We start from the raw sequence: 115,343 nt of genomic DNA, 5'->3' as shown, positions 1-115,343 counted from the left end.
CGCAGGGGCACGGTCCGCGCGTACACCGCCTCGCACACGTCGAGGGAGGCGCCGGGGTCGGCGTACCGCAGCCGTACGTCATCGGTGCCGGCCGGGACGGACAGCCGTACCCGGCTGGTGTCGATCTCCGCGTGCAGTCCGAAGGTCGCCGCGGCGTACCCGAACCGCCCGTAGATGGCGGGCTCGGAGGCGGTGAGGACGGCCAGCGGCTCGCCCCACGCGCGTACGTCGTCCAACTGCCGCCGCATCATCGAGGTCAGCACCCCGCGCCGGCGGTGCGTCGCTGCCACACCGACCATCGTCACCCCGGCCGTCGGCACCGAGGCCCCGCCGGGTACCGTCAGCCGGAAGTCGAACGCCCCGGCCGTGCCCACGAGTTCGTCGCCGTCCCAGGCGCCGATCGACCGTTCGCACGGCGTGAGGTCGCGCCACAGGGCGCGCTCCTCGGCCGATTCGTCGACCCCGCCGAAGGCACGTATCAGGGTGTCGAACCAGTCGTCCCAGTCGTCCCGCCGCAGGGGCCGCAGTTCGGTCGCCGCACGGCCCGTCGCCTCAGTCGTCATGGAGCCATGCCTACCAGCGCGATGCCGGACGAGCCAGGGAATTTCTCCCTCCTGGCGGCGCGGGCGCCGTTCGTGGCGTTCACTGTGAAGGCGAGCCTCGGACGGGGGACAAGTGGGACCTCCCGTGCCAAGCGGTGGGTTGGATGGATAGGGTCCCGAACTAATGGCAGCAGGACGACAGCGGCGCGCGGAAGCCGAGACGTTGACGGCCCGGTTGAAGCACCTGGTGCACCGGGTCCGCACCGGCCTGCGCAGAAGCGCCGTGGACTACTTCCGCGGCGACGGCTCGGACTGGATCGCGCTGGCCGGTCTGCTGCTCACCGTCCCGGTGATCGCGGCCACCACGCTCGCCAATCCGGTGTGGTGCTCCCCGGCCGCCCTGGTGCTGCCGATCGTCGCCGGCGGCCTCGTGCTGCGCCCGGCGAGTCTGCTCGGTCTGTACGCGGCGGCGGCCACGGCGCTGATCGTGGAGTCGGTGCGACTCGGCCCGTACACGGAGGGCCCCTCCCGGGTCACGCCCGGCGTGGTGCTGGTCGTCGCCGCCTGCGGTTTCGTCGGCCTGCTCATCGCCCAGTTCCGCAGCAGGGTCGGCGTGCCCTGGCGGCGCGGCGGCACCATGCTCTTCGACCTGCGCGAACGCATCCGGGTCCAGAGCAAGCTGCCGACCCTGCCGCGGGGCTGGCACCGGGAGATGGCGCTGCGGCCGGCGGGCGGCCAGTCGTTCTCCGGTGACTTCGTCGTCGCGGCCCGCACCAACGGCGGCCGCACCATGGAGGTCGTCCTCACGGACGTCTCCGGCAAGGGCATGGACGCGGGGTCGCGGGCCCTGCTGCTGTCCGGCGCCTTCGGCGGTCTGCTCGGCTCCCTGCCCCCGCACGCCTTCCTCCCAGCCGCCAACGGTTACCTCCTCCGCCAGGACTGGGACGAGGGCTTCGCCACCTCCATCCACCTCGTCCTCGACCTGGACTCCGGCGACTACGAGCTGTACTCCGCGGGCCACCCGCCGGGTCTCCAGCTCAGCGCGGGCAGCGGCCGCTGGGAGGAAAAGGCCGCGGAGGGCCCGCTGCTCGGCGTGTACGAGGGCGCCCAGTTCGACCCGGTGAAGGGTTCGCTGCGCCCCGGCGACGTACTGATGCTGTTCACCGACGGCCTGGTGGAGACCTCCGACCGCGACATCGTGGAGGGCATCGACCGCCTCACCGGCGAGGCCGACCGCTATGTGGCGGGCGGCTTCCAGGGCGCGGCCTGGCACCTGATCGAGGCGGTGGCCAAGGACGTCAACGACGACCGCGCCCTGCTCCTGATCTGCCGCGAGGGCCCGACGGCCCAGGCCGCCTCGCTGCTGTAGCACCGCCGCGGAAGGACACCATGCTCACACTCACCGAGGTCGAGACCCTCGCCCGCGCCGCCCACGAGGGCCGGACCGACAAGGCGGGCCGCCCCTACGCCGAGCACCTCCAGGCGGTGGCGGAAGGCGTACGGTCCCGGGGCGGCGACCCCGACCAGATCGCGGCGGCCTGGCTGCACGACGCCGTCGAGGACGACGCGCTCTCCGAGACCTGGCTGCGCGAGGCGGCCCTGAGCGGCCGTACGAAGGACATCGTGCGGGCGCTCACCAAGCGCTCGGGTGAACCGCCCGAGGAATACGCGGGGCGCGTGCTCGCCACCCCGGGCGCGCTGCTGGTGAAGGAGTCCGACCTGGCGCACAACGCCGACCCGGCCCGGCTGGCCGTCCTGGACGAGCCGACCCGCGCACGCCTGACCGAGAAGTACGCCCGCATGCGCGCGCTCCTCGGCCTCACAGGGCGACACAGCTAGGCGTCGACCTTCTCGCGCCCCCCGCGTTCCCGTGCCGGCTCCCGCGTTTGTGCGCGGGCCGGCTCGGGAGCGGCGGCGTCCCGCTTCCTGAACGCCCAGTCCATCTTCGGCTCCATCACGCCCCGGAACACCCACCGGACGGGCTTGGTGCACAGCAGGGTGACGGCGGCGGCGACGGCCAGGGTGACGGTGATCTCACCGAGCGGGCGGTGCAGCCAGTCGTGCTCGAACAGACCGCGGTAGTCGGCGCCCTTGATCAGGAAGCCGTGCAGCAGATAGCCGCAGAGCGTGCCCGCGCCGAGCGTCGTGAACCACATCGAGCGGCCCGGCACCCAGGACAGGAAGCAGGCGGTCAGCAGCAGCGAGCAGCCGAACAGCGCCACCTGCATCACCGGCCCGACCCACCACGGCACCCCCAGCTCCTGCGCGGAGGCACGGTGGTAGAGCCACTCGGTGTCCATGCGCGGCACCGCCCACCAGGAGAACATCAGCGCGAGGACGAAAACCGGCACGGCGGCGATGCGCACCGGCCAGTTGCGCACCATCCGGAAGTGCTCGGGCCGCAGGCACAGGCCCAGCACGAAGTACGGCAGGAACTGAAGGACCCGCGGAAGGTCCAGGTCACCGGTGATGCCCGGCGCGGCGGACGCCAGCATGGCGATGCCCAGCGCGACCGGCAGCGGATGGCGGACGATCTTCCAGATCGGGGTGGTGAGCCGCCAGATGAACAACGCGCAGAGGAACCAGGTCAGGTAGTACGGGTCGAGGAGTGTGACGGAGGTCCGGTGATCGTGGTCGACGACCTGCTTGAACAGCGGATAGGCGGTCTCGAAGACGACGTACGGCACGACGACGCCGGTCACGAGCCGCTTCAGCCGTTCCGGGCTGCCGTCGAAACTCCGCGAGAAGTAGCCGGAGATGAGGATGAACGCCGGCATGTGGAACGCGTAAACGAACTGGTACGCGGCCTGAAGCACCCGGCTGCCGCCCTTCAGCGGCTCCCAGGAGTGACCGACGGCGACCAGCACGATCGCCAGGTACTTCGCGTTGTCGAAGAACGCGTCACGCTGCTTCGCCCGTCTGTCCGGGGACGGCCGCTGCTGATCCTTCTCGTTCGGGGATGAGCTGGGACTCGGCGCGAGCGAAGAGGCGGCGTGGAACATCTGAGGCACCCTAGCGTTGTCTGTGGCGGTCCGTAAAACCTTCCTCGTCCTCGCGTTCTCATTCCTTGACATTCCCAAGTACCCCCTCCCCCCGGCGCCTTGTATGTCACGTTTCATCCCGACTAAAAGGTGCATACCGTCGGTTGTGCTGCTCTCGGCGCAGACCCTGCGACCACAATTCGAATTACCTGCGCGGCAGTTGTGAAATTCCGTGGGGGATACGCCGTGAATTGCCGTGCGGCGGGCATTCGCGGGCGGTACGGCCCGGTCGGGCACGGACGGTCGCCGCCGAGGATGTGTCAGCGGCCGCATAGGGGGGCCGCGTTGGTGGCACGATGGTCTCTGGCGGGGTGCGCGGGGTCGCGTCCCGGGCCGGGAGAGCGGACCGACCGAGGGTGTGTGATCAGTTGTGGCCATTTCACTGTCAGTGGTGCTGCTGTTGGCGATCGTCCTGGTCGTGCTCATCAGAGGTGGGTCGATCAAGGCGGGCCCCGCCATCGTCGCGATCCTCTTCGGCTTCTTCCTCGCCTCGACGGGCATGGCCCCGTCGATCAACCGCTTCCTCAACTCCCTCGCCGAAACGATCAACTCGATCAGCTTCTAGACGGGATCAGCGGCTTCGGGGCGGGTGCCGGCGCCCTGGGCGGCGGTGATCGGTCCGGTCCGGGAAACACCAGGGGCCGGACGGAAGAGTCACTTCCATCCGGCCCCCGGCCGTAAGAGCGGGCGACGGGAATCGAACCCGCGTAGCTAGTTTGGAAGACTAGGGCTCTACCATTGAGCTACGCCCGCACACGCGCACCGCAGGTCGGCCGACCGCGGCGCTTCAGGCATCGTAGCGGGTCGGCACCCCTCGTCGCACACCCTGTTCCGCGCCGCGCCCGGAGCCCCGGCGCACCCGCGTGAATGCGGCGGCCCGGCGGCCTGCGGGCATGTACCCTACGTGTCGCACCGAACGGGGTGTGGCGCAGCTTGGTAGCGCGTCCGCTTTGGGAGCGGAAGGCCGTGGGTTCAAATCCCGCCACCCCGACCATCTGCGTCATCCGCGCGCCATCCGCGCGATCACGCCGGGCGCCGCACCGGGGATCGTCTTTTGGGCGGTTCAGCTGCTGCGGCTACTATGCAGACTGCGCGCCCGTGTGTCCCGGCCCACCGGCCTCGAACTCTCCCGGGCGCCGAGTCGCCGGACCTGTCAGGTTCCGGCGAAACCCAAGAAGTCAGCCACAAGGAGACCGAACCGTGAAGAGCGCCGTGGAGACCCTGAACCCGACTCGGGTTCGGCTCACTGTCGAGGTGCCCTTCGAGGAGCTCAAGGACAGCCTCGACGCGGCGTACAAGAAGATCAACCAGCAGGTCACGGTGAAGGGCTTCCGTAAGGGCAAGATCCCGGCCCGGATCATCGACCAGCGGTTCGGCCGCGGAGCCGTGCTGGAGGAGGCCGTCAACGACGCGCTTCCGAAGTTCTACACGGAGGCGGTCAACGGGGCCGAGCTGGACGTCCTCGGCCAGCCGGAGGTCGACATCACGGAGCTGAAGGACGGCGAGACGCTGAACTTCACCGCCGAGGTCGACATCCGTCCCGTCCTGGACCTCCCGGAGGACTTCTCCTCCATCGAGGTCGAGGTCGACGCCGTCGAGGTCAGCGACGAGGACGTCGAGAAGTCCGTCGAGCAGCTCCGTGAGCGCTTCGCCTCGACCTCCCCGGTCGAGCGTGCCGCCGAGGAGGGCGACGTCGTCACGGTCGACCTGGAGGCCAAGGTCGACGGCGAGGTCCTGGAGGACGGCGTCGCCGACGGCGTCTCCTACACGATCGGCTCCGGCGAGCTGCTCGAGGGCATCGACGACGCCGTGAAGGGCCTGGAGGCCGGTGGCGAGACCACCTTCACCTCCGAGCTGAAGGGCGGCTCGGCCGCCGGGCAGCAGGCCGAGGTCACCGTCAAGGTCACCCAGGTCGCCGCCCGCGAACTGCCCGAGCTGGACGACGAGTTCGCGCAGCTCGCCTCCGAGTTCGACACCCTCGAGGAGCTGAAGGCGGACAGCCGTAAGCGTCTCGCCAACATGAAGCAGTACGACCAGGCCACCCAGGCCCAGGAGCGCGTCCTGGAGAAGCTCCTGGAGCTGGTCGAGGTGCCCGTCCCCGAGAAGCTGCTCGAGGACGAGATCAACACCCGCAAGCACAACCTGGAGCACCACCAGCTCGGCCAGATGGGTCTGGACCTCGAGAAGTACCTGGAACTCCAGGGCAAGACCGTCGAGGAGTTTGAGACCGAGACCCGCGAGGCCGCGGTCAAGGGCATCAAGACCCAGTTCGTCCTCGACGAGCTGGTCAAGCGCGAGAAGCTGAACGTGAACCAGGAGGAGCTGACCGAGCACCTCATGCGCCGCGCCGCCTCCTCGGGCATGTCTCCCGACCAGTTCGCGCAGGCGGTCGTCGAGGGCGGTCAGGTTCCGCTCCTCGTCGGCGAGGTCGCCCGCGGCAAGGCCCTGGCCGTGGTCGTCGAGTCCGCCACGGTCAAGGACACCAACGGCGAGATCATCGACCTGGACGACGAGGAGGACACCGAGGAGGCCGCCGAGGCCACCACGGAGGACGCCGCCGAGTCCGTCGAGTCCACGGAGGACAAGCCCGAGGCCTGAGCCTCGCGCCACTCCTGAAGCGATCGAGAGGGCCCCGGAGCACCACGCTCCGGGGCCCTCTCGGCATACGACAGGCAGCCCCGGGCGGGGGCCCCGGTCCCAGGCAGCCCCGGCCCCAGGGGGCCCCGGCTCTAGGGGGTGGTGCCCCGGTCCCAGGCAGGTGCCGTGCGGCCTTCCCCTGGGCACTGCCAGTCCGGGCAGGGGCACCAGGGGGGCGGGAGGGTGCCTCGCGGGCCTCGCCAGTCCTGGCAGGGGCACGGGAAGGTCCGCAGGACCGTGCCGACGCGCGGCCGCGCTCCGTGAGCATGACCAGCCGCAGGTGGCCGCACGCGTACGTGGCCGCACCGGCAAGGTGGCCGCACCGGCGCGTGGCCGCACGCGCACGTGGCCGCACCCCGCACCGGCGCCTGGCCCGCATCCGGACCCGACCGCGATCCGTGTCCGGATCCGCTCCCACCGCGGTGGCCCCGGCTACGCCCCCGGCGAACACTCACCTCTCCGGGATTCTCCGAAGGGACCCGCGCGTTAGGGTCCATGAATACGAGGGCAGGGGAGTCCCCGTTGCCCCCGGCAGTACACGTGAGACGGCCCGGACGCCGTCGATAAGACGAGCAGGTGGATACGTGACGAATCTGATGCCCTCCGCCGCCGGCGACCCTTCCATCGGTGGTGGCCTCGGCGACCAGGTCTACAACCGGCTGCTCGGCGAGCGGATCATCTTCCTCGGCCAGGCGGTCGACGACGACATCGCCAACAAGATCACCGCGCAGTTGCTGCTCCTTGCCGCCGACCCGGACAAGGACATCTTCCTCTACATCAACAGCCCCGGCGGCTCGATCACGGCCGGCATGGCGATCTACGACACCATGCAGTTCATCAAGAACGACGTGGTGACCATCGCGATGGGTCTCGCGGCCTCGATGGGCCAGTTCCTGCTCAGCGCCGGCACGCCCGGCAAGCGCTTCGCGCTGCCGAACGCCGAGATCCTGATCCACCAGCCGTCCGCCGGCCTGGCGGGCTCGGCCTCGGACATCAAGATCCACGCCGAGCGCCTGCTGCACACCAAGAAGCGCATGGCCGAACTGACGGCCCAGCACACGGGCCAGAGCATCGAGCAGATCACCCGGGACTCGGACCGCGACCGCTGGTTCGACGCCTTCGAGGCCAAGGAGTACGGCCTCATCGACGACGTCATCCCCACGGCCGCCGGCATGCCGGGCGGCGGCGGTACCGGGGCGGCCTAGTACGGGCTCGGCACGGCCCAGGGGGCACCGCCGGACACCCGGCGCCCCCGAGGCCGTCAGCGCCCCTCTCAGCGCCCTTCACCCACCGCCCCAGCCTTCTCTCCAGGAGACACCGTGAACGACTTCCCCGGCAGCGGCATCTACGCCCGCACCGAGGCCGAATACACCGGCCCCCGAGCCGAGTCCCGCTATGTGATCCCGCGCTTCGTCGAGCGCACCTCCCAGGGTGTTCGCGAGTACGACCCGTACGCGAAGCTCTTCGAGGAGCGCGTGATCTTCCTCGGCGTCCAGATCGACGACGCCTCCGCCAACGACGTCATGGCGCAGCTGCTGTGCCTGGAGTCGATGGACCCCGACCGGGACATCTCGGTCTACATCAACAGCCCCGGCGGCTCCTTCACGGCGCTGACCGCGATCTACGACACGATGCAGTTCGTGAAGCCCGACGTCCAGACGGTCTGCATGGGCCAGGCGGCCTCCGCCGCCGCGATCCTGCTGGCCGCCGGCACGCCCGGCAAGCGCATGGCGCTGCCGAACGCCCGTGTGCTGATCCACCAGCCGTACAGCGAGACCGGCCGTGGTCAGGTCTCCGACCTGGAGATCGCCGCCAACGAGATCCTCCGGATGCGCGCCCAGCTGGAGGACATGCTGGCCAAGCACTCCACCACGCCGATCGAGAAGATCCGCGAGGACATCGAGCGCGACAAGATCCTGACGGCCGAGGACGCGCTGGCGTACGGCCTGATCGACCAGATCATCTCGACCCGCAAGATGAACAACGCCGACCTGCGCTGACGCGGGTGGGGGAGTATCGTCTGCCGCCCCTTGGCATGGTGTGACACGGTCCACGTGGAAGTGAACCGTGCCAAGGGGGGCCCGAACGAGGGGCCCGGCAAGGTACCGTCGACATAAGGCAGCACCAGGAGTCGCTGGACTCGAAAGACGTCCAGTCGGCTCCCAGGCGAAGGGGAAGCACACCGTGGCACGCATCGGTGACGGCGGCGATCTGCTCAAGTGCTCGTTCTGCGGCAAGAGCCAGAAGCAGGTCAAGAAGCTCATCGCAGGGCCCGGTGTGTACATCTGCGACGAGTGCATCGACCTCTGCAACGAGATCATCGAGGAAGAACTCGCGGAGACGAGCGAGGTCCGCTGGGAGGAACTCCCGAAGCCGCGCGAGATCTACGAGTTCCTCGAGGGCTATGTGGTGGGCCAGGAGCCGGCCAAGAAGGCACTGTCGGTCGCGGTGTACAACCACTACAAGCGCGTCCAGGCCGGTGAGCACGGCGGCGGTCAGAGCCGCGAGGACGCCATCGAGTTGGCGAAGTCCAACATCCTGCTGCTGGGCCCCACGGGCTCCGGCAAGACCCTCCTCGCGCAGACCCTGGCGCGCATGCTGAACGTCCCGTTCGCGATCGCCGACGCCACCGCGCTGACCGAGGCGGGGTATGTGGGCGAGGACGTCGAGAACATCCTCCTGAAGCTGATCCAGGCCGCGGACTACGACGTCAAGAAGGCCGAGACCGGGATCATCTACATCGATGAGATCGACAAGGTCGCGAGGAAGAGCGAGAACCCCTCGATCACCCGCGACGTCTCGGGCGAGGGCGTCCAGCAGGCCCTGCTGAAGATCCTCGAGGGCACCACGGCCTCGGTTCCGCCGCAGGGCGGCCGCAAGCACCCGCACCAGGAGTTCATCCAGATCGACACGACGAACGTCCTGTTCATCGTGGGCGGTGCCTTCTCCGGCCTGGAGAAGCTCATCGAGTCCCGGGCCGGCGCCAAGGGCATCGGCTTCGGCGCGACGATCCGCTCGAAGCGGGAGCTGGAGGCCAAGGACCAGTTCGAGGACGTCATGCCCGAGGACCTGGTCAAGTTCGGCATGATCCCCGAGTTCATCGGCCGCCTCCCCGTGATCACCTCGGTCCACAACCTGGACCGCGAGGCCCTGCTCCAGATCCTCGTCGAGCCGCGCAACGCGCTGGTGAAGCAGTACCAGCGCCTCTTCGAACTCGACGGCGTGGAACTGGACTTCGAGCGGGAGGCGCTGGAGGCCATCGCCGACCAGGCCATCCTCCGCCAGACCGGCGCGCGCGGCCTGCGCGCCATCATGGAGGAGGTCCTCCAGGCGGTCATGTACGAGGTCCCGTCCCGCAAGGACGTGGCGCGCGTCGTCATCACGGCGGACGTCGTCCTCTCCAACGTCAACCCCACCCTGATCCCCCGCGACGCCCGCAACGGCCGGGGACCGGGGGAGCAGAAGACGGCGTAGCGACGGACACACGAAGGGCCCCGGTCGAGCGACCGGGGCCCTTCGTCGTGTGCGGCGGGCGCGTCAGGCCTTGACGCGGACCTGCTCCCGCAGCTTCGTGGTGAGGTCGACCGCGGCGTCCTTGCCGACACCCGTGCCGGTGTTGTCACCCGGCGAGACCATGGCGACCGTGCTGTAGTCGGCCCAGGCGCAGAACCAGTCGGTCGACTCCTTCTTGGTGAGCGCGTTGGTGCTCTTGGTCGACTGGCACTTGGCCACCGCGCCGTCGATCTCGACCTCCTCCGGCTCACCGACCAGCTCCGCGTTCTGCATGCCGCCGGTGTTACTGGTCGAGCTGTCCTCGACCTGCTTCTGGATGGAGGCGAAGAACTTGTCCAGGGTCACCTGCGGGTCGGCGATCTTCCCGTAACCGCCCACCATCGTCATGCCCTTGGCGGTCAGCAGCTCGGACCGGTCGGGCACGGTGGAGGGGTCCTCGGGGTCGTAGCCGCTGAAGTCGGCGGTGGACCACTGCCCGAGGACACCCGTGCCGCTCTTGACGCCGCTCTTCTCCATGTCCTTGGCGGTGTCGGAGCTGCTGACCTGGTTGCCCTCGCCGACCCGCTTGTACTCACCGACGACCGTCTCCGGCGTCGTCAGCTTGTGCGCCCCGTCGTCCTCCAGGCCGCCCGCGCCCCCGCTCCCGCCGAGCACGAAGTACGCGCCCACACCGATCGCCGCGACCACGGCGACCGCGCCGATGACGAGGCCCGCCTTCTTCTTGCCGCCGCCCGGGGCCGGGGGGTGGGGGACGCCGTAGGCGGGCTGGCCGTACGGGGGCTGCTGGCCGTAGGGCGGGGTGGGCGGCTGCTGGCCGTACGGGGGCTGGGCGCCGTACGGCGGGGTCTGGGGCGGGACGGACTGCGGCGGCTGCTGGGGGTAGCCGTAGCCGGGCTGGGGGGCCTGCGGCGGCTGGCCGTACGGGCCCTGCTGGCCGTACGGTCCGGGCTGCTGCGGCTGCTGCCCGCCGTACGGGCCCGGCTGGTTGTAGCTCATGACGGGTTCCCCTCCAGATGCTTATGCGATTTTCACATCCTGGCTCAATCCCCCTGCGGGAACGGCGGCGGGTCCCCCACCGTTACAGAACAAACGCGTTTCGGGACGGCGTGGTGACACCCCTAAACTGGCCCCGTGACCGAGAACGCTCAGCCCCCAGCGCCCACGACCGAACTGCCGACCCAGTACGCGCCGGCCGACGTAGAGGCGCCGCTGTACGAGCGCTGGGTCGAGCGGGGTTACTTCGAGGCCGACGCCAAGAGCGACAAGCCCCCGTACACCGTCGTCATCCCGCCGCCGAACGTCACGGGCAGCCTGCACCTCGGCCATGCCTTCGAGCACACCCTCATCGACGCCCTCACCCGCCGCAAGCGCATGCAGGGCTTCGAGACGCTCTGGCAGCCCGGCATGGACCACGCCGGCATCGCCACCCAGAACGTCGTCGAGCGCGAGCTGGGCAAGGAGGGCAAGTCGCGGCACGACCTCGGCCGCGAGGCCTTCGTCGAGCGCGTCTGGCAGTGGAAGGGCGAGTCCGGCGGCCAGATCAGCGGCCAGATGCGGCGCCTGGGTGACGGCGTCGCGTGGTCGCGCGAGCGGTTCACCATGGACGAGGGCCTCTCCCAGGCCGTCCAGACCATCTTCAAGCGTCTCTACGACGACGAACTGATCTACCGGGCCGAGCGCATCATCAACTGGTGCCCCCGCTGCCTCACCGCCATCTCGGACATTGAGGTCGAGTACCAGGACGACGACGGCGAACTCGTCTCCATGAAGTACGGCGAGGGGGACGACACCATCGTCGTCGCCACCACCCGCGCCGAGACGATGCTCGGTGACACGGCCGTCGCCGTCCACCCCGACGACGAGCGCTACCGGCACCTGGTCGGCAAGGAGATCCGCCTCCCGCTGACGGACCGCTCCATCCCGGTCGTCGCCGACACGCACGTCGACCCCGAGTTCGGCACCGGCGCGGTCAAGGTGACCCCGGCGCACGACCCGAACGACTTCGAGATCGGCCAGCGCCACAACCTGCCGTCCCTCACCGTCATGGACGAGCACGCCGTCATCACCGCCCACGGCCCCTTCCAGGGCCTGGACCGCCTGGAGGCCCGCTCCGCCATCGTCGCCGCGCTGCGCGCCGAGGGCCGGATCGTCGCCGAGAAGCGGCCGTACGTCCACAGCGTCGGCCACTGCTCGCGCTGCAAGACGACCATCGAGCCCCGCCTGTCCATGCAGTGGTGGGTCAAGGTCGGCCCGCTGGCGAAGGCCGCCGGCGACGCCGTCCGCGACGGCCGCGTCAAGATCCACCCGCAGGAGATGGAGAAGCGGTACTTCGACTGGGTCGACAACCTCCACGACTGGTGCATCTCGCGGCAGTTGTGGTGGGGTCACCGCATCCCGGTCTGGTACGGGCCGAACGGCGAGGTCGTCTGCGTCGGCCCCGACGACGAGGCCCCGACCGGCGAGGGCTGGCACCAGGACACCGACGTCCTGGACACCTGGTTCTCCTCCGGCCTGTGGCCGTTCTCCACGCTCGGCTGGCCCGAGCAGACCGAGTCGCTCGCGAAGTTCTACCCGAACTCCGTCCTGGTCACCGGCTACGACATCCTCTTCTTCTGGGTCGCCCGGATGATGATGTTCGGCCTGTACGCGATGGACGGCACCCCGCCGTTCCACACCATCGCCCTGCACGGCATGGTCCGCGACCAGTTCGGCAAGAAGATGTCGAAGTCCTTCGGCAACGCGGTCAACCCGCTGGACTGGATGGACAAGTACGGCTCCGACGCCCTCCGCTTCACCCTCGCCCGTGGCGCCAACCCGGGCGTCGACGTGCCGATCGGCGAGGACTGGGTCCAGGGCTCCCGCAACTTCGCCAACAAGATCTGGAACGCCACCCGCTTCGCGCTGATGAACGGCGCCACGGTCGACGGCCCGCTGCCGGACGCCTCGAAGCTGTCGGCGACCGACCGCTGGATCCTGTCCCGCCTCAACTCGGTGGTCGCCGAAGTCGACGGGTTCTACGACGACTTCCAGTTCGCCAAGCTCTCCGACGCCCTCTTCCACTTCGCGTGGGACGAGGTCTTCGACTGGTACGTCGAGCTGTCCAAGACGACGTTCCTGGCGGGCGGCGAACCGGCCGAGGTCAGCAAGCGCGTCCTCGGCGAGGTCCTCGACGTCACGCTCAAGCTGCTGCACCCGGTCGTCCCGTTCGTCACCGAGACCCTCTGGACGACGCTGACCGGCGGCGAGTCGCTCGTCGTCGCCGCGTGGCCGTCCGCCGTCTCCGTCCCCGGCGCCGACGCACCGGGCGGCTTCCGGGACGCCGACGCCGAGCGCGAGATCGATACGCTCCGGTCCGTCATCACCGAGGTCCGCCGCTTCCGCGCCGACCAGGGCCTCCAGCCCGGCCAGCGGGTCCCGGCCCGTCTGGAGCTGGGCGGCACCGCGCTCGCCCCGCACGAGGCGGCCATCCGCCAGCTGCTGCGGCTCCAGCCGGAGGGCGACGACTTCTCGGCGACGGCGACCCTGCCGGTCTCCGGCGCCACGGTCGCCCTCGACCTGTCCGGCACGATCGACGTGGCCGCGGAGCGCAAGCGGCTGGCGAAGGACCTGGCCGCCGCCGAGAAGGAGAAGGCCCAGGCCCAGGGCAAGCTCGGCAACGAGGCCTTCCTGGCCAAGGCGCCGGACAAGGTGGTCGACGGGATCCGCGCCCGGCTGGCGAAGGCGGACGAGGACATCGCCCGCATCAAGACGCAGCTGGACCGGCTGCCGGAGGCCTAGGCGCCTGCCGTGTCAGCATGCCGTAGGGCAGCGAAGGCCCCCGGAACGTACAGCTCCGGGGGCCTTCGCCCACGTCTGCCGGCGGCCCTCCGTAGACTGGCCCCGTGAGCGACCTCCCCCACGGCAACGACGACGACCAGCCCGATGCCCTCGACTCGTTCGAGGAGATCATCGCGGCCGAGACCGACCGCGACCCGGACCTCGCGGTGATCGAGGCCGGCAGCCGCACCCTGCGCACCCTGGGCGGTCCGCCGGAGCCCGACGTGCCCACCCGGCCCGCGGACCCCGAGGTCGACAAGGCCCTGCGCGAGGTCGAGACGGAGCTGGCCACCCGCTGGGGCGAGACCAAGCTGGAGCCGTCCGTCAGCAGGATCGCCGCGCTGATGGACCTCCTGGGCGAGCCGCAGCGGGCGTACCCCTCCATCCACATCACGGGGACGAACGGCAAGACGTCCACGGCCCGCATGATCGAGGCCCTCCTCGGCGCCTTCGACCTGCGCACCGGCCGGTACACCTCGCCGCACGTGCAGTCGATCACCGAGCGCGTCAGCCTCGACGGCGCACCCGTCTCCGCCGAGCGCTTCATCGAGACGTACCACGACATCAAGCCGTACGTGGAGATGGTCGACGCGGCCCAGGAGTACCGGCTGTCCTTCTTCGAGGTGCTCACCGGCATGGCGTACGCCGCCTTCGCCGACGCACCCGTGGACGTGGCCGTCGTGGAGGTCGGCATGGGCGGCTCCTGGGACGCCACCAACGTGATCGACGGGGACGTGGCCGTCGTCACCCCCATCGACCTCGACCACACCGACCGGCTCGGCGAGACGCCCGCCGCGATCGCCGTGGAGAAGGGCGGCATCATCAAGCGGGGCGCGACCGTGATCCTCGCCCAGCAGCCCGTCGACGCCGCTCAGGTCCTGCTGAAGAAGGCCGTCGAGGTGGACGCCACGGTGGCGCGCGAGGGCCTGGAGTTCGGCGTCGTGGCCCGTCAGGTCGCCGTCGGCGGACAACTGCTCACCCTGCGCGGCGTCGGCGGCGAGTACCCCGAGGTGTACCTGCCGCTGCACGGCCCCTACCAGGCGCACAACGCGGCCGTCGCCCTCGCCGCCGTCGAGGCGTTCTTCGGCGTGGGCGCCCAGCGGCCCGAGCCGCTGGACATCGACACCGTGCGCAAGGCCTTCGCGGCCGTGTCGGCGCCGGGCCGCCTGGAGGTCGTCCGGCGCTCCCCGACCGTCGTGCTCGACGCCGCCCACAACCCGGCCGGCGCCCGCGCCACCGCCGAGGCGGTCGGCGAGGCCTTCGACTTCAGCCGGCTGATCGGCGTGGTCGGGGCCAGCGGCGACAAGAACGTACGCGGACTGCTCGAGGCCTTCGAGCCGATGTTCGCCGAGGTCGTCGTCACCCAGAACACCAGCCACCGCGCCATGGACGCGGACGAGCTGGCCGCGATCGCCGTCGAGGTGTTCGGCGAGGACCGCGTCCAGGTCGAGCCACGGCTGCCCGACGCCCTGGAGGCGGCGATCACGCTCGCCGAGGAGGAGGGCGAGTTCGCCGGCGGCGGCGTCCTGGTCACCGGTTCCGTCATCACCGTCGGGGAAGCCCGGCTGCTCCTGGGGAAGGGCTGAGTCCTCACACCATGCGTACGCTCTGCTCCTCCACCCTGATCGGCGAGTTCTTCATCATCGGCTTCGCCGGCCTGGTCGCCATGAAGGACGCCGACCTCTCCACCTCCACGGTGTGGACGGTCTGCGGCGTCGCCATGTTCCTGTGCCTGCTGCTGTGCGGCCTGATCACCCGGCCCGGGGGAGTCGCCCTCGGCTGGGCGCTCCAGATCGCGCTCGTCCTCAGCGGCTTCGTCGTGCCGATGATGTTCATCCTCGGGGTGCTGTTCGGGGCCCTGTGGTGGGCGTCCGTGCACTACGGCCGGAAGATCGACGAGGCCAAGGCGCGCTTCGCCGCGCAGGCCGCCGCCTCCCCCTCGGATGCCGCTGACGCTGTGTGACAGGGGCTCGGACACGCCCTGTAATCTCGTCCCACCGCACACCGGCCGTAGAAGGAGTCCCCCCGTGAGCCAGCGCACCCTCGTCCTGCTCAAGCCCGACGCCGTCCGTCGTGGCCTGACCGGCGAGATCATCAGCCGTATCGAGCGCAAGGCCGGCTGGCAGATCACCGCGCTGGAGCTGCGCACGCTCGACCAGGACACCCTGGAGCAGCACTACGGCGAGCACAAGGGCAAGCCCTTCTACGAGCCGCTGGTGGAGTTCATGGCCTCCGGCCCGGTCGTCGCCCTGATCGTCGAGGGGGAGCGGGTCATCGAGGGCGTGCGCGCCCTCGCCGGTCCCACCGACCCGATCGCCGCCGCCCCCGGCTCCATCCGCGGCGACTTCGGCGTGATCGTCCGCGAGAACCTGATCCACGCGTCCGACTCCGAGGAGTCCGCCGACCGCGAGGTGAAAATCTTCTTCCCCGGGCGCGCCTGAGCCAGGAGATAATTTTTCTGAGGGGCCGTCACCTCGCTTCCTCGCCCGACCACGGACGGCCGTACGATTTCGGCCGTCCTTCGGCATATGCGCGCCGATCGGGGGAACGCATGCCCCCGATGGACCGTCTCCACAAGCGAGGCACCACGGCATCTGCTGACAATGGCGAAGACCCTCGCGCAGTGTTCGTGCAGGCGCGTTTACGATGTAGGCCTTCACGTCACAGCACCCACCTCGCCGACCTGAAAAGCCCTCACAAGCTCACGGGAAGGCCAGTCGAATCCTGATGGGGAACTCAATGTCGTTCATCGGCCGTGACATGGCTGTCGACCTCGGGACCGCCAACACGCTGGTGTACGTCAGGGGTCGCGGGATCGTACTCAACGAGCCGTCCGTCGTCGCGATCAACACCAACACCGGTGGCATCCTCGCGGTCGGCTCCGAAGCGAAGAAGATGATCGGGCGGACGCCCGGCAACATCGTCGCCGTGCGTCCGTTGAAGGACGGCGTCATCGCCGACTTCGAGATCACCGAGCGGATGCTCCGCTACTTCATCCTGAAGATCCACAAGCGGCGGTATCTGGCCCGGCCGCGGGTCGTCGTCTGCGTGCCCTCGGGCATCACGGGCGTCGAGCGCCGCGCCGTCATCGAGGCGTCGACCCAGGCCGGCGCCCGACAGGTGCACATCATCGAGGAGCCCATGGCCGCGGCCATCGGCTCCGGCCTGCCGGTCCACGAGGCCACGGGCAACATGGTGGTGGACATCGGCGGCGGCACCACGGAGGTCGCGGTCATCTCGCTCGGCGGCATCGTCACCGCCCAGTCCATCCGCGTCGCGGGCGACGAGCTGGACAACGCGATCATCCAGCACATCAAGAAGGAGTACAGCCTCCTTCTCGGTGAGCGGACGGCGGAGCAGATCAAGATCACGATCGGCTCGGCGTACGACCTCGACTCCGACGAGCACACCGAAATCCGTGGCCGGGACCTCGTCTCCGGGCTGCCCAAGACCGTGGTCATCTCGGCCGCCGAAGTCCGCAAGGCGATCGAGGAACCCGTCAACGCGATCGTCGACGCCGTGAAGACCACCCTCGACAAGTGTCCGCCGGAGCTGTCGGGCGACATCATGGACCGCGGAATCGTTCTCACCGGCGGCGGAGCCCTGCTGCGCGGTCTGGACGAGCGGCTGCGCCGGGAGACCGGCATGCCCATCCACATCGCCGAGGACCCGCTGGACAGCGTGGCGCTCGGATCCGGCAAGTGCGTCGAGGAGTTCGAGGCGCTCCAGCAGGTCCTGGACGCCGCGCCGCGCAGATGACGTAACGCTTCGATTCCGCCGTACGAGATGATCGCCTCTCGTGCGGCGGATCGTTGATACCGAGGCATAAGATCCTCAAGAGCCCCCCAAGCACCCCATACCGCGCCCTCGGACCTACCCGGGGGCCATCCGAATTCCGCATTGCTATGAGGAAGGGCACGGCCGCCGCACGTGAGGGACACACGAGAGAGCCGGCTGCTCCTGGTGCTGCTGACCGCCGTCGCGTTCGCGCTGATCACGGTGGACATCCGCGGCGGAGAGGACTCCCCGGTCGACGGTGCCCGACAGGCCGCCGCCGCGGCCTTCGGTCCGATCGAGAACGGGGTGGCGTCGGCGGTGGACCCCGTCGGCGACGCCGTCTCCGCCGTACGCGACTCGGGTGAGCGCCACGACCGGCTCGCCGCGCTCGAGAAGGAGAACGCGGCCCTCGAGGCGAAACTCGGCAGCGACGACCGCAACCGCAGCCGGCTGGCCCAGCTCGACAAGATGCTGAAGACCGCCGGCGCCGGCCAGTACGGCATCAAGGGCGCCGAGGTCATCGCGATCGGAGCGGCCCAGGGCTTCTCCTGGACCGTCACCATCGACGTCGGCGCCCACGACGGCATCACCCGCGACATGACCGTCCTGAACGGCGACGGCCTGGTCGGGCGCGTCACGACCGTCGGGCCCGACACCGCCACCGTCCTGCTCGCCAGCGACCCCGACTTCACGGTCGGCACCCGCATGGAGGCCTCCGACGAACTGGGCTTCGCCTCCGGGCAGGGCGACCGCCCGCTGCGCGTCGAACTCCTCAACGGCAAGGCCGAAGTCAAGAAGGGCGACCGGCTGGTCACCTTCGGCTCCCAGGCCGACAAGCCCTTCGTACCCGGCGTGCCGGTCGGCGTGGTCTCCCGCGTCGACCCGTCCGGCGGCGACCTCACCCGCACCCTCTACGTCACGCCGTACGTCAGCTTCACCAAGCTCGACATCGTCGGCGTCGTCGTCGAGGCCCCGAAGAAGGACCCGCGCGACACCGTGCTGCCCACAAAGCCCAAGCCGGTCCCCACGCCGACGGTGACCGTCACGGTCACCCCGAACGCGAACGCACCCGTCGAAGGCCAGGAAGAGCAGTAGGAGCTGACTACCCCATGCGCGTCAACCGGATCCTGCTCTCCGTCCCGCTGATCGTGGTCGCCCTGGTGATCCAGGTGAGCGTCCTCGCCCGCCTGCACCTGCCCGGCGCCGTCCCCGACCTGCTCCTCCTCACCGTCCTCGGCCTCGCCCTGATCTACGGCCACGTCGGCGGCGCCCTCATCGGCTTCGGCGCCGGACTCCTCGCCGACCTGGCCCCGCCCGCCGACCACGCCGCCGGTCGCTACGCCCTCGTGCTGTGCGTCGTCGGCTACCTCGCCGGGCTCGTCAAGCCGGAGACCGGCCGCATCAAGTCGGCCACCGGCCCGATGGTCGTGGTGGTCGCCGCCGCGATCGGCTCCACCCTGCTGTACGCCGGTGTCGGCGCCCTCGTCGGCGACACCGCCGCCCGCCACGTCGGGCTCCCCGGCCTGCTGTTCTCGGCGGCCCTGTACGACCTGCTGCTCGCCCCCTTCGTCGTGCCGGGCGTGATGTTCCTGGCCCGGCGCGCGGACAACGACCCGCTCGCCGAGACCAACTCCGCAGGCAAGGGGGCCGACATCTCCTCCGGTTGGCTCTCCTCGGGTACCGGCCTGCGGATCGGCGGTCAGCGCGGCGGCCTGAAGATGAAGGCGGCCCGCTCCCGGATGGCCCGCGCCGGACGCATCAAGGGGGTCAAGCGGCTGTGATCGCCGGGGAGTTGACGCCGGGTGTCGCCGGAGGCGGCGCCGGGCGCGGGTCGGGTCGCGGCGGAGACGGCGCCGGTCGCGCGGGGGACGGCACCGGAGACGGTGCCGGCCGTACCCGGGGCGGGGGCGGCGTTCGAGGATTCACTCGAACGGGGCCGCCGCGGCGGAACGGGGTCTCACAGGCCGATCGTTCATCATTCGTACGCACGGGATTCGTCCGCACGGACACGAGCACGGGGACGGGGACGGGCACAGGGACGGGCACAGCCGAAGCCAGGGCCACGGCCATATCCGCGGGGACGGACATCACCACGGGCGCAGGCACGGCCCGGGGCAGGGACACGGCCCGGGGCGCGGACACGGCCCCAGGCACCAGCAGCACAGCCACACCCGCAGTCACACGCATCCGGGCACACACGTCCGCACACTGAGAGGGGGAGACAGCCGCAGTGACCAACATTCCCGAGACCGGGCGGACCCCACGGGTCCAGATCCGGCTCGTCGTGATCCAGATCCTCGTCCTCTCCCTCCTCGGCACCCTCGGCGGCCGACTGTGGTATCTGCAGATCCGGGAGGGCGCGGAGTACGCCAAGGAGGCATCCGGCAACCACGTCCAGCAGGTCGTCGAGCCCGCCGTCCGCGGCTCCATCCTGGACGCGCGGGGGGTTCCCCTCGCGGACAACGAGACACGGCTCGTCGTCTCCGCCTCCCGCACCGACCTGCTGAAGCAGAAGGACGACGGCAAGGCCGTCCTGGCCAAGCTCGCCGCCGTCCTCGGCATGACCGCCGAGGAGGTCGCGCAGAAGGTCCGGCTGTGCGACGCGAAGACCCCCCAGCCCTGCTGGAACGGCTCGCCCTACCAGCCCATCCCGATCACCGACGAGGCCACGCCCAGGCAGGCCCTCCAGATCCGCGAGCGCGCCGAGGACTTCCCCGGCATCACCGCCGAACCCGAGGCCGTGCGCCGCTACCCGAGCCCCGGCGCCGCCAACACCGCCCAGGTCCTCGGCTACCTCTCCCCGGTCACCGACGAGGAGATCACCAAGGCCCAGGACACCGACTCGCCCTTCCTGCGCTCCGACCAGGTCGGCCGGTCCGGCCTGGAGCGTGAGTACGACAAGGAGCTGCGCGGCAAGGCCGGCGTCACGCGCTACGAGGTCGACAACCTCGGCCGGGTCATCGGCGAGGCCGAGGCCGACCCGGCACAGCCCGGCTCCAACCTCGTCACCAGCATCGACGCCCGCGTCCAGCGAGTCGCCGAGTACGAGCTGAACGAGGCCATGAAGGAGGCCCGCAGGCAGTTCGACAAGAACACCGGGGAGAACTACAAGGCCGACGCCGGCGCGGTCGTCGTGATGGAGGCCAGGACCGGTCGCGTGGTCGCCATGGCGTCCAACCCCAACTACGACCCCAACGCCTGGGTCGGCGGGATCTCCGCCAAGGACTACAGGAAGCTCACCGGGAAGTCGTCCAACTACCCGCTGCTCAACAGGGCCATACAGGGTCAGGCGGCGCCCGGCTCGATCTTCAAGGTGGTCTCCACGGCCGCCGCGGTCCAGGCGGGCTACGACTTCGACGGGCGCTACAACTGCTCCAGCTCGTACTCGGTCGGCGGCCAGGTCTTCAAGAACTTCGAGTCCCAGAACCACGGCCCGATCAGCCTCGGCCGCGCCCTGGAGGTCTCCTGCGACACCGTCTTCTACTCCCTCGCCCACCGCGAGTGGCAGAAGGACGGCGGCATCAACCCCAAGGGCAAGCCGAAGGACTTCTTCTACAAGACCGCCCACCAGTTCGGCCTCGGCAAGGAGACCGGCGTCGACCTGCCCAACGAGGTCAGCGGCCGCGTCCCCGACCGTGAGTGGAAGCAGTCCTACTGGGACGCCAACAAGGCGGGCTGGTGCAAGACCGGCAAGAAGGACGGCAGTTACGTCGAGAAGATCTCGTACGAGAACTGCCTCGAGGGCAACAAGATGCGCGCCGGTGACGAGATCAACTACTCCATCGGCCAGGGCGACACCCTCGTGACGCCCATCCAGATGGCCACGATCTACGCGGCCATCGCCAACGGCGGCACGCTGTACGACCCGACGGTCGGCAAGGCCGTCGTCAGCCCCGACGGCAGGACGGTCGAGCAGATCGCGCCCAAGGCACACGGCAAGCTGCCCGTCACCAAGCAGACCCTGGCCCAGATGGACGAGGCCCTCGCCGGTGTGGCCACCCGCGGCACGGCGGCCTGGCGCTTCGGCGGCTGGCCGCAGGACAAGATCGAGATGCACGCCAAGACCGGTACCGCCGAGGTCTACGGCAAGCAGACGACGTCCTGGTTCGCCACGTACACCAAGGACTACTCGATCGTGATGACGATCTCCCAGGGTGGTACGGGTTCCGGCGCCTCCGGACCGGCCGTGCGGAACATATACGACGCTCTCTACGGCGTCTCCGACGCCGGCGTGATCGACAAGAAGAACGCGCTGCTGCCCACCCCGCAGAAGACCCTGCCGAAGATCAAGACGGACGGCACCATCGCGTCCCCGAAGATCTCCAAGGACCCGGCGAAGGAGCAGCAGACCTACCAGAAGGCCACCGAGACCGGCCCCCCGGTCCCCGACGGGACACAGCAGGGGGCGACCACCGCCTCCCCCGAGGCCACCAACCGTGACACGCGGCGGCGAGGGCGCCGGCGCGGAAGCCGGAGGAAGTGCACATGACCGGCGCGAACGGCTTCTCCGTCTCCGGGTACGGGCCCGAGCGGGCCGGCTGGACGCGGATCTTCGCCCGCGACTCCCTGGCCCGACGCCTGGACTGGCCGATACTGCTGGCGGCGATCGCGCTGTCGCTGATCGGCTCCCTGCTGGTGTACTCGGCGACCCGCAACCGCACGGAGATCAACCAGGGAGACCCGTACTTCTTCCTGCTGCGACACCTCTTGAACACCGGCATCGGGCTCGCCCTGATGGTCGGCACGGTCTGGCTCGGCCACCGCACCCTGCGCAACGCCGTCCCGATCCTCTACGGCCTGTCGGTGCTGCTGATCCTGCTGGTGCTCACCCCGCTGGGCTCCACCGTCAACGGCGCCCACTCCTGGATCCAGCTCGCCGGCGGATTCTCGCTCCAGCCCTCGGAGTTCGTGAAGATCACGATCATCCTGGGCATGGCGATGCTGCTGGCGGCCCGGGTCGACGCGGGCGACAAGCTCTACCCCGACCAGCGCACGGTGCTCCAGGCACTCGGCCTGGCCGCCGTACCCATGCTGATCGTCATGCTGATGCCCGACCTCGGGTCGGTCATGGTCATGGTCATCATCGTGCTGGGGGTGCTGCTGGCCTCCGGCGCCTCCAACCGGTGGGTCTTCGGGCTGCTCGGCGCGGGCGCGGCAGGCGCGCTCGCCGTCTGGCAGCTGCACATCCTGGACGACTACCAGATCGCCCGCTTCGCCGCCTTCGCCAACCCCAGCCTCGACCCGGCCGGCGTCGGCTACAACACCAACCAGGCGCGCATCGCGATCGGTTCGGGCGGGCTGACCGGGTCCGGCCTCTTCGAGGGGTCGCAGACGACCGGCCAGTTCGTCCCCGAGCAGCAGACGGACTTCGTGTTCACGGTGGCCGGCGAGGAACTGGGCTTCGTCGGCGGCGGCCTCATCATCGTGCTGCTCGGCGTCGTCCTGTGGCGGGCCTGCCGCATCGCCCGCGAGACGACCGAGCTGTACGGCACGATCGTCGCCGCCGGCATCGTGGCCTGGTTCGCCTTCCAGTCCTTCGAGAACATCGGCATGACCCTCGGCATCATGCCGGTCACCGGCCTCCCCCTGCCGTTCGTGTCCTACGGCGGCACGTCGATGTTCGCCGTGTGGGTGGCCGTCGGGCTGTTGCAGTCGATCCAGGTGCAGCGCCCCATGTCGGCCTGACCGGCCGCCCCCGCCTCACTCGGTGTTCTGCGGGTGCGGCGGCCGGTCGAGCCCGGAGGACCCTGCCGTCCGGGCTCGGCCGCTGGTCCCTTTCGTCGTTCGGGGACGCCCCATGAGCGGGTTAGGCTAGATGGTCACCCTCCCCCAGCCCCCGGCCGGGGGTGCCCCCCGCCAGCTCACGAAGGTAACCCCGCGATGTCTGTCGAGTCGGTCTTCCCGCAGCTCGAAGCTCTGCTCCCGCACGTGCAGAAGCCGATCCAGTACGTCGGTGGCGAGCTAAACTCCACGGTCAAGCCCTGGGAGTCCTGCGACGTCCGTTGGGCGCTGATGTACCCGGACGCGTACGAGGTCGGGCTGCCCAACCAGGGCGTCATGATCCTCTACGAGGTCCTCAACGAGCAGGAGGGCGTCCTCGCCGAGCGCACGTACAGCGTGTGGCCGGACCTGGAGGCCCTGATGCGGGAGCACCGCGTCCCGCAGTTCACGGTGGACAGCCACCGCCCGGTGAAGGCCTTCGACGTGTTCGGCCTGTCCTTCTCCACCGAGCTGGGTTACACGAACATGCTGACCGCGCTCGACCTGGCGGGCATCCCGCTGGAGTCGAAGGACCGCGGGCTGGACGACCCGATCGTGCTGGCGGGCGGTCACGCCGCGTTCAACCCCGAGCCGATCGCCGACTTCATCGACGCGGCGGTCATCGGGGACGGCGAGCAGGCCGTGCTCGACATGACGAAGATCATCCGGGAGTGGAAGGCCGAGGGCCGGCCGGGTGGCCGCGAGGAGGTCCTGTTCCGCCTGGCGAAGACCGGCGGCGTGTACATCCCGCGCTTCTACGACGTCGAGTACCTGCCGGACGGCCGGATCGCCCGAGTCGTGCCGAACAGGTCGGGCGTGCCGTGGCGGGTGTCGAAGCACACGGTCATGGACCTCGACGAGTGGCCCTACCCCAAGCAGCCGCTGGTCCCGCTCGCCGAGACGGTCCATGAGCGCATGTCGGTGGAGATCTTCCGCGGCTGCACCCGCGGCTGCCGCTTCTGCCAGGCCGGCATGATCACCCGCCCGGTGCGCGAGCGCTCGATCACCGGCATCGGCGAGATGGTGGAGAAGGGCCTGAAGGCGACCGGCTTCGAGGAGGTCGGCCTGCTGTCGCTGTCCTCCGCGGACCACAGCGAGATCGGCGAGGTCGCCAAGGGCCTCGCGGACCGCTACGAGGAAGACAAGATCGGCCTCTCCCTGCCCTCGACCCGCGTCGACGCCTTCAACGTCGACCTGGCCAACGAGCTGACGCGCAACGGCCGCCGGTCCGGCCTCACCTTCGCCCCCGAGGGCGGCTCCGAGCGCTTGCGCAAGGTCATCAACAAGATGGTCTCGGAAGAGGACCTGATCAGGACCGTCGCCACCGCGTACGGCAACGGCTGGCGCCAGGTGAAGCTGTACTTCATGTGCGGTCTGCCGACGGAGACCGACGAGGACGTCCTCCAGATCGCCGACATGGCGACCCGCGTGATCCAGAAGGGCCGCGAGGTCTCCGGCGCCAACGACATCCGCTGCACGGTCTCCATCGGCGGCTTCGTGCCCAAGCCCCACACCCCGTTCCAGTGGGCGCCGCAGCTCTCCGCCGAGGAGACGGACGCCCGTCTGGGCAAGCTGCGCGACAAGATCCGCGGCGACAAGAAGTACGGCCGCTCGATCGGCTTCCGCTACCACGACGGCAAGCCCGGCATCGTCGAAGGCCTGCTGTCCAGGGGCGACCGCCGCATCGGTGCCGTCATCCGAGCGGTCTACGAGGACGGCGGCCGCTTCGACGGCTGGCGCGAACACTTCTCCTACGACCGCTGGATGAGCTGCGCCGACAAGGCGCTGGCCCCCTTCGGCGTGGACGTCGACTGGTACACCACCCGTGAGCGCGGCTACGAGGAGGTCCTGCCCTGGGACCACCTGGACTCCGGCCTCGACAAGGACTGGCTCTGGGAGGACTGGCAGGACGCCCTCGACGAGACGGAGGTCGACGACTGCCGCTGGACCCCGTGCTTCGACTGCGGGGTGTGCCCGGCCATGGACACCAGCATCCAGATCGGCCCCACGGGCAAGAAGCTGCTGCCGTTGACCGTCGTGAAGTAGGTCGTGGAGTAGTCGCGGAGCTGCGCGGCTCGCGGGGGGAGGGCCCGGTCGCACCGGACGGTGCGGCCGGGCCCTCGCGCGTTGCACGCGTCGTCCCGGACCCCCCGGGGGACCCTCGGTTGCCCACCGTCCGGTCCCGGCCGGCACCAGGCCGGCGCAAGGCCGGGGCGGTGGATGCGAGAACCGTGGGTGCGGCGGGATCCAGGCGGGCCGCTGCGGCGTCCTCGCAGGTATGGACCTCGACAAGCCGCCCGTCCGGCACCCACCGCGGCAGCGGCCCGAAGGATGTCTCGTCGTGGCGATCCGGCTGCCCGTGCGGATCGTCGCGCTGGTGCTGGTCGTCCCGGTGCGGATGGCGTGGGACGCCCTCGTGGTCGCCTGCCGCTTTCTGAACGACGCGCTGCTGCGCCCGCTCGGCCGCGCCCTGCTGTGGCTGGGCAGGGTCCTCGTCGTCCTGCCCCTGGTGGGCCTGTGGCGGTACGTCGTCGTCCCCGTGGGGAACGCTCTGGTGCGGCTCTGGACACTGGTCCTCGTCGCCCCGCTGCTCTGGTGTCACCGCTGCCTCCTGACCCCCGTCGGTCACGCCCTGGTCCGGCTGTACGTGCGCGTGCTGACGCCCGCCGTCCTGGGCCTGGGCGCCGCCCTCGCCCGGCTGGCGCGGTACCTGGTCGTCGTACCCGCCCGTTGGCTGTACGACTGGTTCCTGGCCCCCGTCGGACGGGCCGTCGCCTGGGGCGTGCGGGGCGTGGGGCGGCTGCTCGCCCTGCTCCTGGCCGGGATCGGCCGAATCCTGTACTGGGTCACCCGCGTCCTCGTCGTGCTGCCCGCCCAGGCGCTGTGGCGCCGGGTCCTCACGCCGGCCGGCCGGGTGCTCGCCGTCGTCGGGCGGGAGGTGGGGGACGCCCTCCGGCACGCCTGGCGGATCGCCGGACACGTCTCGCTCGCCGTCGGACGGTTCCTCGGCACCCTCTTGCGGTGGATCTTCGTGGAGCCGGTGCGCCGGGTGTACCGCAGTGTGCTGACACCGGTCGGGCACCTCGTCCGGGACCTCGTGCTGCGGCCCGCCGTCGAGGCCGCGCGCGCCGCGGGCCGCACCGGCCGGGAGGCGCTGGCGGCCGCCCGGACCTCCGTGCGGCAGGCGCGTGCCGACGTGCGGCGTTTGCTGTTCGGCGAGTCCGGGCAGTCGGACCCCGTGGCCCGGAGGGAACCTTCCGGGCGCGGGACACGTACTCTTGATAGCCGTACGACCGCTCTCACGAAGGACTGAACGACACTGGGCAAGCGACAGCCCGAAGGCCCGCCGCCCGCACCCGCGGTGCAGCGCATCCGACTGCGCTACACCAAGCGCGGCCGCCTCCGGTTCACCAGCCACCGTGACTTCCAGCGTGCCTTCGAGCGCGCGTTGCGCCGTGCCGAGGTGCCGATGGCGTACTCGGCGGGGTTCACGCCGCACCCGAAGGTGTCGTACGCCAATGCCGCACCCACCGGCACGGGCAGCGAGGCGGAGTACCTGGAGATCGCGCTCACCCAGGCGCGGGACCCGCAGAAACTGCGTGAGCTGCTCGACGAGTCGCTGCCCACCGGGCTCGACATCGTCGACGCGGTCGAGGCCCGGACCTCCGGGCTCGCCGACCGGCTCACGGCCTCCGTGTGGGAGATGCGCCTGACCGGCGTGGACCCCGAGGAAGCCGACCGCGCGGTGGCCGCCTTCAACGCGGCCGACACCGTCGAGGTGCAGCGACTGATGAAGAACGGCGTCCGCACCTTCGACGCCCGCTCCGCCGTCGTCCATCTTGAATCACTGAGTCCACAGGCTGATAGGCCGACGGACCAGCCCTGTGCGATACTGCGGCTGGTTGTTCGGCACGTGACGCCTGCCGTTCGACCCGACGACGTCCTGTCCGGTCTTCGCGCCGTGGCCGACCTGGCGCCGCCGGTCCCCGCAGGGGTGACCAGGCTGGCGCAGGGGCTGTTCGATGAAGAGACCGGCGCGGTGACCGACCCGCTCGCGCCCGACCGCGAGGCAGCCGAGGCCATGACAACGGCCGATGTGACTGCCACCGCGAAGGCGTCGGCGTAAGGAAGGTTCCGCACAGGGACGCACGTCGTAGCGCAGCCCTCGCACTCGGGAGCCACCTGGGTCGGGCAGCGCACCGACCACAAGACTTTCGCCAGGCCGTGCACATTCGGTGTACGGAACCGGCGAGACAGGACACTAGAGAGCTCCCGTGCGGCGCCCGCGCCCCGGACGGCGGCACCGCGCACAGCGCGAGCCGCGGACGTCAACGGCGACCGATCCACCGTGATCGGCGCCGGACCAGCGCGGAGCCCGGGAGCCTGACGGGAGATACGCCCGCATGCTCGAACCGACCGAATCCAACGAGTCCGTACCGGACTCCACAGAGAACACCCCGAGCGACACGTTGCCGCCGCGCCGTCGACGCCGTGCCGCCTCCCGACCGGCGGGTCCGCCGGTCGGCGCCGCCGAGACCTCGGCCGAGACCGTCGCGCCGGCCGTACCGGTCGCCGAGTCCGTCGCCGATCCGGCCGCGGAGGACATCGAGGAAGAGACGGCGGAGGACACCGCCGTGGAGCCCGCCGAGGCTCCCGCGGTGACCGAGGAGGCCGCACCCGCCGCGCGTCCGCGTCGCCGTGCCACCCGTCGGGCGTCCGCGCCCGCCGGTGCCCCGGCCGGTGGGACCGCGGCGGCCGAGGCCGCCGAGACCGTGCTGCCCGCGACCGCCCCCGAGGCGGTCGAGTCCGTCGCGGCCGTCGCCGCCGAGGAGCAGGCCCCCGTCGAGGAACCCGCACCGCGCCGTACCCGCCGCCGGGCCACCCGCACCGTGACGGCCCCCGCCGCACCGGAGCAGGCCGAGACCACGGAGACCGCCGAGAGCGTGGCCCCCGCCGGAGACGATGACGCCGTGACGGCCGAGCCCGCCGAGACGGCTCCCGCCGGGCGCAGCCGCCGTAGGGCCACCCGCCGCGCGACCGCCCCCACCGGTGCCCCGCAGGCCGCCGAAGCCGCCGAGACCGTCACCGCGGTCGCCGCGCCCGCCGAGTCGGCCGTCGCCGAGGGCGCCTCCGACGAGACCGCTCCCGCCGAGGCCGCTCCCGCCGGGCGCAGCCGTCGCAGGGCCACCCGCCGCGCGACCGCCCCCACCGGTGCCCCGCAGGCCGCCGAGACCGCCGCCGAGACCGTCACCGCGGTCGCCGCGCCCGCCGAGACCGTCACCACGGCCACCGAGCCCGCCGAGTCGGCCTCCACCGAGACCGCTCCTGCCGAGACCGCTCCCGCCGGGCGCAGCCGTCGCAGGGCCACCCGCCGCGCGACCGCCCCCACCGGTGCCCCGCAGGCCGCCGAGACCTCCGTCGAGGCCACGGAGGCGCCCGTCGCCGTCGCCCAGCAGGCCGAGCCCACCGAGGCGCCCGCCGACGAGGAGGCGGCGCCCAAGGGCCGTACGCGCCGTCGGGCCGCCCGTGCCGCCACCGCGCCCGCCGTGGCGGCGGAGCAGGCAGAGACTCCCGCCGAGCCCGCCGTGGCGGAGGAGGAGGCCCCCGAGGCCGCGCCGACGCCTGAGGCCGACGAGGAGGCCGGCCCCCGCCGTGGGCGTCGCCGCGTCACCCGCAAGGCCGCCGTCGGATTCTCCGCGCCCGCGCGTCCGGCCGGGGAGGAGGACGCCCCGCGTCGTCCGGCCCGTCCCGCCGTCGCCGTGTTCCAGGCGCCCGTGTTCACCGAGCCGCGCTTCCAGACGCCGGAGCGTGCCGCCGCCGAGGCCGCCGCCGCCGAGGTCGAGGTGGAGGAGCCGGTGGCGGAGCCCGTGGCCGCCCCGGTCGAGGTGGCCGAGGAGCTTCCGGAGGAGCAGACCGGTTCGCGTCGCCGTCGCCGGCGCCGGGGGGCCGGCCAGGCCGAGGAGCCGGCCGAGCCGACGAGGACCGTCGAGCAGCCGGCCGCCGAGGACGAGACGGAACCGGAGGAGGCCGACGAGGCCGCCGACGACACCGCCGAGGGCGACGACGACACCGACGAGGGCGCGTCCCGCCGCCGTCGCCGCCGGGGTGGCCGTCGCCGCCGCCGCGGTGACAGCGCCGACGGGGACGTCGACGCCGAGGACCTGGCCGTGGAGCAGGCCGCACAGGACGCCGAGGACACCGCCGAGCAGGAGGACGAGGACGCCGAGGAGGGCCACGCCGACGACGAGGCGGGCTCCACCGCCGGCAGTCGTCGCCGTCGTCGCCGTCGCCGTCGCGCCGGGGACGCCTCGACCGACGTCGAGCCGGGCGACAGCGACCCGGAGCGCACCGTCGTCAAGGTCCGCGAGCCGCGCAAGGCGAGCGAGCCGTCGGACGAGGTCACGTCCATCAAGGGCTCGACCCGTCTGGAGGCGAAGAAGCAGCGCCGCCGCGAGGGCCGCGAGCAGGGCCGCCGCCGCGTGCCGATCATCACCGAGGCCGAGTTCCTGGCCCGCCGTGAGGCCGTCGAGCGCGTGATGGTGGTCCGCCAGTACGGCGACCGTACGCAGATCGGCGTCCTGGAGGACGGCGTGCTCGTCGAGCACTACGTCAACAAGGAGGAGTCGACCTCCTACGTCGGCAACGTCTACCTGGGCAAGGTCCAGAACGTGCTGCCGTCGATGGAGGCCGCCTTCATCGACATCGGCAAGGGCCGCAACGCCGTCCTGTACGCCGGTGAGGTCAACTTCGAGGCGCTCGGCATGGCCAACGGGCCGCGCCGCATCGAGTCCGCCCTCAAGTCCGGCCAGCCGGTCCTCGCGCAGGTCACCAAGGACCCGATCGGGCACAAGGGCGCCCGCCTGACCAGCCAGGTCTCGCTGCCGGGCCGCTACCTCGTGTATGTGCCCGAGGGCTCGATGACCGGCATCAGCCGCAAGCTGCCCGACACCGAGCGGGCCCGGCTGAAGAGCATCCTCAAGAAGATCGTTCCCGAGGACGCGGGCGTCATCGTGCGCACCGCTGCCGAGGGCGCGAGCGAGGAGGAGCTGCGCCACGACGTCGAGCGGCTCCAGGGGCAGTGGGAGGAGATCCAGAAGAAGGCCAAGAGCGGCAACGCGCCGACGCTGCTCTACGGCGAGCCGGACATGACCGTCCGGGTCGTGCGCGACATCTTCAACGAGGACTTCACCAAGGTCGTCGTCAGCGGCGACGAGGCCTGGTCGACCATCCACGGCTACGTCTCGCACGTCGCCCCGGACCTGGTCGACCGGCTGTCCAGGTGGACCTCCGAGGTCGACGTCTTCGCCACCTACCGGATCGACGAGCAGCTCGCCAAGGCGCTGGACCGCAAGGTCTGGCTGCCCAGCGGCGGTTCGCTGGTGATCGACCGGACCGAGGCGATGGTCGTCGTCGACGTCAACACCGGCAAGTTCACCGGTCAGGGCGGCAACCTCGAGGAGACGGTCACCAGGAACAACCTGGAGGCGGCCGAGGAGATCGTGCGTCAGCTGCGGCTGCGCGACCTCGGCGGCATCATCGTGATCGACTTCATCGACATGGTGCTGGAGCAGAACCGGGACCTGGTGCTGCGGCGCCTGCTGGAGTGCCTGGGCCGGGACCGGACGAAGCACCAGGTGGCCGAGGTGACCTCGCTGGGTCTCGTGCAGATGACCCGCAAGCGGGTCGGACAGGGTCTGCTGGAGTCGTTCTCCGAGACCTGCGTCCACTGCAACGGCCGTGGGGTCATCGTCCACCTCGACCAGCCGGCCGCCGTCGGTGGCGGCGGCAAGCGCAAGAAGCGCGGTCGGGGCGGCGACGTCCACGAGCACGAGCACGAGCACGAGACCGTGGTGGGCGCCGACGAGGAGACCGAGAGCGAGGCCGAGGTCGCCGCCGAGGTGGCCGAGCCGGTCGCCCTGGAGATGCCCGAGTTCGAGCCCGACGAGGAGCTGTACAGCAGCGTCGCCGAGGCGGAGGCCGCAGCGGGCCGTGGTCGTGGCCGACGCCGGTCGAGCCGTCGGGCCTCATCCCCCGCGGGTGCGCCGAGGAGCGGCGCGCCCAGGCGGGAGGCCGTGGCCGAGCCGGCCGCGGAGGTTCCCACGGCGCAGGACGTGTCCGCCGAGGTGGAGGCCGAGCGCGCGGTGCAGCCGGCCGAGGCCGCTGTCGCGCACGCCGAGCCGGTCGCGGTCGAGGACCCGGTCGTCGAGGCCCCCGCTGCCGGGGACCCCGTCGCCGAGGAGGCCGCGCCCAAGGGCCGTACGCGCCGTCGGGCCACGCGCAAGGTGTCCGCGCCGGCCGGTTCGCCCGCCGGGGCGGAGGCCGCCGTCGTGACGGTCACCGAGTCCGCGCCCGCGCAGGCTCCGGTGGAGTCCCCGGCGGAGCAGGCCGGGACGCGGCCGGAGCCGGTCGCCGAGCCGACCGCCGAGCCCGTGTCCGAGCCGGTCGCCGAGAGCGCGGCTCCGGCCCGTCCGAGGCGCCGTGCCGTGCGCAAGGCCACCGCGCCCACTGCGTCCGAGGAGACGGCCGTCGTGGTCGTGCCGTCGGCCGCGGCGGAGGCCCCGGTGGAGGCCCTGGCCGAAGCCGCGGCGCAGGCCCCGGCCCCCGTCGAGGCGGAGTCGGTCGAGGCGGAGTCCGCCGAGGAGCCGGAGGAGGGCGCCCCGGTCAAGAAGACGGCCGCCCGCAAGACGGCGAAGAAGGCCACGGCGAAGAAGGCCACCACCAAGAAGACCGTGGCGAAGAAGACGGCCGCGAAGAAGACGGTGGCCAAGAAGACCGTGGCCAAGAAGGCGGCGAAGTCGGCGTCGAAGACGACGGCGGCGGCGCAGCAGGGCGTTTCGTCCGTCTCGGCCAACACGGAGGACTGACCGTTCCGTCGGCCCCATGGCCGGCCGGACAGCGGCGGCGTCATGACGCCCGGTGGCGACCGGGTGCCGTGCGCCGCCGCTCGTGTCGTGCCGCGTCGTGCGGCGTTCGTGCGAGAGTTAGTCTGTGTCTCGCTTGTGAGGGAGCGCACCTCGAGGACTGGTTTCTGTGTGGTAACCCTGGGGAAAATTGCCGTCCCCGTGCTGGTAACGTGAACCGTGGTCTCGGTGGCGACAGCCATGCCCGCCGGGACCGCAGCCGACCAGCACATCCGGCCCTCCGGCTCGGATACGGCTGTATTCCCGCAAGGAACCCTCGGGGGGCGGGTCCTGTGTACAAGCCGTTCGCCCGCCCGAAGGCAGCGGTGAACACCCAGGGATGCGGCCGTGCTGATCTCGACGCGGCCCCTTCCCGACGAAGCACGACGCGCCTTTGAGGTCGCCGTAGAGGAGGGGATGTCGATGACCGACGCCCATGAGTTCATACCGGCCGCCAAGCCTGTGATCGGCGAGGACGAGATCGAGGCCGCGGTCCGCGTGCTGCGCAGCGGCCGTGTCGTCCAGGGGCCCGAGGTGGCCGCCTTCGAGGAGGAGTTCTCGGAGCTGGTCGACGGGCGCCACTGTGTCGCGGTCAACTCCGGCACCTCGGCGCTGCACCTGACGCTGCTGGCCCTGGGGATCGGTCCGGGTGACGAGGTCGTCGTCCCCTCGTTCTCGTTCGCCGCCTCCGCCAACGCGGTGCGCCTGGTGGGCGCGGACGTGGTCTTCGCCGACATCGAAGCCGACAGCTTCTGTCTGGACCCGGCCGCCTTCGAGGCCGCGATCACCCCGCGCACCGCCGCCGTCATGCCCGTCCACCTCTACGGCCACCCGGCCGCGATGGACCGGATCATGGCGATCGCGCAGCAGCACGGCGTCGCCGTCGTCGAGGACGCCTGCCAGGCCCACTCGGCCGCGCTGCACGGCACGCCGGTCGGCGCGTTCGGCGCCGCCGGCACTTTCAGCTTCTACCCGACGAAGAACATGCACAGCCTCGAGGGCGGCATGATCTCCACGGGTGACGCGGAGGTCGCCCGGACCCTGCGCCTGCTGCGCAACCAGGGCATGGAGCAGCGGTACGCCAACGAGATCGTCGGCGCGAACGTGCGGATGACGGACGTGTCCGCCGCGATCGGCCGCGTGCAGCGCGCCAAGCTCGGCGGCTGGACCGAGCAGCGCATCGCCAACGCCACCTACCTCACCGAGCACATCACCGCCCCGAACGTGGTGACGCCCACGGTTCCCGAGGGCGCTCGCCACGTGTACCACCAGTACACCGTGCGGATCCGGGGCGACCGCGACGCGGCCATGGCCAAGCTGACCGAGGCCGGCATCGGCAACGCGGTGTACTACCCCACCCCGATCCACCGGCTCAAGCCGTACTGGGAGCCGGACCAGAAGGCGGGCCGCTCCTGGGACCTGCCGGAGACGGAGCGGGCGGCCGCGGAGGTCGTGTCGCTGCCGGTGCACCCCGCGCTGTCGGCGCAGGACCTGGAGCGCATCGTGACCGCCGTGAACGCGCTGGGAGAGCAGCTGTGACCAAGCCTCTGCGGGCCGGACTCGTCGGCCTCGGCTCGATGGGACGTCACCACGCCCGTGTCCTGGCGGGTCTGGACGGCGTCGACTTCGTCGGCGTCGTGGACCCGATGGGCGACAAGTTCGGTGCCGCGCAGGGCGTACCGGTCCTGAACACGGTCGAGGAACTGATCGCGCTCGGTGTGGACTACACGGTCGTGGCCTGCCCCACCCATCTGCACGAGGAAGTCGGTCTGGCGCTCGCCGCGGCCGGCGTCTGCGCGCTGATCGAGAAGCCGGTCGCCGACACCGTCGAGGGCGCCCGCCGCCTCGTGGAGGCCTTCGAGTCGCGCGGCCTGGTGGCCGGCGTGGGTCACATCGAGCGGTGCAACCCGGCACTGCGCTCGCTGCGCGCCCGTCTGGAGGCCGGCGAGCTGGGTGACGTCTACCAGGTCGTCACCCGCCGCCAGGGGCCGTTCCCGCACCGCATCGCCGACGTCGGCGTGGTCAAGGACCTGGCCACGCACGACATCGACCTCACCGGCTGGGTGACGGGCAGTCAGTACGTGTCCATCGCCGCGCACACCGTCTCCAAGAGCGGCCGTGAGCACGAGGACATGGTCTCCGCGGTCGGCCGCCTGGCCGACGGCACCATGGTCAACCACCTGGTCAACTGGCTGAGCCCGCTCAAGGAGCGGTTCACCTCGGTCACCGGTGAGCGCGGCTGCTTCATCGCCGACACCCTCACCGCCGACCTGACCTTCCACTCCAACGCGGCGGTCACCACCGAGTGGGAGGCCCTCCAGGCCTTCCGCGGCGTCTCCGAGGGCGACATGATCCGCTACGCCATCCCGAAGCGCGAGCCGCTCCAGGTGGAGCACGAGCTGTTCCGGGACGCGGTCCTCGGCGAGCCCGCCGACATCTGCACCCTGCGGCAGGGCATGCGCACGGTGGAGGTCGCGGCCGCGGTTCTCGCTTCGGCGACCAACGGCGGTACCGTCAATATCGAACCGGTTGAGCACGTGGCTGCCCGATAGCTTCCGGTGCGCGCCACTGCCACCCGCCGGCCCCCCCTGCAACAGGGGGGGCCGCGCTCCTGTACCCCCGGAGGAAGTACGTAATGGAATCCCCTGCCCGCAGGCCGAGGATCGCAGTGATCGTCGCCAACGGCATCACGGGCGACTCCCGTGTCCAGAAGACAGCCGTCGCCGCGGCCCGAGACGGCTGGGACGTGACGCTGATCGGCCGGAGCGACACCAAGCGCGTCCAGCGGTCGAAGATGGGGCCGATCGACGTCATCCGGGTGCCGGTGAGCGCGGACTACCTGCGTGGTGTGAAGGTGCGCCGGGAGCGGTCCCTGCGGGCCGCGGCCACCCAGTTCCACCTGCCGGACCAGGCGGCTCTGAACCGTTACACGGCGGAGTACCGCGCCTGGGTCCGGCAGAAGTCGGCCGAGAGCAACTGGGCCAGCGCGCCGCGCCGTACGTCGATCAAGGCGGTGCTGCGGGCGCGCCGCTCGGTCCACCGGCTGCGGGTCCAGGCGTACAAGTGGGAGCAGCGGCGCAAGTCCAAGGACGACCTGGCCGGGGACTGGCGCGTCGACTGGCCGCAGGTGGTCGATCTGGACCTCGCCTTCGGCCCGGTGATCGAGGAACTCGAACCGGACGTCATCCACGCCAACGACGTGACGATGATCGCGACGGCCGCGCTCAGCGCCGCCCGGCTGCGCGCCCGGGGCCTTAAGTGCGCCTGGCTGTACGACGCGCACGAGTACATCAAGGGCGTGGAGTGGCCACACCCCCGCCAGGCCTACGCGCTGCCCGCGGTGGAGGCCGAGTTCATCGGCCGCGCCGACGCCGTCGTCACCGTCTCCAGCCAGATGGCGGAGCTGCTGAAGCAGGACCACGGGCTGCCGAAGGCGCCGCTGGTGGTGGGCAACGCGCCGGTGCGCGAGGTGATCGGCGGCGGCACGTCCGCCTCGTCGGTGCGCGCGGCCTGCGGTCTGGGCCCCGAGGTGCCGCTGATGGTCTACTCGGGCTGGATCGGCCCGGAGCGTGGCGTGGACGCCGTCATCGACGGCCTGCCGCAGCTGCCCGATTTCCATCTCGCCCTGGTGCACGGCCGGATGACACCCCTGCTGGAGCAACTCCTCGCACGGTCCGAGGCCTTGGGCGTCCGTGACCGGATCCACCTGGTGCCGTACGTGCCGCAGCACGAGGTGGCCGACTACCTCTCCTCCGCCGACCTCGGCCTCACCCCCTTCCGGCGCGTCCCCAACTGCGAGGTGTCGCTGCCGACGAAGGTCTCCGAGTACCTCCAGGCCGGGCTGCCGCTGGTCACCAGCGACGTCAAGGTCATCAAGGCGTACGTGGAGGAGCGCGGCCTGGGCGAGGTGTGGACCTGGGACGACCCCAAGACCTTCGCCGAGGCGGCCGCTCGCGCCATGGAGAACCGCGGCAAGCTGGCCGCCGCGATCACCGAGGACGTCCTCACCGACCTGTCCTGGGAGGCGCAGAGCGCCAAGCTGTTGCAGCTGTACCGGGACCTGTCGAAGAAGACCCCGCCGGGCCCCCGGCCCGAGGTGTCCTGGACGGTGCAGGAGACCCCCGAGGCGGTGCGCAAGGCCGACAACACCGGTGCCGACGGACGGCCGCTGTGGCGCAAGCTCGGCGACACCCGGGTCCGGCTCGGCCTGGGCCCCGCCAACTACGCGGGCCAGGGTGCCGCGTTCGCGCAGGCCGTCACGCGCCTCAACCCGGACGTGTCCGCCGAGGTCGTGATGAACAAGCGGCCGGAGTCCTTCGACTACCCGGCCGACGTGTACGTGGACGCGGACCGGCTGCGCGACCTCGACGTGCAGGTGCAGCAGATGGAGCGGGTCATCGGCCGCTTCACCCACCTGCTGGTCGACGCCTTCATGCCGGTGTTCGGGCACCTCAACGGCACCAACATCGCCGGTGACCTCGACGCCCTGAAGCAGGCCCGGATCAAGGTGGCACTGCTCGCCCACGGCAGCGAGATCCGGCACCCCGCCGACCACATGGCGCGCCATCCGTTCTCCCTGTTCCACGACGCCCCCGACGGCATCGCCAAGCGGCTCCAGGCCAAGGTCGAGGTGAACAAGCGGATAGCGGCCGAGGCCGGACTGCCGCTCTACGTCACCACGCCCGACCTCCTGGAGGACCTGCCGACGGCCAAGTGGCTGCCGCTGGTCGTGGACGTCGACAAGTGGGCCACCGACCGCCCGGTCATGGAGCGCGAGCGGCCGCTGGTGCTGCACGCCCCGTCGAAGCGGTGGACCAAGGGCACCGACCGGATCATGCCGGTGCTCACCGAGCTGCACGACAGGGGCGTCATCGAGTTCCGGCTCGCCGAGGGCATCCCCTGGGCCGAGATGCGCGAACTGGTGCAGAGCTGCGACCTGGTCCTCGACCAGTTCACCACCGGCAGCTACGGCACCTTCGCCGTGGAGGCGATGGCGGCCGGCAAGCCCGTCGTGGCGTACATCAGCGACAGCGTGAAGCGCGCCACCGACGGTGCCCTGCCCATCGTCAACGCCACCCCGGAGACTCTCCGCGAGGTCCTGGAGGGGCTCGTCGGTGACCCCGAGGGCACGGCCCGGATCGGCGCGAGGTCCCTGGAGTTCGCCCGCACCTACCACGACGGCACATGGACCGCCCAGGTCCTGAGCGATTTCCTGAAGTGACCGGTTCAGAAAGGCTGTTCATGGAAGCGCAGCGCACCGACGCGCCCCGCCCGACCAAGGGCCGGGTCGTCATGCTGGTCGACAACAAGGTCGACGGCGACTCGCGCGTGCAGAAGGCCGCGGAGTCGGCGGCGGCCGCGGGCTGGGACGTGGTGCTCCTCGGCCTCGTCCGTTCCGGCAACGGGCGTACCTGGAAGCTCGGTGACGCCGAGGTCCGGCTGCTGCCGCTGAAGACCCCGCTGGCCAAGCGGCATGCCGAGCGGCACCGCTCGCCGCTGCGCCGTCCGCTCGCCTACCCGCCGGGGCCGCTGGCGGCCTACCGGCGGCAGTGGGCCAAGGCGTGGCGCGCGGACCTCGCCGCCCGCCGGGCCGCCCTGAAGGTGGCACCGCAGGCCGTGGGCAGTCCGCTGTTCCGACGGGTCGAGAAACTGCGCCTCGTGGTGGCCGGACCCGTCTCCAGGTTCATGCAGAAGTGGATCGAGTTCCGGGCCCGCCAGAGCAGCCAGGCGCAGAAGGCGGGCCGTGCTCTGCGCGGGCCCGTGGACCGCGCCTTCACGGCCCTGTGGAGGGCGGCCAAGGGCAGGCGTGCCTGGCGTCGCCTGGAGCCCGTGCTGTGGGACTACGAGCTGACCTACGGCAAGGAGATCGACGCCCTCAAGCCCGATCTCATCCACGCCAACGACTTCCGGATGCTGGGGGTCGGCGCCCGTGCCGCGGTGCGGGCCCGTGCCGCCGGCCGGTCGGTCAAGCTGGTGTGGGACGCCCACGAGTTCCTGCCCGGGGTGCGTCCCTGGGAGGACAACGCCCACTGGATTCCCGGCAACACCGCGCACGAGAGCGAGTACGCCCCGTTCGCCGACGCCGTGGTCACCGTCTCCGACGGGCTGGCCGACCTGCTGGTGGAACGCCACGGGCTGAAGGAACAGCCGACCGTGGTCCTCAACGCCCCCGATCGTCCCGTCGAGCGGGACCCGGTGCTCGAGGACAGCGAGCCGGAGCCGGACCTGCGCGCCCTGTGCGGCATCGGACCGGACGTCCCGCTGGTCGTCTACAGCGGCTCGCCCGGCCCGCAGCGCGGCCTCGGTGACATGGTGGAGGCCCTGCCGAAGCTGGACGGCGTCCACATGGCGTTCGTCGTGCCGGCGCCGGCCGCCGGCTACATACAGGGGCTGCTGCGCCGTGCGCAGGAGCTGGGGGTGGGCGACCGGCTGCACGCGGTGCCGTACGTCAAGCACTGGCAGGTGGTCCGCTTCCTGGCCGCCGCGAACGTGGGCTGCATCCCGATCCACCACTGGCCGAACCACGAGATCGCCCTGATCACGAAGTTCTTCGAGTACTCCCACGCGCGGCTGCCGCTGGTGGTCAGCGATGTGAAGACCATGTCCGAGGTCACCCGGTCCACGGGACAGGGCGAGGTCTGCCGGGCCGAGGACGTCGACGATCTGGCCCGCGCCATCAAGGCCGTACTGGCCGAGCCGGAGAAGTACACGGCCGCCTACGACAAGCCCGGCCTGCTCGACGCCTGGACGTGGGAGGCGCAGGCCGAGGTGCTGGACGGGCTGTACAGCCGGTTGGTGTCGAGATCCTCGAAGGCGGGTTCATGAACGGGGCCGTTCCCGACGTCACTGTCGTCGTCGCCGTCTACAACACGATGCCGTACCTGACGGAGTGCCTGAACTCGCTCGTCGGGCAGAGCATCGGGCGTGACCGGCTGGAGATCGTCGCCGTCGACGACGGCTCCACCGACGACAGCGGCCGCGAACTCGACCGGTTCGCGGCGCAGTACCCGGACACCGTCAAGGTGCTCCACCAGGCGAACTCCGGTGGTCCGGCCGCGCCCAGCAACAGGGCGCTGGAGGTGGCCACCGGCCGGTACGTGTACTTCATAGGCTCCGACGACTACCTCGGCGAGGAGGCCCTGGAGCGCATGGTGACGTGCGCCGACCGGAACGACTCGGACGTCGTGGTCGGCAAGATGGTCGGCACCAACGGCCGGTACGTCCATCAGGCGCTGTACAAGGAGAACAACCCGGACGTCAGCCTGTACGACTCGGCGCTGCCGTTCACCCTGGCCAACACCAAGCTGTTCCGCCGGGAGCTCGTCGAGAAGCACAAGCTGCGCTTCCCGGAGCACCTTCCGGTGGGCAGTGACCAGCCGTTCACCATAGAGGCGTGCGTGCGCGCCCGGAAGATCTCGGTGGTGGCCGACTACATCTGCTACTTCGCGGTCAAGCGGGGCGACGCCAGCAACATCACCTACCGCGCCGACCATCTGGCACGGCTGCGGGCCGCGGCGGAGATCATGGACTTCACCGCCGGGCTCATTCCGGCGGGTCCGGAGCGGGACGCGGTTCTGCGCCGGCACTTCACGTGGGAGCTGGCCAAGCTCGTCCAGGACGACTTCCCGGCCCTCGACCGTGAGTTGCAGCGGCAGCTCTGCGCGGGCATCGCGCGGCTCGCCGACACCTACTTCACCGACGGCATCCGCGACGCCATGGACGTCACGCGCCGGGTGCGCATCGCGCTGGCCCGCGCGGGGGCGATCGACGCGCTGTCCGAGGCGATCAGCGCCGAGCGGGAACACGGGGCGCCGCCGTTCGTCGTCGAGGGCGGGCGCGCCTACGCCCGCTACCCCGGCTTCCGTGACCCGGCCGTCGGGCTCGCCGACCGCGTCTACGAGCTGATCGAGGAGTCCGTCCCGGGCCGCCTGGCCCAGGGCACCGAGTTGCTCGCCTCCGACTGGGAGCAGCAGGGCGAAGGGCTCGTCTACACGGCGTCCGTGCGGGTGCCCGTGGTCGGGCAGGTCGACGGGGCCGGTGCGGTGCTGCGGCTGGCCAGGGGCGCCATGCCCAAGTCGGCGGACAAGCCGGGCGCCCGCCGTCTCAAGGTGGATCACGCGCTGCCGGCCCCGGCCGGTGAGATGCGGGTGGAGCCGGCCCAGGACGGCGCGGCCAGTGTGCTGCACGCCCGGGTGCCGCTGGAGTACGTCACCGCCAAGCGGGGCGTCCGGGTCTATCTGGACCTCGCCGGCCGGACGTACGAGATCCCGGTGCGCGGTGCGGGGCTGCCCATGCCGCTGGCCCGGCGATGGGGCCGGGACGACGATCCGTACCGGGCGTCTGCCATCGTGAACGACAAGGGGCGTGTGGTGATCGACACGGCCCAGCTGTATCCCCCGAAGAGGACTTTGGTGCGGCAGGCGCTCGGGCGTCTGGCGCGGAAGGTGAAGTCCCGCTCCGTCGGCTCGAAGTCGAACGGTTCCAAGAAGTCGAAGTCGAACGGTTCCTGAAGCCGAACGGTTCCAGAAGGAAGTAGCCACCGTCCATGAACATCTGTGTAGTAGCGCTCGGCAAGATCGGCCTTCCGCTGGCCGTGCAGTTCGCGTCCAAGGGCCACCGGGTCATCGGCGCGGACGTCAACGAGAAGGTCGTCGAGCTGGTCAACGCCGGTGTCGAGCCCTTCCCGGGTGAGCACGACCTCGATGTCAAGCTCAAGCAGGCGGTCGACGCCGGGCTGCTGAGCGCGACGACGGACACCGCGTCCGCGGTCGCCGAGTCGGAGGCCGTCGTCGTGGTCGTGCCGCTGTTCGTCGACGCCGAGGGCGTGCCGGACTTCGGCTGGATGGACGCCGCGACGAAGGCGATCGCCCAGGGTCTGAAGCCGGGCACGCTCGTCTCGTACGAGACGACGCTGCCGGTCGGCACCACGCGCACCCGCTGGGCGCCGATGCTGGCCGAGGGTTCGGGCCTGACCGCCGGTGAGGACTTCCACCTGGTGTTCTCCCCGGAGCGCGTCCTGACCGGGCGGGTCTTCGCCGACCTGCGCCGCTACCCGAAGCTGGTCGGCGGCATCGACGAGGCGTCGAGCGCCCGCGGTGTGGAGTTCTACGAGCAGGTCCTCGACTTCGACGAGCGGGCCGACCTGCCGCGCGCCAACGGTGTGTGGGACCTGGGCACCGCCGAGGCCTCCGAGCTGGCCAAGCTCGCCGAGACCACCTACCGGGACGTCAACATCGGTCTGGCGAACCAGTTCGCCCGCTTCGCCGACAGCAACGGCATCGACGTCAAGAAGGTCATCGAGGCCTGCAACTCGCAGCCGTACAGCCACATCCACCAGCCCGGCATCGCCGTCGGCGGGCACTGCATCCCGATCTACCCGCGGATGTACCTGTGGAACGACCCGGCCGCGACCGTCGTGCGTTCCGCGCGTGAGGCGAACGCCGCGATGCCGGAGTACGCCGTCGACCTGCTGGCCGCCGCCTACGGCGACCTGACGGGGGTCAACGTGCTGGTGCTGGGCGCCGCCTACCGCGGTGGCGTCAAGGAGACCGCGTTCTCGGGCGTGTTCCCGACCGTCGAGGCGCTCAGGGCGCGCGGCGCGGTCCCGTTCGTCTCGGACCCGATGTACACGGCCGAGGAGCTGGCGGCGCACGGTCTCACCCCGCACGTGGGCGAGAAGGTCACGGCCGCGATCCTCCAGGCCGACCACGCCGAGTACCGTTCCCTGACCCCGGCCGACCTGCCGGACGTCACGGTCCTGGTCGACGGTCGCCGTACGACCGACGCGGAGGCCTGGAAGGGCGTCCGGCGGGTCGTCATCGGCGGCTGACACACTCGGCCGGACTCACCGAACGGGGGAAGGGCCCGGCACCACCGACCGGTGGTGCCGGGCCCTTCCCCCGTTCTCTCGTGCGGCGTTTCGCGGAGCGGATCAGCCGCGGGCCGGCGGGGTGTGCCTGCCGGACTCCTTGGCCAGGCGGTTGCGCAGCCACCGCTGGGACGGCTTCTCCACGAACCGGTGGACGAGCCACGCCAGGACGACCAGCACGGCGGTGGTGGCGGCCAGGGTGGCCCACCCGCCCAGGTGACCGCCGCCGTAGAGCTTGCGGATCATGGCCCAGCCCAGTTCCTCGTGGATCAGGTAGAGCGGGTACACCAGAGCGCCGGCCGTGGTCAGCCACTTCCACTCGAGCCGGTCGAACTTGTGCAGGGCGACGGCGAGGACCACCACGTAGAAGACGGTGACCAGGGCGAGGGCGACGTAGGGCTCACGGTCCATGCCCTGGGCGTCGCGCACGTGGTCCGCGTGCTGGATGAGGTCGCTCTGCATCACCAGCCAGCCCGCGGCGAGCAGGCCCCACAGCTTGAGGTCGGGCCCGAACCGGTACATCAGGTACATCGCGATGCCGGAGACGAACAGCGCGGTGTTCAGGGGCTGGGCGAAGATGCCGACCAGCGGGATCTCGTCCTTCTGCACCAGGACGCTCGCGAGCAGCCACAGCCAGCAGAAGACGGAGACCCGGACGTAGTCCAGCCCTTTCCAGATCACCACCAGGAAGATCAGGTAGAAGGTGAGTTCCACCCACAGCGTCCAGTAGGCGCCGACCAGGTGCCGGGCCGAGAGCGGCGCCTGGACCATGGTGAGGTTCGTCAGCGACTCGCTGAAGCTGGGCGCCTTGCGCTCGCCGTCGGGCAGTCCGCGCCAGACGAGGACGGCGACGACGACCGAGAACCAGTAGGCGGGGAAGAGGCGGAGGAAGCGGGCCTGGACGAACTGGCCGGGGGTGCGGCCCCAGGCGGACAGGCAGATGACGAAGCCGCTGATGATGAAGAACAGCTGGACGCCGTAGGAGCCGTACGAGGTGTACGGGAAGATCGACGGGAACAACGCCTTCGGGTTGATGCCCCAGTTGGCCTTGGTCGCCGCGTCCACTCCGGTGAAGTGGAAGAGCATCACGGAGAGCGCCGCCACGACACGCAGCGCGTCCAGCGCGTAGAGCCGCGGGGCCCGTGCGGGCGCGGGCTCGGGGGCGTCGTCGGAGCCGGCCGCGTCCTGGGGGGCCGGGACCTTGACGTCGGTCTGAGACATGGTGTCGTCCTCGTTGGGTGTCCTGGGCGTCCCGCCGCGTGGTCCGGGCGCCGTCACGGGCTGGAGGACCGAGGGGCCCGGGGTGTCCCGGGCCGGTTCCCACCCTCCTGGTGCTGCTGGGCTCACTCCGAGTCGGTGAGCGTTCCCTCGGCCGTCTCGCGGTAGAGGCGGCCGGACTTCGGGCACTCCCACACCCCGGCCCGGTCCTCGCGCGGGACCAGCCGGACGCCCTCGTGGCCGACCCAGCCGATCTGCCGGGCGGGGACGCCGACGACCAGGGCGAAGTCGGGGACGTCCTTGGTGACGACGGCGCCGGCCGCCACCATGGCCCACCGGCCGATCTGGATCGGGGCGACGCACACCGAACGCGCGCCGATGGAGGCGCCGTCGGCGATCCTCACGCCGACGGCCTCCCAGTCGCCGCCCCGCTTCTGCTTGCCCTCGGGGTCCACGGAACGGGGGTTGTGGTCGTTCGTCAGAACCACTGCGGGGCCGATGAAGACACCGTCGCCCAGCTCGGCCGGCTCGTACACCAGCGCGTAGTTCTGGAGCTTGCAGTTGTCGCCCATGCGCACGCCGGTGCCGACGTAGGCGCCACGGCCGATCACGCAGCCCTCGCCGAGACGGGCGCCCTCGCGGACCTGTGCGAGGTCCCAGACGCTGCTGCCGGCGCCGATCTCGGCGGTGTCGTCGACCTGAGCGCTGGGCTGGACCCTGTAGTTCACTTCGATGCCTTCCGGTGTCTGACGTCCGGGCGAGCATACGGGGATCGGTCCGTGGCCCGCAGACGCGGTGCACGACAGCTCTGGCATATGCCACGGAGCGTGAAGCCGGTGTGCGATTCCTGTGATTCTTGTCATGTTCTGGTGGTCCAGTCACCTATTGCATGGCCACGTCACGCACAGCGATGATCCATGGGTCTTTCTTTAGATCTTCTTTAGCTGCGGGGGCAGGACTGTGTTGACCGTGAGGAGAACGTGGCGGCACAGCGCTGCCGCGCTGGTGACCGGGACGCTGCTGGTCTGGGGGCTCGGAGCGGGCGGCACACCGGCCGCCGCCGCGGTCGCCTGTCCGTCCGGGATCGACTCGGACTTCAACGGGGACGGCGTCCGGGACACGGCGATCGCCGACCCGGAGGCGACCGTCGACGGCGTGCCGAAGGCCGGCGCGGTGCACATCGTCTACGGCGGCGGCAAAGGCACCCTGACGGTCTCCCAGGCACCCGCCGAGGTGCCGGGCGCGCCCGAGGCGGGTGACCGGTACGGCACCTCGCTGGCCGTCTACGACGCCGACCTCGACGGCTGCAGCGACCTGGCGGTCGGCATTCCGTACGAGGACCTCGACACCGTGCCCGACGCCGGACTGGTGCAGGTGCTCTACGGCTCCACGAGCGGACTGAACGGCGGCGGCAAGGCCGTCAAGGAGTGGCTCCAGGGCGCCGAGAAGACGCTGGGCGGCGGCGCGGAGGCCGAGGACTGGGTCGGTTACGCGCTCGCGGCCGGCAAGACCTCGGCCGGCACGCCGTACCTGCTGATCGGTGACCCCGGCGAGTCGATCGGCACCCTCGAGGACGCGGGCGGCTTCTACTACATCAGCGGCACCGCGCAGACGGCCACCCTGACCCACCAGGACACCGAGACCGCCGGTGCCGTGGCCGGCGCCGCGGAACAGGACGACCGCTTCGGCTCCACCCTCGCCGCGACCCCGACCCACTTCGCCGTCGGCACGCCCGGCGAGGCGGTCGGCACCACGACCTACGCCGGCGGGGTGGCCTACTTCAGCCACACCCTCACCTCCGGCTACCCCAAGCCGCTCGGCGGACTCGCCCAGGACCAGGACGAGATCAGCGGCGCCGAGGAGGTCGGCGACCAGTTCGGCGACGCGCTCGCCATGGTCCCCTACCGGGCCTCCGGCGCCACCTCCACCACCGAGTCGCTGCTCGTGGTCGGCGTTCCCGGCGAGGACCTGTCGACGACCGTCGACGCGGGCGCCGTCCAGGTGTTCAAGCTCGCCGCCAACGGCACGTTCACCCAGCTTGCCTGGATCGACCAGAACACCGCCGACGTGGAGCAGGAGTCCGAGGCCGGCGACTTCTTCGGCAAGCGGGTCGCCGCCGTCAACACCTCCCCGAACGCCACCTCCACGGCCACCACCACCCGCCTCGCCATCGGCGTGCCGGGCGAGGAGTCGTCCGAGGAGCACGCGGAGAAGGGCGGCGTCCACATCGTCCCGCTGGTCGGCGCGCCCGGCGCCTCCGACCAGTGGATCGACCCCGGCTACGGCCTGCCGGGCACTCCCGCCCCGCGCCAGCTCGCCGGCCTCTCCCTGGCCGCCACCCCCTCGCTCCTCTACGTCGGCATGCCCTACGGCCCCGCCGAGGCCCGCGGAGTCCACGGCTTCCCGTGGAACGTGACCTCCGGCGGCGCACCGACGGTGACGATCAAGCCCGGTGAGGGCGGAGTCCCGGCCGACGGCGTGGCCTTCGGCGCGACCGTCCGCTGACGGCACCCACGCGGTGGCCGGCCCGGAAACGTCCGGCCGCCGCGCCCTCACCCCACCCTGACGAGCCGCGCACGGCTTCCCGTGTGAACGGGCCGGCGCGCAGACCCCGGGCACGGCGAGGGCGGCACCCCCTTCATGGCGGCGCTCCGCTGCCGGCCCGCCGACCGCGGGCCCGGCGCGCCGAACCGGTGCCGGTGATCCCTCGACTTCCCAGACAGACACGAACCGACGGGAGAGTGGACGCGTGTCCGCAGACAGACCCAGACCGATACGGCGCGGCCTCGCGCTGCGCGCCGCCGTCGCGGCAGCCGTCACCGGCGCCGTGGTGGCCGGCGCCGCCGCGCTCCCCAACGGCGGCGGACCCGACCAGGGCCCCGCCCCCGTCTCGGCCGACCAGCCGCTGGTCACCGAGCAGCAGGCCATGGCCTCCGCGAAGGACAGCGGCAAGCGGGCCGAGGTCGTCGGGCTGCGCACCGAGCGCAGGGAGATCTTCGCCGAGCCCGACGGCACCTTCACGGCCCGCGAGTACACCGAGCCCGTCCGCACCGTCCAGGGCGGCAAGTGGGTCTCCGTCGACCCGACGCTCGTCAGGCACGCCGACGGCACCTGGGGGCCGAAGGCCGCCACCGTCGACCTGGCCTTCTCCGCCGGACAGGCGGGCAAGCCCTTCGTCACGATGCGCCGCGCCGGCCGTGAGTTCGCCCTGACCTGGCCGTACGGCAAGCTGCCGGCGCCCGCCGTCGACGGCGACACGGCCACCTACGCCGAGGTCCTGCCCGGCGTCGACCTGACCGTACGGGCGGAGGCGGACGGCTTCGGTCATCTGATCGTCGTCAAGACGCCCGAGGCGGCGGCCGATCCCCGGCTGGCCCGGCTCGACCTCGGCATGACCACCGACGGCCTCAAGGTCGCGGAGGACGCCACCGGCGCGATCCTCGCCGAGGACGCCGCCGTCGGCGGCACCGTCTTCCAGGCCGGCAAGCCCGCGATGTGGGACTCGGCGGCGGTCGAGGAGACCGCCGCGCGCAAGCAGGGCCCGAAGGCGGTCGCGAAGGCGCTGAAGTCGGCGACCGCGGGCGCGGCCGACACGAGCACCGCCACCCCCGGACCGCAGGCCGCCCCCGAGCCCGCCCTCGAAGGCCCCGGCGGCGGCGGCCGGGTGGCCCCGCTCGGCGTCGAGGTCGGCAAGGACAAGCTGAGCCTCGTCCCCGACCAGAAGCTCCTCAAGGGTGAGGACACCGTCTTCCCCGTCGTCATCGACCCGATCCAGCGCACCACCTCGCGCACCGCCTGGACCGGCGTCATGTCCGGGATGCCCGGCGAGCAGGACTGGAAGTACTCGGGCAGCGCGGGCGTCGGCAAGTGCCCCACCGACTACAACCCGGTCTCCTGCAACGGCGTCGGCACCCGCCGCGTCATGTTCACGATGCCGCTCTCCTACTACAAGGGGAAGCAGATCCTCGGCGCCACCTTCTCCGCCCGCGTCGAGCACATCTACAGCGCCTCCCCGACCGCCGAGCCCATCCAGCTCTACCGGATCGGCGGCGCGAACTACGGCCTCACCTCGTCCAGCAGCTGGTCCAACACCTCCGACGACTGGGACGACTACCTCCAGACCGTCGACAAGGCGATCTCCCCGACCTCCTGCTCCAGCCAGGCCAACCTGCACTTCGAGAGCGGCGCCACCGGCGAGCTGACCAGCGAGATCAAGACGGCCGCCGCGGGTGGCTGGAACGCGATGACGCTGGGCCTGCGCGCGGCCGACGAGTCCCGCTTCGCGGAGTGGAAGCGGATCTGCGGCAACGCCTACCTGTCGATCAAGTACAACAACCTGCCGCGGCAGATCAAGACGTCCGACATGTCCTCGGACCCGGGCGGGGTGTGCAAGTGGGGCACGAACCGTCCCACCACCGACGTACCGCCGAAGCTCCAGGCCATCGCGAGCGACCCCGACCACGGCAACGGCCAGACCGACAAGGTGAAGGTCCAGTTCAAGGTGGAGTGGGGCGGGAACACCCCGGGCTCCTACACGTACACCACCCCGGACTGGCTCTCCCCGACGACCGGCACCAAGTTCGTGCACACCGTCAAGTCGTCGATCCCGCAGGGCACCACCATCTACTGGAGCGCGCGGGCCTACGACGGTGACGGCTACGGCCCGTGGAGCTCCGAGGGCGACAACCCGCAGCGCTGCGAGTTCACCTACGACAAGACGTGGCCCGGCAAGCCGCTCGTGCTGTCCAAGCAGTACCCGTCCGACACCGTCTACCGCGACGGCGTGGGCACCTACGGCACCTTCACCTTCTCGCCGAACCCGAACGACACCATCCCGGACAACGACGTCGTCAAGTACCAGTACTCCTTCAACGGCGCGGCGATGACCACCCTCACCCCGGCCTCGCCGGGCGGCGCGGTCTCCCTCCAGTGGATGCCGACCCGGTCCGGACGCCAGGTGCTGGAAGTGGTCGCCATCGACAAGGCGGCACACGCCAGCAGCACGCCGTACGACTTCCTGGTGAGCGAGGGCAAGCCGGTCGTCGCCCAGTGGAACCTGGCCGACCAGGCCGGTGACACCGAGGCGCACGACGAGAGCGGCGAGTTCTCCGCGACCGCCGGCACCGCCGTCGCCTTCGGCGCGGACGGCCCCGGCGGCAAGGTCGACAAGGCGGCCCGCTTCGACGGCGGCGCCGAGTCCTACCTCGACGCCGGCGAGACCGTGCTGGACACCGCCAAGAGCTTCAGCGTCAGCGCCTGGGTGCGGCCCACCGCCCTGGACAAGGACATGACGGTGGTCAGCCAGGACGGCACCGGCGAGCCCGGCTTCACCCTCGGCTACGACGCCACCGCGAAGACCTGGAAGTTCTCCGTCCCGGTCAACGACGTGGACTCGCTCGGCGAGTGGAAGGCCGTCTCCACCGGCATCACCGTGGTCAAGGACCAGTGGGTCCTGCTCACCGGCGTGTACGACGCGCAGAAGACCGGCGGCCCGCAGCTCCAGCTCTACATCAACAAGGACCTGAAGGGATCAGCCACCCGGCGCTCCACCTGGAAGTCGTACGGCCCGCTGCAGATCGGCCGCTCGACGGCCAAGAGCGGCTACCGCGACCACTTCACCGGTGACCTCGCCGAGATCCGGGTCTTCGACCGCGTCCTGCCGGCGGCCCAGGTCGCCGAGCTGATGACGATCATGCCGGTTCGCAAGGCCTACTGGCAGCTCGACCAGGCCACCAACGGCGCGGTCGCCGAGACCGGCGGCGGCCAGGCGCTGACCCTCGCGGGCAACGCCTCCATCTACCGCCCGGCCGACCCGCTGTTCGACACGGCCGCCCTGGTCGGCGACGGCAACCTCGTCCTGGACGGCGACGGCGACTACGCGTCCACCGCCACCGCCCCGGTCACCGGCAACAGCAGCTTCACCGTGACCGCCCGCGCCCAGCTCACCTCGCTGGACCCGGAGAAGTCGCAGACGGTGCTGTCCCTGCCGGGCGCCAACGCCAACCGGGTGCAGGTGCGGTACCAGGCGGCGACGCAGCAGTGGGAGCTGGCGGTCGCCAAGACGGACGCGGCCACGGCCCAGATCGTCACCTTCACCGACAATCAGCAACTGGCGGACACCGGTGGCTCCGGCCAGCACCTGGCTGTCGTGTACGACGCCTTCGCCAACTCGATCCGCCTCTACGTCGAGGGCCAGCTCGTCGCCGGCGCCTACGGCACGGACAACACCCTGTGGTCCGCCACCGGCGGTCTCCAGGTGGGCCGTTCGCTGCGCGGAGCGAGCGAGTACTTCGCCGGTGCCATCGACGAGGTCCGCGTGTACAGCGGCGCCGCCGATGTGATCGCGGTCCAGCAGATGAGCCTTCTGGCGGCCGTGCCGGACATGTGACGGCGCGTGGCTTTTGAGGTGTGCCGGGCCCCCCAAGGCCCGGCACACCTGTCCCACGCACCACTTCTCCTTCTCTCATTCCTACGATCAGGAAGTTGCCGATGTTCTTCCGTGGCCGCTCACTGAGCCGCCGCATGCCCAGACAGACGCTCGTCGCGACAGTGATGGGACTCTCCCTCGCGCTGTCCGCGTCGTCGGTCCAGGCAGTGGTGCTCGACGACGGAGACCGGGGCCGCACCAGCCGCCCCGGCGTCCAGGACGACGGCGATCCCGCCGAGGGATCCGACGCCAAAACGAAGAAGCGCCCCTCCGACCCGGCGCGCAAGGCCGCGGTCAAAAGCCTCGACAAGGCGGTGTGGCCGAAGCAGGGCGGCGCCGAGATAACCGTCGGCGCCACCGCCGCGACCGAGGCCGGCGGCCTGCCGGTCAAGGTCGGCAAGGCGCAGGCCAAGGCGAAGGCGAAGACCGAGGCGGCGACGGCCGCGGGCAAGGTCCGCGTCGACGTCCTCGACCCCGAGCGGGCCGCACAGCTCGGCGCCGGCGTGCTGCTCGGCGTGGAGCGTGCCGATGGGGCGGCCAAGGCCGCCAAGGTCCGCCTGACCGTGGACTACTCGGAGTTCGCCGAGGGCTTCGGCGGCTCCTACGCCTCCCGCCTCCAGCTGGTCCAGCTTCCCTCCTGCGCCACGGTCGCCGTGCCCGGCAGCAAGGAGTGCCCGGAGCAGCCCAAGGTGCTGCCCACGGTCAACGATCTGAAGACGGGCACCGTCTCCGCCGACGTGACCGCGGCTCCGGCCCCGGCCGAGGGCGTGTCCACGATGGCCGGGACGGCGACTTCTCTCGTGGCCGTCGCCGCGGGCCCCTCCAGCGCCCAGGGCACCTACACGGCCACGGCCCTCGCGCCGTCGTCGAGCTGGAGCGTCGCCACCTCCTCCGGCTCGTTCAACTGGAACTATCCCTTCAGGTCCGTGCCGACCCCGGGCGGCCTGACGCCGACCGTGGGCCTCGGCTACTCCTCCCAGTCGGCGGACGGCCGCACCTCGGCCACCAACAACCAGGGCTCCTGGATCGGCGAGGGCTTCTCCTACGACCCCGGCTACATCGAGCGCCGCTACAAGCCCTGCTCCGACGACGGCCACTCCGGTTCGGGTGAGCAGTGCTGGGCGTTCGAGAACGCCACGGTCATGCTCAACGGCTCCGCCGGCGAGCTGGTCAAGGACGACACCACCGGCAAGTGGCACATGTCGTCCGACGACGGCAGCAAGGTCGAGAAGCTGACCGGCGCCACCAACGGTGACAACGACGGCGAGTACTGGCGCATCACCACCTCGGACGGCACCGAGTACTACTTCGGTCAGAACCGCCTGCCGGGCTGGGCCACGGGCAACGAGGAGACCAACTCGACCTGGACCGCCCCGGTCTTCGGCGACGACTCCGGCGAACCCTGCTACAACGCCACCTTCACCAGCGCCCACTGCCAGCAGGCCTGGCGCTGGAGCCTGGACTACGTCAAGGACAGCCACGGCAACGTGATGTCCTACTTCTACGACCGCGAGACCAACTACTACGCGCTCAACGCGAAGACGGACGTCAACGGCACCGCGTACCACCGCGGCGGCTACCTCAAGCGCATCGACTACGGCCAGCGCGACGGCCAGGTCTACGCGGCGAAGGCCCCGGCCCGGATCGTCTTCAACACGGCCGAACGCTGCCTGCCCACCGCAGACTTCGACTGCGCGGAGAGCAAGCGCACCAAGGCGAACGCGGCCAACTGGCCGGACGTCCCGGTCGACCAGGAGTGCAAGGCGAGCACGAAGTGCACCTCGCCGGTCCAGACGTTCTTCACCACCAAGCGGCTGACCTCGGTCGTCACGCAGATGCGCAAGGACGCCACGAACTACCAGGACGTGGACGCCTGGACCCTGACGCACCTGTTCACCGACAACGGTGACGACTCCAAGACGCTGTGGCTGTCGAAGATCGAGCACGAGGGCCGCGCGGGTACGGCGATCAAGCTGCCCTCCGTGGACCTGTTCGGCGAGCAGCTCGCCAACCGCGTCGACGCGATCGGCGACAACATCGCGCCGTTCCACCGGTTCCGGCTCTCCATGGTGCTCAGCGAGACCGGCGCCCAGCTCGACGTCAACTACGCGCCCACCGACTGCACGAAGGCGACGCTGCCCACACCGGGCGAGTCGACCAAGCGCTGCTACCCGGTGAAGTGGGCCCCGCCGGGCTACGTCGACCCGATCACGGACTGGTTCCACAAGTACGTCGTCTCCGCGGTCATCGAGACCGACCGCACCGGCGGCAACGACGGCATGGTCACCCGCTACGACTACCAGGGCGACGCGGCCTGGCGTAAGGCGAAGCCGGACGGCATCACCGACGCCAAGTACCTGACCTGGGGCGGCTGGCAGGGCTACGGCAAGGTCAAGGTCACGTCCGGCACCGCCGACGTGCAGAAGACCCGCGTCGACTACACGTTCATGCAGGGCATGGACGGCGACAAGGACGCCTCCGGCAACGCCCGCTCGGTGAGCGTGAAGGACTCCACGGGCGCTTCGTACTCCGACGACGAGGAGTTCACGGGTCACCAGCTGGAGGTCGCCACGTACGACGGCGCCAAGCTGATCTCGAAGTCCATCGAGACCCCGTGGAAGCGCTACACCGCGACGCAGACCAACAGCTGGGGCACCACCCACGCGGTGAACGTGCGGTCCCAGATCGGCCGTGGCTTCAATATCCAGTCCGACGGCACCTGGCTGGAGACGAAGTCCACCACGACGTACGACACGTCGAACGGCACCGGCCGGGTGCTGATGGTCGACGACCAGGGTGACGTCTCCACGACCAAGGACGACACCTGCACCCGCACCACGTACGCGGACAACACGGCGAAGAACCTGCTCGCCCTGCCCGCGCGCAGCGAGTCGGTGTCCGTGAAGTGCGCGACCACGCCGGACCGCAAGACGCAGGTCCTGGCGGACGAGCGCACCTCCTACGACGGCGGCGCGTTCGGCGCGGCGCCCACCAAGGGTGACGCCACCAAGACCGAGCGGATGACGTCGCACAACGGCACCACGGCGACCTACCAGGTCACCGGCACCACCACCTACGACGCCTTCGGCCGCCCCCTGTCCCAGAAGGACGCCAAGCAGCAGGGCACGTCGGAGGAGACGAAGACCGCCTACACCGAGACCAACGGCCTGCTGACGAAAACGGTCGTCACCAACGCCGCCGGTCACCCCACCACCACCGACTACGCCCCCGCCTGGGGCATGTCCAAGGGCCAGACCGACCCGAACGGCAGGCGGACGGACCTCGCCTACGACGCCATGGGCCGGCTCACGTCGGTGTGGCTGCCGGACCGGGTGTCGACCCAGACGCCGAGCATCAAGTACTCGTACAACGTCCGCAAGGACAAGGTCACCTCGATCAAGACCGAGAAGATCGAGAACGACGGCTCCTACGGCGCCGAGTACCAGCTCTACGACAGCATGCTCAGGCCCCGCCAGATCCAGACCGAGGGCCTGGACGGCACCCGCATGGTGGCCGACACCTGGTACGACGGCACGGGCAACGTCAGGAAGACCAACGCCACGTACAACGCGGCCGGCGCCGCGTCGGACGAACTGCTGCTCGTCAGCAACGGTGAGGTCGGCCAGCAGAGCCTGATGGAGTACGACGGCCTGGGACGGCCCACCGCGCAGATCCTCGCCGTCGGCGGCGGTGAGCAGTGGCGCACCACGACCACCTACAACGGTGAGCTGACCAGCGTCGACCCGCCCATCGGCGGCGTCCCCACCACGACGATCACCGACGGCCAGGGCAACGTCTCGGAGATCCGTCACTACCGCGGCGCCTCACCGGCCGCGGGTGTGCCGTACGACTCGACGAAGTACACGTACACCGCGTTGGGTCAGCTGGAGACCGTCACCGACGCCAAGGGCAACGTGTGGCGGCACGAGTACGACCAGCTGGGCCGCAAGACCAAGTCGATCGACCCCGACGCGGGCACCTCGCGCACGGAGTACGACGAGCTGGACCGGCCGGTCGCCGAGTACGACGCCCGCAACAAGAAGACGTCCACGGTCTACGACAACCTGGGCCGCGTCCTGACCACCTGGCAGGGTGACGCCGGCACCGGCACCAAGCTCACCGAGACGAAGTACGACAAGGCGGGTTGGCTGGGCCAGGCCTACGGCTTCCTCAGCTACACGTCGCCGACCGAGTACTTCGCCACGGCCGTCCAGTCGATGGACGAGTTCTACCGCCCGCTGAAGACCGCCTACCAGGTCCCCGCCTCGCAGGGCTCCCTGGCGGGAACCTACGTCTTCACCACCTCCTACAACCAGGACGGGACCGTCCGGGGGACCACTCTTCCGGCCGTCGGCGACCTTCCTGAGGAGCCGCTGACCTTCACGTACGACAGCCTCCAGCGTCCCAGGACGATGACGGGCTCCACCTCGTACGTCACCAACACCGTCTACTCCGGAAAGAGCCTCCTCCAGCAGCTGGAGCTGAACACCGGCAGCGGAAAGAAGGTCTGGCAGACCTTCAACTACGAGAAGGGCACCGACCGGCTCACCCGCTCGATCGTCGACGTCTACGGCGCGACGGCCCCGGCCAAGGACTCCCGGTACTCCTACGACCAGGCCGGCAACGTCCTGTCCATCGCGGACACCGCGAACTCCGCCTCGCCGGACATGCAGTGCTTCGCCTACGACGACCGTCAGCGGCTGAAGGACGCCTGGACGCCGACGGCCACCGCGACGACCGCGGCCGGCATGGGCACCCGTGGCTCGGCCATTCCGGTCGAAGGATCCGGCCCGACGGCCTGTGACTCCGCCGCCGGCGCGAGCGCTCTCGGCGGTCCGGCCCCGTACTGGAAGTCGTACGAGACCGACGCCATCGGCAACCGCGTCTCGGACACCGTCCACGACACCGGGCTCGACGCCGCGAAGAACATCACCCGCACCTACGAGTACGGCACCGCGGGCGCGCTGGGCGACGGCCCGCACCAGGTCACCAAGATCGTCGAGAAGACCCCGACCGGCGACCGTCAGTCGACGTACGAGTACGACGACTCGGGCAACACCACCAAGCGCACCATCGGCGGCAACGCGCAGTCCCTGCTCTGGACCGACCAGGGCAAGCTGGGCGAGGCCACCGAGGCGAACGGCTCGAAGACCAGCTACCTCTACGACGGCTCAGGCAACCGCCTGGTGCGCAAGGACCCGTCGGGGACGACGGTCTACCTGCCCGGCACCGAGCTGAAGCTGTCGGCGGACGGCACCAAGAAGGAGGCCACCCGCTACTACGAGTACGCCGGCCAGACGGTCGCCGTACGCACCGCGGGCAAGGTGTCCTTCCTAGCCTCCGACCACCACGGCACGGGCGAGGTGGCGATCGACGCCGCGACCGGCGCGATCAGCCAGCGCCGCTTCGACCCCTTCGGCGTCGACCGCGGTGAGAAGACCGGCGTCTGGCCCGGAGAGAAGGGCTATGTCGGGGGCACGATCGACGCCTCCACCGGCCTGACGCATCTGGGCGCTCGGGAGTACGACTCGGCGATCGGCAAATTCATCTCGGTCGACCCGGTCATCGACTACAGCCAGCCGCAGCAGATCAACGGCTACGCGTACGCCAACAACTCACCGGTCACGCACGCCGACCCCAGCGGCATGATCATCCCGGAGTGCCGGGAAGGTCTGATCGAGTGCCGTGGCGGCCAGCCGTACTTCCCGAAGACCGACGTCGAGAAGGCGGAGTCGGAGAAGGACCAGGCGTCCTGGAACGTCACGCAGGCACAGGGCCAGCAGTCCGCAGCCAAGCAGCGCATCAAGTCCGCGGGCAAGGCGCTGGTCAAGATCGCGCGGGACATCCTCGGTGTCGACGCGGCCCTGGACTGCATTTCCAGTGGTGACGTCGGCGCCTGCGGCGAGACCCTGCTCAACATCGCCGGCAGCTTCGCGGGTGGCCTGGCGGGCAAGATCCTCGCCAAGTACGGCGCCCCGTGGAACTGGGCCAAGGGGCTCAAGCTCGCCAAGCGGGTCACCGGCCTGGTCGGGGACCTGATCGGCGGAGCCAAGTCCCTGTGGAAGGCCAACAAGGCGGTCGGAAAGGCCCAGGCCGGGCTGGCCAAGGCCGGGGAGAAACTCGCGGCCGCCAAGAAGAAGGCGGCGGCCGCACTCAAGAAAAAGAAGACCGAGTGCCACAGCTTCCTGCCGGGCACGAAGGTCCTCCTCGCCGACGGCACCACCAAGCCCATCGAGAAGGTCAAGCCCGGCGACAAGGTCGTCACGACCGCTCAGAAGAGCGACAAGTCCACGGTCCGTGAGGTCGCCGGCACCATTGTCACCGAGGACGACAAGCACTTCTCCGACCTCACGGTGAAGGTGGCCTCGGGGCAGAAGGACACGCTGGTCGCCACGACCACGCACCCCTTCTGGGTGGAGTCCGAGCAGGCGTGGATCAAGGCCGGCGACCTGAAACCGGGCATGACCCTGCACACGCCGTCGGGCACCGCTGTCGAACTGGTCTCCAACCGTCACTTCGACAAGCGGCAGCGCACCCACGATCTGACGATCACCGGGATCCACGCGTACTACGTACTGGCCGGCGCCACCCCGCTGCTCGTGCACAACTGCGACGGCACGGCGACCGTCACCTGGGACGAGGACCACGGCCATGCCACGATCAAGGTGGAGTTGGACGACGGTCGCGCCTTGGAGACGGAGCAGGTCATCGACGCCCCCGCGGGCGTGGAAGATTTCTCCGGCTACGACACCTCGGCCCAGGTGGTGACTGAGAAGGCGGGGCCGAACACCAAGCAGCTCACATTCCGGCTGCCCAACGCCCGCGGGGCCATCAAGGCCCAGCTCAAGTCCATCAACGCGGATCTCGGCGCGTACAGCTACGGCAGCAACAGCTGCGTGACGTACTGCGTCGGCATCCTGCGGGCGGGCGGGGTCGACATACCCGCGGGCCGGGCCGGAGCTGCGAGACTCGGGCGTATGGCCAGGGAGATGGAGAACTGATGCTGGACGGTGAGGAACACTGGAACGCCGTGCTGGCCGAGATCCTGCTGAGCCGGAAGATCGGGGCGCTCCACGTGAAGCTCGTGGGTGACCTGATCTCGGTCACGGCTCAGCTGGATCTGGCCGCAAGAAGCCGTAGGCCGGCCTTCGCGCTCGACGGGATCGTCGACTACGACGAGCGGGTCGGTCCGTTGGAGGAGGCCTACCGCGCCGCCTGGCAGGCCGTGGAGGCCGCGCCCGACCGGGAGCGGCGTGCGCCGGAGTTGGAGAGACTCGCCACCGCGCTGAGGGCTGCGGTCGAGGGTGTGGCTGACTTCGCCCGACAGCGGGGAGTGGACGTACGGCTGCACCGCTTCGGCGACCCCGAACGGTAGGCAGGCGGCTCCACGGGGCCCGGTTTGACCCCTCAAGCCGGGCCCCGTAACCTTGACCGTCGGCGTGTCGATTGACACGCCACATCCCCGTAAACCTCTTCCTTCCGGACGCCGGTCTCCGGTGGCCGGGAGAGGTCGCCCGTGTTTCCTGCCCGGGTGGCTGGCCTGCGGGGGTGCCGTTCTCCGAGCGAAAGAGAGACCCGCGTGTACGCCATCGTGCGCAGCGGTGGTCGCCAGCACAAGGTTGCTGTCGGCGACATCGTTGAGGTTGACAAGATTTCCACTGCCAAGGTTGGCGACACGGTCGAGCTCTCGACCCTGCTCGTGGTCGACGGCGACGCCGTGACCAGCGACCCGTGGGTGCTGGCCGGCATCAAGGTCCAGGCCGAGGTCGTGGACCACCACAAGGGCGTCAAGATCGACATCCTTCGCTACAAGAACAAGACCGGTTACCGCCGTCGTCAGGGCCACCGCCAGCAGTACACGGCGATCAAGGTCACTGAGATCCCCGCGGCTGCGAAGTAAGGGACTGAGGAGACATGGCACACAAGAAGGGCGCATCGTCCACCCGGAACGGTCGCGACTCCAATGCCCAGCGGCTCGGCGTGAAGCGCTTCGGCGGTCAGGTCGTCAACGCGGGTGAGATCCTGGTCCGCCAGCGCGGCACCCACTTCCACCCCGGCTCCGGCGTCGGCCGCGGCGGCGACGACACGCTGTTCGCGCTCCTCCCCGGCGCGGTGGAGTTCGGCACGTTCCGCGGCCGCAAGGTCGTGAACATCGTCCCGGTCGCCTGATCCCAGGCCCATCGGGAACGCTTCGCGAGGCGGACCTCACTTCCCTTTCGGGAAGGCGGGTCCGCCTTTCGCGTGTTAACACAGGAAACACCCGTACAGCACGCACGTACATCACCCGCATCACTGGAGGCACCCACCATGACCACCTTCGTGGACCGCGTCGAGCTGCACGTCGCCGCGGGTAGCGGAGGTCACGGCTGTGCCTCCGTCCACCGTGAGAAGTTCAAGCCGCTCGGCGGCCCGGACGGCGGCAACGGCGGCCGCGGCGGGGACGTGATCCTCACCGTGGACCAGTCAGTGACCACGCTGCTCGACTACCACCACTCCCCGCACCGCAAGGCCACCAGCGGCAAGCCCGGTGAGGGCGGCAACCGCTCGGGCAAGGACGGCCAGGACCTGGTCCTGCCCGTGCCGGACGGCACCGTCGTCCTGGACAGGGCGGGCAATGTGCTCGCCGACCTCGTGGGCCACGGCACCTCCTTCGTCGCCGCCCAGGGCGGCCGCGGCGGTCTCGGCAACGCGGCGCTGGCCTCGGCCCGCCGCAAGGCGCCCGGCTTCGCGCTGCTCGGCGAGCCGGGTGACCTGCACGAGATCGTGCTGGAGCTGAAGACCGTCGCCGACGTGGCGCTGGTCGGCTACCCGAGCGCCGGGAAGTCGTCCCTGATCTCGGTGCTCTCGGCCGCCAAGCCCAAGATCGCCGACTACCCGTTCACCACCCTGGTCCCGAACCTGGGCGTCGTCACCGCCGGCTCGACCGTCTACACCATCGCCGACGTGCCGGGTCTCATCCCCGGCGCCAGCCAGGGCAAGGGCCTCGGCCTGGAGTTCCTGCGCCACGTCGAGCGGTGCAGTGTGCTCGTGCATGTCCTGGACACGGCGACCCTGGAGTCCGAGCGCGACCCGATCTCCGACCTCGACATCATCGAGGAGGAGCTGCGCCAGTACGGCGGGCTCGGCAACCGTCCGCGCGTCGTCGTCCTGAACAAGATCGACGTACCGGACGGCAAGGACCTGGCGGAGATGGTGCGGCCGGATCTGGAGGCGCGCGGCTACCGCGTCTTCGAGGCGTCCGCCGTGGCGCACATGGGGCTCAAGGAGCTGTCGTTCGCGCTCGCCGACATCGTCGCCAAGGCGCGCGCCGCCAAGCCCAAGGAAGAGGCCACGCGGATCGTGATCCGGCCCAAGGCCGTGGACGACGCGGGCTTCACCGTCACGCAGGAGGAGGACGGCCTCTTCAGGGTCCGCGGCGAGAAGCCCGAACGCTGGGTGCGCCAGACCGACTTCAGCAACGACGAGGCCGTGGGCTACCTCGCCGACCGCCTCAACCGGCTCGGTGTCGAGCAGGAGCTGATGAAGGCCGGCGCCCGCAACGGCGACGGCGTCGCCATCGGCCCCGAGGACAACGCGGTCGTCTTCGACTGGGAGCCGACCGTGACGGCCGGCGCCGAGATGCTCGGCCGCCGTGGCGAGGACCACCGCTTCGAGGCCCCGCGCCCCGCGGCCCAGCGCCGCCGCGACCGCCAGGCCGAGCACGACGAGGCGGCCGAGGAGTTCGAGGGCTTCGAGCCCTTCTGAGCCACCGGCCCCACCGCCACCGGCCGCGCAGCCACCGGCTCGGCAGCTCGACCGCCACCGGCTGCACGGCTTCACCGCCACCGGCCGCACAGCCACCGGCCGCACAGCTTCACCGCCACCGGCTTGGCGGCTCCACAGCCGCCGGCGGCGCAGTACCGGCTTCGAGAGACCCGTTGCGGCCCGCCGCAACGGGTCTCTCCGGCTCCGCTGCCGGGCCGCCGCTCACCTGCTGCCCAGGGCGCCCAGTCGCCGTATCGAACACGTCCGCGGCAGCCGGAGTCGCCCTGAGGAATTCCGTGGCGACGGCCTCTGCGCCGGGTGTCCTCGGCGGAACATGTGAAAGTACTCGGTCAACGCTGCCCGAAACCGCCGCGACCGTCGGTGAGCCGCAATCTCGTCACTCTCGGCAATCCGTTACCGTCAGTGCGGTTACTCACAGGATTTCACGAGATGATCCGAGGAAGGCTCACCGTGTCCGGCCAATCAGCCCGGCGCGGGCTTCACCCGAACCGCTAGGTGAATGCCGGGTAGCGGGCACATATGCACTGAAGGGCGCTCACCTTGCATCGTGGTTACCGAAAGTGGGAGCATTTCCCCGTTCCCTGTCGCCCCGAGGTAGGTCACCCGTGTCACAGCGCATAGCCAAGCCCCGTACCACCGCAGTGATCCTGGCCGGTGGCACCGGCCAGCGGGTGGGTCTGTCGATCCCGAAGCAGTTGCTGAAGATCGCCGGCAAGGCCGTCATCGAGCACACCCTGACCACCTTCGAGCAGGCCGACTCCGTGGACGACGTCATCGTGCTCATGGCGCCGGGCTATGTGCCGGACGTCGAGAAGATCGTCGCCAAGGCCGGGTTCCAGAAGGTCTCCCGCATCATCGAGGGCGGTTCCACCCGCAACGAGACCACCGAGCGGGCCATCTCCGCCCTCGGTGAGGGCCTGGCCGAGGGGGAGGACCTCAACGTCCTCTTCCACGACGCCGTACGCCCCCTGCTCTCCCAGCGGGTCATCGACGACTGCGTCGCCGCCCTGGACCGCTACCAGGCCGTCGACGTGGCCATTCCGTCCGCCGACACCATCATCGTCACCCGCACCCACGGCGAGGACGGCGAGTTCATCACCGAGATCCCGGACCGCTCCCGGCTGCGTCGCGGACAGACCCCGCAGGCCTTCAAGCTCTCCACCATCCGGCGGGCCTACGAGGTCGCGGCGGCCGACCCCAACTTCCAGGCCACCGACGACTGCACCGTCGTACTGCGCTATCTGCCGGACGTGCCGATCCACGTCGTGGCGGGTGACGAGTACAACATGAAGGTGACGCAGCCCGTCGACGTCTTCATCGCCGACAAGCTGTTCCAGCTCGGCTCCACCGCCGCGCCCGAGCAGATGAGCGAGGAGGCCTACCGCGAACTCCTCACCGGCAGGACGCTCGTCGTCTTCGGCGGCTCCTACGGCATCGGCAAGGACATCGCCGAACTCGCCCGGTCCTACGGGGCGGCCGTCTACGCCCTCGGCCGCTCCACCACGAACACGCACGTGGAGAACCCGGAGGAGGTCGACGACGCGCTGTCCAAGGCCTACGCCGAGACCGGCCGCATCGACTACGTCGTCAACACCGCGGGCGTGCTGCGGATCGGCAAGCTCGCCGAGACCGACAACGCGACCATCGAGGAAGCGCTGAAGGTCAACTACCTGGCGCCGGTGCAGATCGCGCGTTCCTCCTACAAGTACCTCTCCGAGACCAAGGGCCAGCTGCTGCTGTACACCTCCAGCAGCTATACCCGAGGCCGCGCGGAGTACAGCCTCTACTCCTCGACCAAGGCCGCCATGGTGAACCTCACCCAGGCCCTGTCCGACGAGTGGGCGGGCGACGGTGTGCGCGTCAACTGCGTCAACCCGGAGCGCACGGCGACACCCATGCGCACCAAGGCCTTCGGCCAGGAGCCGGCGGGCAGCCTGCTCTCCTCCGAGGCCGTGGCCCGCACCTCCCTGGACGTGCTGCTGTCCGAGCTGACCGGACACGTGATCGACGTCCGCCAGCAGGACCCGACCGCCGACGCCTCGCGCGCCTCCGGCTTCGAGCAGGCCCTGGCCGGCGTGCTCGACCGACAGGATGGCGTGGCATAATCAAGCGCCATTAGCCTAGAAATTCAGGCCTCTGTGGCTTCCTGTTTACGGGATATTCACAGAGGCCTGAATCCGTAAAGCTCCGGAAATCTTCACAAAGTATTTTCCGGACTTTTCGGATTCACTGACCGGCCCCCTCCCAGAGCAGGTTTCTCCGTGATAACGACCGCTATTCGCGTCGCCCGGGTGGGCGGCGTGGCCGAGCTGGCCGCGGCGGCCCTCATGACGCTGGGCTTCCCCTGCCTCATGCTGGCCGCACTCGTCCCGAGTGTCCCCGCCTTCGCCGCCGCGGCCGCCGTGACCTACCTCGCGGACCTCTACCTCCACCGCAAGGGCAGCTACCTCATCAGCCTCCTGGGCAAGGTGAGAGCCGGTCTGTCGACCCGCTTCCTGGTCAGGGAGCTGCTGCTGATCCTGCTCCTGGCCCGGCTCGAACTCTCGGAGGAGCCGGTCTTCTACGCCGCGATCGCCTGCTTCACGGTCTTCTTCGGACTCCAGGCCCCGCACGGCGCCCTCGTCACCCTGATCGGCAACCGCCGTCAGATGCCGATCGTGACCCGCAACGTCGACCTCGTCTCCCGCCTGCCCATCCCCGACGCCCCGCCGCGCCTCCTGCTGCGCCGGGCCGACGTGAAGATGCTCCACCTCGACCTCGCGGCCGTCGTGGGCCTTCTGACGTACGCCGTCACCGACAGCGAGGCCGCCGGCTTCGCCGGAGTCGGCGTCACCGTCGGCCTCGGCGCCCTCTACGTCCTCGTGCTGATGCCGTATCTGCGGGCCAAGCGGGTGCCGCCGAAGGCCGACAAGGTCCTCAAGACCGTCAGCGCCTGGCTGCGCGAGTACCGCCCGCAGACGGTGCTGTACTTCTCCGGCTCCGCCGACTCCGCCTACCAGGTCAACATGTGGCTGGAGACGATGGAGCAGTTGGACTCCCGCCCGCTGATCATCCTGCGCGAGCGGGTCATCCTGGAGAAGATGGCGCCCACCACGGTCCCGGTCGTCTGCGTGCCCGGGGGGGTGCACCTGATGAACATGGACCTCTCCACGGTGCGGGTCGCGTTGTACGCGGCGAACGTCGGCAAGAACATCCACCTGCTGCGCGTGCCCACCATGAAGCACGTCTTCATCGGTCACGGCGACAGCGACAAGCTCGCCAGCGTCAACCCCTTCAGCAAGGTGTACGACGAGGTGTGGACCGCCGGCCGCGCGGGCCGCGACCGCTACGCCATCGCCGACGTCGGCATCCGCGACGAGGACATCGTCGAAGTCGGCCGCCCGCAGCTCGCGCCCATCAAGCCCTGGCAGGGCGCGCCGAAGGACCGGATCCCGACCGTGCTGTACGCCCCCACCTGGGAGGGCTGGGACGACGACCCGGGCAACACCTCGATCCTGCTGGCCGGCGAGAACATCGTGAAGAGGCTGGTCGCGGCCGAGCCCCCGGTCCGGGTCCTGTACAAGCCGCACCCCTTCACCGGCACCCGCAGCGCCAAGGCCCGCGCCGCGCACCACCGGATCATCGCCCTGGTCAAGAAGGCCGCCGCCGAGCGCGCCGCCGACCCCCGCTTCACCGCGGACCCGGCCGCCCAGGCGAAGGCCAAGGCCGAGCTGACCCGCCTGAAGGCCCGCCTGGACGGGCTCTCCCTCGCCTTCGACGAGAAGGCCGACGAGGCCGTGACGAGCCGCGACGGCCTCGTCGACATGCGCAGGCACCAGGAGGCCGCCCGGCTGCGCGCCGAATGGAACGACGCCTACTGGCGCTCCTTCCCGTCGTACGAGCACCGGGTCATCACGGGGACCGAGCCGCGGCTGTACGACTGCTTCAACGTCTCCGAGGGGATGGTCTCGGACATCTCCAGCGTCGTCTCCGACTTCATCGCCAGCGGCAAGCCGTACGCCGTCACCGACTCGGCGGAGCTGGGCGCGGAGGAGTTCCGGCGGCAGAACACCGCGGTGCGCGCGGCCGTGATCCTCACGAACGACGCCGCCGGTGTGGAGCGGTTGCTGGACGCCGTCCGCGACCCGGCCGCCGACCCGCTGGCCGAGGACCGCAAGGAGCTGAAGGAGTACCTGCTCGGCCCCGACCAGCCGACCTCCATCGAGCGGTTCGACACCGCGATCGCCGACCTGGCGCTGAAGGCCGAGGCCCGCAACGTCGGCCAGGAGTCCCGCGTCGTCGCGGCCGCCGGCGAGGCGGAACTGGCGGAGGGCGGCGTGACCGCGGTCTGAATCCAGGTGTCCCGCACCCGGACGCCCCACCAGAACGCCCGACGGGGAGCGCGCCGTGTGAGGCGCTCCGCGCGAAACGGCTCGGCCCCCGGAGGGTGAACCGCCCGGGGGCCGAGCCGTTTCCGTAGGCTGTGACACGGCACACAGGCAGAGTACGAGTAACGCGAGCAACCCCTTTCTGTAATCCCCCGTCTATCGGGTTGCCGGATCGTTGACCAGGGGGAAACCGTGCGTGGCGAGGGGGAGAAGTGACCGTGGCGGAGCCCGATGTCAGCGTGATCATCGGGGCGTACGAAGCGATGCCGTACCTGGTCGAATGTCTGGCATCGGTGGAGGCACAGTCGTTGGACCCGGCGCGCATCGAGGTGATCGCGGTCGACGACGGATCCACGGACGGCAGCGGTGACTGCCTGGAGGAGTTCGCCGCCCGCGCCCCGATGGCGGTCACGGTGATCCGCCAGGAGAACTCCGGCGGCCCCAGCGGCCCGCGCAACGTCGGCCTGGCCAAGGCCACCGGCCGTTACGTCTTCTTCCTCGACGCCGACGACCGGCTCGGGCCCGAGGCCCTGGAACGCATGGTCGCCATGGCCGACCGCAACGGCACGGACGTGGTCCTCGGCCGCGTCGAGGGCGTCAACCGCAAGGCCCCCCGGTCGATGTGGGGGAAGACCCTCGAACGCACGGACGTGTTCTCGTCCAACATCAAGTTCACGCTCAGCGCGCAGAAGCTGTTCCGCCGCGCGCTGCTGGAGCGGCACGGCATGCGCTTCGACGAGTCCCTGTGGACCGGCGAGGACGCGGTGTTCACCATGGAGGCCTACCTGCGGGCCGACGGCGTCTCCGTGGTCGCCGACCACACCTGCTACTACCTGGTGGGCCGCAGCGACGGCAAGCACGTGACCAAGAGCGGCAGCTACACCCTGCGCTTCGACTCCGCACGCGCCCTCATGGAGCTGATCGCCCGGATGCTGCCGCCCGGCGCCAAGCGGGACGTGCTGATGGTCCGCCCGTTCCTGGTGACCGTCCTGCCGCAGTTCGGGCCGGTCTTCCTCAGGAACGACGAGGAGATCCGGCGCACCAAGCTCGAACTGGCCAAGCCGCTGATGGACGCGTACTGGAACGAGGGCGTCTCCCACCGCCTCAGGGTCCACGAGCGGCTGCGTCTGCACCTGGTCGCCGCGGGGCGGCCCGACCTCCTCGCGGACGTCATCGAGTTCATCAAGGACAAGCGCGAGCCCGCCCCCGTCCTGGAGAAGCGCGGAACGCGGCTCTACCTCGCCTACCCGCACTTCCGGGACCGCGCCGCCGGCATCCCGGACCGCGTCTACCTGGCCGAACCCCGCGAGGCCAAGGAGTTCCCCGGCTGGCGCCAGGGCCCGGCCGAGTCCTTCCTGCGCCGAGCGACCCGCAAGGTCCGGCGCGGGCTGGGACGCATGAGGGTGCGCGGGACGGCCGCGGTGTGAGGAGGGGGCGGAGGCGCCCAGGGGCTGCTTCCACGGCTGCCGTCGAGGCCCTCACCCGCTTCGACGGCAGCGGAGGCGCCAGGGGCTGCTTCGACGGCAGGCGTCAAGGGCTACGTCGACGGCAGCGGAGGCGTCGAGGGCTACTTCGACGGCTTCAGCGCCCGCCGCAACGGTCCCCCGACCACCCGCCGGGCACGCCGATAGATCGACGGAGACGCCAGCACGGCCTTCGCTCCCGCCCGGCTCCTCGCCAGCTCCCGCTTCAACTCGGCGTTGTGCGCGTCCAGTTGGCTGATCCGCTGCTGTAGCCACCCGAACCGGCTCGTCAGCGAGGCGAGGTCCGTGGAGTTCCACGGCGCCACTCCGGCCGGGAAGGACAGGGAGCGCAGCTTCTTGTCGAAGGCCGCCCCGCCGTCGCCGTGCGTGAAGGTGTTCTCCAGGCCGTTCTTGTCGAGGAAGCCCGTGAACCGCTCGAACCGCGCCCGGTGGTTGCCGGTCAGCGGCCCGAAGTCGGCCTCCTCGTAGAGGTCGGCCGGATCGAGGTCCGCGGGGACCTCGTTGAGCAGCCGGTGCGGGATCTCGAAGTAGCGGCACAGCTCCAGCGTGCGCGAGTCGAAGGCCAGCACGGTCGCCGGCGTGCCCGCCAGCAGCGCCGCGATGTTGCCGTGGATCCGCGAGCCGAACGAGTAGTCGAAGCCGCGCAGATCGTCGATCCAGGTGACCGGGTCGATGTACACCCGGACCTTGTCCTCCTGGTACATCGGGTGATCGGGGTGGGTCGGCATCTGCGTCACGCGGCCGGCCGGGGAGTCCACGTCCCGCCAGTAGAGCTGTTTGGCGTCGGTGAGGTTCTGGCCTATGTACCGCAGCTTCGGGTAGTGCGCGTGGGTCCGCGTGATGATCTTGTGCAGGCCTCCGCTGCGCACCGCGGTGTGCGAGCCGTTGATGGCGAGCCGCGACTCCGGGGTGAGCGACTCCACCCGCTTCTCCACGGTGAGCCGGTCGCCGTGCAGGAACATCGACGGGCAGCCGATGACCTCGACGTCGCGGAACCCCATGTCGGTGAGGTACTTCTCGGTGAACTCGCCGCGCACCCCGATGGACGCGCTGCGTTCCAGCACCGCCGAGCAGAACGCCCGCACGGTGGGCTCCATGGCCTTCAGCCGTGCCGCGTCCTGGTCCAGGCCGGCCTGCGCGCCGACGCCCAGGACCACGACGGGGATCTTCAGTCTGCTGATGAGCCGGGTCAGCCGCTGGAGCGCGGGCTCGAACGTCGGCCGGAAGGCGTTGGCCAGGGGCACGACGAAGGCGTCGTACTCCTCGTTGATCCGGGCGGCCGCGCCGACCTCGGTGCGCATGCTGTTCGAGACGACCTCGGTGCCCGGGGTGGTGAGTATCTTGTGGGCGGCATCGCTGAAGATCAGGTTGCCGGAGTTGGTGGCGATGACGTCGCGATGGAGGGCTTCCTCGACCGGCACGACGTCGAAGGGGCTCTTGCCCGATCTCAGGAGTATGCGCTTCACACCGCGAACTTTAAGTGACTCAAACTTGAAAATGAATTGAGGTTCTCTTCAAGTTCCCTGTGGAACCTGCACAACCTCTTTGCCGTACGCAAACAGTGAAGACGTGGGCGCGCAGCGTGGCCGTCCGGCACGTGAAACCCCGGCGCGCCCTCCGCCCCCGTTCGCGTAGATTGCCTGACGGGCAGCCATGGACCTACGCGAGGGGACGACGAACAAGGTGGCAGGGGCAAGGCAGGCCGTGCGCGAGGCCCGCAGGATCGTCGTCAAGGTGGGTTCCTCGTCGCTGACCACCGCCACCGGCGGCCTGGACGCCGACCGGGTCGACGCGCTCGTCGACGTCCTCGCCAAGATCCGCAGCGGGGGGGAGCGGGAGATCGTGCTGGTCTCCTCCGGTGCCATCGCCGCCGGGCTCGCGCCGCTCGGCCTGCGCCGCCGCCCCAAGGACCTCGCCCGCCAGCAGGCCGCGGCCAGCGTCGGCCAAGGCCTCCTCGTGGCCCGCTACACCGCCTCCTTCGCCCGCTACGGCGTCCGCGTCGGCCAGGTCCTGCTCACCTCCGACGACATGAGCCGCCGCGCCCACCACCGCAACGCCTCCCGCACCCTCGACAAGCTGCTGGCGATGGGCGCCTTCCCGATCGTCAACGAGAACGACACCGTCGCCACCGACGAGATCCGCTTCGGTGACAACGACCGGCTCGCCGCCCTCGTCGCCCACCTCGTCCACGCCGACCTCCTCGTGCTCCTCTCCGACATCGACGGCGTGTACGACGGCAACCCCAGCAAACCCGGCACCTCGCGGATCGCGGAGGTGCGCGAACCCGCCGATCTGGACGGTGTCGAGATCGGCAGCGCCGGCAAGGCGGGCGTCGGCACCGGCGGCATGGTCACCAAGGTCGAGGCCGCCCGGATCGCCGCGGCCGCCGGCATCCCCGTCGTCCTCACCAACACCGTCCACGCCGCCGACGCCCTCTCGGGCGGCGACACCGGCACCTACTTCCACGCCACCGGCAAGCGCTCCGCCGACCGGCTGCTCTGGCTCCAGCACGCCTCCACCCCGCAGGGCTCGCTGACCCTGGACGACGGCGCCGTACGGGCCGTCGTCGAGCGCCGCACCTCGCTGCTGCCGGCCGGTATCGCCGCCGTCGAGGGCGACTTCAACGCGGGTGACCCGGTCGAGCTGCGCGACGGCTCCGGACGCGCCGTGGCCCGCGGCCTCGTCAACTTCGACGCCAAGGAGATCCCCCAGTTGCTCGGCCGATCCACCCGCGAACTGGCGCGCGAACTCGGCGCCGAGTACGAGCGGGAGGTCGTCCACCGCGACGACCTGGTCATCCTCCAGCCCTGAGGATCCCGCCGGCCCCGCCCCCCTCACCCGCGGTCGAACGGCCGCGCCCGCCGACGCTCGAACGGCCCGTACCGGTGGGGGACGTTCCGTGAAACCGCCCCATGGAGCCGTGCGGCCTGCTCAACTTTGTCTCTGGGACATGTTCCGCACGAGCGCCGCGTAAAGGAGGCCGTCGTGAGACGAGTGCGCCCTGGGGTGGCAGCGGCCCGTGGGAGTGCCGGGGCGAGCCTGGCCTCCTCACGCCCCGCGGGCGAGGAACGCGCCCTGACGAGCGTGGCGGCCGGGGAGAACTACCGCGCGCGCCAGGAGGACGGCCACGAGCGGACCCGGCCCGCGGACCTGCCCCGCCTGTGGCACGTCACCCTGAGCGTCTCCGGCGAGGAGGCCGACCTCAAGGAGGTGCGGCGCGCCCTGGAGCAGCTCGCCCACGACCACCCCTTCCTCCTGACCAGCCGCTACGCCGTCGACCACGCGGAGATCCGCTACTGGGAGGAGGCCCGCGACCTGCACGACGCGGCCGCCGTCGCCCTGCGCCTGTGGGGCGAGCACCGCCAGACAGCCGGACTGCCACCGTGGGAGATCGTCGGCCTGGAGGTCATCGACCGCCAGACCTACCACCAGCGCATCGCCGAGGGCTACGGCCCGGCCCCGGCGACCCCCGTCGGGGTCCACCCCTACTGAGGCCGGGCTTCCACCCCTTCCGGCCCGAGGCCCCCGGGAGGGCGTCGCGCGCGTCCCCACCGACGTCTCGGGCTGTGGAACGAGCCGTGAACGCGCCCGCCCGGCGCACTACCCTTCCCCTATGACCACGCTCTCTCCGTACGACGCACTCTCCCCGGTCACCCAGGCCGCCTACCGCGCCAAGGCGGCCGCCGCCGACCTCGCGCCGCTGCCCCGGGCCGCCAAGGACGACGCGCTGCTCGCCATCGCGGACGCGCTGGAAGTCCGTACGAGCGAGATCGTCGAGGCCAACGCCAAGGACATCGCCAAAGCCCGCGAGGCCGGTACCAGCGAGGCGATCGTCGACCGGCTCACCCTCACCCCGGAGCGGGTGCGGACCATCGCCTCCGACGTGCGGGACGTCGTCGCCCTGCCCGACCCCGTCGGCGAGGTCGTGCGCGGTTCGACCCTCCCCAACGGCATCGACCTGCGTCAGGTCCGCGTCCCGCTCGGCGTGGTCGGCATCATCTACGAGGCCCGCCCGAACGTGACCGTCGACGCCGCCGCCCTGTGCCTGAAGTCCGGCAACGCGGTCCTGCTGCGCGGCTCCGGTTCCGCCTACGAGTCGAACAGCGCTCTCGTCCGGGTGATCCGCGACGCCGTCGGCGGCGCCGGGCTGCCCGCCGACGCCGTCCAGCTGGTGCCGGGGGAGAGCCGCGAGAGCGTGCGCGAGCTGATGCGCGCCCGCGGTCTGGTCGACGTGCTGATCCCGCGCGGCGGCGCCTCGCTCATCCGGACGGTCGTCTCCGAGTCCACCGTTCCGGTGATCGAGACCGGCACCGGCAACTGCCACGTCTACGTCGACGCCCAGGCCGACCTCGACATGGCGGTCGACATCCTGATCAACTCCAAGGCCCACCGGGTCAGCGTCTGCAACGCCGCCGAGACCCTCCTGGTCCACCAGGACATCGCCGCCGAGTTCCTGCCCCGCGCCCTCGACGCCCTCGCGGACGCCGGGGTCACCGTCCACGCCGACGAGCGCGTCCTGGCCTACGCCAAGGGCTCCCGGGCGACCGTCGTCGAGGCCACCCCGGAGGACTGGGAGACCGAGTACCTCTCCTACGACATCGCCGCCGCCGTCGTCGACTCGCTGGACAGGGCCGTCGAGCACATCCGGCTGTGGACCTCCGGCCACACCGAGGCCATCGTGACCACCTCCCAGCAGGCCGCCCGCCGCTTCACCCAGCTGGTCGACTCCACCACGGTCGCCGTGAACGCCTCCACCCGCTTCACCGACGGCGGCCAGTTCGGCTTCGGCGCGGAGATCGGCATCTCCACCCAGAAGCTGCACGCCCGCGGCCCCATGGGCCTGCCGGAGCTGACCAGCACCAAGTACATCGTCACCGGCGACGGTCACGTACGGCGCTGACGGAAGGGGCGCGCGGCGCCCGCCGGGGGCGTGAGGGGCGTCTCAACAGGCGGATGAATCTCCGTACCGTCTGCCCAAACCGACCCCCCAGGTCTACTCTGGATCCGTGCCGGAGGACGTGGGGGGCACGCCGTTCCCTGACGGCTGGGAGCCCGACGACGACCACGACCGCGGGGTGTCGGACGAAGAGTTCGCCTCCGTGGTCTTCGACGAGGCCTTCGTGCAGGCGGCACCGGTCCACGAGCCGACCGCCGTCGAACGCCTCCTGGCCGCCGCCCGGGCGAGAGCCGAGGCCTCGGAGGCGGAAGCCCGCCGCGCCCGCGGAGACCGCTACGACGACCTCTACGGCCCCGGCGAGTTCGCTCACGGTCCGGACCACGACGAGCTGGACGACCTCGACGATCCCGACGACCCCGATTCCTGGGACCGGCGCTACAGCGGGTTCGGCTCCTACGGCAAGCAGGTCCGCTGGCACCGGCCGGTCGCCTGGATGCTCGCCGTGGTCATGGGCGTCGGCATGGTCGTGCTGGCCTTCGCCGCGGTCTACCGCGGCGCCTCCTCCTCAGGCGATCGCGACCAGCCCCCGTCGCCCGCGTCGACCGGCCTGGAACACGGTGCCGGGCCGGTTCCGTCCGCCGTCACCGACCAGTCCCGGCCACCCGTCGCGGCCGTCCCGCGCACGCCCTGAGCAAGCGCCGCCGACCGGGAGGGAACCTGTCCGAACTTGTCGCGCAGCGGGGCGTTTACCCGGGCTCCGCGCGACCTACCCTGAAGGTATGGGCAGGCCCGGAGAGCCACCGGAAGGGGCACCCGAGGGGACTTCCGGTGGTGGCGAGGAGGAGTTCCGATCCGTCGTCTTCGACGAATCGTTCGTGAGCGCTGCCCGTCTCCAGGAGTACTCCGCCGAGGAGCGCATCGCCGACCACGCTCCCGCCGTACGCCCTCGCCCGCCGCTGCGCCGCACCGGCCTCTCCCGGCAGGCCCTCGCCCTGGTCCTGCTGATCGCCCTCGCCTTCATCACCGCGATCTACATGGGCGTCCGGCATCCCTACCAGACCCCGGCCGCCCGCCGCGCCGTCGAGCCACTGCGGATGACCGTCATCCCGCTCGCCCCGCAGGGCGCCGTACCGGGCACCGCAGATCCGGCGTACCTGTTCGAGCACAGCCCCGCCGCGCAGTTCCGCATCGGCGCCGAGGGCATCCCGCTGCCGCCCTCCCGGCGGACGGCGCACTTCTCCGACAGCCAGGTCGTCACCGCTCTGACGACCGCCAAGGAGTACCTCGTGCGCTCCTCCCTCGACCCGGAGGTGCTCACCGGACAGCAGGTACGGCCCGTACGGATGCTGCTCGACACCGATCAGGTCGACCAGTTCGACGAGAGCTTCACCCACCCGGCCGCCGACGGCCGGCACGCGCCCACCGGATGGCTCGTGCGCTTCGACCCGGCCCGCGCCGAACTCGCCGACGACGGGGTCCGCGTCCAGGGCACCCTCCAGGCCGCCGAGGCCGACGCCGCCACCCTGGAGGTCACCGCCGACCACACCTTCGTGTACGCCCTGCGGCCGCCCGGAGCCGACGCGAAGGCCCCCGTCTCGCTGTTCACCGTCCGCCGCGAGCTTCAGTTCCGCTTCGACCGCGACGACCTGCGGCTGCGCCAGACCCAGCTGATCGTGTCCTACGTCCAGGCCGGCCCGCTGTCCTGCGGCGAGGACTCCACGAACCACCTGCGCCCCCTGCTCGCCGGCCGGACCGCCCAGACGGGCGGCCCGGCCGGCACCGACCCCTACGCGACCGGCGGAGCGACGCCGCTCTGCGGATCACTGGCGGCGAGCGCACAGCCCAGCGTGTGAGCGGCGGAGGGCCAGGAGCGGGGTGTCGACGGGCGGGATGCGAGTGGCGAGGCCTGTCTGCCCTCGCCGGGCGGTCGTCCCCCGTCAGTCCTCGTCGCGCGGGGGCGTGTCCGTCGGGCGGTCCCGCGGGGGAGCGGTGGCGGTGAAGCCGTCGAAGCCCCGGCGGACCCGGCCGCCCAGGTTCCCCGCCCCGCCCGCGATGTCGGTGACCAGCTTCATCAGCGGGTCCTTGGAACTCTTCACGTGGTCGGTGTAGTGCGAGGCCGACTCGCGGAAGGAGTCGCTGACCGAGGTGTCCTTGTCCTCGGCGCGACGCGGGTAGTGGCCGTCCAGGATCCGCTGGTAGTCGCGGGACTCGGCCCACTTCTTCAGCTCGGCCGCGCGCACGGTGGTGAAGGGGTGGGAGCGGGGCAGCACGTTGAGGATCTTCAGCACGGAGTCGCGCAGGTCACCGCCGGCCTCGTACTCCTCGGCCTGCTTGAGGAACGCGTCCACGTTCATCTCGTGCAGGTGGTTTCCGCCGGCGATCTTCATCAGGCCGCGCATCGAGGCCTTCAGGTCCTGCCCGACCAGCAGGCCGGCCCGGTCCGCGGACAGCTCCGACTTGCGGAACCACTCCCGCAGCGCGGTCACGATCGCCATGATCGCCAGGTTGCCCAGCGGGATCCAGGCGACCTTGAGGGCGAGGCTCGTCAGGAACAGCAGGATCGTGCGGTACACGGCGTGCCCGGACAGGGCGTGGCCCACCTCGTGGCCGATGACCGCCCGCATCTCCTCCTCGTCGAGCAGTTCCACCAGGCTCGTGGTGACCACGATGATCGGCTCGTCCAGGCCGATGCACATCGCGTTGGGCCGCGGATCCTGGGTGACGTACATCGCCGGGACCTTCTCGAGGTCCAGGATGTAGCAGGCGTCCCGCAGCATGTCGTTCAGGTGCGTGAACTGCTGGTCCGAGACGCGGACCGAGTCGGACAGGAACAGCAGACGCAGACTCCGCTCGGGCAGCAGCCCGCTGAGCGCCTTGAAGACCGTGTCGAAGCCGCTCAGCTTGCGCAGCGCCACCAGGGCGGAGCGGTCGGCCGGGTGCTCGTACGCACGCGAGGAGAGACCGGGAAAGCGCCTGCGCTGCCTGCTCGGCACGTGCTCGTGACCGTCGTGCTCGTGGCCGTCGTCGGACATCCATCCCCCAAGTGCGTGTGTATGGCCCTTGTATGTGTGGTCCTTTGCGGACCCTTGTGCAGCCCTTTGCGCCCCCGAGGCAGGGCCCACCCTAGGCGGAGTTACGGTGGACGGGCACTACACCGAAGGAGTCCCGCGCCATGGAGCACAGCCCCGCAGCAGCCTGGATCGCGCAGGCCGCCGACGCCGCGCAGCGGCAGGGTTCGGGGGACCTGCTTCGGGTCGTGCTGATCGTGATGGTGCTGGGTTGCGTGCTGACGGCCTGGTTCCTGTTGCGGGGCTACACGCGGAAAGACGACTGAGCCGCCGGGAAGGTTCCCCCGCTCGCTCTCCCCACGGCGGAGCCCGCGGTTTTCGCACGGCGGAGTCGGCGTGTGGCGGGATGAGGCGCCCGCTTACGATGGGCCGACATCTTTATCTCGCCCTCCCCCATCTCGATCCGGTCGAGCGGGGGACCCCATCGGATAGGTCCTGCCGAAGATGAGCTTCCACAGCGCAGCTGCCCAGTTGGTCACCCTCGCCGCCGAGGGCGAGGAGCACGGTGGCAACCACGAGAGCCTGAGCCCGCTGGTCACCGGTGGTGGCGCCTTCCTGATCCTGCTGCTCCTGCTGTGGATCACCACGCGCTTCAACCGCGACCGCTGAGGTCGGCCTTGTTCGTAGCGGGGCACTCCGGGCACCGGCCGATCGGTGCCCTCAGGACGGGCCGGTAGGGTCTGCACGCATGGGAGAGCAGGACATGCCTACCGGTCCGTCGAGCGGCACGGCGAACGGCCCGTCCAATCCGGGCAAGCGCCGCCTCGGCGTCATGGGCGGAACGTTCGATCCGATCCACCACGGACACCTCGTGGCGGCCAGTGAGGTCGCCGCGCGGTTCCACCTGGACGAGGTCGTGTTCGTCCCGACCGGCGAGCCGTGGCAGAAGAGCAGCCGCAGGGTCTCACTGGCCGAGGACCGCTACCTGATGACGGTCATCGCGACCGTCGAGAACCCGCAGTTCTCGGTCAGCCGCATCGACATCGACCGGGGTGGCCCCACCTACACCGTGGACACCCTGCGCGACCTGCGGTCCCTCAATCCCGACGCCGACCTGTTCTTCATCACCGGCGCGGACGCCCTGGGGCAGATCCTGACCTGGCGCGACAGCGAGGAACTGTTCTCCCTCGCCCACTTCGTCGGAGTCACCCGGCCCGGCCACAACCTGGCCGACCCCGGCCTCCCCGAGGGGGGCGTCTCCCTCGTCGAGGTCCCCGCACTGGCCATCTCCTCCACGGACTGCCGCGCGAGGGTCGCCAAGGGCGACCCCGTCTGGTATCTGGTGCCGGACGGCGTCGTGCGCTACATCGACAAGCGCGAGCTGTACCGCGGCGAGTGAGCCGAGAGGGGCACCGGTGAACGACCGAAACGACGCGGACTACGGGGAGCTTCCGTACGAACTCGTCGGCTACGACGAATACGGGCAGCCTGTGTACCGCCAGGTCCCGCCCCAGCAGGCCTACGACCCGTACGGGCAGCAGCAGGGCTACGGCTACGACCCGTACGCCCAGGGCGGACAGCAGCAGCCCGCCTACCCCGCGTACGACACCGGTCGGCAGCCGGCCGCGCCCGCCTACGACCCCTACGACACGGGGCAGCAGCCGGCGACGCCCGCCTACGACCCGTACGACACCGGTCAGCAGCCGCCCACACCCGCCTACGACCCGTACGACACCGGCCGGCAGGTGCCCGTGCACGACCCCTACGGCACCGGCACGGGTGGGCAGCAGGGCGCCGCGACCGCCCCGTACGACCCCTACGGGCAGACCGCGACCAGCGGACAGCAGCCCCGCGTCGCCGAGCAGACCGCCTACATCCCGCAGCAGGCCGGCCCCGTGGAGGCCGAGGAGCACCAGGGCCCTGCGGAGACCTCCGAGCGACCGCAACGGGACTACCCCACCGAGCAGTTCGCGTTCGTCGAGGATCCCGACGGGGACTCCGAGGACGTCATCGACTGGCTGAACTTCACCGAGAACCGCACCGAGCGCCGGGAGGAGGCCAAGCGCCGCGCCCGCGGCCGCCTGGTCGCCCTGGCAGTCGTCCTCGCGCTCACCGCGGTCGGCGGAGTGGGCTACCTCGGGTACGCCGGGAAGCTGCCCGGACTGTCGTCGTCGGACGACGCGAAGACCGGCACCACGGCCGCGCCCGCCGCCCAGAAGCGCGACGTGATCGTGGTCCACCTGCACGACACCGCCAAGGGCGGCACCTCCACGGCCCTGCTCGTCGACAACACCACCACGAAGCAGGGCACCACCGTCCTGCTGCCCAACTCGCTCGTCGTCACCACCGACGACGGCACCACCACGACCCTCGCCAAGTCCGTCGACGGCGACGGCTCCGCCGGCACGCGCGAGTCGCTGGACGCCGTCCTCGGCACCGAGATCCAGGGCACCTGGCGGCTGGACACCCCGTATCTGCAGAACCTCGTCGACCTCGTCGGCAACATCGAGGTGGACACCGACACCACCGTGCCCGATCCGGCCGCCAAGAAGAAGGGACAGGCCCCGCTCGTGACCAAGGGCGAGGGCCGCACCCTCAGCGGAAAGACGGCCGTCGCCTACGCCACCTACCGCGCCGAGGGCGAGGCCCAGAACGCCCAGCTGGAGCGGTTCGGCCAGGTCATGCAGGCGGTGCTGCGCAAGGTGTCCTCCGATCCGCAGGGCGCCACCGTCACCGTGCAGACCCTGGCGCAGATCCTCGACCCCTCGCTCACCGACAAGGACCTCGGCGCCTTCCTCGCCGACCTCGCCGATCTCGCCAAGGGCGGCGACTACAAGACCGCCCTGCTGCCCGTCCAGGCCGACGGCACGCTCAGCGCCGCGGCCGGCGCGAGCGTGGTCAAGGACATCCTCGGCGGCACCGCGAAGAGTCCCGACCAGGACGCGGCGGTCAGCGTCTCCGTGCAGAACGCCAGCGGGGCCGGATCCACCAGCGAGGACGCGCGCGTGGTCCTCCTCAACGGCGGGTTCACCTTCCTGGACGGCGGCACGGCGTCGGGCGGCACCACGGCCGCGTCGAAGGTGCTGTACGCGGACGCCGCCGACCGGGGGAACGCCACCGAGGTCGCCAAGACCCTGGGCCTTCCGGACACCGCCGTGGCGAAGGGCACGGTCCCCGCGAACGCGGACGTCACGGTCGTCCTGGGCAAGGACTACGAGCCCTCCTCGTCCTAGCCGGGGCGGGGACGGGAGGGGGCCGCCCACGGCGACGACCCCCGAGCACGGCGGGCCCGGAGTATTCGCGTGGGGCGCCGTCGGCGGCCGTGAGACCCTTGAGGTCAAACGACCGCCGACGGAAAGCCACGTAGTGACCGCCACAGACCGCTCCATCGAGCTGATCCAGACCGCCGCCCAGGCGGCTGCCGACAAGCTCGCGCACGACATCATCGCCTACGACGTCAGCGACGTGCTGTCGATCACGGACGCCTTCCTGCTGGCCTCCGCCCCCAACGACCGCCAGGTCAAGTCGATCGTCGACGAGATCGAGGAGCGCCTCCAGAAGGAACTCGGCGTCAAGCCGGTCCGCCGCGAGGGCGACCGCGAGGCCCGCTGGGTCCTGCTCGACTACGTCGACATCGTCGTCCACGTCCAGCACAGCGAGGAGCGCGTCTTCTACGCCATGGAGCGGCTGTGGAAGGACTGCCCCGAGCTGGACCTGCCCGCCGACGCCAAGGCGACCCGGGGCAAGGCCCAGGAGCACGCCAAGCTGCAGGCCGCCCAGGACGAGGCCGAGCCGGACGGTGATTGGTGATGACCGCGCCGGGTGCCGGGGCCGCACCTGCGGCCGGCCGGACGCCGGGCCGCGGCCGGCGCGTCATCCTCTGGCGGCACGGCCAGACCCTGTGGAACGTGGAGCGCCGTTTCCAGGGCACCACGGACGTTCCGCTGACCGAGACCGGCGTGGCCCAGGCCCGCCGGTCCGCCCGGTTGCTGGCCTCTCTCGGGCCGGACGCCATCGTCGCCTCCGACCTGCGGCGGGCCGCCGACACGGCGGCCGAACTGGCCGCGCTCACGGGCCTGGAGGTCGCCCACGACGAGGCCCTGCGCGAGACGTACGCGGGTGTCTGGCAGGGGCTGACGCACGAGGAGATCGTCTCCCGGTTCGGCGAGGAGTACACCGCGTGGAAGCGCGGTGAGCCCGTCCGCCGCGGCGGCGGCGAACTGGAGTCGGAGGTGGCCGACCGGGCCGCCCCGGTCGTGCTGCGGCACGCCGAGAAGCTGCCCGAGGACGGCACGCTCGTCGTCGTCAGCCACGGCGGCACGATCCGTACCACCATCGGCCGCCTGCTCGGCCTGGAGGCGCGCGACTGGGAGAGCCTCGGCGGCCTTTCCAACTGCTGCTGGTCCGTCCTCGGCGAGGGCGCCCGCGGCTGGCGGCTCCTCGAGCACAACGCCGGCACCCTGCCGGAACCGGTCCTCGGCGACGACGACTGAGTGCTGCGGGACGGCCCGGACCCGGATTTCACTTTCCGGCAGGTCGCAGGCTAAAGTTCTTCTTGTTCGCCCCGCCGAGCGGCAAGCGGGAAGAACGCGAGGGGCTATAGCTCAGTTGGTAGAGCGCCTGCATGGCATGCAGGAGGTCAGGAGTTCAATTCTCCTTAGCTCCACTGGTCGACACTCCGTCGAGTTGTCGGATCGGTTTCGAGAAGATCCCGTCCCCTGTGGGGGCGGGATCTTTTCCTTGCCCGCAGCAACTCCGCTCTCCGCCCTCTTCGGTGTGGTCGGTCCCGAGGGCGGTGACCGCGGGGGCAGGTGGCGGTGCCCGTGCCTCGGGTGGGCCGGGCGCGGCCGGCTGACCGGGTGTCGCGGCCTTCGGCGCACTCTTCCCGGACCGGTTTGAGTCACTCGGGGACCCGCAGGCGTATATCTCTGCGGAAACGCTTCTCACATGCGCGTTCGCGCTCGCTCCGAGAGCCGCGCGGGGTGCTGTGGCCGGACTGGTACTGAGGCGTCGCTGACCGTATTGGCCCGGCCGTGGCAGAATCAAACGGCCGGAAGGGGGCGCGGCCCGACGGGAGGGAGTTGCGATGCCTGCGAGCATCCTCGGAGAGGGCGGCCACCTCTTCGAAGCAGCGATGACACGGGAGACGGCCACCCGGCTCGGCTGCCCTTCCTGCGGTTCCGCCTTCGTGGCCCAGGTCCTCGGTGACAACGGCGGGATCTCCTACGTGTGCACGGCCTGCGGCCACAGCTGGAGCTGATCGATGGGTGCCCACAGGAGGAAGTGCGACTGGTGCGGCAGTGGCACCCCGATCGTCCGCGACATGGAGCCGGTCAACCCGGACTACCAGTACTGGTGCGAGGAATGCGCGCGGGCGCTGATCATAAAAGGCGACCCGATCGAGACGTACCGGGAACTGGAGGGGGAGCCGATCTACGGCCGGCTTCTCGAGGAGCACTGCACGCTCAAGCGGTTCTACTCCTTCGTCACTGCCTGAAGTGGCATTCCGGATGAAACCGGACAGAGCGGAAACGATTTGGTGCTGCACCCCCAGGACCGTGTAATGTTGGCGTCGCCGCCAGGGAAACCCGGCGGACAGTGCGAGGGGCTATAGCTCAGTTGGTAGAGCGCCTGCATGGCATGCAGGAGGTCAGGAGTTCAATTCTCCTTAGCTCCACAGCGGATCCCGCCGGATCGAAAGATCCGGCGGGATCTTTTTCGTGTGCGCACCGGCGTGTACGGGGGGAAAGGGAGCGAGGGGCCGCGCCGTCGGACGGCCCCTCTCGCGTGGTGGGGGATTCAGCGCCCCAGGGCGCGGCGGCCGCGCCCCTGGGAGAGGACGGGAAGGTTGCGGGAGGGCTCCTTCGCGCGCGTGTCCTCCTCGATGCGCAGGGCGAGCGCCGGGCAGCGGCGCACCGCGCGCAGCGCCTTCGCCTCCGCGTAACGCGGCACCTTCGCCTGGGCGACCGTCGGGAATCCGTCCGCGCCGAGCTGGAAGACCTCCGGCAGGATGTCCGCGCACAGACCGTGGCCGCGGCACAGGGTCCAGTCCACGTAGATCTTCTGACGGCTGTCGCCGCCGTCCTCGGGCGCTCCGCCGGCCGAGATGCCCGCCGGGGCCATGCCGCCCTCGAAGAGCGGCAGAACGCCCTCCACGGGCCGTCCGCAGCCATTGCCGAGGACATGGGCCGCCAGGTCGTCCGTGAACGCCTTGATGGTCGACTCCAGGAACATCGCGGAGCCGTCCGGGTGCGAGCAGGCGCCGCGCCGCTTGACGTTCTTGGCGACCTGCTTGAGCGCCTCCAGGGCGGCCGGTCCGCCGCCGTTGATGATGTCCTCCAGCCCGCGTGCCGCGGCCGGCAGACCGAGGTAGCAGGGACCGCACTGCCCCGCGCTCTCCTCGGCCAGCCACTGGGCCACGCGCAGCGACTCGCCCAGCGGGCAGGTCTCCTGACTGATCGGCAGGATCGCGCCGGCGCCCAGCGCGCCGCCCACCGCGTCCAGGGAGTTGCGGGAGACGACCGCCTCGTTGACCGTCGCCGCGTCGATCCACTTGCCGTGGTAGCCGCCGGTCAGCACGCCCTGCGGTACCGGCGGGGCGCCGGCCAGCTGGAGGACGTAGCGCAGCGGGACGCCGGTGGGGACCTCGATCACCATCGGGCGGGCGACGGCGCCGGAGACCGTCAGCATGACGGTGCCGGGCTCGTCGTACAGGCCGGTGTTGCCGTAGCGCTCCGGGCCGATGCGGGCGCCGATGGCCAGCTGGGCGAAGGTCTCGGCGTTGGACAGCAGGGTCGGGGCGCCGCCGACGCCGTTCTGCGAGGCGCTGACCTTGCGGCCGGGCGGGATCGCCGGGCCGCCGTCGATGGAGCGGACCACGGACGCGGCCGCGCCGGTGACCATGCGGATCGGGTTGCGCTGGACGAACGCCCTCAACGCCGAACGACGGCCGTTGCTGAGGCCGCGCTCGGCCAGTGCGGCCTCCATGGAGCGCTGGGTCGATTCACGGGTGACCGCCACCACGAGCGTGCGGGCCCCCAGCGCCTCCGCGACCAGCAGCGCGCCGTCCAGGATGAGGTGCGGGGCACGGTTGATCAGGACCGTGTCCTTGCGGCAGGCCGGTTCGTCCTCGCTGCCGTTGACGACGACGACCGGTCGCACGCCCCGCTTGATCGCCGCGTCGGCGACGGAGCGCAGCTTCTTGTGGAAGGGGAAGCCCGCGCCGCCGCGGCCCTTCAGGTTGATGCGTTCGGAGAGCTGCGCGAGCTTCTCCCCGCCCATGGGTTCGAGCGGCCCGTGCACCTTGAGGTGCATGGGCAGATCGAGTCTCTCGACAAGGTCGAAGCCCGACGTGAGCTGCGGAAGGCCGACCACGCGGACTTCTGGGACGTCGGGCAGGGCCTCGTTCACCTATAGCCTCCGGAAGGCGTGTTCCAAGGTTCGCCCGAACCCGGGGCGTCGAAGGACGCCCCGGGGGATGGTTCATCGGCGGGACCGCTGTTGTACGTGTCGTTCGGGTTGTACGCGTCATACCGGGTGTTTGTCTCACCGGTGTCGTACACGTCACTCCCGGCGTACCCGCCGGTGCCCGGATTGCCATAGACCGGGATGTTGAATCCCGTGTCCTGGAGCGGGTCGTAGACCGACTGCGGGGCCTCACCGACCGGCGGCGGGGACGGGATGGGCCAGCTGCCGGAGGTGCTGCCGCCGCCGTCCGCGCGCGGGACGGCGGCGGTGGCCTGCGTGTCGTACAACAGGTCCATGCGCGCGGTCTGGTCGGCCGCGAACGACTGCTCCGCGCGCGGGGGCGTCGAGACGGCGCGGTAGGCGGCCGCGAAGCCGTTCGCGGGCTCGGGCGCGGGCGTGTCGAACCGAGCCGACGGCGGCGCCGTGCGCCCGGAGCCGGCCCCTTCCGCTCCCCGGCCGGGGCGGCTCTCGTAGCCGGGGAGGGACTGGGACTCGGCCATCCGGGCCCGGCTCGCGTCCAACGCGTCGCGGCCGGCCGGCTCGTCGGTGCCCAGGACCGCGGCGATCCGGTCGGCGAGCCGGCGCTTGAAGGGCCGTGGTGCGGAGCGCAGCGCGAGGACGGCCATGACGCCCAGCAGGCACAGGCTGTAGAGGATGGTGAAGACCGGCTTGGCCGCGCGACCCGCGTAGAGTCCGTGGATCAGCGCGGCGCACCAGGCCGGGTAGGCCAGCATGTGCATGGCGCGCCAGCGGGCGGCCACCGGGGCCGGTGAGGCGAACCGGCTGCGCAGCGCGCCGGTGATGCCCACGAAGATCATCAGGAGTCCGGCCAGCGAGCCGAGGCCGATCAGGCCGGCGCTTCCGGTGACGCCGAGCGAGAACGGGACGACCGCGGCGATGAATTGGGTGTGGTCCAGCGCGATCTTCGTGGTGATGTGCAGCAGCAGGAACGCGATCGAGGCGACCGCCGTCGTCCGGTGCACGGCCTGGCCGATGAGCCGCTGGCGCGTGTTGAGGAAGACCCGGTCCTGGGCGACCAGGCCCCAGATCACCGAGCAGCTGAGCGAGACGAGGGAGAGGACGCCCGCACCGAAGTTCAGGAACTCGCGGAACTGGTCGCCTCCGACCAGCACGACCACGGGTATGAGAAGCAGGACGACAGCGGACGCCACCCCGTAGGCCGACCGGCCCGGCCGGGGGAGCGAGCTGTTACTACGACGAGGGTTCATGGGGGCAACTCCGAGCAGTTCGGGAAAGCGGTCCCGATGCCGAACTCTAAGTGGGCGCCATACCGATGGGTACGAGGTTTGAGTTATTGCGTCGTTATCAAAGGACAATGTGGCCGCGGCGATGTCCCTTAGTGGCTGTTACGCGAAGTAATCCCTGCCCTTGGTTCAGTTGTGACGTGTCACGGACCTGTCGACCAGGCATACGCAAACGCGTCGCAGCTTGCTCAAGCCCTGCGGTACCCTGAGGCCATGCGTGCCGTACGCCTTCTGCTTAGCGAGCCGCGCTGATCAGTCCCGAACGCCGGAGAACCGGACGGTTCGGAATCGGCGCGGCGTCCCCTCCTGTGCGAGGGGATTTTTCGTTTCCTGAGTGGCACCCGCTGGCAGAGACGATCGATGGAGCTTTGAGGACATGAGCGAGACGAACCCCGCTGCCACCGCCGAGGTGGCAGCGCCGCACCGGTACACGGCCGCCATGGCAGCCGACATCGAGGCACGCTGGCAGGACGTCTGGGACGCCGACGGCACGTACGCGGCGCCGAACCCGAAGGGCGACCTGGCGGGCGACCCCGCGGTCGTCGCCCGCCCCAAGAAGTTCATCATGGACATGTTCCCCTATCCCTCCGGTGCGGGCCTGCACGTCGGCCACCCCCTGGGGTACATCGCCACCGACGTCTTCGCCCGATACCAGCGGATGACCGGCCACAACGTCCTGCACACCCTCGGCTTCGACGCCTTCGGCCTGCCCGCCGAGCAGCACGCGGTGCAGACCGGCGAGCACCCCCGGATCACCACAGAAGCCGCCATCAACAACATGAAGTCCCAGCTGCGCCGGCTGGGGCTGGGCCACGACAAGCGCCGGTCGTTCGCCACGATCGACCCGGAGTACTACAAGTGGACCCAGTGGATCTTCCTGCAGATCTTCAACTCCTGGTACGACGACGAGGCGAACAAGGCCCGCCCGATCGCCGAGCTGATCGCCCGCTTCGAGTCCGGTGAGCGGAGCCTGCCCGGCGACCGCTCCTGGCAGGAGCTGAGCGACGTGGAGCGCGCCGACGTCCTGAGCGAGTACCGCCTGGCCTACGCCTCCGACGCGCCCGTCAACTGGTGCCCCGGCCTGGGCACCGTGCTGGCCAACGAGGAGGTCACCGCCGACGGCCGCTCCGAGCGTGGCAACTACCCGGTCTTCAAGGCCAAGCTGCGCCAGTGGAACATGCGCATCACCGCCTACGCCGACCGCCTGCTCGACGACCTGGACGCGCTGGACTGGCCCGAGGCCATCAAGCTCCAGCAGCGCAACTGGATCGGCCGCTCCGAGGGCGCCCGCGTCGACTTCCCCATCGACGGCGAGCGCATCACCGTCTTCACCACACGCCCCGACACCCTGTTCGGCGCGACCTACATGGTGCTGGCGCCCGAGCACCCGCTGGTCGACCAGTTCACCCCGCAAGCCTGGCCCGAGGGCACGCACGACGTGTGGACGGGCGGCCACGCGACCCCGGCCGAGGCCGTCGCCGCCTACCGCGCGCAGGCCGCCTCCAAGTCGGACGTCGAGCGCCAGGCCGAGGCCAAGGACAAGACCGGCGTCTTCGTCGGCGCGTACGCGACCAACCCGGTCAACGGCGAGCGGATCCCCGTCTTCATCGCCGACTACGTCCTGATGGGCTACGGCACCGGCGCGATCATGGCCGTCCCGGCCGGCGACCAGCGCGACTTCGAGTTCGCCCGCGCCTTCGAGCTGCCCGTCCGGTGCATCGTCGAGCCGACCGACGGCCGGGGCACCGACACCTCGACGTGGGAGGACGCCTTCGCCTCCTACGACGCGAAGATCGTCAACTCGTCGAACGACCAGGTCTCCCTGGACGGCCTGGGCGTCGCCGAGGCCAAGGAGCGCATCACCGAGTGGCTGGAGCGGTCCGGCGTCGGCGCGGGCACCGTCAACTTCCGTCTGCGCGACTGGCTGTTCAGCCGCCAGCGCTACTGGGGCGAGCCCTTCCCGATCGTCTACGACGAGGACGGCGTCGCCCACGCGCTGCCCGAGTCGATGCTGCCGCTGGAGCTGCCCGAGGTCGAGGACTACTCGCCGCGCACCTTCGACCCGGACGACGCCGACACCCAGCCCGAGACGCCGCTGTCGCGCAACGAGGACTGGGTCGACGTCACCCTGGACCTGGGCGACGGCCGCGGTCCGCGCAAGTACCGCCGCGAGACCAACACCATGCCCAACTGGGCCGGTTCCTGCTGGTACGAACTGCGCTACCTGGATCCGCACAACTCCGAGAAGCTCGTCGACCCCGAGATCGAGCAGTACTGGATGGGCCCGCGCGCGGGGCAGCCGCACGGCGGGGTCGACCTGTACGTCGGCGGCGCCGAGCACGCCGTGCTGCACCTGCTGTACGCGCGCTTCTGGTCCAAGGTCCTCTTCGACCTGGGGCACGTCTCCTCCGCGGAGCCGTTCCACAAGCTGTTCAACCAGGGCATGATCCAGGCCTACGTCTACCGTGACAGCCGCGGCATCGCCGTACCGGCCCTGGAGGTGGAGGAGCGCGACGGCGCGTACTACCACCAGGGCGAGAAGGTCTCCCGGCTGCTGGGCAAGATGGGCAAGTCCCTGAAGAACGCGGTCACTCCGGAGGCGATCTGCGCCGAGTACGGCGCCGACACCCTGCGCCTGTACGAGATGGCGATGGGCCCGCTGGACGTCTCGCGGCCGTGGGACACGCGCGCGGTCGTGGGCCAGTTCCGCCTGCTCCAGCGGCTGTGGCGCAACGTCGTGGACGAGGCGACCGGTGAGGTCACCGTCGTCGACGCCGAGCCGGCCGAGGACACCCTGCGTGCCCTGCACAAGGCCATCGACGGCGTGCGCCAGGACCTGGAGGGCATGCGCTTCAACACCGCCATCGCCAAGGTCACCGAGCTGAACAACCACCTGACCAAGACGGGCGGCCCCCTGTCGCGCACCGTCGCCGAGTCCCTGGTGCTGCTGGTCGCGCCGCTGGCCCCGCACATCGCCGAGGAGCTGTGGCGCAAGCTGGGCCACACCGACTCCGTCGTCCACCAGGACTTCCCGGTGGCCGACCCGGCGTACGTCGTGGACGAGACCGTGACCTGTGTGGTCCAGGTCAAGGGCAAGGTCAAGGCGCGCCTGGAGGTGTCGCCGGCCATCTCCGACGAGGAGCTGGAGAAGGTGGCCCTGGCCGACGAGAACGTCGTCAACGCGCTGGGCGGCGCCGGGATCCGCAAGGTGATCGTGCGGGCGCCGAAGCTGGTCAACATCGTGCCGGCCTGATGAACGCGGGTGTGTGCGGCTGAGGTCACCGGTGCGTTCGGGTCGGGGGCGTGAGGCCGCTGTGCGCGCGGGTCGCGGTGTGTGAGGTCGCGGGTGTGCGCGGTCGCGGTGCGGTGCGTGCGGGTCGCGGGTGTGTGCGGTCGCGGTGCGGTGCGTGCGGGTCGCGGGTGTGTGCGGTCGCGGTGCGGTGCGTGAGGTCGCGGGTGTGTGCGGCCGAGGCCGCCGCGCGGGTGGTTCGGGGTAGTCCCCTACGGGCAGGTTCGGGGTTCCGATGGAACTCCGCGCCTGCCCGTTGCGTTTACCGTGGGAGAGCGGCGCGTGCCGTGTCGGGACCGGAGGAGGAGTTCGTGGAAGCAGTGATCGCGATCCTTGCCCTGCTTTTCGTGCTCTTCGTGGCGGTGGGCGCCTACGCGACGGTGAAGGTCGTCGGCGCGGCCAAGCGCGGGGTGGACCGCACCATCACCCAGGCCCGCCGCACCGTCGAGGACCACACCCTGCGGGCCAAGTCCTTCACCCAGTTCGGCCCTGCCGGTGAGATCGCCCAGCTCCGCCTCAAGCTGCGGACCTCGATGCGGGCCACCCAGGAGGCGCTCCAGTCGGGCGTCGCCGAGGACGAGTCCCTCAAGGAGTCCCTCGCCCTCTTCGCGCGCCTCAGCGGACACGGGCGCGAACTGGACGACGAACTCAAGCGACTGGAGTCCGAGCCCGACCGGGCCACCCTCGCCGAGCGGCTGCCGTCGCTGCGCGAGCGGACCGACCGGATCACGTCGTCCGCGGACTCGCTGCGCTGGGCCGCCCGGGACCGGGCCCGCCGCTTCTCCGACGACGACCTGGACACCCTCCACGCACAGATCGACGTCGAGGCCGGCGCCCTACGGCACTGGACCACCGCGGACGACTCCGCACCGGCACGGCCGGCGTCCTCGTGGCCCGACGCGCCCGCAGCCGACAGCGCGACCGCAGGACAGACCTGGCCGGAGACCCCCGCCTCGCGCGCGGCGGAGCCTCCCGCCCGGCCCGCGATCACCCCGGCGGGGCCGCGTCCGACCTACCCCTGGCAGAAGAAGCCCCGCCCCGAGAGCACGACCTGACGCCCGCCGAGCGCGGTACCTGATCCGGTCAAGGGCCCACCGCCCGCGAGGGGCCGGGCTCCCCTCCTGCGGATACGGCAGGTAACCTCCAGCTCATGTCCCGCCATGTCGCTATCGTCACGGATTCAACGGCCTACCTGCCGCAGCGGACGATGGAACACCACGGCATCACCGCGGTCCCCCTGACCGTCGTCCTCGGCGATCAGGCATTCGAAGAGGGCACCGAGATCTCGACCCGTTCCCTGGCCCTGGCACTCCAGAAGCGACGTTCCGTCACCACCTCGCGCCCCAGCCCCCAGGTCTTCGCGGAGACCTACCGCAAGGTCGCCGAGTCCGGAGCCACCGGCATCGTCTCCCTCCACCTCTCCGCCGAACTGTCGGGCACCTACGACGCGGCGGTCCTCGCGGCGCGCGAGGCACCGGTCCCGGTGCGGGTGGTGGACACCGGAATGATCGCGATGGCGCTCGGATTCTGCGCACTCTCGGCGGCCGAGACGGCGGAGGCCGGCGGCACCGTGGACGAGGCGGTCGCGGCCGCGGAGAAACGCGCCGCCGACACCTCCGCCTTCTTCTACGTCGACACCCTCGACTATCTGCGCCGTGGCGGCCGGATCGGCGCCGCCCAGGCCCTCCTCGGCTCCGCGCTGGCGGTGAAGCCGCTGCTCCAGCTCGACGGAGGGCGCATCGAGCCGCTCGAGAAGGTGCGCACGGCGTCGAAGGCGATCGCCCGCATCGAGGAACTGGCGGCCGACCGGGCGGGCAGCGCGCGGGTGGACATCGCCGTCCACCATCTCGCGGCGCCCGACCGGGCGTCGGCCCTGGCGGACCGGCTGCGGGCGCGGGTGCCCGGTCTCGTGGAACTGCATGTGAGCGAGGTCGGCGCGGTGATCGGGGCGCACACCGGACCCGGGTTGCTGGGCGTTGTGGTGTCGGCTCGGTGAGGTCGGTCCCCTCACTCATGTGAGTGGCGGAGTTATCCACAACCGGGCGGTTCTCCCCGGAAAATGAGCAAGATCATCGCAGTTCCGTGAACTGGCCCATTGTCGTGGCATGGCACTTCGATCACGCACACGGACCACCACCGCGACGAGCGGACCCGGGCGGGGACCCGGCTCCGACGGACGGGTACGGCACCGACGGTCACCGGCCCGCAGCCGGGTGGGCAACCGCCACGCCCCGGCGGAGGAACTGCGCCGGCGGGCGGAGCTGCTGTTCGGGGAACGGGACGACGAGCGGGGTGAGTTGGGGATGGGCCCGCCGCCGGAGGACGGCGGCGACGCGGCGGGGCCGGCCGACGTGGACGGGGAGGACCGGGCCGCGCCCGAGGGCGGAGACCGTGCGGGGGCGACCCGTGGACCGGGGAACTGGCGGGAGCGGGCCGGGCCGGCCCTGCGGGAGCGGCTGCCCGTGTGGGCGCAGGCGCGGTGCGGGCTGGAACGCAGGAGCGTGCTCGCGCTCGCCGTTGTGGTGGTCGCCGTCGCCGCGTTCGCCGTCCAGCACTTCTGGACCGGCCGCACGCAACCCGTGCGGGCCCCCGAAGTGGTGCGGGCGGCCGCTCCCTACGGAGTGGACGCGCCGAGCGAGCCCGGCGAGCCCTCCTCACCGGCGACGCCCGGTGGGGCGGCCACGGCAGGCACGGAGATCGTGGTGGACGTCAGCGGCAAGGTTCGCGATCCCGGTATTCATCGCCTTCCGGCCGGCTCGCGCGTGGTCGACGCGCTGACGGCGGCCGGTGGGGTGCGGCCGGGCACGGACACCGACGGTCTGAACCGGGCGCGGTTCCTCGTGGACGGGGAGCAGGTCGTCGTCGGTGGACCGCCCGGCGTCGGCGCGCCGGCGGCTGGAGCGGGGCCGGCAGGCGGCTCGGTGGGAGCTGGTCCGCAGGCTCCCGTCTCCCTCAGCACGGCCACCGTGGACCAACTCGACACGCTGCCGGGAGTGGGGCCCGTGCTGGCCCAGCACATCGTCGACTACCGGACCCGACACGGTGGCTTCCGCTCGGTGGACGAACTGCGTGAGGTGAACGGCATCGGGGAGCGGCGCTTCTCCGACCTGCGGAATCTGGTGCGGCCATGAGGGAGGAGAGGGCGGATTCGGACCTCGGAACCGGTCAGGCGGACCTGGCGCGGGGCGAGCCGGTGGCCTCGGCAGGAGCGGGAGCGGGAGCAGGAGCAGGAGCAGGGGTACGGGTACGGGCAGGGGCAGCGTCAGGCGTAGGGGCGGGAGCGGGGGCAGCGACGGGGGCGGGGGCCAGGCCACGGCCAGCCGCTGGGGCGGATGGCCGGCCGGGTTCGCGTCAAGCCGTGCACGCCGCTTCCGGGAGTCGGCTGGGCGCTTCGCACCCGCGCCAGGAGGGGCCAGCCGACCTGCGGCTCGTACCGCCCGCTCTCGCGGCCTGGGCCACGGCGGCAGGGCTGCTGACCGCGTCGCCCTGGTCGGTGGGTTGGGTCGTGCTCGTCTGCGTGATCGCGGCGGGCGTGCTCCTGGGCGGGTGGGGGAGCAGGACGCGGGGACGGCGGTCGGTCGGCGGCGGTGGGCTGCCGGACGGAGGGAGGGACCCGTCGCCGGGCAGTGGTGAGGGAGTGCTGGGGGACGGGGCGAGCGGGCGGTCGCCAACCGCGCCACGGGTTCGGCCGCCGGACGGGCGGTGGGGGCGGCAGTCGTCGGACGCGCCGCGGGGGCGGCGGTCGTCGGGAGGGACGCTCGGGCGGTCGGCCGGTGCTCGCTACGGGTGGTCGCGGATGAGCGGGGCCGCGGTGTTGCTCTGCGTGGCCGCGGCCGGGGTGTCCGCGGGGCTCCACGGGGCCGATGCGCGCCGCGGACCCGTGCCCGTGCTGGCAAGGGAGTACGCCACCGTCACCGCCGAGGTCGAGCTGACCTCCGATCCACGGCTCGGCCGGCCGAAGGTACGGGGAGACCACATGACCCCGGACTCCGTGCTGATCGACGGGGAGGTGCGCGGCGTCGCGGCGGGCGGGGCGGCCGCGGTGATGACCCGCGCGCCGGTGCTCGTGATCGTGGACGTCCGGGAGCGGGAAGGGGCGGGCGGCGGAAGACCGGCCGCGCATGCCGGCCGCGGCGGGCGGCAGGCGTGGCTCGGGTTGTTGCCGTCCACACGGGTGCGGGTGACCGGGCGGCTGGCTCCCCCGCTGACGGGTGGGGACCGGATCGCGGCCGTGCTGCGGGTGCGGGTCCGCGGGGCGGGTGCGGTGCCGCGCGTCGTGCGGGAGCCGTCGGCGGCGCAGCGCACCGCGGGCCGGTTGCGGGCGGGGCTGCGCGAAGCCACCGACGGGCTGTCGGCCGACGCGCGGGCCCTGCTGCCGGGGCTGGTCGTCGGAGATACGTCACGGATCACGCCCGAGCTGGACGAGGCCTTCAAGGCGACGGACCTCGCCCACACCCTGGCGGTGTCCGGGAGCAACCTCACGATCATGCTCGCCCTCCTCCTCGGGCCGCCCGGCCTGGCACAGCATGTCGAGCGTCGCGGCCTGGCACCCCGCCTGGGCATCCCGCTCCGGACGACCGCTCTGCTCGGTGGGGTGCTCACGCTCGGGTTCGTCGTCGTGTGCCGGCCCGACCCGAGTGTGCTGCGGGCGGCGGCCTGCGGATCCGTCGTCCTGCTCGCCCTGGCCACCGGCCGCCGCCGGTCCCTGATCCCGGCGCTGGCGACGGCTGTTCTGCTCCTGGTGCTGTACGACCCCTGGCTGGCCCGGAGTTACGGGTTCCTGTTGTCGGTCCTGGCCACGGGGGCCCTGCTGACGCTGGCGCCGCGTTGGAGTGCCGCTCTGCGACGGCGCGGGGTCCCGCCCCGGCTCGCCGAGGCGCTGGCGGCGGCGGGAGCGGCACAGGCCGTGTGCGCGCCGGTCGTGGCGGTGCTGTCGGCCCGGGTGAGCCTGGTGGCGGTGCCGTGCAACCTCCTCGTGGAGTTCGCGGTGGCACCGGCCACCGTGCTGGGGTTCGCCACCCTGGCGACGGCACCGTGGGTGCTGCCGGTGGCGAAGGCCTTGGCCTGGTGCGCCGGTTGGCCGGCCGAATGGATCGCGGGGGTCGCACGGGCCGGGGCGGCGTTGCCCGGCGCGGGAGTGGACTGGCCGGGCAGTTGGGGCGGAGCCCTGCTGCTCGCCCTCGCCACCGCGGTGGCGGTGCCGCTGGGGAGGCGTCTGCTGCGGCGGCCGTGGCTGTGCGCGGCCTGCGCGGCGCTGCTCCTGCTCGCGGTGGTGCGGCCGCCTCCCCTGACCCGGGCGCTCACCGGCTGGCCGCCGCCCGGCTGGCGGCTGGCGATGTGCGATGTGGGGCAGGGCGACGCCACGGTGCTCGCGGGGGGTGAGGGCACCGGCGTGGTGGTGGACGTGGGCCCGGACCCGGCGCTGGTCGACCGGTGCCTCGGCAGGCTGGGCATCACCCGGATCCCGCTCGTCGTGCTGACCCACTTCCACGCCGATCACGTGGCGGGACTGACCGGCGTGCTGCGCGGCCGGGAGGTGGGCGCGATCGAGACGACGGGGTTCGCGGAGCCGGTGGACCAGGTGGCGTTCGTACGGAAGGAGGCCGGGGCCCGGGGGATTCCCCTGGTGCGGGCGGTGGCGGGGGAACAGCGGCGGCTCGGTCCTCTCGCCTGGGAGGTGCTGTGGCCGCCGGCCCGGCAGCTACCGGAGCCGGAGGGACCCAACGACGCGAGCGTGACGCTGCTCGTACGGTCCGGCGGGATACGGATGCTGCTGCTCGGGGACCTCGAACCGCCGGCTCAGCAGGCGTTGGCACGGTCGCCGGCGGCGGCCCGGCTGGGCGGCGTGGACGTGCTCAAGGTCGCCCATCACGGGTCGGCCTATCAGGACCCGGATCTCATGCGGGCGGTGGCGCCCCGGCTGGCGTTGATCTCCGCAGGAGCGGACAACCCGTACGGGCATCCGGCTCCCGGCACCGTCGCCGCCCTGCGGGCCATGGGCGCGGTGGTGCTGCGGACCGACCGGGACGGGGCGGTCGCCGTCGTGGGTGCGGGCAGGGAACTGCGGGCGGCGGGAGACTGAGGGCATGGATCCCGTACAGACCACCACCCCCACGTCCCCGCCCGACGCGCGTCTGGTCGAGGCGTATCTGCGTCGGCTCGGCGTCGAGTACCCGGCGTGGCCCACCGCCGACGTCCTGCGGGAGCTGCATCTGCGGCACCTGCGGACCGTGCCCTTCGAGAACCTGTCGGTGCATCTGGGAGAGGACATCGTGCTGGAGGAGACACGGCTCGTCGAGAAGGTCGCCACGAGGGGGAGGGGTGGGTTCTGTTACGAGCTGAACGGCGCGTTCGGCGCGCTGCTCACGGCGCTGGGCTTCGATGTGACACTCCTCGCCGGCCGGGTCTACGGCGACGGGGGGCGGCTCGGGATCCCGTACGACCATCTGGCGCTGCTGGTGCGGACGGTGGACGCGGGGGAGTGGCTGGCCGACGTCGGGTTCGGGGCACACAGCCACTACCCGCTCCGCTTCGGACACCGGGGGCGACAGGACGATCCCGGAGGCGTCTTCCGCGTCATGGAGGCCCGTGCGGACGAGGCGGGGGCGAAGGGCGGGGCGGGACGGCCGGCGCGGGAGGACGGCGTGGCAGGGGCGGTCGACCTGGACGTCGTGCGGGACGACAGGCGGGCGTACCGGCTGGAGGTGCGGCCCCGGGTGCTGGCCGACTTCGTGGCCGGGGCGTGGTGGCACAGCACCTCGCCCGAGTCGCACTTCACCCGGTCGTCGGTGTGCTCGCGGGTCACGGAGGACGGCGGGCGGATCACACTCAGCGGGCGCCGGTTGAAGGTGACGGACCCGCATGGGGTGAGTGAGGAGCGGGAGTTGACCGGGGACCAGGAAGTGCTGGACGTGTACCGGGAGCAGTTCGGCATCGAGATGGAGCGGGTGCCGGTGGTGCGGGGAGATGGCGCGGACTGAGGGGACCGGCTGACGCGCGACCCTGGGGCCGGGCGTGAGCCGGACGGTTCACGGTTGCGCGCTTCCCGGACGTCGGGAGGGTCCTTGCGTCGACGTTCTTCGGCGAGCGGTTCCGTGAGGGGTTCCGTGAGGCGTTCCGTGAGTGGTTCGTGCACCGGGGAGGTGTGCCGTGGGCGGTCGCGGCGCGCCGTCGGCGTGCGGCGTGCGGTGAAGCGTGACGCTCGACACCGGGTTCTCGCCTGGGCAACGGCCTGGGCTGCCGGAGGCGGGCGGCGCGCCGCGCGGGGGCGGAACCGCGCCGGGACGACCTCCCCGTTCCACCGTGGGCCCGCGCCCCATGTTCGCGGGACATCGCCGTGAATGGGCCCGGCATCGAGATGGAGCCGGACGTGCCGATCGCCCCACGGACCGACCTGCTCTCCGGCCGTGGTGGGCGTGCCGGAAAATGGGCGGGTGAGCGATGTGAGACATGTACTGGTGCTGCCCGACCGTGACGCCGCCGAAGAGGCCGTGGAGGCGCTCGGGGAACGGTTCGGGGTGCGGGAGGAGCCGCAGGTCGTCCGGGACGCGCTGGCCGGTGAGGACGACGCGGAGGACGCGCAGTGGCTGGTGGTGCTGCGCGACGAGGACGGGCGGCTCGACGCGGAGGAGCTGCACGCGTTCGCGGGCGAGTGGGACGGGTGGCGGGAGGAGCCGTAGGAGAGGGGGCGGGGGCGAAGGCTGGGGGTGACGGCGGGGCGGACCCCACTGTCAGCACTGTCGGTCCTCCTCGGCCGCCCGGCCGGTCCTGACCGGAAGGGGCAGGCGGTCCCGGCCGGCCCTCGCTGTCGGTGCCGCGTGCCATCCTTGACGCAATGGCCAGGAAGACTGCGAATGACGACCCTCTCGCCCCGGTGACACTCGCCGTGGGCCAGGAGGACCTGCTGCTCGACCGTGCCGTGCGGGAGGTGGTGGCCGCCGCCCGGGCCGCCGACGCCGACACGGACGTACGGGACCTGGCGTCGGACCAGCTCCAGCCCGGCACCCTGGCCGAGCTGACCAGCCCGTCGCTCTTCGCGGAGCGCAAGGTCGTGATCGTGCGCAATGCGCAGGACCTGTCCGCCGACACGGTCAAGGACGTGAAGGGGTATCTCGGGGCGCCCGCCGAGGAGATCACGCTCGTGCTGCTGCACGCGGGCGGGGCCAAGGGCAAGGGAGTGCTGGACGCCGCGCGCAAGGCGGGGGCGCGGGAGGTGGCGTGCCCGAAGATGACCAAGGCGGCGGACCGGCTGGCCTTCGTCCGGCAGGAGTTCCGGGCGACCGGCCGGTCGGCCACTCCCGAGGCGTGTCAGGCGCTCGTCGACTCCATCAGCAGTGATCTGCGCGAGCTGGCGGCGGCGGTGTCGCAGCTCGTCGCCGATGTCGAGGGCACCATCGACGAGGCGATCGTCGGGCGGTACTACACCGGCCGGGCCGAGGCGTCGAGCTTCACCGTCGCCGACCGTGCCGTGGAGGGCAGGGCGGTGGAGGCGCTGGAGGCGCTGCGCTGGTCGCTGGCCACCGGTGTCGCACCCGTGCTGATCACGAGTGCGCTCGCCCAGGGCGTGCGGGCCATCGGCAAGCTGTCCTCCGCGCGCGGCGGAAGACCCGCGGACCTCGCACGGGAGTTGGGCATGCCGCCCTGGAAGATCGACCGGGTCCGCCAGCAGATGCGGGGCTGGACGCCGGACGGCGTCTCCCTCGCACTGCGCGCGGTCGCCGAGGCCGACGCGGGCGTGAAGGGCGGTGGCGACGACCCGGAGTACGCGCTGGAGAAGGCCGTGGTGGCGGTGGCGCGGGCGGCACGGTCCGGGGGCCGGGCGTAGTTTCGGCCACCGGTGCCGGTGCCGCTGCTGCCGGTCCGGCCGACCGGCCTGGCCCATTCGCCGGCCAACCTGCCCTGGCCCACCCACTCGCCGACCTGCCCGGTCGGACCTGACCGGCCGATCAGGCGTGATCGACCGGTCCTGCCGCGCCCAACGGTGGCGATCCGACCAGTCCAGCCTCACCCGCCTCGACCGCTAGCCCGGCCTCACCGGCTGACCAGACCCGGCCCACCGTCGGCCCGACCGGTCAGGCAACCCGACCGGTCCGGCCTCCGCGTGACCTGAGGGGACGGCCCTTGACCGGCACCCACCCCTGGCCCGGCTCGCCTGACCGGCCGGCCCTCCGCCTGCCCCGAGTGATCGGCGCCCACCTCTGGCCCGGCTCGCCGGCCCGCCGCCCGACGGCCCCCTCCACGAGGAGACGGGGCCCACCGTCGGCCCGACCGGTCAGGCAACCCGACCGGTCCGGCCTCCGCCTGACCTACGAGGGGACGGCCCTTGAGGGCGCCCACCCCTGACCGGCGCCCACCCCTGACTCGCCCCGCCCGCCTGCTCGCCCGCCCCGCCCGCCCCCATGGAGAAACCCCTGGACCCAGTCGCCGTCCCCTAGATCCAGTCGCTGTCCGCTGTGGACGGAGGAGAATCGAACCACCGGCCGACGTATCGCCCAGAACAGTGGAAAGGTGGCGAGCGGCCATGGCTGAACACCCGCACGCAGCGCTCGTTCGCAGAGGCTTCGAGGCTTTCTCCCGTGGGGACATGGACACCCTCAGGGAACTGCTGGCGAAGGACGCCACGCACCATGTGCCCGGCACTCACCCGCTCTCGGGTGACTTCAAGGGCCAGGACTCGATCATCGACATGTACCGGCGGCTCGGCGAGGAGACGAGCGGCACGATGCGGCTGGAGATGCTCGGCATCTGCGTCGACGGCCGTGGTCACGCGGTCGGTATGTGCCGTGTCACCGCCGAGCGCCAGGGCAAGCACCTGGACGACACCGGATGCATCGTGTTCCGGATCGTCGGGGACAAGATCACGGACCTCGACGAGTGCGTGGAGGACATCGACGAGAGCGACGCCTTCTGGTCGTGAGGGCACCCCGAGATGGAGCCGAAAGCACCCGGAGGCGGAGGCCGAGGCCGGGCTCGGTTCGCGCAGCTCGTGGAGGGCCGGCGGCCGGTCGACCGATGGGCCGCGACGGGCCGTGCGCCGAAGGCGGCCGTGCAGGCGCCGTTGACGGCCCCGTACAGGTGCCGCAAGGTCCCCGAAGCCGTAGGGCCACCGCACAGGTGCCGTGAGACCTCCCGCGCGATGCCGTAACACCTGGACCCCCGTCCCCATGCCGGTGCCGCAAGGTCTCCCGAAGCCGTAGGGCCACCCGCACAGGTGCCGTGAGACCTCCCGCGCGATGCCGTAACACCTGGACCCCCGTCCCCATGCCGGTGCCGCAAGGTCTCCCGAAGCCGTAGGGCCACCCGCACAGGTGCCGCGAGTCCTCCCGCACGATGCCGTATCACCTGGACCCCCGCCCCCGCGCGGGTGCCGAAGACCCCGCGGAATGCCGAAGGCCCCCGCGGAATGCCGAAGGCCCCGGTGCCTGCCCTGGGGAAGGGTGAGGTGCCGGGGCCTTCGGTTCGATTGCTGGAGCCACGCCCGCGTGGCGAACGCAGGCCGCGCGTGGCTCCGTGGTGCCGGTCGGGGGCGGATGAGAGAGGGCCCGCCCTGGGTCTCCCCGGCGATCAGATCAAGAAAGGAGTTCAGCCCTGGAGGGACGCGACCTTCGAAGCGAGCGCCGACTTCTTGTTGGCGGCCTGGTTCTTGTGGATGACGCCCTTGGAGACGGCCTTGTCGAGCTGACGCGCGGCAGCGCGCTGGTACTCGGTGGCCTTCTCGACGTCACCCGCGGCAGCGGCCTCGCGGGCCTTGCGGATCGCGGTCTTCAGGGAGGACTTGACGGCCTTGTTGCGCAGCCGAGCCTTCTCGTTGGTCTTGATCCGCTTGATCTGGGACTTGATGTTCGCCACGAATAAGCCTCTACAGGTTCAGGCACGGCACCGCGCGGGCTCCGTACCAGTGAGTGTCTCTTTCCGAGTGCCTCGCGCTGAGAGGGCATGAGGCACAGCCACCCAGGCTACCAGTGCACGTGAGAGCGGCCCAAACCGGTTCCCGGTCGCCGCGCGTGGGACCATGGAGTCTACGTATCGATCCGACCCGAGGCATAAGGCGCCTCAAGAGACAGGACCCTGCGTGCCCGCGACCCCTAACAATGTGCCCGAGCCGAGCCGTACCGACCCGGCACTGATCCGCAACTTCTGCATCATCGCGCACATCGACCACGGCAAGTCCACGCTCGCCGACCGGATGCTCCAGCTGACCGGTGTGGTCGAGCAGCGGCAGATGCGTGCTCAGTACCTGGACCGTATGGACATCGAGCGTGAGCGCGGAATCACGATCAAGTCCCAGGCGGTGCGTCTGCCGTGGGCTCCCACCGAGGACCCCGCGAACACGCACATCCTCAACATGATCGACACTCCGGGGCACGTCGACTTCACCTACGAGGTCTCGCGGTCGCTCGCCGCCTGCGAGGGCACCGTGCTCCTCGTCGACGCCGCCCAGGGCATCGAGGCCCAGACCCTCGCCAACCTCTACCTGGCGATGGAGAACGACCTCAAGATCATCCCCGTACTGAACAAGATCGACCTTCCGGCCGCCCAGCCGGAGAAGTTCTCCGAGGAGCTGGCCAACCTCATCGGCTGCGACCCCGAGGACGTGCTCAGGGTCTCGGCGAAGACGGGCATCGGCGTGGACGCTCTGCTGGACCGGGTGGTCCGTGACGTCCCGGCCCCGGTCGGCGTCAAGGACGCCCCCGCCCGCGCGATGATCTTCGACTCGGTCTACGACTCCTACCGGGGCGTCGTCACCTACGTCCGCGTGATCGACGGCCAGCTCAACAAGCGCGAGCGCATCAAGATGATGTCGACCGGCGCCACCCACGAGCTGCTCGAGATCGGCGTCTCCTCCCCCGAGATGACGTCGGCCGACGGCATCGGCGTCGGCGAGGTGGGCTACATCATCACCGGCGTGAAGGACGTCCGTCAGTCCAAGGTCGGCGACACCATCACCAGCAAGGACAAGGGCGCCACCGAGGCCCTCGGCGGGTACAAGGACCCCAAGCCGATGGTGTTCTCCGGCCTCTACCCGCTGGACGGCTCGGAGTACCCGGACCTGCGCGAGGCGCTGGACAAGCTCCAGCTCAACGACGCCGCCCTGGTCTACGAGCCGGAGACCTCCGCGGCCCTCGGCTTCGGCTTCCGCGTCGGCTTCCTCGGCCTGCTGCACCTCGACGTCATCCGGGAGCGCCTGGAGCGCGAGTTCAACCTCGAACTCATCGCCACCGCGCCCAACGTGGTCTACCGCGTGATCATGGAGGACGGGAAGGAGCACACGGTCACCAACCCGAGCGAGTTCCCCGAGGGCAAGATCGACAAGGTCTTCGAGCCCGTCGTCCGGGCCACGATCCTCGCGCCCAGCGAGTTCATCGGCTCGATCATGGAGCTGTGCCAGACCCGCCGCGGCACCCTCCTCGGCATGGACTACCTCTCCGAGGACCGCGTCGAGATCCGCTACACGCTGCCCCTCGCCGAGATCGTCTTCGACTTCTTCGACAACCTGAAGTCCAAGACGCGCGGTTACGCCTCCCTGGACTACGAGCCCACCGGCGAGCAGGACGCCCAGCTGGTGAAGGTCGACATCCTGCTCCACGGCGACCGGGTCGACGCCTTCTCCGCCGTCACCCACAAGGACGCCGCCTACGCGTACGGCGTACGGCTCGTCGCCAAGCTGCGCGAGCTGATCCCGCGCCAGGCGTTCGAGATTCCCATCCAGGCCGCCGTCGGCTCGCGGGTCATCGCCCGCGAGACCATCCGTGCCATCCGCAAGGACGTCCTCGCCAAGTGCTACGGCGGCGACATCTCCCGTAAGCGCAAGCTGCTGGAGAAGCAGAAGGAAGGCAAGAAGCGGATGAAGATGGTGGGTTCCGTGGAGGTTCCGCAGGAGGCCTTCATCGCCGTCCTGAGCAGCGAGGAGAACGCGGGTTCGGGCAAGGGCAAGAAGTAGCCCTCCGTCACGCTGGTTCCGGGGCCCGTCGCGCTGTCGCGCGGCGGGCCCCGTGCCGTCTCCGGGTCGTCATTGTGTAAAAAGTGACAGTCGGTGGCCCCTTACGTGCAGGCCAGTCGCCCTCTACTCTGATCCCTGCTCGATAGTTACTCGCGAGTTAAACAACAGCCGCACTGAGCCAGCCGCATCGTCGCGGGCCCCGGAGGATGTCGTGAGCGACACACAGACACTGATCGAGAACCGTCCGCCGTCGGTGGCGGGCGTCTTCCTGGAGCGCGTGGCCGCCACGCCGGACGCGGAGGCGTACCGCTACCCCGTGCCGGCGTCGACGGGAGAGGGTCCGGACGACTGGAAGTCGCTGACCTGGGCGCAGGCCGCCGAGCGGGTCCACGCCATCGCGGCCGGCCTGATCGAGCTGGGCGTGCTGCCGGAGCAGCTCGTGGCGCTGGCCTCCTCCACCCGGATCGAGTGGATCCTCGCCGACCTCGGCATCATGTGCGCGGGCGCGGCGACGACGACCATCTATCCGCAGACCAACGCCGAGGAGTCGGCGTTCATCCTCTCCGACTCCGCCAGCCGCGTGCTGATCGCGGAGGACGCGGCCCAGGTCGCCAAGGCGGTGGAGAAGCGCGAGGAGCTGCCCGAGCTGACCCATGTGGTCGTGATCGACCCGGCCGGGGTGGAGACCGCCGACTGGATCCTCACGCTCGACGACCTGGAGAGGCGCGGCGCCGCGCGTCTGGAGAGGGAGCCGCAGCTGATCAAGGAGCGGGTCGGCTCCATCGGCAGGGAGCAGCTCGCCACCGTCATCTACACCTCGGGCACCACCGGCCGCCCGAAGGGTGTGCGCCTCCCGCACGACAACTGGTCGTACATGGCGAGGGCGATCGCCGCGACCGGCCTGGTCGGCCCCGAGGACGTGCAGTACCTCTGGCTGCCGCTCGCGCACGTGTTCGGCAAGGTGCTGACCTCCGGCCAGATCGAGGTCGGGCACGTCACCGCCGTGGACGGCCGCGTCGACAAGATCATCGAGAATCTGCCGGTCGTGCGGCCGACGTACATGGCGGCCGTCCCCCGCATCTTCGAGAAGGTCTACAACGGGATCGCCACCAAGGCCCGCGCGGGCGGCGGGGCCAAGTACAAGATCTTCCAGTGGGCCGCCGAGGTCGCCCGCGAGCACGCCAGGACCGCACAGGACAACTTCCGGCGCACCGGCACGGCCTCCGTCCCCTTCGGGCTCGCCGCCAAGCACAAGGTCGCCGACGCGCTCGTCTACGCCAAGATCCGCGAGGCGTTCGGCGGGAACCTGCGCGCGTGCGTCTCCGGCAGCGCCGCCCTCGCACCGGACATCGGGTACTTCTTCTCCGGCGCGGGCATCCACATTCTCGAGGGGTACGGCCTCACCGAGTCCTCCGCGGCCTCCTTCGTGAACCCCGGCGAGGCCTACCGCACCGGCACGGTCGGCAAGCCGCTGCCCGGCACCGAGGTGCGCATCGCCGACGACGGCGAGATCCTGCTGCGCGGCCCCGGCATCATGGAGGGCTACCACGGGCTGCCCGAGAAGACCGCGGAGGTCCTGGAGGCCGACGGCTGGTTCCACACCGGGGACATCGGCGAGCTGTCGCCCGACGGGTACCTGCGGATCACCGACCGCAAGAAGGACCTCATCAAGACGTCCGGCGGCAAGTACATCGCGCCCGCCGAGGTCGAGGGGCAGTTCAAGGCGGTCTGCCCGTACGTCTCCAACATCCTCGTGCACGGCGCCGACCGGAACTTCTGCACGGCCCTGATCGCCCTGGACGAGGTGTCCCTGCGGAGCTGGGCCGAGGAGAACGGGCTCGGCGGGAAGTCGTACGCCGAGATCGTGGCCGCGCCCGAGACGGTCGCGCTCATCGACGGGTACGTGAAGCACCTCAACCAGGGGCTTCAGAAGTGGCAGACGATCAAGAAGTTCCGGCTGCTGCCGCGCGACCTCGACGTCGAGCACGGTGAGATCACGCCGAGCCTCAAACTGAAGCGGCCGGTGGTGGAGCGCGAGTACAAGCACCTGATCGACGAGATGTACGCGGGGTCCCGCGAGGCGTGACGGACCTGGGGCGTCGAGGGCCTTCGAACCTTCGAACCTTCGGGGCGTCGGTGGCGTCGGGGCGCCGCGGCGGCCGCAGGCGTGTCGCGGCCGCCCGCGCGGTTGCCGGCGCCCCTGGTCCTCCCCGCGCCCTGGTCCTCCCGGCGCCCCGGTTCCTCTGCGCACCCCCGGTTCCTCTGCGCACCCCCGGGCCCTCTGCGCACCCCCGGTCCCTCTGCGCACCCCAAGGTCCCTTTCCGCACCCCGGTCCCTCCCCGACCCCTGTCCCTCCTCCCCGCCCCCGTTTCTTCCCCGACCCCTGGGTGCCCCTGGGTGCACAGGGGTCAGGGGAAGCCTCTAGCGCCATCCCCATACCGGGGACGCGGGCGCGCCGCCCCTCCCGTCGTATCCCCTGGGGCCGGTGGTGCTCCGATCCCGCCACGAAACCGGTCCTCTTCGGGCACGTTCGGCACTCAGTTCCCCCTCATCGCGGTCCAGTTCGGTAACTCAGCGCGTATGCGCGCGGCCGGTCTGTCACGCTGTCGGCCTCGGCCGGGTGTGGCGCCCGCGACCGAGACCCGAATCGTCCGATCGCCGGGGAGCCGTTCATGGGGGCCATTCCCACGCAACGGGAGACCGTGTCCCGTGCCAGTGGTGCGCCGGCGCATGCGGGAGGCCACCCGCAGACGTGCGCGACCCTGACCGGCAGCTCCCTGGCCCCCGGCGCCGCCCGTGACCTCGTCCGCGTCGCGTTCGCCGAATGGACCGCCCTCGAGCTGCCCGGTGCCCGGGAACTGGCGGGACGGCTCGCCGAGGACGCGATACTCGTCGTCAGCGAACTCGTCACCAACGCCGTCGTGCACGCCGGCACCGACGTCGACCTGCTGTGCCGGCTGGAGGCGGCGCCGGAGCCCGACGCCTGCGCCGTCGTCGTCGAGGTCACCGACCACCACCCCTCCCGCACCCCCCGCGACGGCGGCCCCGACACGCCGCACGAGACCCCCGAGTACGGCCGCGGCCTGCGCCTGGTGGCCGCGCTGGCCGACGCGTGGGGCGTGACCTACCGCAGGGGGGCGAAGACCGTGTGGGCGCGGCTCCCGGCCCGTCCGGCGGCCGACGACGGGAACGCGGGCGAACCCTGGGCAGCCACCGCGCCCGTCCCCGCGCCCGCCCCCGCCTTCGCCGAGGCACTCGCCCTGGGCCCCCGGCCCGCGGTCCATGACCGCGACTGGCTCGGCCGCGGCGCCCTGTCCTTTCTCGCCGAGGCCTCCGACCTGCTCGCCGGGCAGCTCGACGAGGACCTGGTCGCCGCGCTCACCGGCCAGCTGGTCGTGCCGCGCCTCGCCGACTGGTGCGCGGTCTGGCTGGAGGACGAACTCGGCTCCCGCGCGGGCTGGGACGACGGGCCGGGGGCCCGGCTGACCCGCGTCTGGCACGTCAGCGAGAACCACGTCGAGGAACTGCGCCGCGCGCTGGAGAAGGACCCGCCGCGCCCGCCCGACGGCCCCGACTCCGGACCCGCCGCCCACCCCTGGCCCGGCACCGCGCTCGGACCGCACGGCGCCGCCCTCGCCTGCCGCCTGGTCGCCGGCGGCCGACCGCTCGGCACCCTCGTCATCGGACGGTCCGGGCTGCTGCGCTTCCCCGACGAGGTCACCGGGCTCGTCGAGGATCTCGGCCGCCGTGTGGCGCTCGCCATCGGCGCGGCCCGCCAGTACGCCCGCCAGGCCACCATCAGCGCCGTCCTCCAACGCGGTCTGCTGCCCGGCGCGGTCGCCGAGATCCCCGGCCTGCGCAGCGCCCTCGTCCACGAGCCGCGCGAGCAGGGTGGGCCGAGCGGCGACTTCTACGACCTGTTCCCGGTGGGCGACGGCCGCTGGTGCTTCGCGGTCGGCGACGTCCAGGGCAAGGGCCCGGAGGCGGCCGTGGTCATCGGACTGGCCAGGCCCTGGCTGCGGCTGCTGGCTCGCGAGGGGTACGGCGTCGCCGACGTCCTGGACCGGCTCAACCAGCTCCTCCTCGACGACGCCACCGAGGCCGCCGACGCGGCGGCCCGCGCCTTCGTCGGCCCCGCGGGCCCCGGCGACGGGCCGCAGACCCGCTTCCTCTCCCTCCTCTACGGCGAACTCGTGCCCTTCGCCGGCGGCGTCCGCTGCACCCTCGCCTCGGCCGGCCATCCGCTGCCCCTGCTCCTGGGGCCGGACGGCAGTGTGTCCACGGCCGCGCACCCGCAGACCCTGCTCGGCGTCGTCGAGGACGCCACGTACGTCAGCGAGACCCTGGACCTGTGGCCCGGCGACACCCTGCTGTGCGTCACCGACGGCGTCACCGAGCGCCGCTCGGGCTCCCGCCAGTTCGACGACGGCGACGGCCTCGCCCTCGCCCTGTCCGCCTGCGCCGGGCTGGACGCGGAAATGATCGCCGAGCGGATCCGCCGCCTGGTCCACGAGTTCGGCGGCCGGCCCCCGGAGGACGACCTGGCCCTGCTCGTCCTCCAGGCGGAATAGCGCGACACGGGACCCGGGGGACCTTCGCGCCGCGTACGGGACAATGGAGGACATGCCTTCCGCTCTCCCCGACGGCGAGCCCGTCCCCACCGACGGCGCGCTGCCCGCCTCCGCGCTCGCCGGGGCCGCCGACCGCCCCCTCGGGTTCTACCTGCACGTGCCCTACTGCGCGACCCGCTGCGGCTACTGCGACTTCAACACCTACACCGCCACCGAGCTGCGCGGCACCGGCGGTGTCCTCGCCTCCCGCGAGAACTACGCCGACACCCTGATCGACGAGATCCGGCTGGCCCGCAAGGTCCTCGGCGACGACCCGCGCGAGGTCCGCACGGTCTTCGTGGGCGGCGGTACGCCCACCCTGCTCGCGGCCGGCGACCTGGTCCGGATGCTGACCGCGATCCGCGACGAGTTCGGGCTGGCCGCGGACGCGGAGGTCACCACCGAGGCCAATCCGGAGTCCGTCGACCCGGCGTACCTCGCCACGCTCCGCCAGGGCGGCTTCAACCGGATCTCCTTCGGCATGCAGAGCGCCCGGCAGCACGTGCTGAAGATCCTCGACCGCACGCACACCCCCGGCCGCCCCGAGGCGTGCGTGGCGGAGGCCCGCGGTGTCGGCTTCGAGCACGTCAACCTCGACCTGATCTACGGCACCCCCGGTGAGTCGGACGACGACTGGCGGGCCTCGCTGGACGCGGCGCTCGGCGCCGGCCCCGACCACATCAGCGCGTACGCCCTGATCGTCGAGGAGGGCACCCAGCTCGCCCGCCGGATCCGCCGGGGCGAGGTCCCGATGACCGACGACGACGTCCACGCCGACCGGTACCTGATCGCCGAGGAGGCGATGGCCGCGGCGGGCTTCGACTGGTACGAGGTGTCCAACTGGGCCACCTCCGAGGCGGGCCGCTGCCTGCACAACGAGCTGTACTGGCGGGGCGCCGACTGGTGGGGCGCGGGCCCCGGAGCGCACAGCCACGTCGGCGGCGTGCGCTGGTGGAACGTCAAGCACCCCGGGGCGTACGCGGCGGCGCTCGCGGGCGGCCGCTCACCGGGGGCCGGACGCGAGATCCTCTCGGAGGAGGACCGCCGGGTCGAACGGATCCTGCTGGAGCTGCGGCTGAAGGAGGGCGCGCCGCTGTCGCTGTTGCGGCCGGACGGCCTCGCGGCCTCCCGCCGGGCCCTCTCCGACGGACTGCTCCAGGAGGGCCCGTACGAGCGGGGGTATGCCGTGCTCACCCTGCGGGGGCGGTTGCTGGCGGACGCGGTGGTGCGGGACCTGGTGGACTGAGAGCCTGGCGTCGTCCGGCCCTGGCGTCGTCCGGCCCTGGCGTCGTCCGGCCCCGGCGCCGTCCGGCCCTGGCGTCGTCCGGCCCTGGCGTCGTCCGGCCTCGGCGTCGTCCGGCCTCGGCGTCGTCCCGGCCCGAAGCCTCGCCGGGGCGAAATCCGGCGAAGCCCCGCCGGGGCGATCCACCGACACCGGCGTTAGGTCGGGCGTCTCTGCGGTCTCGGTGACGCTCGGCCCGAGCACGTCCCGCAGCCCGGCGATGCCCCGCCGGGAGCGCGACCCGGCCGGACAGGCCTGGCGAACCGTGCAGCAAGCCGCAGAGTGTCGGTGACCCGAGCCTTCCGGTTCCGGCGACCCGAGCCTGGCGGTCTCAGCGACCCGAGCCTTCCGCTTCCGGTGACCGAAGCCTCCCGGCTCCGGTGGGCCGAGCCTCCCGGTCCCGGCGACCGAAGCCTTCCGGTCCCGGTGGCCGTGCCTCTCCGTCTCGGTGACCGAAACTTCCCGGCCTCGGTGACCCAACCCTCCCGGTTCCGGTGGCCCGACCCTCCCGGTTCCGGTGACCCGACCCTCACGGTTCCGGTGACCCGACCCTCACGGTTCCGGTGACCGAAGCCTCCCGGTCTCGGCGACCCGAGCCTCCCGGTCCCGGTGACCGAAGCCTTCCGGTCCCGGTGGCCGTGCCTCTCCGTCTCGGTGACCGAAACTTCCCGGCCTCGGTGACCCGACCCTCCCGGTTCCGGTGACCCGACCCTCCCGGTTCCGGTGACCCAACCCTCCCGGTTCCGGTGGCCCGACCCTCCCGGTTCCGGTGACCGAAGCCTCCCGGTCTCGGCGACCCGAGCCTCACGGTTCCGGTGTCCGAAGCCTTCCGGTTCCGGTGGCCGTGCCTCTCCGTCTCGGTGACCGAAACCTCCCGGTCTCGGTGACCGAAGCCTCCCGCTTCCGGTGACTTGAGCCTCATGGTCTCCGTCAGCCGAGCCACGGTCTCCGTGACCCGAGCCACGGTCTCCGTGACCCGAGCCACGGTCTCCGTCAGCCGAGCCACGGTCTCCGTGAGCCCGCCCTCATGGCCACGGTCTCCGTGAGCCCGGCCTCCCGCCCTCGTGTCCGTGAGCCCGGCCTCCCGCCCTCGTGTCCGTGAGCCCGGCCTCCCGCCCTCGTGTCCGTGAGCCCGGCCTCCCGGTCTCGGTGAGTCCGATCCGTCAGGCCTCGCCCGGTGCCGTGACGAAGTCGATCAGCTCCTCCACCCGTCCCAGCAGCTCCGGCTCCAGGTCGCGGTAGGAGTGCACCCGCTTCAGGATCGCCTGCCACACCGCGCCGGTGTTCTCCGACGGCCACCCCAGCGCCCGGCACACCCCCGTCTTCCAGTCCTGGCCGTGCGGGACGCGGGGCCAGGCCGTGATGCCCACCGCCGACGGCTTCACCGCCTCCCAGATGTCGATGTACGGGTGGCCCGCCACCAGCGCGTGCTCGCTGGTCACGGACCGGGCGATGCGCCACTCCTTCGAGCCGGGGACGAGATGGTCCACCAGGACGCCCAGGCGGGCGTCCGGGCCGGGGGCGAACTCGGCGACGATCGACGGCAGATCGTCCACGCCCTCCAGGTACTCCACGACGACACCCTCGACGCGCAGGTCGTCGCCCCAGACCTTCTCCACCAGTTCGGCGTCGTGCCGGCCCTCGACGTAGATACGGCCCGCACGGGCCACCCGGGCGCGGGCGCCGGGCACGGCGACCGAACCGGAGGCGGTACGGGTGGGCCGTAGCGGAGCGGACGGCGCCGGGCGGACCAGCGTCACCACCCGGCCCTCCAGGAGGAAGCCGCGTGGCTCCAGGGGGAACACCCGGTGCTTGCCGAAACGGTCCTCCAGGGTGACCGTGCCCGCCTCGCAGCGGATCACCGCGCCGCAGAAACCGGTGCCGGGCTCCTCCACCACCAGGCCGGGCTCCGCCGGGACCTCGGGTACGGGCGGCTGCTTCTTCTTCCACGGCGGGGTCAGGTCGGCGTCGTACACGCGGCCCTCGCTGGAAGGGCGGCGACGGGAGACGGGTGGGCGCATTCGGATGACGATAGGCAAAGCCCCGGCACGGTCACGGCGACACGCCGAACCGCTCGGCCAGCGCGTCGCGCTGGGCCCGGACGAACGCCGCGTCCACCACCGCGCCGTGACCGGGCACGTACAGGGCGTCCTCGCCACCGAGGTCCAGCAGCCGGTCCAGGGCGGCCGGCCAGTGCGACGGCACGGCGTCGGCGCCGGCCTGCGGCTCACCGGACTCCTCGACGAGGTCGCCGCAGAAGACGACCTCGGGCGAGCCGGGGCCCGCCGGCACGAGGACGGCGAGGTCGTGCGCGGTGTGGCCGGGGCCGACGTTCGCCAGCAGGACCTGACGGCCGCCGCCCAGGTCGAGCGTCCACTCGCCGGAGACCGGATGGCGGGGCCGCGCCAGGGTGTCCGCCGCCTCCCTGGCCGTGGCCCCGTCGAGGCCGTTGCGGACCGCGTCCGCGCACAGCTCCTCCGCCGGCACCGTGTCCGCGCCCACCGCCGCGTAGACCTCCGCGCCGGCGAAGGCCGCCGCCCCGAAGACATGGTCGAAGTGAGGGTGCGTGAGCGCGAGATCCGTCACACGGTGACCGGCGAGTTCCTCGGCGCCCAGCCGCAGCCGGGCGCCCTCCGCGAGGCTCGACCCCGCGTCCACCAACAGCGCCCGTCCCTCCCCGACGACCAGCCCCGCCGTGCAGTCCCAGCCGGGCAGCCGGCACCGGCCGACCCCGGTGGCCACCCGCTCCCATCCCAGCTCTTCCCAAGTCACCGTCATACCGCGACGCTAGCCCTCACAGGCCCGCCGGGCGACCGACCTTGCCCAGGGTGTACCCGACAGCCGTACACTGGGCCGGGGAACGCTGGCACTCGGATGTGAAGAGTGCCAGGCAGGACGCCCGGGGGACCGGGACCGACTTCTGGAGGTGAGCGCGGATGCTGAGTGAACGCAGGCTCCAGGTGCTGCGCGCCATCGTCCAGGACTACGTCGGCACCGAGGAGCCCGTCGGCTCCAAGGCGCTCACCGAGCGGCACAACCTCGGCGTCTCCCCGGCGACGGTCCGCAACGACATGGCCGCCCTGGAGGACGAGGGGTACATCGCCCAGCCGCACACCAGCGCCGGGCGCATCCCCACCGACAAGGGATACCGGCTGTTCGTCGACAAGCTGGCCGGCGTCAAGCCGATGACGGCCCCCGAGCGGCGGGCCATCCAGAACTTCCTCGACGGCGCCGTCGACCTCGACGACGTCGTGGCACGGACCGTACGGCTGCTCGCGCAGCTCACCCGGCAGGTCGCCGTCGTGCAGTACCCGTCCCTGACCCGCTCCACCGTGCGCCACGTCGAACTGCTGTCGCTGGCGCCGGCCCGGCTGATGCTGGTGCTGATCACGGACACCGGGCGGGTCGAGCAGCGGATGGTGGACTGCCCGGCGCCCTTCGGCGAGGCCTCGCTGGCGGACCTGCGGGCGCGGCTGAACAGCCGGGTCGCGGGCCGCCGCTTCAGCGACGTGCCGCGCCTGGTCGAGGACCTGGCCGACGCCTTCGACGTCGAGGACCGCGGCACGGTCACGACGGTGCTCTCCACGCTGCTGGAGACGCTCGTCGAGGAGAACGAGGAGCGGTTGATGATCGGCGGCACCGCCAATCTCACCCGCTTCGGACATGACTTTCCCCTCACGATCCGACCCGTCCTGGAAGCCTTGGAGGAGCAGGTCGTGCTCCTCAAGCTCCTTGGCGAGGCGGGGGATTCGGGCATGACCGTACGCATCGGTCACGAGAACGCCTACGAGGGACTCAACTCCACTTCGGTGGTGTCGGTCGGCTACGGTTCGGGCGGCGAGGCAGTCGCCAAGCTCGGCGTGGTCGGACCGACCCGCATGGATTACCCGGGAACGATGGGAGCGGTACGCGCAGTGGCACGGTACGTCGGACAGATCCTGGCGGAGTCGTAAGTGGCCACGGACTACTACGCCGTTCTCGGCGTGCGCCGCGACGCGTCGCAGGAAGAGATCAAGAAGGCCTTCCGGCGGCTCGCACGCGAGCTGCACCCGGACGTCAACCCCGATCCGAAGACCCAGGAGCGGTTCAAGGAGATCAACGCCGCCTACGAGGTGTTGTCGGACCCGCAGAAGAAGCAGGTCTACGACCTCGGCGGCGACCCCCTGTCCCAGGCGGGCGGCGGCGCGGGCGGCTTCGGGGCCGGCGGTTTCGGCAACTTCTCCGACATCATGGACGCCTTCTTCGGTACGGCGTCGCAGCGCGGGCCGCGCTCGCGCACCCGGCGGGGCCAGGACGCGATGATCCGGCTGGAGATCGACCTCGACGAGGCGGCCTTCGGCACGACCAAGGACATCCAGGTCGACACGGCGATCGTCTGCGCCACCTGCAGCGGTGAGGGCGCGGCGCCGGGGACCACCGCGCAGACCTGTGACATGTGCCGCGGCCGTGGCGAGGTGTCGCAGGTGACGCGGTCCTTCCTCGGCCAGGTCATGACCTCGCGGCCCTGCCCGCAGTGCCAGGGCTTCGGCACCGTCGTGCCGACCCCCTGCCCGGAGTGCGCGGGCGACGGACGGGTGCGCTCGCGTCGCACCCTGACCGTGAAGATCCCGGCCGGCGTCGACAACGGCACCCGCATCCAGCTCGCCGGTGAGGGCGAGGTCGGGCCCGGCGGCGGACCCGCCGGCGACCTGTACGTCGAGATCCACGAGTTGCCGCACGCGCAGTTCCAGCGGCGCGGCGACGACCTGCACTGCACGGTGACCCTGCCGATGACCGCGGCGGCCCTCGGCACCAAGGTGCCGCTGGAGACGCTCGACGGGCTCGAGGAGGTCGACATCCGGCCCGGCACGCAGTCCGGGCAGTCGATTCCGCTGCACGGGCGCGGTGTCACGCATCTGCGCGGCGGCGGGCGGGGCGACCTCATCGTGCACGTCGAGGTGCAGACGCCCAACAAGCTGGACCCCGAGCAGGAGCGGGTGCTGCGGGAACTGGCGAAGCTGCGGGGGGAGGAGCGGCCCCTCGGGCAGTTCCAGCCCGGGCAGCAGGGGCTGTTCTCCCGGCTGAAGGACGCGTTCAACGGGCGGTGACCGTGGGTGGGGCGGCGGGCGGCGGGGTTCTCGCCCCCGCCGCCCCTTCCCGTCCCGGGCCTGAGGTCCGCGCGGTTCGGACTTGTTCCGGGGACGTGACAACATGCCGTCATGTCCTCCGCGCTGACCGATCTGTTCCCTCTCCCGATCGTGCAGGCCCCCATGGCGGGCGGCGTCTCCCTCCCGCAGCTCGCCGCCGCCGTGTCCGAGGCCGGCGGACTGGGGTTCCTGGCCGCCGGCTACAAGACCGCCGACGGCATGTACCAGGAGATCAAGCAGCTGCGGAGTCTCACCTCCCGGCCCTTCGGCGTGAACCTGTTCATGCCGCAGCCCGAGTACGCCGAGACGGGCGCCGTCGAGGTCTACGCCCATCAGCTGGCCGGTGAGGCCGCCTGGTACGGGGCCGAGCCGGGCGACCCGGACAGCGGCCGCGACGACGGCTACGACGCCAAGCTGGCGGTGCTGCTGGACAACCCGGTACCGGTGGCCTCGTTCCACTTCGGCGTGCCCAGCCCGGACGCGCTGGAGGCGCTGCGGCGGGCGGGCACGTCGACGCTGGTCACCGCGACCACCGCCGAGGAGGCCGTCGCGGCCGAGCGGGCGGGTGCCGACGCCGTGATCGTGCAGGGCGTGGAGGCCGGCGGCCACCAGGGCACCCACCGCGACCTCCCCGAGAACGACGGCTCCGGCATCGGCCTGCTGTCCCTGGTCGCCCAGGTCCGGGAGGCCGTGAGCCTGCCGCTGATCGCCGCGGGCGGTCTCATGAGGGGCAGCCAGATCGCCGCCGTCCTCGCCGCCGGGGCCTGCGCCGCCCAGCTGGGTACGGCCTTCCTCGCGACGCCGGAGTCCGGCGCGGCCGCCGTACACAAGGAGGCCCTCACCAACCCGCTCTTCGTGCGTACGGAACTGACCCGCGCCTTCTCCGGACGCCCGGCCCGTGCCCTGGTCAACCGCTTCCTGCGCGAGCACGGCCGGTACGCGCCCGCCGCCTACCCCGAGGTCCACCACCTCACCGCGCCGCTGCGCAGGGCCGCCGCCGAGGCGGGCGACGCACAGGGCATGGCGCTGTGGGCGGGCCAGGGACACCGGATGGCCCGCGCCCTGCCGGCCGGGCGACTGGTGGAGGTGCTGAAGGCCGAACTCGACACGGCGAGGACAGCGTTGTCGGGCGGTGGCTCTGCCGGTGCCGGCGGTGCGGGCGGTGCGCGATGACCGCGCCCGTGTTCGTCGTCGGGGAACTGCCGGGAGACCCCGCCGAGTTCGTGCTGGACGGCCCCGAGGGACGGCACGCCGTCTCCGTGAAGCGGCTGCGGGCCGGTGAGGAGGTCGTCCTCACCGACGGCACCGGCCGCTGGGCCGAGGGCGAGGTCGTCGCCGCCGAGGGCAGGGACCGGCTCGTCGTCCGTCTGACGCGGGTGGCGCAGGAGCCCGCCGAGTCACCGCGGATCACCGTCGTGCAGGCGCTGCCCAAGGGCGACCGGGGCGAGCTGGCCGTCGAGACGATGACCGAGACCGGCGTCGACGCGATCGTGCCGTGGGCAGCCTCCCGCTGCATCACCCAGTGGAAGGGCGACCGCGGGCTGAAGGCGCTGGCCAAGTGGCGGGCCACCGCGCGCGAGGCCGGCAAGCAGTCCCGCCGGGTCCGCTTCCCCGAGGTCGCCGACGCGGCGACCACCAAGCAGGTGGCGGCACTCCTGGCGGGGGCCGACTTCGCGGCCGTACTCCACGAGGACCGCGACTACGGCAGCGAACCCCTCGCCACCGCCCAACTCCCCGCGGACGGTGAGATCGTCCTCGTCGTCGGACCCGAAGGGGGCGTCTCCCCCGAGGAGTTGGCACTCTTCGAGGAGGCGGGCGCCAGGGCGTACCGGCTGGGGCGCAGCGTGCTGCGGACCTCGACCGCCGGGACGGCCGCCGCCGCCCTGATCCTGGGCCGCACCGGCCGTTGGTCCTGACCCGCCGGCCCGGGGGAGGCCGTGGGCCTCTCCGGAGCATGGCGGCCCGTCCCGCGCACTTCGCCGCCGCCCGCCACGCCCGTGCCGTCGACCCGCCCGCCCTCCTTCGGGGCGGGCGGGAGCCGTTCGCGACGTTCGCGCCGTCGACCGGGTCAGGGGAACCGGACAGGACTGTGCGGTGGCGGCGCGGGTGGTCGGCGAGGTGGCGCGCCGGACCACGGACGCCGCTTCCTGGTGGCGCCGCGCGGGCAGGGCCCGGATTCCCTGCCTCGCCGCGACCACCGGCGGCGGCGCCGACCCCGCCGCACGGCCCGCTCCCGCCGGTGGGCCGGACGCGCGTCGTCCGTCTCAAGGGCTCGCAGGGCGTCCGTCCCAGGGGCTCGCAGGGCGGTCCGCCGCGGTTCCGGGAGTGGCCGCCGCCGCGCGGGTGACCGCCGGGAACAGGATCCAGCCGTCCAGCTCCCCGTCGTACGGGAGCAGCCCGCGGCGCCGGGCCTCGTCGACGAGGGCGCGCACCGTGCCGGGCTCGTGCAGGTTGAGGTGGTGGGCGCGGTCCCCGACGCCGCCCGAGTGGGTGTACGCGCCGCCGCCGACGTAGCGGCCCTCGCCCTCCCGGAACACGATCCTGGTGGGCACCCCGTCCCGGATCAGGGTGAGGACGTCCTCGCAGACCTGGCCGTCCCGGTGCCGGTGCCGGACCGTCCACAGGTAGGTGGTGGTTTCGTCGACGGTCAGTCTCCTCGGGCGGCGGGCATCGCGCATGCGGTCACCGTAGACCGGGCCGGCGCTTGGCGGTATGTGCTCTACCGCGCCCCCGCCGACGGTGGCAGGCTGCCCTCCATGGGGGCATGGAGGAGACGGATGCGGGGCCGGGCGCACGGGACACGTGCGGCGGCGGTGGCGGGGCTCGCGGTCCTGGCCGTGGGCGGGGTCGTGGCGTGCGAACCGGGCGGGATCGGCTCGGCGGCCGTGGCGTACACCACCGACGGGGCGGCGACGGCCGAGATCGAGCGCCGGGACGTCGACGTGCGGTGGCTGACCTGCACCGCCGACTACGGCGACGACGCCTCGGCCGGCCGGCAGACCGTCGCCTCCGTCGACTGCGAGGGGGAGACCGGCGACGGGCGGGACATCACCGTGACCGGCACCGTCACGCGGGCCGTCGACGGCTCCTGCGTGCGCGGCGACCTCCGCGCGGACGTCGGCGACAGGCAGCTGTTCCGGGTGGGCGGGCTCGGCGACTGCAAGTCCGCCACCCCTTCGCCGCTCGCCCCGCCGCGCTCCGCACAGCCCGCCGAACCGGAGCGGCCCACGGTCACCGTGACCGTCACCGAGACGGTGCGGTGCGACGGCGACACGCGCTGCGGGCCCGCCGACGGCAAGTGACCTGCGCGAGCAAGTGATCCGAACCCCTGTCGGTCGCCCCCGCGCTTGCCTAGAGTGATCGGGTGACACAGCCCGTGACGCCTGCCGCGTACCTCCGCTTCCCGCACCCGCACGGCGAGTTGGTGGCCTTCACCGCCGAGGACGACGTGTGGCTCGCCCCCCTCGACGGCGGACGCGCCTGGCGGGTCAGCGCCGACAACACACCGGTCACCGCGCCCCGCGTCTCGCCCGACGGGACCACCGTGGCCTGGACCTCCACCCGCGACGGCGCCCCCGAGGTGCACATCGCCCCGGTCGACGGCGGACCCACGACCCGGCTGACGTACTGGGGCAGTGCGCAGACCCGGGTGCGCGGCTGGACCCCCGACGGCCGGGTGCTCGCGCTGAGCACCCACGACCAGGCCAGTTCGCGCCGCAGTTGGGCCCGCGCGGTCCCGCTCGACGGCGGACCGGCCACCACCCTGCCGTACGGGCCCGTCGGCGGGGTCGCCTTCGGTCCGCACACCGTGCTGCTGTCCGCGTCGATGGGGCGGGAGGCCGCCGCCTGGAAGCGCTACCGGGGCGGCACGGCGGGCAAGCTGTGGATCGACCGGGACGGCGACGGCGAGTTCACGCGGCTGCACGGGGACCTCGACGGCAACATCGAGTACCCGGTGTGGACGGGCGACAGGATCGCCTTCCTGTCCGACCACGAGGGCACCGGCGCCCTGTACTCCTCCCTCGCCGACGGCTCCGACCTGCGGCGGCACACCCCTCTCGACGGCTTCTACGCCCGGCACGCGGCCGGCGACGGCAGCCGGGTCGTGTACTGCTCCGCCGGTGAGCTGTGGATCCTGGACGACCTCGACGGCGCCGAGCCGCGCCGCATCGACGTCCGGCTCGGCGGGCAGCGCGCCGACCGGCGGCCGCACCAGGTGGCCGCCGCCCGCTGGCTGGGCGCCGCCACCCCCGACCACACCGCCCGCGGCAGCGCGGTGGAGGTGCGGGGTGCCGTCCACTGGGTCACCCACCGCCACGGTCCCGCCCGCGCCCTGGCCGCCGAACCCGGCGTCCGCGCCCGGCTGCCGCGCACCTTCCGCACGGAGGGCGAGGAGTGGGTGGTGTGGGTGACCGACGCCGAGGGCGACGACGCCCTGGAGTTCGCGCCCGCCACCGGCCTCGCCCCGGGCGCCACCCCGCGCCGGCTGGCCGCCGGACGTCTCGGCAGGGTGCTGGAACTGGCCATGGCGCCCGACGGCGGCCGGGCCGCCGTCGCCGCGCACGACGGACGGCTGCTGCTGGTCGAGCGGGAGACCGGTGAGGTCCGCGAGGTCGACCGCAGCGAGGACGGCGAGGTCGGCGACCTGGCCTTCTCGCCCGATTCGGCCTGGCTGGCCTGGTCGCACCCCGGCCCGCGCCCGCTCAGCCGGCTCAAGCTCGCCAACACCGCCGACCTGTCGGTCACCGAGGCGACCCCGCTGCGCTTCCACGACTACGCGCCCGCCTTCACCCTCGACGGCAAGCACCTCGCGTTCCTGTCGACGCGCGCCTTCGACCCCGTCTACGACGAGCACGCCTTCGACCTCTCCTTCATCGAGGGCGCCCGCCCGCACCTGATCCCGCTGGCCGCGACGACCCCCTCGCCGTTCGGACCGCAGCGGCACGGCCGGCCCTTCGAGGCCCCCGACAAGGACGAGACCCCCGACAGCGAGGGCACCCCCGCCACCCGGATCGACCTGGACGGCCTCGCCGACCGGATAGTGCCCTTCCCCGTCGAGGCCGGCCGCTACTCCGGACTGCGCGCCGCCAAGGACGGCGTGCTCTGGCTGCGCCACCCGGTGCGCGGTGTCCTCGGCGCCTCCCGCGCCACCCCCGAGGACCCCTACCCGGACACCGAACTGGAGCGCTACGACCTCGTCCGGCAGCGCCTCGAACACCTCGCCCCCGACGCCGACGCCTTCGAGGTCAGCGGCGACGGCAAGCGGCTGCTGCTGCGGTCGGACGGCAAGCTGAGGGTCGTTCCCAGCGACCGCCGCGCCTCCGGCGACGAGGACGGCGACGCGAACCTCACCGTCGACCTCGGCCGCGTCCGCCAGAGCGTCGACCCGGCCGCCGAGTGGCGCCAGATGTACGACGAGACCGGCCGCCTCATGCGCGACAACTTCTGGCTGCCCGACCTCGGCGGGGTCGACTGGGACGACGTCCTCGACCGCTACCGGCCGCTCCTCGACCGGGTCGCCACCCGGGACGACCTCGTCGACGTCCTCTGGGAGGTGCACGGCGAACTGGGCACCTCGCACGCCTACGTCGTCCCCCGCGGCCACGGCGGCGGCGCCCGCCAGGGCCTGCTCGGCGCCGACATCTCCCGGCACGAGGACGGCGCTTGGCGCATCGACCGGGTGCTGCCCTCGGAGACCTCCGACCCCGACGCCCGCTCCCCGCTCGCCGCGCCCGGCGTCGCGGTGCGCGCGGGCGACGCGATCCTCGCCGTCGCCGGCCACCGCGTCGACCCGGTCGCCGGACCCGGACCGCTCCTCGTCGGTACGGCGGGCAAGGCGGTGGAGCTGACCGTGGAGCCGTCCGGCGGGGGCGAACCCCGGCACGCCGTCGTCGTCCCCGTCGACGACGAGGAGCCGCTGCGCTACCACGCCTGGGTCGCCGACCGGCGGGCCTACGTGCACGAGACGTCCGGCGGCCGGCTCGGCTATCTCCACGTGCCCGACATGCAGGCCCCGGGCTGGGCCCAGATCCACCGCGACCTGCGGGTCGAGGTGGCCCGCGAGGGGCTCGTCGTGGACGTCCGGGAGAACCGGGGCGGACACACCTCCCAGCTCGTCGTGGAGAAGCTGGCGCGACGGATCGTCGGCTGGGACGTGCCGCGCGGGATGCGGCCGTTCAGCTACCCGGAGGACGCGCCGCGCGGGCCGGTCGTCGCGGTCGCCGACGAGTTCTCCGGTTCCGACGGGGACATCGTCAACGCGGCGGTCAAGGCGCTCGGCATCGGGCCCGTGGTCGGCACGCGCACGTGGGGCGGGACCATCGGCATCGACAGCCGGTACCGG

81 protein-coding genes and 4 tRNA genes (2 of these 85 running past the window's edge) are annotated in these 115,343 nt (G+C 71.5%); 71 read left to right on the top strand and 14 right to left on the bottom strand.

Annotated elements, in window-relative coordinates:
* Positions 1-563 carry the start of a GNAT family N-acetyltransferase gene (locus ACFYO5_RS04310; protein WP_388703995.1) on the bottom strand. The gene continues 694 nt to the left of window position 1, outside the view, so only the first 563 of its 1,257 coding nucleotides appear in the window; the start codon lies at positions 561-563; its stop codon lies beyond the left edge, outside the window.
* A gap of 163 nt (positions 564-726) precedes the next feature.
* Here ACFYO5_RS04310 and ACFYO5_RS04305 point away from each other — a divergent pair, with 163 nt between their 5' ends.
* Positions 727-1,911, top strand: a complete 1,185-nt coding sequence (locus ACFYO5_RS04305; protein WP_356559767.1) for a PP2C family protein-serine/threonine phosphatase — start codon at positions 727-729, stop codon at positions 1,909-1,911.
* A 20-nt stretch (positions 1,912-1,931) separates the two neighbouring features.
* Positions 1,932-2,381, top strand: coding sequence for an HD domain-containing protein (locus ACFYO5_RS04300; RefSeq protein WP_388703991.1), 450 nt, complete (start codon positions 1,932-1,934; stop codon positions 2,379-2,381).
* On the opposite strand, the gene ACFYO5_RS04295 is transcribed toward ACFYO5_RS04300, so the two are convergent.
* Positions 2,378-3,544, bottom strand: coding sequence for an acyltransferase family protein (locus tag ACFYO5_RS04295; protein WP_388703988.1), 1,167 nt, complete (start codon positions 3,542-3,544; stop codon positions 2,378-2,380). The genes ACFYO5_RS04300 and ACFYO5_RS04295 overlap by 4 nt on opposite strands.
* 409 nt (positions 3,545-3,953) lie before the next feature.
* Between ACFYO5_RS04295 and ACFYO5_RS04290 the strand changes: the two genes are divergently transcribed.
* Positions 3,954-4,148 (top strand): hypothetical protein, encoded by a 195-nt coding sequence (locus ACFYO5_RS04290; protein WP_073491582.1) that lies wholly within the window; start codon positions 3,954-3,956, stop codon positions 4,146-4,148.
* Between the two features lie 117 nt (positions 4,149-4,265).
* On the opposite strand, the gene ACFYO5_RS04285 is transcribed toward ACFYO5_RS04290, so the two are convergent.
* A tRNA-Gly gene (locus ACFYO5_RS04285) sits at positions 4,266-4,336 on the bottom strand.
* A 164-nt stretch (positions 4,337-4,500) separates the two neighbouring features.
* Between ACFYO5_RS04285 and ACFYO5_RS04280 the strand changes: the two genes are divergently transcribed.
* The 5 genes from ACFYO5_RS04280 (at position 4,501) to clpX (ending at position 9,694) form a co-directional block, all read left to right on the top strand.
* Positions 4,501-4,577, top strand: a tRNA-Pro gene (locus ACFYO5_RS04280).
* A 206-nt stretch (positions 4,578-4,783) separates the two neighbouring features.
* Complete coding sequence (tig, locus tag ACFYO5_RS04275; RefSeq protein ID WP_388703985.1) at positions 4,784-6,181, top strand: trigger factor; 1,398 nt, start codon at positions 4,784-4,786, stop codon at positions 6,179-6,181.
* A gap of 635 nt (positions 6,182-6,816) precedes the next feature.
* On the top strand, positions 6,817-7,425 hold the full coding sequence (locus ACFYO5_RS04270) for an ATP-dependent Clp protease proteolytic subunit (protein ID WP_356560043.1): 609 nt from the start codon (positions 6,817-6,819) through the stop codon (positions 7,423-7,425).
* A gap of 114 nt (positions 7,426-7,539) precedes the next feature.
* Positions 7,540-8,220 (top strand): ATP-dependent Clp protease proteolytic subunit, encoded by a 681-nt coding sequence (locus ACFYO5_RS04265; protein ID WP_356559763.1) that lies wholly within the window; start codon positions 7,540-7,542, stop codon positions 8,218-8,220.
* A gap of 184 nt (positions 8,221-8,404) precedes the next feature.
* Positions 8,405-9,694, top strand: a complete 1,290-nt coding sequence (clpX, locus tag ACFYO5_RS04260) for an ATP-dependent Clp protease ATP-binding subunit ClpX (protein ID WP_388703981.1) — start codon at positions 8,405-8,407, stop codon at positions 9,692-9,694.
* A 63-nt stretch (positions 9,695-9,757) separates the two neighbouring features.
* Here clpX and ACFYO5_RS04255 read toward each other — a convergent pair whose 3' ends face one another.
* The gene (locus ACFYO5_RS04255) at positions 9,758-10,729 is read right to left on the bottom strand and encodes a hypothetical protein (protein WP_388703978.1); all 972 of its coding nucleotides are present in this window, start codon (positions 10,727-10,729) and stop codon (positions 9,758-9,760) included.
* A 135-nt stretch (positions 10,730-10,864) separates the two neighbouring features.
* Here ACFYO5_RS04255 and ACFYO5_RS04250 point away from each other — a divergent pair, with 135 nt between their 5' ends.
* The 19 genes from ACFYO5_RS04250 to ACFYO5_RS04160 all read left to right on the top strand — a co-directional run bounded on the left by ACFYO5_RS04250 (position 10,865) and on the right by ACFYO5_RS04160 (position 41,815).
* Positions 10,865-13,510 (top strand): valine--tRNA ligase, encoded by a 2,646-nt coding sequence (locus tag ACFYO5_RS04250; protein WP_388703975.1) that lies wholly within the window; start codon positions 10,865-10,867, stop codon positions 13,508-13,510.
* A gap of 104 nt (positions 13,511-13,614) precedes the next feature.
* Positions 13,615-15,135, top strand: coding sequence for a folylpolyglutamate synthase/dihydrofolate synthase family protein (locus tag ACFYO5_RS04245; protein ID WP_356559759.1), 1,521 nt, complete (start codon positions 13,615-13,617; stop codon positions 15,133-15,135).
* 11 nt (positions 15,136-15,146) lie between these two features.
* Positions 15,147-15,512: a DUF4233 domain-containing protein gene (locus ACFYO5_RS04240; RefSeq protein ID WP_388703972.1), complete on the top strand. Its 366-nt coding sequence runs from the start codon at positions 15,147-15,149 to the stop codon at positions 15,510-15,512.
* Between the two features lie 64 nt (positions 15,513-15,576).
* Positions 15,577-15,990: a nucleoside-diphosphate kinase gene (gene ndk / locus ACFYO5_RS04235; protein WP_086773291.1), complete on the top strand. Its 414-nt coding sequence runs from the start codon at positions 15,577-15,579 to the stop codon at positions 15,988-15,990.
* 298 nt (positions 15,991-16,288) lie between these two features.
* A complete protein-coding gene (locus ACFYO5_RS04230; RefSeq protein ID WP_356559757.1) occupies positions 16,289-17,308 on the top strand; it encodes a rod shape-determining protein in 1,020 nt (339 codons plus the stop codon).
* 171 nt (positions 17,309-17,479) lie between these two features.
* Positions 17,480-18,421, top strand: coding sequence for a rod shape-determining protein MreC (gene mreC / locus ACFYO5_RS04225; RefSeq protein ID WP_388703968.1), 942 nt, complete (start codon positions 17,480-17,482; stop codon positions 18,419-18,421).
* A 14-nt stretch (positions 18,422-18,435) separates the two neighbouring features.
* Positions 18,436-19,107 carry a rod shape-determining protein MreD gene (mreD, locus tag ACFYO5_RS04220; RefSeq protein ID WP_356559755.1) on the top strand — a complete coding sequence of 224 codons (672 nt, stop codon included), beginning with the start codon at positions 18,436-18,438 and terminating at the stop codon, positions 19,105-19,107.
* Positions 19,108-19,556: 449 nt separating this feature from the next.
* Positions 19,557-21,815, top strand: coding sequence for a penicillin-binding protein 2 (gene mrdA, locus ACFYO5_RS04215; RefSeq protein ID WP_388703964.1), 2,259 nt, complete (start codon positions 19,557-19,559; stop codon positions 21,813-21,815).
* On the top strand, positions 21,812-23,011 hold the full coding sequence (rodA, locus tag ACFYO5_RS04210; RefSeq protein WP_356559753.1) for a rod shape-determining protein RodA: 1,200 nt from the start codon (positions 21,812-21,814) through the stop codon (positions 23,009-23,011). The genes mrdA and rodA overlap by 4 nt, the downstream gene beginning before the upstream one ends.
* Before the next feature lie 195 nt (positions 23,012-23,206).
* Positions 23,207-25,132 carry a TIGR03960 family B12-binding radical SAM protein gene (locus tag ACFYO5_RS04205; protein WP_356559752.1) on the top strand — a complete coding sequence of 642 codons (1,926 nt, stop codon included), beginning with the start codon at positions 23,207-23,209 and terminating at the stop codon, positions 25,130-25,132.
* Between the two features lie 232 nt (positions 25,133-25,364).
* Complete coding sequence (locus ACFYO5_RS04200) at positions 25,365-26,399, top strand: hypothetical protein (protein WP_388703960.1); 1,035 nt, start codon at positions 25,365-25,367, stop codon at positions 26,397-26,399.
* Positions 26,400-26,447: 48 nt separating this feature from the next.
* Positions 26,448-27,212 carry a TIGR03936 family radical SAM-associated protein gene (locus ACFYO5_RS04195; RefSeq protein ID WP_356559750.1) on the top strand — a complete coding sequence of 255 codons (765 nt, stop codon included), beginning with the start codon at positions 26,448-26,450 and terminating at the stop codon, positions 27,210-27,212.
* 277 nt (positions 27,213-27,489) lie between these two features.
* Entirely contained in the window at positions 27,490-31,950 is a 4,461-nt protein-coding gene (locus tag ACFYO5_RS04190) for an Rne/Rng family ribonuclease (protein ID WP_388703957.1), read from the top strand.
* 459 nt (positions 31,951-32,409) lie between these two features.
* On the top strand, positions 32,410-33,525 hold the full coding sequence (locus ACFYO5_RS04185; RefSeq protein WP_356559748.1) for a DegT/DnrJ/EryC1/StrS family aminotransferase: 1,116 nt from the start codon (positions 32,410-32,412) through the stop codon (positions 33,523-33,525).
* Positions 33,522-34,538, top strand: coding sequence for a Gfo/Idh/MocA family oxidoreductase (locus ACFYO5_RS04180; protein WP_356559747.1), 1,017 nt, complete (start codon positions 33,522-33,524; stop codon positions 34,536-34,538). The genes ACFYO5_RS04185 and ACFYO5_RS04180 overlap by 4 nt, the downstream gene beginning before the upstream one ends.
* A gap of 83 nt (positions 34,539-34,621) precedes the next feature.
* On the top strand, positions 34,622-37,207 hold the full coding sequence (locus tag ACFYO5_RS04175) for a glycosyltransferase (RefSeq protein WP_388703953.1): 2,586 nt from the start codon (positions 34,622-34,624) through the stop codon (positions 37,205-37,207).
* Positions 37,208-37,227: 20 nt separating this feature from the next.
* Positions 37,228-38,811 (top strand): glycosyltransferase family 4 protein, encoded by a 1,584-nt coding sequence (locus ACFYO5_RS04170; RefSeq protein ID WP_388703950.1) that lies wholly within the window; start codon positions 37,228-37,230, stop codon positions 38,809-38,811.
* Complete coding sequence (locus ACFYO5_RS04165; protein WP_388703947.1) at positions 38,808-40,496, top strand: glycosyltransferase family 2 protein; 1,689 nt, start codon at positions 38,808-38,810, stop codon at positions 40,494-40,496. Before ACFYO5_RS04170 ends, ACFYO5_RS04165 begins: the two co-directional genes overlap by 4 nt.
* A 35-nt stretch (positions 40,497-40,531) precedes the next feature.
* The gene (locus ACFYO5_RS04160) at positions 40,532-41,815 is read left to right on the top strand and encodes a nucleotide sugar dehydrogenase (protein WP_388703945.1); all 1,284 of its coding nucleotides are present in this window, start codon (positions 40,532-40,534) and stop codon (positions 41,813-41,815) included.
* A 102-nt stretch (positions 41,816-41,917) separates the two neighbouring features.
* Here ACFYO5_RS04160 and ACFYO5_RS04155 read toward each other — a convergent pair whose 3' ends face one another.
* Both ACFYO5_RS04155 and ACFYO5_RS04150 read right to left on the bottom strand, forming a co-directional pair.
* Positions 41,918-43,075, bottom strand: coding sequence for an acyltransferase family protein (locus ACFYO5_RS04155; RefSeq protein WP_388703942.1), 1,158 nt, complete (start codon positions 43,073-43,075; stop codon positions 41,918-41,920).
* Between the two features lie 122 nt (positions 43,076-43,197).
* Positions 43,198-43,800, bottom strand: coding sequence for an acyltransferase (locus ACFYO5_RS04150; RefSeq protein ID WP_356559741.1), 603 nt, complete (start codon positions 43,798-43,800; stop codon positions 43,198-43,200).
* Positions 43,801-44,041: 241 nt separating this feature from the next.
* On the opposite strand from ACFYO5_RS04150, the gene ACFYO5_RS04145 reads away from it, so the two are divergent.
* From ACFYO5_RS04145 to ACFYO5_RS04100, 10 genes are all read left to right on the top strand, one after another.
* Positions 44,042-45,577 carry an FG-GAP repeat domain-containing protein gene (locus ACFYO5_RS04145; protein WP_388703939.1) on the top strand — a complete coding sequence of 512 codons (1,536 nt, stop codon included), beginning with the start codon at positions 44,042-44,044 and terminating at the stop codon, positions 45,575-45,577.
* Between the two features lie 244 nt (positions 45,578-45,821).
* Positions 45,822-49,460: a LamG domain-containing protein gene (locus ACFYO5_RS04140; RefSeq protein WP_388703936.1), complete on the top strand. Its 3,639-nt coding sequence runs from the start codon at positions 45,822-45,824 to the stop codon at positions 49,458-49,460.
* Positions 49,461-49,594: 134 nt separating this feature from the next.
* Positions 49,595-56,500 carry an RHS repeat-associated core domain-containing protein gene (locus ACFYO5_RS04135; RefSeq protein WP_388703933.1) on the top strand — a complete coding sequence of 2,302 codons (6,906 nt, stop codon included), beginning with the start codon at positions 49,595-49,597 and terminating at the stop codon, positions 56,498-56,500.
* The gene (locus ACFYO5_RS04130) at positions 56,500-56,874 is read left to right on the top strand and encodes a hypothetical protein (RefSeq protein WP_388703930.1); all 375 of its coding nucleotides are present in this window, start codon (positions 56,500-56,502) and stop codon (positions 56,872-56,874) included. The genes ACFYO5_RS04135 and ACFYO5_RS04130 overlap by 1 nt, the downstream gene beginning before the upstream one ends.
* Before the next feature lie 204 nt (positions 56,875-57,078).
* Positions 57,079-57,399 (top strand): 50S ribosomal protein L21, encoded by a 321-nt coding sequence (rplU, locus tag ACFYO5_RS04125; protein WP_007381993.1) that lies wholly within the window; start codon positions 57,079-57,081, stop codon positions 57,397-57,399.
* Positions 57,400-57,413: 14 nt separating this feature from the next.
* Positions 57,414-57,668: a 50S ribosomal protein L27 gene (gene rpmA, locus ACFYO5_RS04120; protein ID WP_073793698.1), complete on the top strand. Its 255-nt coding sequence runs from the start codon at positions 57,414-57,416 to the stop codon at positions 57,666-57,668.
* Positions 57,669-57,806: 138 nt separating this feature from the next.
* Positions 57,807-59,243: a GTPase ObgE gene (gene obgE, locus ACFYO5_RS04115; RefSeq protein WP_356559736.1), complete on the top strand. Its 1,437-nt coding sequence runs from the start codon at positions 57,807-57,809 to the stop codon at positions 59,241-59,243.
* A gap of 626 nt (positions 59,244-59,869) precedes the next feature.
* Positions 59,870-61,369, top strand: a complete 1,500-nt coding sequence (locus ACFYO5_RS04110) for an SDR family NAD(P)-dependent oxidoreductase (protein ID WP_388703925.1) — start codon at positions 59,870-59,872, stop codon at positions 61,367-61,369.
* Positions 61,370-61,555: 186 nt separating this feature from the next.
* Positions 61,556-63,595, top strand: coding sequence for a hypothetical protein (locus tag ACFYO5_RS04105; protein ID WP_388704720.1), 2,040 nt, complete (start codon positions 61,556-61,558; stop codon positions 63,593-63,595).
* A gap of 248 nt (positions 63,596-63,843) precedes the next feature.
* Positions 63,844-65,058, top strand: a complete 1,215-nt coding sequence (locus ACFYO5_RS04100) for a glycosyltransferase (RefSeq protein ID WP_356559734.1) — start codon at positions 63,844-63,846, stop codon at positions 65,056-65,058.
* Positions 65,059-65,198: 140 nt separating this feature from the next.
* On the opposite strand, the gene ACFYO5_RS04095 is transcribed toward ACFYO5_RS04100, so the two are convergent.
* Entirely contained in the window at positions 65,199-66,581 is a 1,383-nt protein-coding gene (locus tag ACFYO5_RS04095; protein ID WP_388703922.1) for a polysaccharide pyruvyl transferase family protein, read from the bottom strand.
* Positions 66,582-66,819: 238 nt separating this feature from the next.
* On the opposite strand from ACFYO5_RS04095, the gene proB reads away from it, so the two are divergent.
* The 5 genes from proB to ACFYO5_RS04070 all read left to right on the top strand — a co-directional run bounded on the left by proB (position 66,820) and on the right by ACFYO5_RS04070 (position 71,865).
* Positions 66,820-67,926 (top strand): glutamate 5-kinase, encoded by a 1,107-nt coding sequence (gene proB, locus ACFYO5_RS04090; protein ID WP_388704717.1) that lies wholly within the window; start codon positions 66,820-66,822, stop codon positions 67,924-67,926.
* Positions 67,927-68,100: 174 nt separating this feature from the next.
* Positions 68,101-68,607: a hypothetical protein gene (locus tag ACFYO5_RS04085; protein WP_356559732.1), complete on the top strand. Its 507-nt coding sequence runs from the start codon at positions 68,101-68,103 to the stop codon at positions 68,605-68,607.
* A 121-nt stretch (positions 68,608-68,728) separates the two neighbouring features.
* Positions 68,729-70,015 (top strand): glutamate-5-semialdehyde dehydrogenase, encoded by a 1,287-nt coding sequence (locus ACFYO5_RS04080; RefSeq protein WP_388703917.1) that lies wholly within the window; start codon positions 68,729-68,731, stop codon positions 70,013-70,015.
* A 106-nt stretch (positions 70,016-70,121) separates the two neighbouring features.
* Positions 70,122-70,703 carry a hypothetical protein gene (locus ACFYO5_RS04075; protein WP_388703914.1) on the top strand — a complete coding sequence of 194 codons (582 nt, stop codon included), beginning with the start codon at positions 70,122-70,124 and terminating at the stop codon, positions 70,701-70,703.
* Positions 70,704-70,791: 88 nt separating this feature from the next.
* Positions 70,792-71,865 carry a hypothetical protein gene (locus tag ACFYO5_RS04070; RefSeq protein ID WP_388703911.1) on the top strand — a complete coding sequence of 358 codons (1,074 nt, stop codon included), beginning with the start codon at positions 70,792-70,794 and terminating at the stop codon, positions 71,863-71,865.
* Positions 71,866-71,949: 84 nt separating this feature from the next.
* Here the strand turns inward: ACFYO5_RS04070 and ACFYO5_RS04065 are convergent, their stop codons facing one another.
* Entirely contained in the window at positions 71,950-73,044 is a 1,095-nt protein-coding gene (locus tag ACFYO5_RS04065) for a M48 family metallopeptidase (protein ID WP_356559728.1), read from the bottom strand.
* A 140-nt stretch (positions 73,045-73,184) separates the two neighbouring features.
* Between ACFYO5_RS04065 and ACFYO5_RS04060 the strand changes: the two genes are divergently transcribed.
* The 10 genes from ACFYO5_RS04060 to ACFYO5_RS04015 all read left to right on the top strand — a co-directional run bounded on the left by ACFYO5_RS04060 (position 73,185) and on the right by ACFYO5_RS04015 (position 78,697).
* Positions 73,185-73,346 (top strand): hypothetical protein, encoded by a 162-nt coding sequence (locus tag ACFYO5_RS04060; RefSeq protein WP_388703908.1) that lies wholly within the window; start codon positions 73,185-73,187, stop codon positions 73,344-73,346.
* A 178-nt stretch (positions 73,347-73,524) separates the two neighbouring features.
* Complete coding sequence (locus tag ACFYO5_RS04055; protein WP_356559726.1) at positions 73,525-73,689, top strand: hypothetical protein; 165 nt, start codon at positions 73,525-73,527, stop codon at positions 73,687-73,689.
* 79 nt (positions 73,690-73,768) lie between these two features.
* Positions 73,769-74,419: a nicotinate-nucleotide adenylyltransferase gene (gene nadD, locus ACFYO5_RS04050; RefSeq protein WP_356559725.1), complete on the top strand. Its 651-nt coding sequence runs from the start codon at positions 73,769-73,771 to the stop codon at positions 74,417-74,419.
* 16 nt (positions 74,420-74,435) lie between these two features.
* Positions 74,436-76,253, top strand: coding sequence for a LytR C-terminal domain-containing protein (locus tag ACFYO5_RS04045; protein ID WP_388703904.1), 1,818 nt, complete (start codon positions 74,436-74,438; stop codon positions 76,251-76,253).
* Between the two features lie 133 nt (positions 76,254-76,386).
* A complete protein-coding gene (gene rsfS, locus ACFYO5_RS04040) occupies positions 76,387-76,830 on the top strand; it encodes a ribosome silencing factor (RefSeq protein ID WP_388703901.1) in 444 nt (147 codons plus the stop codon).
* Positions 76,830-77,513, top strand: coding sequence for a histidine phosphatase family protein (locus ACFYO5_RS04035; protein WP_388703899.1), 684 nt, complete (start codon positions 76,830-76,832; stop codon positions 77,511-77,513). The genes rsfS and ACFYO5_RS04035 overlap by 1 nt, the downstream gene beginning before the upstream one ends.
* A 100-nt stretch (positions 77,514-77,613) precedes the next feature.
* A tRNA-Ala gene (locus tag ACFYO5_RS04030) sits at positions 77,614-77,686 on the top strand.
* 420 nt (positions 77,687-78,106) lie between these two features.
* A complete protein-coding gene (locus ACFYO5_RS04025; RefSeq protein ID WP_356559721.1) occupies positions 78,107-78,280 on the top strand; it encodes a hypothetical protein in 174 nt (57 codons plus the stop codon).
* A gap of 3 nt (positions 78,281-78,283) precedes the next feature.
* Complete coding sequence (locus ACFYO5_RS04020; RefSeq protein WP_003976229.1) at positions 78,284-78,517, top strand: hypothetical protein; 234 nt, start codon at positions 78,284-78,286, stop codon at positions 78,515-78,517.
* Positions 78,518-78,624: 107 nt separating this feature from the next.
* A tRNA-Ala gene (locus ACFYO5_RS04015) sits at positions 78,625-78,697 on the top strand.
* Between the two features lie 122 nt (positions 78,698-78,819).
* On the opposite strand, the gene ACFYO5_RS04010 is transcribed toward ACFYO5_RS04015, so the two are convergent.
* Together ACFYO5_RS04010 and ACFYO5_RS04005 are read right to left on the bottom strand one after the other, a co-directional pair.
* Positions 78,820-80,430, bottom strand: a complete 1,611-nt coding sequence (locus ACFYO5_RS04010; protein WP_356559720.1) for an NADH-ubiquinone oxidoreductase-F iron-sulfur binding region domain-containing protein — start codon at positions 80,428-80,430, stop codon at positions 78,820-78,822.
* The gene (locus tag ACFYO5_RS04005) at positions 80,427-81,716 is read right to left on the bottom strand and encodes a cytochrome b/b6 domain-containing protein (RefSeq protein WP_388703895.1); all 1,290 of its coding nucleotides are present in this window, start codon (positions 81,714-81,716) and stop codon (positions 80,427-80,429) included. The genes ACFYO5_RS04010 and ACFYO5_RS04005 overlap by 4 nt, the downstream gene beginning before the upstream one ends.
* Before the next feature lie 412 nt (positions 81,717-82,128).
* On the opposite strand from ACFYO5_RS04005, the gene leuS reads away from it, so the two are divergent.
* From leuS to ACFYO5_RS03960, 9 genes are all read left to right on the top strand, one after another.
* Positions 82,129-85,005, top strand: a complete 2,877-nt coding sequence (gene leuS, locus ACFYO5_RS04000; RefSeq protein WP_356559718.1) for a leucine--tRNA ligase — start codon at positions 82,129-82,131, stop codon at positions 85,003-85,005.
* 347 nt (positions 85,006-85,352) lie between these two features.
* The gene (locus tag ACFYO5_RS03995) at positions 85,353-86,096 is read left to right on the top strand and encodes a hypothetical protein (protein ID WP_388703891.1); all 744 of its coding nucleotides are present in this window, start codon (positions 85,353-85,355) and stop codon (positions 86,094-86,096) included.
* 95 nt (positions 86,097-86,191) lie between these two features.
* Positions 86,192-87,037: a DegV family protein gene (locus ACFYO5_RS03990; RefSeq protein WP_388703889.1), complete on the top strand. Its 846-nt coding sequence runs from the start codon at positions 86,192-86,194 to the stop codon at positions 87,035-87,037.
* A 109-nt stretch (positions 87,038-87,146) separates the two neighbouring features.
* Positions 87,147-88,172, top strand: a complete 1,026-nt coding sequence (locus ACFYO5_RS03985) for a helix-hairpin-helix domain-containing protein (protein WP_388703886.1) — start codon at positions 87,147-87,149, stop codon at positions 88,170-88,172.
* A gap of 227 nt (positions 88,173-88,399) precedes the next feature.
* Entirely contained in the window at positions 88,400-91,123 is a 2,724-nt protein-coding gene (locus tag ACFYO5_RS03980; protein WP_388703883.1) for a ComEC/Rec2 family competence protein, read from the top strand.
* A 4-nt stretch (positions 91,124-91,127) separates the two neighbouring features.
* On the top strand, positions 91,128-92,021 hold the full coding sequence (locus ACFYO5_RS03975; protein WP_388703880.1) for an arylamine N-acetyltransferase: 894 nt from the start codon (positions 91,128-91,130) through the stop codon (positions 92,019-92,021).
* Between the two features lie 453 nt (positions 92,022-92,474).
* Positions 92,475-92,720 (top strand): hypothetical protein, encoded by a 246-nt coding sequence (locus ACFYO5_RS03970; protein WP_388703877.1) that lies wholly within the window; start codon positions 92,475-92,477, stop codon positions 92,718-92,720.
* A gap of 155 nt (positions 92,721-92,875) precedes the next feature.
* Positions 92,876-93,865: a DNA polymerase III subunit delta gene (holA, locus tag ACFYO5_RS03965; protein WP_356559711.1), complete on the top strand. Its 990-nt coding sequence runs from the start codon at positions 92,876-92,878 to the stop codon at positions 93,863-93,865.
* A 696-nt stretch (positions 93,866-94,561) separates the two neighbouring features.
* Positions 94,562-94,957 (top strand): nuclear transport factor 2 family protein, encoded by a 396-nt coding sequence (locus ACFYO5_RS03960; RefSeq protein ID WP_388703873.1) that lies wholly within the window; start codon positions 94,562-94,564, stop codon positions 94,955-94,957.
* Between the two features lie 665 nt (positions 94,958-95,622).
* On the opposite strand, the gene rpsT is transcribed toward ACFYO5_RS03960, so the two are convergent.
* A complete protein-coding gene (gene rpsT / locus ACFYO5_RS03955; RefSeq protein ID WP_133041041.1) occupies positions 95,623-95,889 on the bottom strand; it encodes a 30S ribosomal protein S20 in 267 nt (88 codons plus the stop codon).
* A 223-nt stretch (positions 95,890-96,112) separates the two neighbouring features.
* Between rpsT and lepA the strand changes: the two genes are divergently transcribed.
* The 4 genes from lepA (at position 96,113) to hemW (ending at position 103,838) form a co-directional block, all read left to right on the top strand.
* On the top strand, positions 96,113-97,981 hold the full coding sequence (lepA, locus tag ACFYO5_RS03950; RefSeq protein ID WP_356559709.1) for a translation elongation factor 4: 1,869 nt from the start codon (positions 96,113-96,115) through the stop codon (positions 97,979-97,981).
* A 211-nt stretch (positions 97,982-98,192) separates the two neighbouring features.
* Complete coding sequence (locus ACFYO5_RS03945; protein WP_388703869.1) at positions 98,193-100,067, top strand: AMP-dependent synthetase/ligase; 1,875 nt, start codon at positions 98,193-98,195, stop codon at positions 100,065-100,067.
* A gap of 587 nt (positions 100,068-100,654) precedes the next feature.
* A complete protein-coding gene (locus ACFYO5_RS03940) occupies positions 100,655-102,553 on the top strand; it encodes a SpoIIE family protein phosphatase (RefSeq protein WP_388703867.1) in 1,899 nt (632 codons plus the stop codon).
* Positions 102,554-102,605: 52 nt separating this feature from the next.
* The gene (gene hemW / locus ACFYO5_RS03935; RefSeq protein ID WP_388703865.1) at positions 102,606-103,838 is read left to right on the top strand and encodes a radical SAM family heme chaperone HemW; all 1,233 of its coding nucleotides are present in this window, start codon (positions 102,606-102,608) and stop codon (positions 103,836-103,838) included.
* Positions 103,839-105,037: 1,199 nt separating this feature from the next.
* Here the strand turns inward: hemW and ACFYO5_RS03930 are convergent.
* Together ACFYO5_RS03930 and ACFYO5_RS03925 are read right to left on the bottom strand one after the other, a co-directional pair.
* Positions 105,038-105,895: a DUF3097 domain-containing protein gene (locus tag ACFYO5_RS03930; protein WP_388703862.1), complete on the bottom strand. Its 858-nt coding sequence runs from the start codon at positions 105,893-105,895 to the stop codon at positions 105,038-105,040.
* A 31-nt stretch (positions 105,896-105,926) separates the two neighbouring features.
* Positions 105,927-106,652, bottom strand: a complete 726-nt coding sequence (locus tag ACFYO5_RS03925; RefSeq protein WP_388703859.1) for an MBL fold metallo-hydrolase — start codon at positions 106,650-106,652, stop codon at positions 105,927-105,929.
* A 158-nt stretch (positions 106,653-106,810) separates the two neighbouring features.
* Between ACFYO5_RS03925 and hrcA the strand changes: the two genes are divergently transcribed.
* From hrcA to ACFYO5_RS03905, 4 genes are all read left to right on the top strand, one after another.
* Complete coding sequence (gene hrcA, locus ACFYO5_RS03920) at positions 106,811-107,827, top strand: heat-inducible transcriptional repressor HrcA (RefSeq protein ID WP_356559703.1); 1,017 nt, start codon at positions 106,811-106,813, stop codon at positions 107,825-107,827.
* The gene (gene dnaJ / locus ACFYO5_RS03915; RefSeq protein WP_388703855.1) at positions 107,828-108,961 is read left to right on the top strand and encodes a molecular chaperone DnaJ; all 1,134 of its coding nucleotides are present in this window, start codon (positions 107,828-107,830) and stop codon (positions 108,959-108,961) included.
* Positions 108,962-109,072: 111 nt separating this feature from the next.
* Positions 109,073-110,173 carry a nitronate monooxygenase gene (locus ACFYO5_RS03910; RefSeq protein ID WP_388703852.1) on the top strand — a complete coding sequence of 367 codons (1,101 nt, stop codon included), beginning with the start codon at positions 109,073-109,075 and terminating at the stop codon, positions 110,171-110,173.
* Complete coding sequence (locus ACFYO5_RS03905; protein ID WP_356559700.1) at positions 110,170-110,916, top strand: 16S rRNA (uracil(1498)-N(3))-methyltransferase; 747 nt, start codon at positions 110,170-110,172, stop codon at positions 110,914-110,916. The genes ACFYO5_RS03910 and ACFYO5_RS03905 overlap by 4 nt, the downstream gene beginning before the upstream one ends.
* Before the next feature lie 348 nt (positions 110,917-111,264).
* On the opposite strand, the gene ACFYO5_RS03900 is transcribed toward ACFYO5_RS03905, so the two are convergent.
* A complete protein-coding gene (locus ACFYO5_RS03900; protein ID WP_388703849.1) occupies positions 111,265-111,678 on the bottom strand; it encodes a hypothetical protein in 414 nt (137 codons plus the stop codon).
* Between the two features lie 99 nt (positions 111,679-111,777).
* Between ACFYO5_RS03900 and ACFYO5_RS03895 the strand changes: the two genes are divergently transcribed.
* Positions 111,778-112,302 (top strand): hypothetical protein, encoded by a 525-nt coding sequence (locus ACFYO5_RS03895; protein ID WP_388703846.1) that lies wholly within the window; start codon positions 111,778-111,780, stop codon positions 112,300-112,302.
* Between the two features lie 62 nt (positions 112,303-112,364).
* Positions 112,365-115,343 carry the 5' portion of a S41 family peptidase gene (locus ACFYO5_RS03890; protein WP_388703844.1) on the top strand. The gene runs 219 nt beyond the window's last position, so the window shows 2,979 of its 3,198 coding nt (coding positions 1-2,979); the start codon lies at positions 112,365-112,367; the stop codon falls past the right edge of the window.

Source organism: Streptomyces sp. NPDC006259 (assembly GCF_042870975.1).
Taxonomy (GTDB): domain Bacteria; phylum Actinomycetota; class Actinomycetes; order Streptomycetales; family Streptomycetaceae; genus Streptomyces.
The sequence above is the reverse complement of the archived record's forward strand: the minus strand, read 5'-3'. Positions and strand labels throughout refer to the sequence as shown.

Bases quoted from the DNA above. Each gene is read 5' to 3' on its own strand.
- ACFYO5_RS04190 (WP_388703957.1), top strand. From the start codon at position 27,490: ATGCTCGAACCGACCGAATCCAACGAGTCCGTACCGGACTCCACAGAG.
- ACFYO5_RS03910 (WP_388703852.1), top strand. From the start codon at position 109,073: ATGTCCTCCGCGCTGACCGATCTGTTCCCTCTCCCGATCGTGCAGGCC.
- rpmA (WP_073793698.1), top strand. From the start codon at position 57,414: ATGGCACACAAGAAGGGCGCATCGTCCACCCGGAACGGTCGCGACTCC.
- holA (WP_356559711.1), top strand. From the start codon at position 92,876: ATGGCCAGGAAGACTGCGAATGACGACCCTCTCGCCCCGGTGACACTC.
- ACFYO5_RS04175 (WP_388703953.1), top strand. From the start codon at position 34,622: ATGGAATCCCCTGCCCGCAGGCCGAGGATCGCAGTGATCGTCGCCAAC.
- obgE (WP_356559736.1), top strand. From the start codon at position 57,807: ATGACCACCTTCGTGGACCGCGTCGAGCTGCACGTCGCCGCGGGTAGC.
- ACFYO5_RS04035 (WP_388703899.1), top strand. From the start codon at position 76,830: ATGACCGCGCCGGGTGCCGGGGCCGCACCTGCGGCCGGCCGGACGCCG.
- ACFYO5_RS03900 (WP_388703849.1), bottom strand. From the start codon at position 111,678: ATGCGCGATGCCCGCCGCCCGAGGAGACTGACCGTCGACGAAACCACC.
- ACFYO5_RS03990 (WP_388703889.1), top strand. From the start codon at position 86,192: ATGTCCCGCCATGTCGCTATCGTCACGGATTCAACGGCCTACCTGCCG.
- ACFYO5_RS04200 (WP_388703960.1), top strand. From the start codon at position 25,365: ATGGACCTCGACAAGCCGCCCGTCCGGCACCCACCGCGGCAGCGGCCC.
- nadD (WP_356559725.1), top strand. From the start codon at position 73,769: ATGGGAGAGCAGGACATGCCTACCGGTCCGTCGAGCGGCACGGCGAAC.
- ACFYO5_RS04080 (WP_388703917.1), top strand. From the start codon at position 68,729: ATGACCACGCTCTCTCCGTACGACGCACTCTCCCCGGTCACCCAGGCC.
- ACFYO5_RS03895 (WP_388703846.1), top strand. From the start codon at position 111,778: ATGCGGGGCCGGGCGCACGGGACACGTGCGGCGGCGGTGGCGGGGCTC.
- ACFYO5_RS04025 (WP_356559721.1), top strand. From the start codon at position 78,107: ATGCCTGCGAGCATCCTCGGAGAGGGCGGCCACCTCTTCGAAGCAGCG.
- ACFYO5_RS04160 (WP_388703945.1), top strand. From the start codon at position 40,532: ATGAACATCTGTGTAGTAGCGCTCGGCAAGATCGGCCTTCCGCTGGCC.
- leuS (WP_356559718.1), top strand. From the start codon at position 82,129: ATGAGCGAGACGAACCCCGCTGCCACCGCCGAGGTGGCAGCGCCGCAC.
- ACFYO5_RS03960 (WP_388703873.1), top strand. From the start codon at position 94,562: ATGGCTGAACACCCGCACGCAGCGCTCGTTCGCAGAGGCTTCGAGGCT.
- ACFYO5_RS03905 (WP_356559700.1), top strand. From the start codon at position 110,170: ATGACCGCGCCCGTGTTCGTCGTCGGGGAACTGCCGGGAGACCCCGCC.
- ACFYO5_RS04155 (WP_388703942.1), bottom strand. From the start codon at position 43,075: ATGTCTCAGACCGACGTCAAGGTCCCGGCCCCCCAGGACGCGGCCGGC.
- ACFYO5_RS03925 (WP_388703859.1), bottom strand. From the start codon at position 106,652: ATGACGGTGACTTGGGAAGAGCTGGGATGGGAGCGGGTGGCCACCGGG.
- ACFYO5_RS04270 (WP_356560043.1), top strand. From the start codon at position 6,817: ATGCCCTCCGCCGCCGGCGACCCTTCCATCGGTGGTGGCCTCGGCGAC.
- ACFYO5_RS04205 (WP_356559752.1), top strand. From the start codon at position 23,207: ATGTCTGTCGAGTCGGTCTTCCCGCAGCTCGAAGCTCTGCTCCCGCAC.
- ACFYO5_RS04130 (WP_388703930.1), top strand. From the start codon at position 56,500: ATGCTGGACGGTGAGGAACACTGGAACGCCGTGCTGGCCGAGATCCTG.
- ACFYO5_RS04135 (WP_388703933.1), top strand. From the start codon at position 49,595: ATGCCCAGACAGACGCTCGTCGCGACAGTGATGGGACTCTCCCTCGCG.
- ACFYO5_RS04170 (WP_388703950.1), top strand. From the start codon at position 37,228: ATGGAAGCGCAGCGCACCGACGCGCCCCGCCCGACCAAGGGCCGGGTC.
- mreD (WP_356559755.1), top strand. From the start codon at position 18,436: ATGCGCGTCAACCGGATCCTGCTCTCCGTCCCGCTGATCGTGGTCGCC.
- rodA (WP_356559753.1), top strand. From the start codon at position 21,812: ATGACCGGCGCGAACGGCTTCTCCGTCTCCGGGTACGGGCCCGAGCGG.
- ACFYO5_RS03940 (WP_388703867.1), top strand. From the start codon at position 100,655: ATGGGGGCCATTCCCACGCAACGGGAGACCGTGTCCCGTGCCAGTGGT.
- ACFYO5_RS04165 (WP_388703947.1), top strand. From the start codon at position 38,808: ATGAACGGGGCCGTTCCCGACGTCACTGTCGTCGTCGCCGTCTACAAC.
- ACFYO5_RS04060 (WP_388703908.1), top strand. From the start codon at position 73,185: ATGGAGCACAGCCCCGCAGCAGCCTGGATCGCGCAGGCCGCCGACGCC.
- ACFYO5_RS04230 (WP_356559757.1), top strand. From the start codon at position 16,289: ATGTCGTTCATCGGCCGTGACATGGCTGTCGACCTCGGGACCGCCAAC.
- ACFYO5_RS04305 (WP_356559767.1), top strand. From the start codon at position 727: ATGGCAGCAGGACGACAGCGGCGCGCGGAAGCCGAGACGTTGACGGCC.
- ACFYO5_RS04070 (WP_388703911.1), top strand. From the start codon at position 70,792: ATGGGCAGGCCCGGAGAGCCACCGGAAGGGGCACCCGAGGGGACTTCC.
- ACFYO5_RS04020 (WP_003976229.1), top strand. From the start codon at position 78,284: ATGGGTGCCCACAGGAGGAAGTGCGACTGGTGCGGCAGTGGCACCCCG.
- ACFYO5_RS04295 (WP_388703988.1), bottom strand. From the start codon at position 3,544: ATGTTCCACGCCGCCTCTTCGCTCGCGCCGAGTCCCAGCTCATCCCCG.
- hrcA (WP_356559703.1), top strand. From the start codon at position 106,811: ATGCTGAGTGAACGCAGGCTCCAGGTGCTGCGCGCCATCGTCCAGGAC.
- ACFYO5_RS04300 (WP_388703991.1), top strand. From the start codon at position 1,932: ATGCTCACACTCACCGAGGTCGAGACCCTCGCCCGCGCCGCCCACGAG.
- hemW (WP_388703865.1), top strand. From the start codon at position 102,606: ATGCCTTCCGCTCTCCCCGACGGCGAGCCCGTCCCCACCGACGGCGCG.
- ACFYO5_RS03975 (WP_388703880.1), top strand. From the start codon at position 91,128: ATGGATCCCGTACAGACCACCACCCCCACGTCCCCGCCCGACGCGCGT.
- ACFYO5_RS04005 (WP_388703895.1), bottom strand. From the start codon at position 81,716: ATGAACCCTCGTCGTAGTAACAGCTCGCTCCCCCGGCCGGGCCGGTCG.
- ACFYO5_RS04255 (WP_388703978.1), bottom strand. From the start codon at position 10,729: ATGAGCTACAACCAGCCGGGCCCGTACGGCGGGCAGCAGCCGCAGCAG.
- ACFYO5_RS04065 (WP_356559728.1), bottom strand. From the start codon at position 73,044: ATGTCCGACGACGGCCACGAGCACGACGGTCACGAGCACGTGCCGAGC.
- ACFYO5_RS03985 (WP_388703886.1), top strand. From the start codon at position 87,147: ATGGCACTTCGATCACGCACACGGACCACCACCGCGACGAGCGGACCC.
- ACFYO5_RS04185 (WP_356559748.1), top strand. From the start codon at position 32,410: ATGACCGACGCCCATGAGTTCATACCGGCCGCCAAGCCTGTGATCGGC.
- ACFYO5_RS04240 (WP_388703972.1), top strand. From the start codon at position 15,147: ATGCGTACGCTCTGCTCCTCCACCCTGATCGGCGAGTTCTTCATCATC.
- ACFYO5_RS03930 (WP_388703862.1), bottom strand. From the start codon at position 105,895: ATGCGCCCACCCGTCTCCCGTCGCCGCCCTTCCAGCGAGGGCCGCGTG.
- ACFYO5_RS04055 (WP_356559726.1), top strand. From the start codon at position 73,525: ATGAGCTTCCACAGCGCAGCTGCCCAGTTGGTCACCCTCGCCGCCGAG.